109 protein-coding genes and 1 rRNA gene (1 of these 110 only partly in view) are annotated in these 112,053 nt (G+C 63.5%); 45 read left to right on the top strand and 65 right to left on the bottom strand.

What is annotated here, in order from left to right; genetic code table 11:
- The 3 genes in view from sdhA to sdhC are tightly spaced (at most 3 nt apart) and all read right to left on the bottom strand, a layout consistent with a single transcriptional unit that may run on beyond the window.
- Positions 1-221, bottom strand: partial view of a succinate dehydrogenase flavoprotein subunit gene (gene sdhA / locus BVH06_RS00575; protein WP_075930110.1) — the 5' portion only. The gene continues 1,552 nt to the left of window position 1, outside the view; 221 of the gene's 1,773 nt are visible here — the first part of the coding sequence; it begins with the start codon at positions 219-221; its stop codon lies beyond the left edge, outside the window.
- 3 nt (positions 222-224) lie between these two features.
- Positions 225-593: a succinate dehydrogenase, hydrophobic membrane anchor protein gene (sdhD, locus tag BVH06_RS00570; protein WP_075930109.1), complete on the bottom strand. Its 369-nt coding sequence runs from the start codon at positions 591-593 to the stop codon at positions 225-227.
- Positions 587-961, bottom strand: coding sequence for a succinate dehydrogenase, cytochrome b556 subunit (gene sdhC, locus BVH06_RS00565; RefSeq protein WP_042553720.1), 375 nt, complete (start codon positions 959-961; stop codon positions 587-589). The genes sdhD and sdhC overlap by 7 nt, the downstream gene beginning before the upstream one ends.
- Before the next feature lie 363 nt (positions 962-1,324).
- On the opposite strand from sdhC, the gene gltA reads away from it, so the two are divergent.
- From gltA to BVH06_RS00530, 7 genes are all read left to right on the top strand, one after another.
- Positions 1,325-2,596 carry a citrate synthase gene (gene gltA / locus BVH06_RS00560; RefSeq protein WP_075932835.1) on the top strand — a complete coding sequence of 424 codons (1,272 nt, stop codon included), beginning with the start codon at positions 1,325-1,327 and terminating at the stop codon, positions 2,594-2,596.
- A 120-nt stretch (positions 2,597-2,716) separates the two neighbouring features.
- Positions 2,717-3,109, top strand: coding sequence for a sulfurtransferase complex subunit TusD (tusD, locus tag BVH06_RS00555; RefSeq protein WP_075930107.1), 393 nt, complete (start codon positions 2,717-2,719; stop codon positions 3,107-3,109).
- A gap of 1 nt (position 3,110) precedes the next feature.
- Complete coding sequence (gene tusC, locus BVH06_RS00550) at positions 3,111-3,464, top strand: sulfurtransferase complex subunit TusC (RefSeq protein WP_075930106.1); 354 nt, start codon at positions 3,111-3,113, stop codon at positions 3,462-3,464.
- Complete coding sequence (tusB, locus tag BVH06_RS00545) at positions 3,461-3,760, top strand: sulfurtransferase complex subunit TusB (RefSeq protein WP_075930105.1); 300 nt, start codon at positions 3,461-3,463, stop codon at positions 3,758-3,760. The genes tusC and tusB overlap by 4 nt, the downstream gene beginning before the upstream one ends.
- Positions 3,757-4,092 (top strand): TusE/DsrC/DsvC family sulfur relay protein, encoded by a 336-nt coding sequence (locus tag BVH06_RS00540; protein ID WP_075930104.1) that lies wholly within the window; start codon positions 3,757-3,759, stop codon positions 4,090-4,092. Before tusB ends, BVH06_RS00540 begins: the two co-directional genes overlap by 4 nt.
- Positions 4,089-5,084, top strand: coding sequence for a glycosyl transferase family protein (locus BVH06_RS00535; RefSeq protein ID WP_075932834.1), 996 nt, complete (start codon positions 4,089-4,091; stop codon positions 5,082-5,084). The genes BVH06_RS00540 and BVH06_RS00535 overlap by 4 nt, the downstream gene beginning before the upstream one ends.
- Positions 5,085-5,158: 74 nt before the next feature.
- Positions 5,159-6,160, top strand: coding sequence for a glutathione S-transferase family protein (locus BVH06_RS00530; protein WP_075932833.1), 1,002 nt, complete (start codon positions 5,159-5,161; stop codon positions 6,158-6,160).
- 99 nt (positions 6,161-6,259) lie between these two features.
- Here the strand turns inward: BVH06_RS00530 and BVH06_RS00525 are convergent, their stop codons facing one another.
- The 11 genes from BVH06_RS00525 to chvE all read right to left on the bottom strand — a co-directional run bounded on the left by BVH06_RS00525 (position 6,260) and on the right by chvE (position 23,910).
- Entirely contained in the window at positions 6,260-7,729 is a 1,470-nt protein-coding gene (locus tag BVH06_RS00525) for an efflux transporter outer membrane subunit (RefSeq protein WP_075932832.1), read from the bottom strand.
- Positions 7,726-10,827 carry an efflux RND transporter permease subunit gene (locus BVH06_RS00520; RefSeq protein ID WP_075932831.1) on the bottom strand — a complete coding sequence of 1,034 codons (3,102 nt, stop codon included), beginning with the start codon at positions 10,825-10,827 and terminating at the stop codon, positions 7,726-7,728. Before BVH06_RS00520 ends, BVH06_RS00525 begins: the two co-directional genes overlap by 4 nt.
- A complete protein-coding gene (locus BVH06_RS00515; protein WP_075932830.1) occupies positions 10,824-13,919 on the bottom strand; it encodes an MdtB/MuxB family multidrug efflux RND transporter permease subunit in 3,096 nt (1,031 codons plus the stop codon). Before BVH06_RS00515 ends, BVH06_RS00520 begins: the two co-directional genes overlap by 4 nt.
- Positions 13,916-15,130 carry an MdtA/MuxA family multidrug efflux RND transporter periplasmic adaptor subunit gene (locus BVH06_RS00510; RefSeq protein ID WP_075932829.1) on the bottom strand — a complete coding sequence of 405 codons (1,215 nt, stop codon included), beginning with the start codon at positions 15,128-15,130 and terminating at the stop codon, positions 13,916-13,918. The genes BVH06_RS00515 and BVH06_RS00510 overlap by 4 nt, the downstream gene beginning before the upstream one ends.
- Positions 15,131-15,558: 428 nt before the next feature.
- Positions 15,559-16,446, bottom strand: a complete 888-nt coding sequence (locus BVH06_RS00505; protein ID WP_075932828.1) for an SMP-30/gluconolactonase/LRE family protein — start codon at positions 16,444-16,446, stop codon at positions 15,559-15,561.
- Positions 16,447-16,448: 2 nt separating this feature from the next.
- On the bottom strand, positions 16,449-17,354 hold the full coding sequence (locus tag BVH06_RS00500; RefSeq protein ID WP_075932827.1) for a 2-dehydro-3-deoxygalactonokinase: 906 nt from the start codon (positions 17,352-17,354) through the stop codon (positions 16,449-16,451).
- A 19-nt stretch (positions 17,355-17,373) separates the two neighbouring features.
- Complete coding sequence (gene araD / locus BVH06_RS00495) at positions 17,374-19,119, bottom strand: L-arabinonate dehydratase (protein WP_075930095.1); 1,746 nt, start codon at positions 19,117-19,119, stop codon at positions 17,374-17,376.
- The gene (locus tag BVH06_RS00490; RefSeq protein ID WP_075932826.1) at positions 19,116-19,898 is read right to left on the bottom strand and encodes an SDR family NAD(P)-dependent oxidoreductase; all 783 of its coding nucleotides are present in this window, start codon (positions 19,896-19,898) and stop codon (positions 19,116-19,118) included. The genes araD and BVH06_RS00490 overlap by 4 nt, the downstream gene beginning before the upstream one ends.
- 92 nt (positions 19,899-19,990) lie before the next feature.
- Positions 19,991-21,196, bottom strand: a complete 1,206-nt coding sequence (gene mmsB / locus BVH06_RS00485) for a multiple monosaccharide ABC transporter permease (RefSeq protein ID WP_075932825.1) — start codon at positions 21,194-21,196, stop codon at positions 19,991-19,993.
- Positions 21,197-21,210: 14 nt separating this feature from the next.
- A complete protein-coding gene (mmsA, locus tag BVH06_RS00480; RefSeq protein ID WP_075930092.1) occupies positions 21,211-22,737 on the bottom strand; it encodes a multiple monosaccharide ABC transporter ATP-binding protein in 1,527 nt (508 codons plus the stop codon).
- 108 nt (positions 22,738-22,845) lie between these two features.
- Positions 22,846-23,910 (bottom strand): multiple monosaccharide ABC transporter substrate-binding protein, encoded by a 1,065-nt coding sequence (gene chvE / locus BVH06_RS00475; RefSeq protein ID WP_070887753.1) that lies wholly within the window; start codon positions 23,908-23,910, stop codon positions 22,846-22,848.
- 231 nt (positions 23,911-24,141) lie between these two features.
- On the opposite strand from chvE, the gene BVH06_RS00470 reads away from it, so the two are divergent.
- The gene (locus BVH06_RS00470) at positions 24,142-25,071 is read left to right on the top strand and encodes a LysR family transcriptional regulator (protein ID WP_075930090.1); all 930 of its coding nucleotides are present in this window, start codon (positions 24,142-24,144) and stop codon (positions 25,069-25,071) included.
- Between the two features lie 57 nt (positions 25,072-25,128).
- On the opposite strand, the gene tpx is transcribed toward BVH06_RS00470, so the two are convergent.
- The 3 genes from tpx to BVH06_RS00455 all read right to left on the bottom strand — a co-directional run bounded on the left by tpx (position 25,129) and on the right by BVH06_RS00455 (position 31,140).
- Positions 25,129-25,629 carry a thiol peroxidase gene (gene tpx / locus BVH06_RS00465; protein WP_075930089.1) on the bottom strand — a complete coding sequence of 167 codons (501 nt, stop codon included), beginning with the start codon at positions 25,627-25,629 and terminating at the stop codon, positions 25,129-25,131.
- Positions 25,630-25,738: 109 nt separating this feature from the next.
- Positions 25,739-29,410 (bottom strand): translocation/assembly module TamB domain-containing protein, encoded by a 3,672-nt coding sequence (locus BVH06_RS00460; protein ID WP_075932824.1) that lies wholly within the window; start codon positions 29,408-29,410, stop codon positions 25,739-25,741.
- Entirely contained in the window at positions 29,407-31,140 is a 1,734-nt protein-coding gene (locus BVH06_RS00455) for an autotransporter assembly complex family protein (protein WP_075930087.1), read from the bottom strand. The genes BVH06_RS00460 and BVH06_RS00455 overlap by 4 nt, the downstream gene beginning before the upstream one ends.
- Positions 31,141-31,276: 136 nt before the next feature.
- Here BVH06_RS00455 and xthA point away from each other — a divergent pair, with 136 nt between their 5' ends.
- The 4 genes from xthA to BVH06_RS00435 all read left to right on the top strand — a co-directional run bounded on the left by xthA (position 31,277) and on the right by BVH06_RS00435 (position 34,882).
- A complete protein-coding gene (xthA, locus tag BVH06_RS00450) occupies positions 31,277-32,089 on the top strand; it encodes an exodeoxyribonuclease III (protein WP_075930086.1) in 813 nt (270 codons plus the stop codon).
- Positions 32,090-32,165: 76 nt separating this feature from the next.
- Complete coding sequence (locus BVH06_RS00445; protein WP_075932823.1) at positions 32,166-33,545, top strand: substrate-binding domain-containing protein; 1,380 nt, start codon at positions 32,166-32,168, stop codon at positions 33,543-33,545.
- Between the two features lie 153 nt (positions 33,546-33,698).
- Complete coding sequence (locus BVH06_RS00440; protein WP_075932822.1) at positions 33,699-34,691, top strand: TerC family protein; 993 nt, start codon at positions 33,699-33,701, stop codon at positions 34,689-34,691.
- On the top strand, positions 34,688-34,882 hold the full coding sequence (locus BVH06_RS00435) for a hypothetical protein (protein WP_075930083.1): 195 nt from the start codon (positions 34,688-34,690) through the stop codon (positions 34,880-34,882). The genes BVH06_RS00440 and BVH06_RS00435 overlap by 4 nt, the downstream gene beginning before the upstream one ends.
- Positions 34,883-34,886: 4 nt before the next feature.
- On the opposite strand, the gene BVH06_RS00430 is transcribed toward BVH06_RS00435, so the two are convergent.
- Positions 34,887-36,098, bottom strand: coding sequence for an acyl-CoA dehydrogenase (locus tag BVH06_RS00430; RefSeq protein WP_075932821.1), 1,212 nt, complete (start codon positions 36,096-36,098; stop codon positions 34,887-34,889).
- A 140-nt stretch (positions 36,099-36,238) separates the two neighbouring features.
- Here BVH06_RS00430 and BVH06_RS00425 point away from each other — a divergent pair, with 140 nt between their 5' ends.
- Complete coding sequence (locus BVH06_RS00425) at positions 36,239-37,174, top strand: LysR family transcriptional regulator (RefSeq protein ID WP_075930081.1); 936 nt, start codon at positions 36,239-36,241, stop codon at positions 37,172-37,174.
- Here BVH06_RS00425 and BVH06_RS00420 read toward each other — a convergent pair whose 3' ends face one another.
- A complete protein-coding gene (locus BVH06_RS00420) occupies positions 37,175-37,567 on the bottom strand; it encodes a hypothetical protein (protein ID WP_075932820.1) in 393 nt (130 codons plus the stop codon).
- A gap of 195 nt (positions 37,568-37,762) precedes the next feature.
- Between BVH06_RS00420 and BVH06_RS00415 the strand changes: the two genes are divergently transcribed.
- On the top strand, positions 37,763-38,077 hold the full coding sequence (locus BVH06_RS00415) for a transcriptional regulator (protein ID WP_075932819.1): 315 nt from the start codon (positions 37,763-37,765) through the stop codon (positions 38,075-38,077).
- A 285-nt stretch (positions 38,078-38,362) separates the two neighbouring features.
- Here the strand turns inward: BVH06_RS00415 and BVH06_RS00410 are convergent, their stop codons facing one another.
- From BVH06_RS00410 to ppsA, 8 genes are all read right to left on the bottom strand, one after another.
- Positions 38,363-39,343 (bottom strand): OmpA family protein, encoded by a 981-nt coding sequence (locus BVH06_RS00410; protein WP_074888455.1) that lies wholly within the window; start codon positions 39,341-39,343, stop codon positions 38,363-38,365.
- A gap of 105 nt (positions 39,344-39,448) precedes the next feature.
- Entirely contained in the window at positions 39,449-40,039 is a 591-nt protein-coding gene (sigX, locus tag BVH06_RS00405; RefSeq protein ID WP_075930079.1) for an RNA polymerase sigma factor SigX, read from the bottom strand.
- 89 nt (positions 40,040-40,128) lie between these two features.
- Complete coding sequence (locus tag BVH06_RS00400; RefSeq protein ID WP_075930078.1) at positions 40,129-40,953, bottom strand: mechanosensitive ion channel domain-containing protein; 825 nt, start codon at positions 40,951-40,953, stop codon at positions 40,129-40,131.
- A 1-nt stretch (position 40,954) separates the two neighbouring features.
- Positions 40,955-41,203, bottom strand: coding sequence for a CrfX protein (locus BVH06_RS00395; protein WP_075932818.1), 249 nt, complete (start codon positions 41,201-41,203; stop codon positions 40,955-40,957).
- A gap of 54 nt (positions 41,204-41,257) precedes the next feature.
- Entirely contained in the window at positions 41,258-42,253 is a 996-nt protein-coding gene (locus BVH06_RS00390) for a CorA family divalent cation transporter (protein ID WP_075930076.1), read from the bottom strand.
- A gap of 35 nt (positions 42,254-42,288) precedes the next feature.
- A complete protein-coding gene (gene rraA, locus BVH06_RS00385; protein WP_075932817.1) occupies positions 42,289-42,774 on the bottom strand; it encodes a ribonuclease E activity regulator RraA in 486 nt (161 codons plus the stop codon).
- Positions 42,775-42,864: 90 nt separating this feature from the next.
- Complete coding sequence (locus tag BVH06_RS00380) at positions 42,865-43,860, bottom strand: alpha/beta fold hydrolase (protein WP_075932816.1); 996 nt, start codon at positions 43,858-43,860, stop codon at positions 42,865-42,867.
- Between the two features lie 249 nt (positions 43,861-44,109).
- Positions 44,110-46,482, bottom strand: a complete 2,373-nt coding sequence (ppsA, locus tag BVH06_RS00375; protein WP_075932815.1) for a phosphoenolpyruvate synthase — start codon at positions 46,480-46,482, stop codon at positions 44,110-44,112.
- 177 nt (positions 46,483-46,659) lie between these two features.
- On the opposite strand from ppsA, the gene BVH06_RS00370 reads away from it, so the two are divergent.
- Together BVH06_RS00370 and BVH06_RS00365 are read left to right on the top strand one after the other, a co-directional pair.
- Positions 46,660-47,478, top strand: a complete 819-nt coding sequence (locus BVH06_RS00370; RefSeq protein WP_075930072.1) for a pyruvate, water dikinase regulatory protein — start codon at positions 46,660-46,662, stop codon at positions 47,476-47,478.
- Positions 47,479-47,499: 21 nt separating this feature from the next.
- The gene (locus BVH06_RS00365) at positions 47,500-48,138 is read left to right on the top strand and encodes a LysE family translocator (protein WP_075930071.1); all 639 of its coding nucleotides are present in this window, start codon (positions 47,500-47,502) and stop codon (positions 48,136-48,138) included.
- Positions 48,139-48,294: 156 nt separating this feature from the next.
- Here the strand turns inward: BVH06_RS00365 and prpF are convergent, their stop codons facing one another.
- The 5 genes from prpF to BVH06_RS00340 form a co-directional block, all read right to left on the bottom strand.
- The gene (gene prpF / locus BVH06_RS00360; protein WP_075932814.1) at positions 48,295-49,473 is read right to left on the bottom strand and encodes a 2-methylaconitate cis-trans isomerase PrpF; all 1,179 of its coding nucleotides are present in this window, start codon (positions 49,471-49,473) and stop codon (positions 48,295-48,297) included.
- 159 nt (positions 49,474-49,632) lie between these two features.
- Positions 49,633-52,242, bottom strand: a complete 2,610-nt coding sequence (acnD, locus tag BVH06_RS00355) for a Fe/S-dependent 2-methylisocitrate dehydratase AcnD (protein WP_168172874.1) — start codon at positions 52,240-52,242, stop codon at positions 49,633-49,635.
- Positions 52,243-52,271: 29 nt separating this feature from the next.
- A complete protein-coding gene (gene prpC / locus BVH06_RS00350) occupies positions 52,272-53,432 on the bottom strand; it encodes a 2-methylcitrate synthase (RefSeq protein ID WP_075932812.1) in 1,161 nt (386 codons plus the stop codon).
- A 50-nt stretch (positions 53,433-53,482) separates the two neighbouring features.
- Positions 53,483-54,367 (bottom strand): methylisocitrate lyase, encoded by an 885-nt coding sequence (gene prpB, locus BVH06_RS00345; protein WP_075930068.1) that lies wholly within the window; start codon positions 54,365-54,367, stop codon positions 53,483-53,485.
- Positions 54,364-55,095, bottom strand: coding sequence for a GntR family transcriptional regulator (locus BVH06_RS00340; RefSeq protein WP_075930067.1), 732 nt, complete (start codon positions 55,093-55,095; stop codon positions 54,364-54,366). Before BVH06_RS00340 ends, prpB begins: the two co-directional genes overlap by 4 nt.
- Before the next feature lie 319 nt (positions 55,096-55,414).
- Here BVH06_RS00340 and BVH06_RS00335 point away from each other — a divergent pair, with 319 nt between their 5' ends.
- The 4 genes from BVH06_RS00335 (at position 55,415) to BVH06_RS00320 (ending at position 59,210) form a co-directional block, all read left to right on the top strand.
- On the top strand, positions 55,415-55,945 hold the full coding sequence (locus BVH06_RS00335) for an ATP-dependent zinc protease (protein ID WP_075930066.1): 531 nt from the start codon (positions 55,415-55,417) through the stop codon (positions 55,943-55,945).
- Between the two features lie 5 nt (positions 55,946-55,950).
- Complete coding sequence (locus BVH06_RS00330) at positions 55,951-57,477, top strand: inactive transglutaminase family protein (protein ID WP_075930065.1); 1,527 nt, start codon at positions 55,951-55,953, stop codon at positions 57,475-57,477.
- A 4-nt stretch (positions 57,478-57,481) separates the two neighbouring features.
- The gene (locus BVH06_RS00325; RefSeq protein ID WP_075930064.1) at positions 57,482-58,468 is read left to right on the top strand and encodes an alpha-L-glutamate ligase-like protein; all 987 of its coding nucleotides are present in this window, start codon (positions 57,482-57,484) and stop codon (positions 58,466-58,468) included.
- Positions 58,469-58,589: 121 nt separating this feature from the next.
- Complete coding sequence (locus BVH06_RS00320) at positions 58,590-59,210, top strand: phosphoadenosine phosphosulfate reductase family protein (RefSeq protein WP_075930063.1); 621 nt, start codon at positions 58,590-58,592, stop codon at positions 59,208-59,210.
- 58 nt (positions 59,211-59,268) lie between these two features.
- Here the strand turns inward: BVH06_RS00320 and cysB are convergent, their stop codons facing one another.
- The 3 genes from cysB to BVH06_RS00305 all read right to left on the bottom strand — a co-directional run bounded on the left by cysB (position 59,269) and on the right by BVH06_RS00305 (position 61,333).
- Entirely contained in the window at positions 59,269-60,243 is a 975-nt protein-coding gene (cysB, locus tag BVH06_RS00315) for an HTH-type transcriptional regulator CysB (protein WP_075930062.1), read from the bottom strand.
- A gap of 106 nt (positions 60,244-60,349) precedes the next feature.
- On the bottom strand, positions 60,350-60,847 hold the full coding sequence (locus BVH06_RS00310) for a universal stress protein (protein ID WP_075930061.1): 498 nt from the start codon (positions 60,845-60,847) through the stop codon (positions 60,350-60,352).
- 99 nt (positions 60,848-60,946) lie between these two features.
- Positions 60,947-61,333: a co-chaperone YbbN gene (locus BVH06_RS00305; RefSeq protein ID WP_075932811.1), complete on the bottom strand. Its 387-nt coding sequence runs from the start codon at positions 61,331-61,333 to the stop codon at positions 60,947-60,949.
- Between BVH06_RS00305 and BVH06_RS00300 the strand changes: the two genes are divergently transcribed.
- Both BVH06_RS00300 and BVH06_RS00295 read left to right on the top strand, forming a co-directional pair.
- Positions 61,332-61,748, top strand: coding sequence for a PilZ domain-containing protein (locus BVH06_RS00300; protein ID WP_075930059.1), 417 nt, complete (start codon positions 61,332-61,334; stop codon positions 61,746-61,748). The two genes, BVH06_RS00305 and BVH06_RS00300, sit on opposite strands and share 2 nt — an antisense overlap.
- Positions 61,749-61,881: 133 nt before the next feature.
- Positions 61,882-62,958: a 3-deoxy-7-phosphoheptulonate synthase gene (locus tag BVH06_RS00295; RefSeq protein ID WP_075930993.1), complete on the top strand. Its 1,077-nt coding sequence runs from the start codon at positions 61,882-61,884 to the stop codon at positions 62,956-62,958.
- Between the two features lie 59 nt (positions 62,959-63,017).
- Here the strand turns inward: BVH06_RS00295 and BVH06_RS00290 are convergent, their stop codons facing one another.
- Positions 63,018-63,299, bottom strand: a complete 282-nt coding sequence (locus BVH06_RS00290; protein WP_075930058.1) for a GNAT family N-acetyltransferase — start codon at positions 63,297-63,299, stop codon at positions 63,018-63,020.
- Between the two features lie 353 nt (positions 63,300-63,652).
- On the opposite strand from BVH06_RS00290, the gene oprI reads away from it, so the two are divergent.
- Positions 63,653-63,904 carry an outer membrane lipoprotei OprI gene (oprI, locus tag BVH06_RS00285; RefSeq protein ID WP_070883071.1) on the top strand — a complete coding sequence of 84 codons (252 nt, stop codon included), beginning with the start codon at positions 63,653-63,655 and terminating at the stop codon, positions 63,902-63,904.
- Between the two features lie 88 nt (positions 63,905-63,992).
- Here oprI and BVH06_RS00280 read toward each other — a convergent pair whose 3' ends face one another.
- Genes BVH06_RS00280 through BVH06_RS00270 form a run of 3 tightly spaced genes read right to left on the bottom strand, consistent with a single transcriptional unit; the run spans position 63,993 to position 65,943 of the window.
- Complete coding sequence (locus BVH06_RS00280) at positions 63,993-64,940, bottom strand: L,D-transpeptidase family protein (RefSeq protein ID WP_075930057.1); 948 nt, start codon at positions 64,938-64,940, stop codon at positions 63,993-63,995.
- 57 nt (positions 64,941-64,997) lie between these two features.
- The gene (locus BVH06_RS00275; RefSeq protein ID WP_075932810.1) at positions 64,998-65,279 is read right to left on the bottom strand and encodes a hypothetical protein; all 282 of its coding nucleotides are present in this window, start codon (positions 65,277-65,279) and stop codon (positions 64,998-65,000) included.
- A 58-nt stretch (positions 65,280-65,337) separates the two neighbouring features.
- Positions 65,338-65,943 (bottom strand): arylesterase, encoded by a 606-nt coding sequence (locus BVH06_RS00270; RefSeq protein WP_075930056.1) that lies wholly within the window; start codon positions 65,941-65,943, stop codon positions 65,338-65,340.
- 10 nt (positions 65,944-65,953) lie between these two features.
- Here BVH06_RS00270 and BVH06_RS00265 point away from each other — a divergent pair, with 10 nt between their 5' ends.
- From BVH06_RS00265 to greB, 3 genes are read left to right on the top strand one after another with little or no spacing between them, the layout of a single operon-like run.
- Complete coding sequence (locus BVH06_RS00265; protein WP_075930055.1) at positions 65,954-66,637, top strand: ABC transporter ATP-binding protein; 684 nt, start codon at positions 65,954-65,956, stop codon at positions 66,635-66,637.
- Positions 66,637-69,141 (top strand): ABC transporter permease, encoded by a 2,505-nt coding sequence (locus BVH06_RS00260; protein WP_075930054.1) that lies wholly within the window; start codon positions 66,637-66,639, stop codon positions 69,139-69,141. The genes BVH06_RS00265 and BVH06_RS00260 overlap by 1 nt, the downstream gene beginning before the upstream one ends.
- Positions 69,142-69,174: 33 nt before the next feature.
- Positions 69,175-69,672, top strand: coding sequence for a transcription elongation factor GreB (gene greB / locus BVH06_RS00255; protein WP_075930053.1), 498 nt, complete (start codon positions 69,175-69,177; stop codon positions 69,670-69,672).
- 7 nt (positions 69,673-69,679) lie between these two features.
- On the opposite strand, the gene BVH06_RS00250 is transcribed toward greB, so the two are convergent.
- From BVH06_RS00250 to BVH06_RS00240, 3 genes are all read right to left on the bottom strand, one after another.
- Positions 69,680-69,979 (bottom strand): hypothetical protein, encoded by a 300-nt coding sequence (locus BVH06_RS00250; protein ID WP_075930052.1) that lies wholly within the window; start codon positions 69,977-69,979, stop codon positions 69,680-69,682.
- A 217-nt stretch (positions 69,980-70,196) separates the two neighbouring features.
- Positions 70,197-70,631: a DoxX family protein gene (locus BVH06_RS00245; protein ID WP_075932809.1), complete on the bottom strand. Its 435-nt coding sequence runs from the start codon at positions 70,629-70,631 to the stop codon at positions 70,197-70,199.
- Between the two features lie 100 nt (positions 70,632-70,731).
- The gene (locus BVH06_RS00240; RefSeq protein WP_075932882.1) at positions 70,732-72,141 is read right to left on the bottom strand and encodes a transglycosylase SLT domain-containing protein; all 1,410 of its coding nucleotides are present in this window, start codon (positions 72,139-72,141) and stop codon (positions 70,732-70,734) included.
- Between the two features lie 203 nt (positions 72,142-72,344).
- On the opposite strand from BVH06_RS00240, the gene BVH06_RS00235 reads away from it, so the two are divergent.
- From BVH06_RS00235 to BVH06_RS00225, 3 genes are all read left to right on the top strand, one after another.
- Positions 72,345-73,211: a TatD family hydrolase gene (locus BVH06_RS00235; protein WP_075930991.1), complete on the top strand. Its 867-nt coding sequence runs from the start codon at positions 72,345-72,347 to the stop codon at positions 73,209-73,211.
- A gap of 141 nt (positions 73,212-73,352) precedes the next feature.
- Entirely contained in the window at positions 73,353-74,837 is a 1,485-nt protein-coding gene (locus BVH06_RS00230; protein ID WP_075932808.1) for a methyl-accepting chemotaxis protein, read from the top strand.
- Between the two features lie 113 nt (positions 74,838-74,950).
- Positions 74,951-75,169, top strand: coding sequence for a hypothetical protein (locus tag BVH06_RS00225; protein ID WP_075930049.1), 219 nt, complete (start codon positions 74,951-74,953; stop codon positions 75,167-75,169).
- Here the strand turns inward: BVH06_RS00225 and BVH06_RS00220 are convergent.
- The 8 genes from BVH06_RS00220 to BVH06_RS00185 all read right to left on the bottom strand — a co-directional run bounded on the left by BVH06_RS00220 (position 75,145) and on the right by BVH06_RS00185 (position 83,969).
- On the bottom strand, positions 75,145-75,942 hold the full coding sequence (locus BVH06_RS00220) for an acyl-CoA thioesterase II (protein WP_075930048.1): 798 nt from the start codon (positions 75,940-75,942) through the stop codon (positions 75,145-75,147). The genes BVH06_RS00225 and BVH06_RS00220 overlap by 25 nt on opposite strands.
- A 77-nt stretch (positions 75,943-76,019) precedes the next feature.
- Positions 76,020-76,790: a CHAD domain-containing protein gene (locus BVH06_RS00215; RefSeq protein WP_075930047.1), complete on the bottom strand. Its 771-nt coding sequence runs from the start codon at positions 76,788-76,790 to the stop codon at positions 76,020-76,022.
- A gap of 22 nt (positions 76,791-76,812) precedes the next feature.
- Positions 76,813-78,807, bottom strand: a complete 1,995-nt coding sequence (locus BVH06_RS00210; RefSeq protein ID WP_075930046.1) for a DUF3488 and transglutaminase-like domain-containing protein — start codon at positions 78,805-78,807, stop codon at positions 76,813-76,815.
- The gene (locus BVH06_RS00205) at positions 78,804-79,760 is read right to left on the bottom strand and encodes a DUF58 domain-containing protein (RefSeq protein ID WP_075930045.1); all 957 of its coding nucleotides are present in this window, start codon (positions 79,758-79,760) and stop codon (positions 78,804-78,806) included. The genes BVH06_RS00210 and BVH06_RS00205 overlap by 4 nt, the downstream gene beginning before the upstream one ends.
- On the bottom strand, positions 79,757-80,674 hold the full coding sequence (locus BVH06_RS00200; protein WP_075930044.1) for a MoxR family ATPase: 918 nt from the start codon (positions 80,672-80,674) through the stop codon (positions 79,757-79,759). The genes BVH06_RS00205 and BVH06_RS00200 overlap by 4 nt, the downstream gene beginning before the upstream one ends.
- Positions 80,675-80,812: 138 nt before the next feature.
- A complete protein-coding gene (locus tag BVH06_RS00195) occupies positions 80,813-82,771 on the bottom strand; it encodes a methyl-accepting chemotaxis protein (RefSeq protein ID WP_075932807.1) in 1,959 nt (652 codons plus the stop codon).
- Between the two features lie 268 nt (positions 82,772-83,039).
- Positions 83,040-83,648, bottom strand: a complete 609-nt coding sequence (locus tag BVH06_RS00190) for a flavin reductase family protein (protein WP_075932806.1) — start codon at positions 83,646-83,648, stop codon at positions 83,040-83,042.
- 48 nt (positions 83,649-83,696) lie between these two features.
- On the bottom strand, positions 83,697-83,969 hold the full coding sequence (locus BVH06_RS00185; RefSeq protein WP_013791667.1) for a hypothetical protein: 273 nt from the start codon (positions 83,967-83,969) through the stop codon (positions 83,697-83,699).
- Between the two features lie 139 nt (positions 83,970-84,108).
- Here BVH06_RS00185 and BVH06_RS00180 point away from each other — a divergent pair, with 139 nt between their 5' ends.
- Entirely contained in the window at positions 84,109-85,158 is a 1,050-nt protein-coding gene (locus BVH06_RS00180; RefSeq protein ID WP_075932805.1) for a patatin-like phospholipase family protein, read from the top strand.
- 13 nt (positions 85,159-85,171) lie between these two features.
- On the opposite strand, the gene BVH06_RS00175 is transcribed toward BVH06_RS00180, so the two are convergent.
- The 8 genes from BVH06_RS00175 to BVH06_RS00140 form a co-directional block, all read right to left on the bottom strand.
- The gene (locus BVH06_RS00175; RefSeq protein WP_075930040.1) at positions 85,172-86,245 is read right to left on the bottom strand and encodes an AI-2E family transporter; all 1,074 of its coding nucleotides are present in this window, start codon (positions 86,243-86,245) and stop codon (positions 85,172-85,174) included.
- A gap of 49 nt (positions 86,246-86,294) precedes the next feature.
- Positions 86,295-87,095 carry a DUF4892 domain-containing protein gene (locus BVH06_RS00170; protein ID WP_075932804.1) on the bottom strand — a complete coding sequence of 267 codons (801 nt, stop codon included), beginning with the start codon at positions 87,093-87,095 and terminating at the stop codon, positions 86,295-86,297.
- A 139-nt stretch (positions 87,096-87,234) separates the two neighbouring features.
- Complete coding sequence (locus BVH06_RS00165) at positions 87,235-88,098, bottom strand: alpha/beta hydrolase (protein ID WP_075932803.1); 864 nt, start codon at positions 88,096-88,098, stop codon at positions 87,235-87,237.
- Positions 88,095-88,898, bottom strand: coding sequence for an alpha/beta fold hydrolase (locus BVH06_RS00160; protein WP_075932802.1), 804 nt, complete (start codon positions 88,896-88,898; stop codon positions 88,095-88,097). The genes BVH06_RS00165 and BVH06_RS00160 overlap by 4 nt, the downstream gene beginning before the upstream one ends.
- 122 nt (positions 88,899-89,020) lie before the next feature.
- Positions 89,021-89,464, bottom strand: a complete 444-nt coding sequence (locus tag BVH06_RS00155; RefSeq protein WP_075930036.1) for a hotdog fold thioesterase — start codon at positions 89,462-89,464, stop codon at positions 89,021-89,023.
- A 33-nt stretch (positions 89,465-89,497) separates the two neighbouring features.
- Positions 89,498-89,959, bottom strand: coding sequence for a phosphohistidine phosphatase SixA (sixA, locus tag BVH06_RS00150; protein WP_075930035.1), 462 nt, complete (start codon positions 89,957-89,959; stop codon positions 89,498-89,500).
- A 10-nt stretch (positions 89,960-89,969) separates the two neighbouring features.
- Entirely contained in the window at positions 89,970-90,308 is a 339-nt protein-coding gene (locus tag BVH06_RS00145) for a DUF4389 domain-containing protein (RefSeq protein ID WP_075930034.1), read from the bottom strand.
- Positions 90,309-90,319: 11 nt separating this feature from the next.
- The gene (locus tag BVH06_RS00140) at positions 90,320-91,342 is read right to left on the bottom strand and encodes an NAD(P)H-dependent glycerol-3-phosphate dehydrogenase (protein WP_075932801.1); all 1,023 of its coding nucleotides are present in this window, start codon (positions 91,340-91,342) and stop codon (positions 90,320-90,322) included.
- Between the two features lie 282 nt (positions 91,343-91,624).
- Between BVH06_RS00140 and BVH06_RS00135 the strand changes: the two genes are divergently transcribed.
- The 4 genes from BVH06_RS00135 to fabB all read left to right on the top strand — a co-directional run bounded on the left by BVH06_RS00135 (position 91,625) and on the right by fabB (position 96,501).
- A complete protein-coding gene (locus tag BVH06_RS00135; protein WP_075932800.1) occupies positions 91,625-92,548 on the top strand; it encodes an ABC transporter substrate-binding protein in 924 nt (307 codons plus the stop codon).
- On the top strand, positions 92,545-94,464 hold the full coding sequence (locus BVH06_RS00130; protein ID WP_075932799.1) for an ATP-binding protein: 1,920 nt from the start codon (positions 92,545-92,547) through the stop codon (positions 94,462-94,464). The genes BVH06_RS00135 and BVH06_RS00130 overlap by 4 nt, the downstream gene beginning before the upstream one ends.
- Before the next feature lie 288 nt (positions 94,465-94,752).
- Positions 94,753-95,268: a 3-hydroxyacyl-[acyl-carrier-protein] dehydratase FabA gene (gene fabA / locus BVH06_RS00125; RefSeq protein ID WP_013791679.1), complete on the top strand. Its 516-nt coding sequence runs from the start codon at positions 94,753-94,755 to the stop codon at positions 95,266-95,268.
- A gap of 12 nt (positions 95,269-95,280) precedes the next feature.
- Entirely contained in the window at positions 95,281-96,501 is a 1,221-nt protein-coding gene (gene fabB, locus BVH06_RS00120) for a beta-ketoacyl-ACP synthase I (RefSeq protein WP_075930030.1), read from the top strand.
- 82 nt (positions 96,502-96,583) lie between these two features.
- Here the strand turns inward: fabB and BVH06_RS00115 are convergent, their stop codons facing one another.
- Both BVH06_RS00115 and BVH06_RS00110 read right to left on the bottom strand, forming a co-directional pair.
- Positions 96,584-97,048, bottom strand: coding sequence for a DUF3859 domain-containing protein (locus BVH06_RS00115; protein ID WP_075930029.1), 465 nt, complete (start codon positions 97,046-97,048; stop codon positions 96,584-96,586).
- Between the two features lie 61 nt (positions 97,049-97,109).
- The gene (locus BVH06_RS00110) at positions 97,110-98,138 is read right to left on the bottom strand and encodes an amidohydrolase family protein (protein ID WP_139315519.1); all 1,029 of its coding nucleotides are present in this window, start codon (positions 98,136-98,138) and stop codon (positions 97,110-97,112) included.
- A gap of 182 nt (positions 98,139-98,320) precedes the next feature.
- Between BVH06_RS00110 and BVH06_RS00105 the strand changes: the two genes are divergently transcribed.
- The 3 genes from BVH06_RS00105 (at position 98,321) to BVH06_RS00095 (ending at position 100,491) form a co-directional block, all read left to right on the top strand.
- Complete coding sequence (locus tag BVH06_RS00105; RefSeq protein ID WP_075930028.1) at positions 98,321-98,869, top strand: sigma-70 family RNA polymerase sigma factor; 549 nt, start codon at positions 98,321-98,323, stop codon at positions 98,867-98,869.
- Positions 98,866-99,570 carry an anti-sigma factor domain-containing protein gene (locus BVH06_RS00100; RefSeq protein WP_075932798.1) on the top strand — a complete coding sequence of 235 codons (705 nt, stop codon included), beginning with the start codon at positions 98,866-98,868 and terminating at the stop codon, positions 99,568-99,570. Before BVH06_RS00105 ends, BVH06_RS00100 begins: the two co-directional genes overlap by 4 nt.
- A gap of 135 nt (positions 99,571-99,705) precedes the next feature.
- On the top strand, positions 99,706-100,491 hold the full coding sequence (locus BVH06_RS00095) for a DUF4394 domain-containing protein (protein WP_075930026.1): 786 nt from the start codon (positions 99,706-99,708) through the stop codon (positions 100,489-100,491).
- A 56-nt stretch (positions 100,492-100,547) separates the two neighbouring features.
- Here the strand turns inward: BVH06_RS00095 and BVH06_RS00090 are convergent, their stop codons facing one another.
- Complete coding sequence (locus BVH06_RS00090) at positions 100,548-101,327, bottom strand: dienelactone hydrolase family protein (protein WP_074888632.1); 780 nt, start codon at positions 101,325-101,327, stop codon at positions 100,548-100,550.
- A 111-nt stretch (positions 101,328-101,438) separates the two neighbouring features.
- Positions 101,439-102,047 (bottom strand): FMN-dependent NADH-azoreductase, encoded by a 609-nt coding sequence (locus BVH06_RS00085; protein WP_075930025.1) that lies wholly within the window; start codon positions 102,045-102,047, stop codon positions 101,439-101,441.
- Between the two features lie 140 nt (positions 102,048-102,187).
- Here BVH06_RS00085 and BVH06_RS00080 point away from each other — a divergent pair, with 140 nt between their 5' ends.
- The 3 genes from BVH06_RS00080 to BVH06_RS00070 are packed head-to-tail and all read left to right on the top strand — an operon-like array spanning position 102,188 to position 104,714.
- Complete coding sequence (locus BVH06_RS00080; protein WP_075932797.1) at positions 102,188-103,168, top strand: LysR substrate-binding domain-containing protein; 981 nt, start codon at positions 102,188-102,190, stop codon at positions 103,166-103,168.
- A complete protein-coding gene (locus BVH06_RS00075; RefSeq protein WP_075929965.1) occupies positions 103,165-104,364 on the top strand; it encodes an MFS transporter in 1,200 nt (399 codons plus the stop codon). Before BVH06_RS00080 ends, BVH06_RS00075 begins: the two co-directional genes overlap by 4 nt.
- A complete protein-coding gene (locus BVH06_RS00070; protein WP_075932796.1) occupies positions 104,361-104,714 on the top strand; it encodes an MmcQ/YjbR family DNA-binding protein in 354 nt (117 codons plus the stop codon). The genes BVH06_RS00075 and BVH06_RS00070 overlap by 4 nt, the downstream gene beginning before the upstream one ends.
- Here the strand turns inward: BVH06_RS00070 and BVH06_RS00065 are convergent.
- A complete protein-coding gene (locus BVH06_RS00065; protein ID WP_075932795.1) occupies positions 104,709-105,434 on the bottom strand; it encodes a DUF1294 domain-containing protein in 726 nt (241 codons plus the stop codon). The two genes, BVH06_RS00070 and BVH06_RS00065, sit on opposite strands and share 6 nt — an antisense overlap.
- 23 nt (positions 105,435-105,457) lie before the next feature.
- On the bottom strand, positions 105,458-106,288 hold the full coding sequence (locus BVH06_RS00060; protein WP_075932794.1) for an undecaprenyl-diphosphate phosphatase: 831 nt from the start codon (positions 106,286-106,288) through the stop codon (positions 105,458-105,460).
- A 234-nt stretch (positions 106,289-106,522) separates the two neighbouring features.
- Here BVH06_RS00060 and pnuC point away from each other — a divergent pair, with 234 nt between their 5' ends.
- The 5 genes from pnuC (at position 106,523) to queD (ending at position 111,189) form a co-directional block, all read left to right on the top strand.
- Positions 106,523-107,089 carry a nicotinamide riboside transporter PnuC gene (gene pnuC / locus BVH06_RS00055; RefSeq protein ID WP_075929961.1) on the top strand — a complete coding sequence of 189 codons (567 nt, stop codon included), beginning with the start codon at positions 106,523-106,525 and terminating at the stop codon, positions 107,087-107,089.
- On the top strand, positions 107,086-107,616 hold the full coding sequence (locus tag BVH06_RS00050; RefSeq protein ID WP_075929960.1) for an AAA family ATPase: 531 nt from the start codon (positions 107,086-107,088) through the stop codon (positions 107,614-107,616). The genes pnuC and BVH06_RS00050 overlap by 4 nt, the downstream gene beginning before the upstream one ends.
- A 103-nt stretch (positions 107,617-107,719) precedes the next feature.
- Entirely contained in the window at positions 107,720-109,630 is a 1,911-nt protein-coding gene (locus BVH06_RS00045) for a di-heme-cytochrome C peroxidase (protein ID WP_075932793.1), read from the top strand.
- On the top strand, positions 109,623-110,765 hold the full coding sequence (locus BVH06_RS00040; protein WP_075932792.1) for a catalase family protein: 1,143 nt from the start codon (positions 109,623-109,625) through the stop codon (positions 110,763-110,765). The genes BVH06_RS00045 and BVH06_RS00040 overlap by 8 nt, the downstream gene beginning before the upstream one ends.
- Positions 110,766-110,832: 67 nt before the next feature.
- Complete coding sequence (gene queD, locus BVH06_RS00035; RefSeq protein WP_075932791.1) at positions 110,833-111,189, top strand: 6-carboxytetrahydropterin synthase QueD; 357 nt, start codon at positions 110,833-110,835, stop codon at positions 111,187-111,189.
- 556 nt (positions 111,190-111,745) lie between these two features.
- Here queD and rrf read toward each other — a convergent pair.
- Positions 111,746-111,861: ribosomal RNA gene (gene rrf / locus BVH06_RS00030) — 5S ribosomal RNA — on the bottom strand.
- Positions 111,862-112,053 lie beyond the last annotated feature (192 nt).

Below are 112,053 nucleotides of genomic sequence, written 5' to 3'. Positions count from 1 at the left end.
GTGTCGTACATGTGCCAGCGCCAGTCATCGTTCGGATCGTTCGAGGCGATGGCGCAGGTGATGCCGCCCTGGGCCGAAACGGTGTGAGAACGGGTCGGGAAGACCTTGGTGACCACTGCTGTCTTGTGACCGCCTTGCGCCAGCTGCAGAGCAGCGCGCATACCGGCACCGCCACCACCGACGATGATGGCGTCATAGGAAAGAGTACGAATGCTAGTCATGAATCAGAAACCCCAAAGAATCTGCACGCCCCAGACGAAGAACACGAACATGGCGATGCCACACGCGGCCTGGAACAGAAAACGCACAACGGTTGCCCACTTGCCCAGCGCGGTCGGCGTCAGGTAGTCGGTGGAGATGGTCCACATGCCGACCCAGGCGTGAACGCCGAGCGCCACGAGAGTCAGCAGGCTGAAGATGCGCATTGCATTATTGGAGAACAGGCCATGCCATTCGGCGTAGCCCATGCCTGGATTCAGGACGATGTAGCCCAGCAGAAACAGGACATAAGCCGCGAGCACGACCGCAGAAACGCGTTGAGCCATCCAGTCGTAGAGACCCGAACGCGAGAAATTCGTGACGTTAGTTACCATATCCATACCCCCAGCAGCACGATCAGGATCGCCGATACGACGAGAACGATTTTGGAACCCAGCTTGCCGCCTTCCAGCGTCTCACCGACTCCAGCATCCATGATCAGGTGGCGCACACCGGCCACCAGGTGGTACAGCAGAGCGGACAACAGTCCCCAGATCACGAACTTGGCCAGCGGGCTGGTCAAGCATTCTTTCACCTGCGCGAAGCCCTCTTCCGAAGACAGCGATTTGTCGAGCCCGAACAGCAGCACGGCAATGCCGAGGAAAAGGATCACGCCAGATATACGGTGAAGAATGGACGTGTAAGCAGTGACTGGGAGTTTTATCGTCCGAAGGTCTAAGTTTACAGGTCGTTGGCTATTCACGGCTTTATTATCACACTGAGAGCCCCAGCTATCAGGGCTGAGTTGTCGGGAAGCGCACTGGTCAGGTACCCATCACCCAAGAAGTGACAACCACCAGAAACCGGGCTCAAGGCCCTTGGCAGTCGGGCGCAGAGTATAGACAGTTAGGTCGCTAATGACAACGCGGATACCTCGACCTAATAGCGATTGCGTCAAGCCTGAAAATGGCGTAATAGGGCGCGCCTTTTTGTCGCAGGCAGGGCACTCAAACCCTTCTATTGCCTGGGTTTTCGCAAATTGACTTTCAGATTCATAACACTATAGTGATGCGGGCCCTGCGTGGGGGGCCGACTGATGATTCCAAGCATAACTAGGAGGCCACACATGGCTGACAAAAAAGCGCAGTTGATCATCGAGGGCGCAGCCCCCGTCGAGCTGCCCGTTTTATCCGGCACCGTTGGCCCAGATGTGATCGACGTGCGGAGCCTGACTGCCACGGGCAACTTCACCTTCGACCCCGGCTTCATGTCGACCGCATCGTGCGAGTCGAAGATCACCTACATTGATGGTGACAAGGGCGTACTGCTGCACCGCGGCTACCCCATCGAGCAACTGGCCGAGAAAGCCGACTACCTGGAAACCTGCTACCTGCTGCTCAACGGCGAACTGCCGAACGAAGAGCAGAAGGCCCAGTTCGTCAGCACCATCAAGAACCACACCATGGTTCACGAACAACTGAAGACCTTCTTCAACGGCTTCCGTCGTGACGCCCACCCGATGGCCGTCATGTGTGGTGTGGTCGGCGCCCTCTCCGCCTTCTACCACGACTCCCTCGACATCAAGAACCCGCAGCACCGCGACATTTCCGCGATGCGCCTGGTCGCCAAGATGCCGACCATCGCTGCCATGGTGTACAAGTACTCCAAGGGCGAGCCGATGATGTACCCGCGTAACGACCTGAACTACGCGGAAAACTTCCTGCACATGATGTTCAACACCCCGTGCGAGACCAAGCCGATCAGCCCAGTGCTGGCCAAGGCCATGGACCGCATCTTCATCCTGCACGCCGACCACGAACAGAACGCTTCCACCTCCACCGTGCGCCTGGCGGGCTCCTCGGGTGCCAACCCGTTCGCCTGTATCGCTGCCGGTATCGCCGCGCTCTGGGGCCCGGCCCACGGCGGTGCGAACGAAGCCGTACTGGCCATGCTGGACGAGATCGGCGACGTATCGAACATCGACAAGTTCATCGCCAAGGCCAAGGACAAGGACGATCCGTTCAAGCTCATGGGCTTCGGCCACCGCGTCTACAAGAACTTCGACCCACGCGCCCAGGTCATGAAGCAGACCTGCGACGAAGTGCTGGCCGAACTGGGCATCAACGACCCGCAGCTGGAACTGGCCATGAAGCTCGACGAGATCGCCCGTAACGATCCGTACTTCAAGGAGCGCAACCTGTACCCGAACGTCGACTTCTACTCGGGGATCATCCTCAAGGCGATCGGCATTCCAACCAGCATGTTCACCGTGATCTTCGCCCTGGCGCGCACCGTCGGCTGGATCTCGCACTGGAAAGAAATGCTCTCCGGCCCGTACAAGATCGGCCGCCCGCGCCAGCTGTACAGCGGCCCGACCCAGCGCGACATCAAGAAGTAAGCTTCTTGCGCTGAGCCCGCTGTGACAAGAAAGCCCATATCCACGGATATGGGCTTTTTCGTTTCTGTCCCTGTCGCTCAGGCTTTATCATGGCGCCCTGTTTCCACAACCGGGCCGTTCATGAAATTCGCCATCGCCCTGTTTTCACCGCCTTCGGCGCCCTCCTCCCGCCGCGCCCTGCGTTTTGCAGAAGCAGCGCTGAACGGTGGCCATGAGATCGTGCGCCTGTTCTTCTACGCCGATGGCGTGCACAGCGCCTCGGGCACTATCGTCAGCCCTCAGGATGAGACCGACGTCGCGCGCCAGTGGCGTGAATTCGTCGCCAGCAACGGGCTCGACGGCGTGGTGTGCATCGCCGCCGCCTTGCGTCGTGGCGTGCTCGACGAACAGGAAGCGCGCCGTTACGAGCGCGAAGCGGCCAACCTGCCCGCACCCTGGGTGCTGTCCGGCTTGGGTCAGTTGCACGAAGCAGCTCAAGAAGCTGACCGGCTGATCTGCTTCGGAGGTGACTGAGATGAGCCAATCCCTGCTGATCATCAGCCGCCAGGCGCCCTGGAACGGCACCGGCGCCCGCGAAGCCCTGGATATCGCCCTGGCCGGTGGCGCCTTCGACCTGCCCATCGGCCTGCTGTTTCTCGATGACGGCGTACTACAGCTGGCTGTCGGGCAAGCGCCCCAGGCCGTGCAGCAGAAAGACCTCACCGCCAACCTGCAGGCCCTGCCGATGTTCGGCGTCGAAGCGCTCTATGCCTGCGCCCATAGTCTGGCGCAGCGCGGCCTGAGCGAAACCTCGCTGGCCGTCGAACGCCTGGACACCGACGGTCTGCGCGCCCTCATCGACCGCTATGACCAGGTGATCACGCTGTGACGAAGACCCTGCACGTACTCTCCAGCTCCCCGTTCAGTAACGACCGCCTGAGCAGCTGCCTGCGCCTGCTGGGCAATGGTGACGGCCTGCTGCTGTGCGGCGACGCCACTTACGCCGCACAGCCCGGCACCCAACACGGCGAAGCGCTGGTAGCGCTGCAAGGCGTCGCGCTGTATGCCCTGGCCGAAGACATCAAGGCCCGCGCCCTGCAGCCTGGTGCCGGCATCGAACAGATCGACTATCCGGGCTTCGTCGCCCTCGCCTGCCGATTCAGCAAGGTGAACACCTGGTTATGAGCGCCCTGACCGTCAACGACCGCCCCATCGATCTGGACAAGGACGGCTACCTGCTCGACCTGCAGGACTGGTCCGCCGAGGTCGCCACCGCGCTGGCCGCGCGCGAAGGCCTGGAGCTGAGCGCCGAGCACTGGGAAATCCTCGAATTGCTGCGCGCCTTCCATGACGAATTCCAACTGTCGCCGGCCAACCGCCCGCTGATCAAGTACGTCGCCCTCAAGCTCGGGCCGGACAAGGGCAACAGCCTGCACCTCAACCGCCTGTTCAACGGCGCTCCCGCCAAACTCGCCGCCAAGCTGGCGGGCCTGCCCAAGCCGACCAATTGCCTATGAACCTGATCACCCCCGAAGAACACCCGTTCGCCACCTTCGTGCGCATTCTCGGCAAGGGCAAGCGCGGCGCGCGCAACCTGACCCGCGAAGAAGCTCGGGATGCCATGGGCATGATTCTCGACGGCAAGGTCGAGGACGCCCAGCTCGGCGCCTTTCTGATGCTGCTGCGCCACAAGGAAGAAAGCGCCGAGGAAATGGCCGGGTTTACCGAAGCGGTGCGTGCCCGCCTGGCTGAACCCGCCATTCAGGTCGACTTCGACTGGCCTACCTACGCCGGCAAGAAGCGCCACCTGCCCTGGTTCCTGCTCGCCGCGAAAGCGCTTGCAGACAGCGGTCTGCGCATTTTCATGCACGGCGGCGGCGCGCATACCGCCGGGCGCCTGTACAGCGAGCAATTGCTCGGCGAACTGGATATTCCGCTGTGCCGCAATTGGGACGAGGTTTCGCGCAATCTGGAGCACCGTAACCTGGCCTTCATGCCGCTGGGCGACTGGATGCCCGCCCTGCAACGCATGATCGACCTGCGCAACGTACTGGGCCTGCGCTCACCGATCCACTCGCTGGCGCGCATTCTCAACCCGCTGGCGGCACGTTGCGGCTTGCAGAGCATCTTCCACCCCGGTTATCAGGCCGTGCACCGCGAGGCCAGCCAGTTGCTCGGTGATCACACCATCGTGGTCAAGGGTGACGGCGGCGAGATCGAGCTGAACCCGGATGCCGTCTGCCATCTGTATGGCACCGAGCACGGCAACAACTGGGACGAAGACTGGCCGATGCTCTCCGAGCGCCGTCACGTCAAACCCGAGCGTCTCGACCCGGCTCACCTGCAAGCCGTGTGGCGCGGCGAGGCCGAGGATGCTTACGGCCAGTTGGCCATTATCGCCACCATGGCGCTGGCTCTGCGCGGGCTGGGTCTGAACCGAGAAGCCGCGTTTGCCGAGGCGGATAAACGCTGGCAGGCACGGAATATATCGAAACAGCCGATTCGTTGAACCCGGTTTTTACGGCCTGGGTCGATAGCTGACTGGGTAGACTCCAGGCATCGACTGAAACGGGGGTAAACGACATGGGCTTGCTGATCGAAGGCCAATGGCACGACCAGTGGTACGACACCGGCGCGGGCGGGCGCTTCAAGCGCGAGAACGCCCAGCGCCGCAACTGGATAACCGCAGACGGCGCGGCCGGACCATCCGGCGAAGGTGGCTTTGCCGCCGACGCCGGCCGCTATCATCTCTATGTATCGCTGGCCTGCCCCTGGGCGCACCGCACCCTGATTCTGCGCACCCTCAAGGGCCTCGAGCCGCTGATCGAGGTTTCGGTGGTCAGTTGGCTGATGCGCGAGAATGGCTGGACCTTCGACCCGGAACACGGCTCCAGCGGCGACGCCCTGGACGGTTTCGCCTTCCTGCACCAGCGCTACACCGAGGACGACCCGGAATACACCGGTCGGGTCACCGTGCCCCTGCTGTGGGACAAGCAGCAGCAACGCATCGTCAGCAACGAATCGGCGGAGATCATCCGCATGTTCAACTCGGCGTTCGATGGCATCACCGGCAACCGTCTGGACTTCTACCCCGAGCCCCTGCGCGGCGAAATCGATGCGCTCAATGCACGCATCTACCCGGCAGTGAACAACGGCGTTTATCGCGCCGGCTTCGCCACCACCCAGGCGGCCTACGAAGAAGCGTTCGATGAGCTGTTCGCGGAGCTGTCGGTGCTGGAAACCCGCCTGGGGCAATCGCGCTACCTGACTGGCGAGTACCTGACCGAAGCGGACTGGCGACTGTTCACCACCCTGGTGCGCTTCGACGCCGTGTACCACGGCCACTTCAAGTGCAACCTGCGGCGCATCGCCGATTACCCGAACCTCAGTAACTGGCTGCGCGAGCTCTACCAATGGCCCGGCGTGGCGGCGACCGTGGATATGTGGCACATCCAGCACCACTACTACGCCAGCCACCAGACCATCAACCCGACCGGCATCGTGCCCAAGGGCCCGGCGCTGGACTTCGACGCGCCCCATGATCGCGAGCGCCTGCCAGGCAAAGGCGTTCATAGCCACACTTGAGCAAAGATGTAGCCCGGGTCGAGCGAAGCGACACCCGGGCTCTTCCCCACGATTGAACGATAATCCCGGGTTACGCCTGCGGCTAACCCGGGCTACAGGTCATCGAGGCTGCTCGCCTTCCTCGAGCTGCTGCACATCCCAGCCACCGCCGAGCGCGGCAATCAGTTGCACGCTGGCGGTCAGGCGACTGCCGAGCAGCGTCAGGGCGCTGCGCTCGTTGCTCAAGGCGGTGGCCTGCACGTTGACCACACTGTTGTAGTCCACGGTGCCGGCACGGTACTGGTTCTCGATCAAACGCAGCGACTCACGCGCCGCCTCCAGCGCCTGATCCTGCACCTCGGCTTCGCGACCCAGCACGCGTTGCTGAAGCAGGTAATCCTCGACTTCGCGGAAGCTGTCCAGCACGGCCTGCCGATACTGGGCGACGGTCTGGTCATAAGCCGCCTCGACTCGCTCGCTTTCGGCGCTGCGCCGGCCGCCATCGAACAGGGTCAGCGCCAACTGCGGGCCCACCGACCAGAAGCGGTTCGGCAGGTTGATCCAGTCGGCGAAGCTGCTGCCGCGGTAGCCACCTGTGGCAGACAGGGTCAGGTCAGGAAACCAGGCAGCCTTGGCCACACCGATTTCGGCGTTGGCGGCGATCACCCGGCGCTCGGCAGCCGCCACGTCGGGGCGACGTTCCAGCAGCTGCGAGGGCACGCTGGCCGGCACATCGGGCAAACCTGGCAGGGTTTCGCGGCGAGCGATGCTGACCTCGCTCGGCGGCACGCCGATCAGTACGGCGATGGCGTGTTCGAGTTGCGCGCGCTGCCACTGCAGGTCGATGGCCTGGGCTTCGGTGCTGCGCAGTTGGGTCAGCGCCTGGGCGACGTCGGAACGCGGCACGATGCCGGCGCGGTACTGGTTTTCGGTCAGGCGCAGCGAGCGTTGATAGGCCGCCACGGTGGCGTCGAGCAGGCGCTGCTGTTCATCCAGCACGCGCAATTGCAGATAGCTCTGCACCAGTTCGGACTGCAGGCTCAGGCGTACGGCTGCCAGGTCGGCGGCGCTGGCTTCGAACGCCGCACGGTTGGATTCCAGGCCGCGGCGCAGCTTGCCCCACACATCCAGCTCCCAGCTGGCGTTGAGGCTCAGGTCATAACTCTTGCTGATGCTCGACGAGTTGCCTCCGCCAATGGCAATGCCATCGGCCGTACGCAACGTGCTGTCGCCACCGCCCTGGCCGGCCCGGGTCATGCCGGCGCTGCTCGACAGGGTCGGGAAGAACGCCGCACGGCCGCTGCGCAGCAAGGCGCGGGCCTGGCGGTACTGGGCTTCCGAGGCCGCCAGGTTCTGGTTGGAAACATTGAGGCGACCGACCAGCGCATTGAGTTCGCCGTCGCCGTACAGCTCCCACCAGGCGCCACGTGCCAGGGCATCGGCCGGTACGGCGGCCTTCCAGCCGTCGGCCTGTTTGAAAGCCACTGGCGTATTGATCTCCGGGCGCTGGTAATCGGGGCCGATGGCACAACCGGCCAGGGCGATGCTGAGCGCCAGCAGACAGAGGGTTCGACGGGGAGCGACAGTCATAGGGGCGTTTCCAGAGCGGCATCGGTACGCACGCCACGCCAGCGGTTGACCCGGTGGCGCAGGCGGTCGAGATAGAGGTAGACCACCGGAGTGGTGTAAAGCGTGAGGATCTGGCTGAGAATCAGCCCGCCGACGATGGTGATACCCAGCGGCTGACGCATCTCCGAGCCCTCGGCGCTGCCGAGCATCAGCGGCAAGGCGCCGAGCAGCGCCGCCAGGGTGGTCATCATGATCGGCCGGAAGCGCAGCAGACAGGCGCGACGGATCGACTCGGCCGGGCTCAGGTGCTCGTGGCGCTCGAGCTGCAGGGCCAGGTCGATCATCAGAATGGCGTTCTTCTTCACCACCCCGATCAACAGGAACAATCCCAGCAGCGAGATCAGACTGAACTCGGTGTTGAGCAGCTGCAATGCCAGTAGCGCGCCGACCCCCGCCGACGGCAGCGTGGAGAGAATGGTCAGCGGGTGCACGTAGCTCTCGTAGAGCACGCCGAGCACGATATACACCACCACCAGCGACATCAGGATCATCCACGGCTGGTTGTCCTGGGTCTTCTGGAACGCGGCGCCGGTGCCGCCCAGGGTGCCCTGCACCTCGGTGGGCAGCGCGATGCGCGCCACGGCGCGGTCGATCGCACGGGTTGCCTGGTCGAGGCTGACGCCTTCGGCCAGGGAAAACCCGATGTTCTCCACGGCGAACTGGCCCTGGTGGCTGACGCGATCATCTTCCAGGCTGTTCTCCCAATGGGCGATGGCCGACAGCGGCACCCGTGCGCCATCGGCGGTGATCAGCTGGATTTGCCTGAGCGCTTCAGGGCTCTGGGCATAGCGCGGGTTGATCTCCATCACCACGCTGTACTGGTTGAGGCTGTCGTAGATGGTGGAGATCTGCCGCTGGCTGAAGGCGTTGTTGAGCACGCCGGTCACCAGGCTCATGTCCACGCCGAGGCGCTTGGCCTCGTCGCGGTCGACCACCAGGCGAATCTGCGGTGCGCCGCCGTCTTCGGTGGCATCGATGTCGGTCAGCTCAGGCAGCGCGCGCAGCGCTTCACGCACCTTGGGCAGCCATTCGCGCAGGGCATCCAGGTCACCGGACATCAGCATGTACTCGTTTTCCGAGCTGCGCCCCTGGCGGCCGCCGACCTGCAGATCCTGATCAGGCATCAGGAACATCCGCCCACCGGGAATCTTCGGCACTTCCTTGCGCAGGCGGTCGATCACCTGCTGGGCCGACATGTCACGTTCGGCGATCGGCTTGAGGCGCACGATGATGATGGCGTTGTTGATTCCGCTGCTGCCGCCGATGAAGCCCGCCACGCTTTCCACCGCCGGGTCGGCGAGGATCGCCCGGCGGTAGGCTTCCATCTTCGGCTGCATGACCTGGAACGACAGGCCGTTGTCACCGCGAATGAAGCCCATCAATTGGCCGGTATCCTGCTGCGGCATGAAGGTCTTGGGAACGATGACGAACAGGAACACGTTCAGGGCGATGGTGGCGAACAGACTGATCAGCATCAGCAGCGAGTGGCGCAGTGCCCAGTCCAGGCTACGTTCATAGCCGCGCACGATGCGTGCGCCAATACGCTCCAGGCGCCCTGGCTCACGGTCCTGCTCCTTGGGCTCGGGTTTGAGCCAGCGGGCGCAGAGCATCGGCGTGAGCGTCAGCGATACCAGCAGGGAAATGACGATGGCCACCGCCAGGGTGATGGAGAACTCGCGGAACAACCGCTCCACTAGCCCGCCCATGAACAGGATGGATAGAAACACCGCCACCAGCGAGACGTTCATCGACAGCAGCGTGAAGCCCACCTCGCGGGCGCCCTTGAAGGCGGCGGCCATCGGCGCTTCACCGGCCTCGATATGCCGCGAAATGTTCTCCAGCACGACGATGGCGTCGTCCACCACCAGGCCGGTGGCGATGATCAGCGCCATCAGTGACAGGTTGTTCAGCGAAAAGCCCAGGAGGTACATGGCGGCGAACGAGCCGACCAGCGATACCGGCACCGCCAGGGCGGGAATCAGCGCCGCACGCCAGCGGCGCAGAAAGGCGAACACCACCAGAATCACCAGGCCCACGGCGATCAGCAGTGTGTGCTCGGCCTCCTTGAGGGTCGCGCGGATCACCGGCGAGCGGTCCATGGCCACTTCCAGGTTGGCACTGGCGGGGATCACGCCACGCAGCTCGGGCAGCAACGCGCGGATGCCGGCGACGGTCTCGATGATATTCGCCCCGCTCTGCCGGTTCACCACCACCAGCACCGCCTGCTTGTCGTTGTAGAAGCCGCTGTTGTAGCGGTCCTGCACGCCATCGGTGACCTGGGCGACATCGCCCAGGCGAATCGCCGCGCCGTTCTGGTAGCGGATGATCATCGGCACGTAGTCGGCGGCGCGTTCCAGCTGGTCGCTGGCCTGTACCTGCCAATGACGCCCGGCATCCTCGACCGCGCCCTTGGGGCGCTTGGCGTTGGCGGCGGCGATGGTCGCGCGTACGTCGTCCAGCGCCAGGCCGTACTGATCAAGCAGACGCGGCTCCAGGGCCACGCGTACGGCCGGCAGCGAACTGCCGCCGATCTGCACTTCACCGACGCCGGTGACCTGGGACAGTTTCTGGCCGACGATGGTCGAGGCGACATCGTACAGCTGGCCTTTGTCGAGCACGCTGGAGGTCAGCGACAGCACCATGATCGGCGCCTGGGACGGGTTGATCTTGCGGTACGTCGGCATGCTGCGCATGCCACTGGGCAGCAGCTCGCGCGATGCGTTGATGGCCGCCTGCACCTCCCGCGCCGCGGCGTTGATGTCCCGGTCCAGATCGAACTCGATCATGATCCGCGTGCTGCCCTGGCTGCTGTTGCTGTTCATCTGGCTGACGCCGGCGATGGCACCCAGCGAGCGCTCCAGCGGCGTGGCCACGGTAGCGGCCATCACCTGGGGGCTGGCCCCGGGCAGGCTGGCCTGCACGGTGATCACCGGGAAATCCATGTTCGGCAATGGCGCCACTGGCAGCAGGCCGAAGCTGACGCCACCGAGCAGCATGATCGCCAGGCTCAGCAGCAGCGTGGCGACCGGGCGGCGGATGAAGGGTGCCGAAAGATTCATGCGCTCGGTACACCCGCCGCGCTGCGGCCACTGAAGCGCCGCGCCAGGCGGTCGAAGTACAGGTAGATCACCGGGGTGGTGAACAGCGTGAGGATCTGGCTGAGCAGCAGGCCACCGACCATCACCAGGCCCAGCGGTTGACGCAGCTCGGCGCCGGAGCCCGAGGCGAGCATCAGCGGAATGGCGCCGAACAAGGCTGCCAGGGTGGTCATCAGGATCGGTCGGAAGCGCAGCAGCGCAGCCTGGTAGATCGCGTCATGGGGCGTCATGCCCTGGTGGCGCTCGGCGTCGAGGGCGAAGTCGATCATCATGATGGCGTTCTTCTTGACGATGCCGATCAACAGGATGATGCCGATGATCGCGATCAGGCCCAGATCGTTGCCGGTCAGCAGCAGCGCCAGCAAGGCGCCGACGCCGGCCGACGGCAGGGTCGAGAGAATGGTGATCGGGTGGATGTAACTCTCGTAGAGCACGCCGAGCACGATGTACATGGTCACGATGGCGGCCAGGATCAGCAGCAGCGTCGACGACAGCGAGGCGCGGAACGCCTCGGCGGCACCCTGGAAATTGACCTGCACGCTGACCGGCATGTCGATTTCCTGCTGCACCCGCTCGATCACCGCCACCGCATCGCCCAGGGCTACGCCGGGGCTGAGGTTGAACGACAGCGTGGCCGCCGGGAACTGGCCGATGTGGTTGATCAACAGACTCGCCGCGCGCTCCTCGACCTGGGCCAGGGACGACAACGGGACCTGATCACCATCGGCGGTGGCGACGTGGATCTGGCGCAGCGCGGCCGGGCCGATGCTGCCGCCGTTGGCGCTCTCAAGCACCACGCGGTACTGGCTGGCCTGGGTGTAGATGGTGGATATCTGCCGCTGGCCGAAGGCGTCGTACAGCGCATCGTCGATGTTGGCCACGCTCACGCCCAGGCGCCCGGCCATGTCGCGGTCGATGTTCAGGTACACCTGCAGGCCGCGGCTTTGCAGATCGCTGGTCACGTCGCTGAGCTCGGGCTGCTGGCGCAGTGCCTCGACCAGCTTGTTCGACCAGGTTTCCAGCATCTCGGGGTCGGGGGACTCTACGCTGAACTGGAACTGGGTACGGCTGACCCGATCCTCGATGGAAAGATCCTGCACCGGCTGCAGGAACAGCTCGATACCCGGCAGTTTGGCGAGTTCCGGCCGCAGCCGCTCGATCACTTCGCTGGCGCTGACGTCGCGCTCGGCATGGGGTTTGAGGTTGATCAGCATGCGCCCGCTGTTCAGGGTCGGGTTGTCGCCGTCCACACCGATGTAGGACGACAGGCTGGCCACCGCCGGGTCCTTGAGAATCACGTCGGCCAGGCGTTGCTGGCGTTCGCTCATGGCGCTGAAGGAAATCGACTGCGGCGCCTCGGAAATGCCCTGGATCACCCCGGTGTCCTGCACCGGGAAAAAGCCCTTGGGCACCGCCAGGTACAGCACCACGGTCAGGGCCATGGTGCCGATGGCCACCAGCAGGGTCAGCGGCTGGTGCCGCAGCACCCAGCGCAGGCCAACCGAATAACGCTCGATCATGCCGTCGATGACGGCGCCGGCGCCCCGGTAAAAACGCCCCTGCTCGGATTCCGGCTCATGCCTGAGCAGGCGCGCGCACATCATCGGCGTGAGGGTCAGGGAAATCACCAGGGAAATCAGGATGGCCACCGCCAGAGTGATGGCGAACTCGCGGAACAGCCTTCCGACCACATCGGCCATGAACAGCAGCGGGATCAATACGGCGATCAGCGACAGGGTCAGTGACACCAGGGTGAAGCCGATCTGCCTGGCGCCCTTGAGCGCGGCGTTGAGCGGCGTCTCGCCGTCCTCCAGATGGCGGGCGATGTTCTCCAGCATGACGATGGCATCGTCGACCACGAAACCGGTGGCGATGGTCAGCGCCATCAGCGTCAGGTTGTTGACCGTGAAACCGGCCAGGTACATGACCCCAAAGGTACCAATCAGCGACAGCGGCACCACTACCGACGGAATCAGCGTGGCCGAGACCTTGCGCAGGAACAGGAAAGTCACCATCACCACCAGGGCGATGGCCAGCATCAGTTCGTGCTGTACGTCACGCACGGCGGCGCGAATGGTCTGGGTGCGGTCGGTGAGCACCGTCACCTCTACGCTGGCCGGCAGGCCCTGGGTGAGGTTGGGCAGCAGGGTCTGGATGCGGTCGACCACGTCGATGACGTTGGCGCCTGGTTGGCGCTGCACGTTGACCAGCACCGCGGTGTTCTGGTTGGCCCAGGCGGCCAGGCGCTGGTTCTCGGCGCCGTCGACGATATCCGCCACGTCCCGCAGGCGCAGCGCCGCGCCATTGGCGTAGGTGAGGATCAGGTCACGGTATTCGTCAGCCGAACGCAACTGGTCGTTGGCGTCGAGTTGAGCCACCCGCGTCGGGCCGTCGAAGTTACCCTTGGGCTGGTTGACGTTGCTGGCATTGATCAGCGTGCGCACGTCGGAGAGATTCAGCCCGTAGGCCGCCAGCGCCTCGGGATTGACGCGGATGCGCACGGCCGGGCGCTGACCGCCGGCCAGCGACACCAGGCCCACACCGGTGGTTTGCGCCAGCTTCTGGGCCAGGCGGGTGTCGACCAGGTCGTTGACCTGGGGCAGCGGCAGTTCCTTGGAGGTCACGGCCAAGGTCAGTACCGGCGTGTCCGCCGGGTTGACCTTGCTGTACACCGGCGGCGCCGGCAGGTCGTTGGGCAACAGGTTGGTGGCGCCATTGATCGCCGCCTGCACTTCCTGCTCGGCGACGTCCAGCTGCACTTCGAGGTTGAAGCGCAGGGTGATGACCGATGCACCACCGGAACTGGTCGACGACATCTGCTGCAGGCCGGCCATCTGCCCGAACTGGCGCTCCAGCGGCGCGGTCACGGCGCTGGTCATCACGTCGGGGCTGGCACCCGGATACAGGGTCATCACCCGGATGGTCGGATAATCCACTTCGGGCAGCGCCGACACCGGCAACAGCCGGTAGGCGATCACGCCACTGAGGAAGATCGCCAGCATGATCAGCGTGGTGGCGACCGGTCGCAGGATGAACAGGCGTGAGACGTTCATGAAGCGCTACGCACCCGCGGGGCGGTTTCCCCGGTGGCGGGCGGCTCGCTGGTGCCCTCGCCGATCACTTCGACTTTGTTGCCTTCGCGCAGGCGGTCAGTGCCCTCGACCACGACGCGTTCGTCAGCCGCGACGCCCTCCTCGATCACCGTGAACTCACCATCGCTGGGGCCAACCTTGACCGGTCGAACCCGCACTTTATCCTCGCCATCGATGACGTAAACGAAGGTGCCGCTGGCGCCGAACTGCAGGGCAGCCACGGGCACCAGCAAGGCATCGTCGCGCACCGAGACCTGCAGGCGGGTATTAACGAACTGGTTGGGGAACAGCATCTCGTCGGCGTTCTCGAAGCGCGCCTTGAGCTTGACCGTACCGGTGGCGGTGTCGATCTGGTTGTCCAGGCTCTCCAGCACGCCTTCGGCCAGCTGCTGCTTCTCGCTGCGATCCCAGGCCTGCACCACCAGCTTGCGGTCGCCACGGACCTGTTTCAGCACGCCGGGCAACTCGCCCTCGGGCAGGGTGAATACCACCGAGATCGGCAGCGTCTGGGTGATCACCACGATGGGGTCGGTATCGCCGGAAGCGACCAGGTTACCCAGATCGACCTGACGAATGCCCAAGCGGCCATCGATGGGCGCGCGCACCCTGGTGAAGTCCAGGTTCAGCTTGGCTTCGGCCACTGCAGCCTGGTTGTTCTGCAGCGTGCCGCGATACTGATTGACCAGCGCTTCCTGGGTATCCAGGGTCTGGCGGGCGATGGAGTCTTCCTTGAACAGGCCGCGATACAGCGCCAGATCCTTTTCGGCAGCGCGTAGCTGGGCCTGGTTCTCGGCCAGGGTGCCCTGGGCCTGCTGCAGGGCGATCTCGTAAGGGCGCGGGTCGATCTGCACCAGCACGTCACCGGCCTTGACCGGCTGGCCGTCCTTGAACAGTACCTTGGTCAACTGCCCGTCGACGCGAGCACGCACGTTGGCGGTGTTGTAGGCGGTGACCGTACCCAGCGCCTTGAGCACAATGGGGAAGTCGCGGGATTCGACCTGGGCGATGCGCACCGGCACGTTGTTGAAACCCCAGCCAGAATCGCCCTCGGGCTCGGCCTTGGTAGGCCAGAACCACCAGATCAGCACGATGATCAACGCCAGCAAGAGCAGACCGATGAACCATTGACGTTTGGAAGATGGGGTGCTGGACGTTGTGTTTACTTCGGACATGAGCCAATCGCTTCCTGTGAGGAGCGTGAACGATAAGCACTCCTAGGCATGAAGCAAAGCCTCTTTACCGGCTATTTACCTCCATGAGCGGTTTAAAGAGGAAAAACATTACGCCGTACGCCACGCACATCTCTATTTCGGGCATGCCAGGCGGCTGCGCATGTAGTGCCTGGTAATGATTGGGGCTTAGGGTCTGTTCACGATCTTTAAGCGCCTGAAGCGGCAACTACAAGGCAGAAGCGGCCACTCAAACCAACCTGTGGGAGCCCCGACCTCGGGGCGAAACGATTGCAGCCTGACTGCTTATCGGCGGTGCCTGACTAATTCGCCGCGAGGTCGCGACTCCCACAGTAGATCGGATAACGCCCCCTCCCCCCACTTAGCTGCCAAAATCGACGAACCTGGGCTCAAAGATCATGAACAGCTTCTCAGAGAGTCACCTGATGCTCGGCCTGCCCCTGGGCTGGCACGTCCACGGCGAACAGCTTGCCGGCATGGGGTTCGGCGGCGAGCTGGTCGTCTTCCAGGCCCTCGCGGGCGGAGGTGGCGAACAGCGTCGACAGGTCCGGCCCCGCGAATGCCGGGCAGGATATCTGCGAGGCGGGAAAGGCCACGGCCTGCACGAACTGACCGTGGGCGTCGTAGCAGGCGACTCGCGAAGCCCCCCACTGCGCGTTCCACAGCCGCCCCTGGCTGTCGACCACGGCGCCGTCGGGATTCAGGCCGGCCACGCGGCCATCGATGAACGGCTGCGCTTCGCCGCTCGGCCAGCCATGTTGCTCGTCCAGCGCCTGACGCCAGATACGCTGGCGTTCGGTATCGGCGAAGTAAGCGAAGCGTCGATCCGGCGAGAAACAGATGGCGTTGCTGATGGTGATGTCGGCGAACAGGCGGCGCAGCTCGCCCCGGTAATAGCGGTAGATGGCGCCCGCCTGGGGTTGGGCTTGCAGGCCCATGGTGCCGATCCAGAAACCGCCCCAGGGGTCGGCGCGGCCATCGTTGGAGCGAGTCAGCGGATTTTCCGCCTCCAGGGCGCAGATTCGCTCCCGAGCACCGCTGCGCAGATCGAAGATCGACAGCGCGGTTTCACTGGCCATCAGCAGGCGATCTTCGTCGATCCAGCCGGCAGCGGACGCGCGCTCTTCCAGCGACCATTCCAGCGGCTGGCCGTCGCGCTGGCTGAGCAGGCGGCGGCCAAGAATGTCGAACCAGAACAGCTGCTCACGCCGCGGGTGCCAGAATACGCCCTCGCCCAAGGTGCAGGCCCGGGAATCGGCGATGCGGGCGGTGGTGCTGCCGAGGGGATGTGCAGCCATGTCTAGGAATCTCCGCTGATGTGCTGATGGGCAGCCGCCAGACCGGCCAGGGTAACCTGCTCGGCACCCAGGGTTTGCGCGGCGATGCTCAGAGTCGCCAGGGCATGACGATAACGCTCCGCCGCCTCGCCATCACCGATTACACAGACCGGCAGGGCCTGCCAATGTTCAGGCAAACCGGCCAGCTCCTGGCCGATCAGCAGCCCGGACAGGCGCGAGCGCGCCGCAGCGGGCGCCAGGCCTTCGAGCAGGCTTTCGGCACGCAGGCCGAACAGTGCGCCGAGCAGCGGGCGCTCGGCAGCGGCGCGCAGACCGGCGTCGAACGCCGGCAGGTCCAGGTGATGATCGCCCTGCATGCCATGGCGCAGCACCGATTGGCCGCTGAGCAGCGCGAACAGCTCGCCGGTCATGAAGGTCTGGAAGCCGAGCACCTGGCCGCCGCGCACTTCGGCCCACTTGCTGTGGGTGCCGGGCAGGCACACCAAGCCGTGATAGTCCGGCCATTCGGCCAGCAGGCCAGCGATCTGGGTCTCTTCACCGCGCATTACGTCCGCCGGCGAACGCTGGCACAACCCGGGGATGATCGACACGCGCAGGCGTGCATCGCTCACCTCGGGCCTGATCACTCGCGCCATCGCCTGAGGCGCGCAGGGCACCTCGGCATAGGGTGCTTCGCGCCAGCCCTGGCGCGCGCCGACCATGCCGCAGGCGACCACCTCGGTGACGCGATCAGCAGTCAGCCAGCCGTCGATCAGCTCGAGCAACGCCGCCTCGAACTGATCCACCGCCAGGCTGCCCATGCCGCGCGTCGAGGCGGCGCGATGCAGCACCTCACCATTGACGGCCAGCGCCCAGGCGCGCAACTGCGTGGTGCCCCAGTCGACGGCGATCCAGCTGACCTCGCTCATGTGCGCCGCCCTCTCCCGCTCAATGACTGTCTTTGGGAATGCCGGCACCGCGGCAGCCCTTGAGGAAGTCGAAGTCCGCGCCACTGTCGGCGCCCTGCACATGATCGTGGAACAGCTTGATGTAGCCGCTGGTCGGTGCCTCGACGGTGGGCTGCCACTCGGCCAGGCGCTGGCGCAGCTCTTCATCGGGGATGTCGAGATGGATGCGCCGTGCTTCCACGTCGAGTTCGATCATGTCGCCATCGCGCACCACCGCCAGCGGGCCACCTGCCGCCGCTTCCGGCGTGGTGTGCAGCACCACGGTGCCGTAGGCGGTGCCGGACATGCGCGCATCGGAAATGCGCACCATGTCGGTGATGCCCTTGCGCAGCACCTTGGGCGGCAGGCCCATGTTGCCCACCTCGGCCATGCCCGGATAACCCCGCGGGCCGCAGTTCTTCAGGACCATGACGCAGTGTTCGTCGATATCCAGATTTTCATCGTTGATCTTCGCCTTGTAGTCGTCGATATCCTCGAAAACCACGGCGCGGCCACGGTGCTGCATCAGGTGCGGTGAAGCGGCGGACGGCTTGAGCACCGCGCCACGCGGCGCCAGGTTGCCACGCAGCACAGCGATGCCGCCCTTGGCGGTGAGGGCCTTGTCCACCGGGCGGATGACGTCTTCGTTCCAGTTGCGAACGCCCTTGACCTCCTCCCAAATGGTTTCCCCGGAAACCGTCAGCGCGCCCTTGTGCAGCTTGCCGCCCTCGCCGAGCATGCGGATCACCACCGGCAGGCCGCCGGCGTAGAAGAACTCTTCCATCAGGTACTTGCCCGACGGCATCAGGTTGACGATGGTCGGGATGTCCTGGCCCAGGCGATCCCAGTCGTCCAGGGTCAGGTCGACGCCGACGCGCCCGGCGATGGCCAGCAGATGGATCACCGCATTGGTCGAACCGCCGATGCTGCCGTTGACACGAATGGCGTTCTCGAAGGCCTGGCGGGTCATGATGTCGGAGGGTTTCAGGTCGTCCTTGACCATCTGCACGATACGCCGTCCGGTCAGGTGAGCGACCACCCGGCGACGGCTGTCCACGGCCGGAATCGCCGCATTGCCGGACAGCGCCATACCCAGCGCCTCGGCCATGCTGGCCATGGTGCTGGCGGTGCCCATGGTGTTGCAGGAGCCCGGCGAGCGCGACATCGACTGCTCGGCCTCGAGAAAATCCTCGCGGCTCATCTTGCCGGCCTTGATGTCTTCGGACATCTGCCACAGCGCGGTGCCCGAGCCCACCCGCTCACCGCGGAACCAGCCGTTGAGCATCGGCCCGCCGGACACCACGATGGCCGGAATGTCGACGCTGGCCGCGCCCATCAGCAGTGCCGGCGTGGTCTTGTCGCAACCGGCGAGCAACACCACGCCGTCCAGCGGGTTGGCACGCAATGCCTCTTCGACGTCCATCGCCGCCATGTTGCGGTACATCATCGCCGTCGGGCGCAGGGAGCTTTCCCCGGCGGAGAACACAGGAAACTCCAGCGGCAGGCCGCCGGCCTCGTAGATACCATGTTTGACCCGCTCGGCCAGGTCGCGCAGGTGCGCGTTGCAAGGCGTGAGCTGCGACCAGGTGTTGCAAATGCCGATCACCGGGCGACCATCGAACAAGTCTGCTGGCAGGCCCTGGTTCTTCATCCAGCTGCGGTGGTAGATGTGATCCCGCGAGTTGCCGCCGAACCATTCGGTGGAACGCAGCTTGCGCGGCCAGACCGCCGGTTTGAAGGTGCTCATACCCAACCTCCGTCAACGATGAAATTCTGTGCGGTGCACATCGCCGCCGCATCGGATGCCAGAAACAGCGCCATGTCGGCGATGTGCTCGGGCAACAACTGGCCGGGCATGCACTGGTTCTGGCGAATCTGTTCCTTGGCCGTTTCGTCGACCCACATGGCCAACTGCTTCTCGGTCATCACCCAACCGGGCACCAGGGTGTTGACGCGAATCCGCTCCTTGCCCAGATCCCGCGCCAGGCCACGGGTCAGGCCATGGGTGGCGGCTTTGCTGGCGGCATATACCGGGTAGCCGGCCGAGGCCATCATCCAGCCCACGGAGCCGAAATTGATGATCGAGCCGCCGCCGGCCTGGCGCATCATTGGCACCACCGCCTGGGTGGCGAAGGTGGCGTGGCGCAGGTTGACGGCGATCAGGTCGTCGAAGCGCTCGGTGCTGATCGAATCAAGCGCATGGCGCACGTCGTTGGCGGCGTTGTTGAGCAACGTGGTGATCGGCCCGAACTGCTCGGCAACCTTGTGTATGGCGGCCTGGTAGGCCTTCACATCGGTGATGTCGCAACGCAGGAAAAGCACCTGGTGCCCTGCTTCCGTCAGCTCACTGGCCAACGCCTTGCCGTGTTTGTCGTCGATATCGACGAAGGCGGTGCGCGCCCCCTGCTTGGCAAACGCCGTGACCAGCGCGCGACCGATACCGGTGGCGCCACCGGAAATCAGCACGGTGCGCCCGGCCAGGTCGGCGTACACCGCCTTGCCTGATGGTTGATTTTGGCTACTCATGGCCTGTTACCTCGTGTTCATCCCGCGGCGCACAGCTTCGTGCCTGGCGCCCGCGGTACTGCGAAAATAGGTGGGTGACGCCTCAGCGTCGCTCAACGGGACTTGCTCTTATTGACGACATCGAAGATCACCGCGGCCAGCAGCACCAGGCCCTTGATCACCTGCTGCCATTCGATGCCGATGCCGAGGATCGACATGCCGTTGTTCATCACCCCCATGATCAGGGCGCCGATCACCGCGCCGATGATCTTGCCGACGCCGCCGGACATCGACGCACCGCCGATGAATACCGCGGCGATCACGTCCAGCTCGAACGACACGCCAGCCTTGGGTGTGGCGGTGTTGAGCCGCGCAGCGAAAATCAAACCGGCCAGAGCGGCGAGCATGCCCATGTTGACGAAGGCGAAGAAGGTCAGCCGCTCGGTGTTGATGCCCGACAGCTTGGCCGCCTTGACGTTGCCGCCAATGGCGTAGATGCGCCGGCCCAGCGTGGTGCGGTTGGTCAGGAAGGTGTAGGCGCTGATCAGCATGGCCATGATGATCAGTACGTTGGGCAGGCCGCGGTAGGTGGCCAACAGATAGGCGATGTAGACGATGGCGCCGGCGATCAGCAGGTTCTTGACCGTGAAGAACAAGCCCGGCTCGTCGACGATGCCGTAGCGCTTGGCGCGGCGACGGGCGCGCAGCGCCAGGTAGATGATCATCGCCGCGGCGAACACGCCGAGCACGATGGCGGTCACGTTGGGTCGCTTGACCCCGAAGATGTCCGGGATGAAACCGTTGCTCATCAGTTGGAAGCTGCTGGAGAACGGGCCGATCGACTGGCCGTCGAGCACTGCCAGGGTCAAGCCGCGGAATACCAACATCCCGGCCAGGGTGACGATGAACGAGGGGATCTGCCAGTAGGCGATCCAGTAGCCCTGGGCCGCACCGATCAGGCAACCCATCAGCAGGCATACCGGCACCACCAGTGAGGTCGACCAGCCCCACTGCACCATCATCACCGCCGCCGCAGCGCCGACGAAGCCGACCACCGAGCCTACCGACAGGTCGATGTGCCCGGAGACGATCACCAGCAGCATGCCTAGGGCCATGATGATGATGTAGCTGTTCTGCAGCAGCAGGTTGGTGAGGTTGACCGGGCGCATCAGCGTGCCGTCGGTGAGCACCTCGAACAGCGCCATGATGACCACCAGGGTCAGCAGCATGCCGTAGTCGCGGATGTGGCTCTTCATGTGACCCAGCAGCGAAGGTCGCGCCACCTGCTGGGTTTGGGCGGATTGGTTGTTGGTATCCATTGCGTTGTCCTCGCTCACGCCTTGACGATCATCGACATGATCTTTTCCTGGCTCGCCTCTTCACGCGCCAGTTCGCCCAGGAAGGCGCCTTCGTTCATTACGTAGATGCGGTCGCACATGCCCAGCAGCTCGGGCATTTCCGACGAGATGATGATCACGCCCTTGCCGTCGGCAGCGAGCCCGTTGATCAGGCTGTAGATCTCGAACTTGGCACCGACGTCGATGCCGCGGGTGGGCTCGTCGAGAATCAGCACCTCGGGTTTGGCGAACAGCCATTTGCTGAGCACCACTTTCTGCTGGTTGCCGCCGGACAGGTTGAGCACCTTCTGGAACACACCCGGCGTACGGATGTGCAGCGCCTCGCGATACTGCTCGGCGATGCGCCGCTCCTCGTGCTCGTCGATCACCCCGTGACTGGACACGCCCGGCAGGTTGGCCAGGGTGGTGTTGCACAGGATGCTTTCATCGAGCACCAGGCCCAGGGCCTTGCGATCTTCGGTGACGTAGGCGATGCCGTTGTCCACGGCGCGGCGCACGGTGGATACGTCGATCGGCTGGCCGCGCAGGTGTACGGAGCCGGAAATGTTGCGCCCGTAGCTCTTGCCGAAAACGCTCATGGCCAATTCGGTGCGCCCTGCCCCCATCAGGCCGGCGATGCCGACCACTTCGCCGGCTGCCACGCTGAGGTTGACGTTGCGGATCATCTGCCGCGAGGTCGACTCCGGGTGCCAGACGTTCCAGTCGCGGATCTCCAGCAGCGTCTCGCCGATCTGCGGCGTGCGATCCGGGTAGCGGTTCTCCATGTCGCGACCGACCATGCCGCGGATGATGGTTTCCTCGCTGACCGCCTCGGCATGGCAATCCATGCTGCTCACCGAAGCGCCATCGCGCAGCACCGTGATGCTGTCGGCGACGCGGCTGACTTCGTTGAGCTTGTGGGAAATCAAAATCGAGGAAATGCCCTGGGCGCGGAACTCCAGCAGCAGGTCGAGCAGCTTCTGGCTGTCGTTTTCCTGCAGCGCCGCGGTAGGCTCGTCGAGGATCAATAGCTTGACGTCCTTGGCCAGCGCTTTGGCGATTTCCACCAGCTGCTGCTTGCCGACGCCGAGCTTTTCGACTGGTGTGGTGGCCACCTCGTCGAGGCCGACCTTGCGCAGCAACGTCTCGGTGCGCCGGTACACTTCCGGCCAGTCGATCACCCCGTTGCTGGCGATCTCGTTGCCGAGAAACAGGTTCTCGGCGATGGACAGCAGCGGCACCAGCGCCAGCTCCTGGTGAATGATGATGATGCCTTCGCGCTCGCTGTCGCGAATGCCGCCGAAGGCCAGCGGCTTGCCTTCGTAGACGATCTCGCCGTCGTAGCTGCCGTGCGGGTAGACGCCGCTGAGCACCTTCATCAGGGTCGATTTGCCGGCGCCATTCTCGCCGCACAGGGCGTGGATCTCGCCACGGCGCACCTTCAGGTTGACGTCGTTGAGCGCCTTCACGCCCGGGAACGTCTTGGTGATGCCGCGCATTTCCAAAATGATGTCTTGCTGCATGGCTTTATCCGTCGGCAAGGCACGCGCCAACCGCAGCGGGCGCGCCATGCTCAGGTAAACGAAAAGGTAGAGGGCCGGCAGCAGGCCGTGCTGCCGGCGGGGTCGTGCTTACTGGACCTGGTTCTTGGTGTAGTAACCGCTGTCGATCAGCACCTTTTCCCAGTTGCTCTTGTCGACCGTGACCGGCTGCAGCAGGTAGGCCGGCACGACCTTCTTGCCGTTGTCGTAGGTCTTGGTGTCGTTGATCTGCGGCTCGCTGCCCTCGAGCAGCGCCTTGACCATACCGACGGTCACTTCGGCGAGCTGGCGGGTGTCCTTGAAGATCGACGAATACTGCTCGCCAGCGAGGATGGACTTCACCGAGGGCACTTCCGAATCCTGGCCGGTGACGATCGGCATCGGCATGTCGCCGGAGCCGTAACCGACGCCCTTCAGGGACGACAGCACCCCGATGGAGATGCCGTCATAGGGCGACAGCACGCCGTCGAGGCGCTCCTTGGTGTAGTTGGCGGACAGCAGGTTATCCATGCGCGCCTGGGCGGTGGCGCCGTCCCAGCGCAGGGTGCCGACCTTGCCCATGCCGGTCTGCCCGGAGAGGATCTTGATCTCGCCCTTGTCGATCAGCGGCTGCAGCACCGACATCGCGCCGTTGTAGAAGAAATAGGCGTTGTTGTCGTCCGGCGAGCCACCGAACAGCTCGACGTTGTAGGGGCCCTTGCCGCGCGCCTGCATGCCCTTGACCAGGGACTCGGCCTGCAGCACGCCGACCTTGGTGTTGTCGAAGGTGGCGTAGTAGTCGACGTATTCGCTGTCGCGGATCAGGCGGTCGTAGGCGATCACCTTGATGTCCGCCGCATTGGCGTTTTCCAGGGCGTTGGTCAGGGTGGTGCCATCGATGGCGGCGATGACCAGGACGTTGACGCCCTTGACCATCATGTTCTCGATCTGCGAGACCTGGGTGGGAATGTCGTCTTCGGCGTACTGCAGGTCAGCCTTGTAGCCGGCTTTCTCCAGCTGCTTGACCATGTTGTTACCGTCGTCGATCCAGCGCGCGGACGACTTGGTCGGCATGGCAATACCGACGAAGCCCTTTTCGGCCGCGCCGACGGATGCGGCACTGACCAGGGTGGCGCCCATGGCCATGGCGGCCACGAGTTTACGGACTGTGTTCATTCAGCTTCTCCTGGCGACGCCTGGCGCGCTCAGGAACGCGCGACATCGCGATTATTGTTGTTCGGTCAACGAAGAGCTCAAAGCAGCCCTGACGATAGAAGCGCACCCCATATCAAGCAAATTCATATTTTGCGTAAACACATACCAATAATGATATGCAGATGATCGACAGCCCCGTATCTGAGGCGCACACTCCGTCACGCCCTCATAACCACAATAACGAGCGCCACCATGGACATCGGCATCGCCCGCCACCTGAAGATCCCGCAATTACGCCTGATCGCCGCCATCGCCGAGCACGGCCAGCTCGGCCTCGCTGCTGACGAGCTGACCGTCACCCAGCCAGCCGCCTCACGCATGCTGGCAGACATCGAACACACCCTCGGCGCGCGCCTGTTCGAGCGCCACGCCAAGGGCATGCTGCCGACGCTGATCGGCCGCGCCCTGGCCCGCCGCGCGCACAACATGCTGGTGGAGCTGCGCGATCTGGCGCAGGACGTCGAGGAGCTCAAACGGGGCGAAGGCGGCATGACCACGGTCGGTGCCGTTACTGGCGCGGCAGTGGGTTTCGTGATTCCCGCCATTCGCCAGCTCAAGGCCATCTCGCCGCGTGCCGACGTGCACGTCAACGTGGCCGCCAGCGACGAACTGGTGCATGACCTGGCCGCCGGCAAGAACGACTTCGTGCTGGCCCGCCTGCCCCGCGGCGTCAACCCAGCGGGCTTCGAGATCTACCCCGCACGTACCGAAACCCTGAAGCTGATCGTGCGCCAGGATCACCCGCTGGCCAACGTCGACCAGGTGACGCTGCGCGACCTGTCGCCCTACGAATGGGTGATGCAGAGCCACCGGGCGCCGATCCGCGAGGCGGTGGAAACCGCCTTTCTCAGCGCCGGCGCCCCGCTGCCGACCAACATCACCAACACCACCTCGCTCCTGGCGATGATCGCCATCCTGGTGTCGTCTTCGGCCATCGCACCGCTGGCCAGCGAAGTGCCGGACCTGCTGCTCGGCGATCAGGTCGGCGCCAAGCTCAAGGTGCTGCCGCTGAACGTGACCATCGAGATGTCGCCTTACTACCTGTTGCTGGTCAAGGGCCGCGAACTGTCGCCAGTAGCCAACCGCTTGCGCCGGCTGGTCAGCGCGGCGCTGAACAAATGAGCCGCAGAAACGAAAACGGCCTGCGCGAGGCAGGCCGTTTCGGGTAGCGAGAGTTGCTTACTTGAGCACGGCCAGAGCCGCGTCATAGTTCGGCTCGTCAGCGATTTCGCCGACCAGCTCGCTGTGCAGCACCTTGTCGTTCTCGTCCAGCACCACCACGGCGCGGGCTGCAACGCCGGCCAGCGGGCCGGAGCTCAGGGCAACGCCGTAGTCCTTGAGGAACTCGGCACCGCGCATGGTCGACAGGTTTTGAACGTTTTCCAGACCTTCGGCGCCGCAGAAGCGCGCCTGGGCGAATGGCAGGTCAGCGGAAATGCACAGCACCGCGGTGTTGGCCAGCTTGCTGGCTTCGGCGTTGAACTTGCGTACCGAGGTGGCGCAGGTCGGCGTGTCGACGCTCGGGAAAATGTTCAGCACTTTGCGCTTGCCCGCCAGGCTGCTCAGGCTGACATCTGCCAGGCCAGCGCCAACCAGGGTGAACGCCGGCGCTTGCTGACCGGTTTGCGGCAGTTGGCCAGCGACTTCAACCGGGTTGCCGCGCAGGGTTACTTGTGCCATGAAACGATCCTTCTCTTGATGGGTGGAAACACGCAGGGACGATCATCCTACGCCAGTAACGGCGGCCCGCAAACGCTTATCTTGGCACCGCGGGCCGCCGGCTGCCGGCCTAGAAATCCCGCTTGTAGAACAGGTCCAGGGAGCTGGCCAGGCCGCTGGCCGCCTCCAGATACAGGCGGCGCGTCAGGGCGTAACGCAGGGCCACGGTGTTGACCGGCTCGAACACGCCGACGCCGTAACGCAGGCTCAGGCGCTCGGACAAGTTGCCACTGGCCACCACACTGGTGCTGCGGCCGCTGCCATCGGTGTCCAGCTGGAAATCCTGGATACCCAGGCTCTCGGCGACCGAGCCGGTGACCCCGGAACTGCCAGCCACGCCGAGGGCCAGCGCTGCCTGGGCGAGCATGTTGTTGTCCTCGCTGCCGGTCGACAGCGGGCGTCCCAGTACCAGATAGGACAGCGCCTGCTCCTGACTCATCGCCGGTTCGGAAAACACCTCGGTGCGCGGCTGGTCGGCGCTGCCGGTCACGCGCAGACCAGCCACCACGTCGTCGACCTTGCGGATCGCTTCGATATCCAGGAACGGCTGGTCGATCGGCCCGGCGAACATCAGCCGGGCCCGGCGGATGGTCAGGCGCTGGCCGTAACCACGGAAGTTGCCCTTGTTGAGGTTCAACTCGCCGCGGGTATCCAGGTCGTCACCGATGTGCACCCTTCCGGCCAGTTCGGCATTGAGCCCAAAACCGCTGAAAGTCAGCTTATCGCTGCCGACATCTACGTCGATGTCCATGCTGATGGCCACCGGTTGTTTTTCGCGAGCCTCTGCACCGACGATCACCGCGTCGTCGGATACCTTGACGGTGGACGGCGGCAACTCGCGCACCACGATCTTGCCGCGGGGAATCGACACCTTGCCACTGACCGATAGCTGATCGTCGGCCAAACGCACTTGCATGTCCGGCTCGACCTCCAGATTCGCATACGGCTCGACGGTCACCGGCAGGCGACTGCCCTGCACGTTGAGGTTGCCGCTGAGCGGACCACCCCAGGCCAGTGCGCCGCCGAGCGAGCCCTGCCCTCGCTCGCCGCTGCGCCAGCCGCCGCTAAGCTGCAGGCTTTCGCCGGCGATCAGCACGCGAACCTGCAGGTCTTCGAAGCTGGTCGGCAGTTCGCCACCGGAAACTTCGCCGTCGCTCAACGCCAACTGACCGTTGACAAGCGGTTTGAGCAGGTTACCGGATAGCGTGCCGCTGCCGTTCAACTGCCCGGCCAGGCGCTCCACCATTGGCACGAAAGGCCGCGCGATGGCCAGGTCGAAGCCGTTCAGGCGGAACTGACCGGACAAGGGCTTGTTCGCCGGGCGCGGATCGAGTTGCGCCTGTACCGACAACTCACCGATACGCGGGCCGCGCAGGCTCAGCTCGCTGTCGATGCGCTGAGGCCGCAGTTCGCTGCTCAGGCGCAGGCTGTCGTAGGTGAAATCGACCCACTGTTCGTTGTCACGCACACGCCAGGTACCGCTGCCGGCATCCACCACCACGCGGCCACTGGGCCCCGCTGCCGGCAGATCCAGACGCACGTCGGCATCGAGGCTACCCTGCCAGGCGAAATCCTTCGGAAACCAAGGCGAGAGGCTGTCGAGCGGAAAATTGGCCAGGCGATAACGGATCTTCGGCTCCGGCAGCAGGCGCTGGTTCTCGCCGCACAGGCTGGCCCCACCGGAACGCAGGCAATGGGCACCAAGGTCGATCTCGCCACTGGCCAGCCGCACCAGGGAGGCCGGTGCCTGCAAGCGCCAGTCCTGTCCGCCGGCCTGTATCTCGACGCGGCTCAGGCGTCCTCGCCAGTTGCCTTGGTCCAGGGTGCCGTCCAGTGCCAGGCTGGTTTGCAACTGCGGCCCATCCAGACTCAGGTCCATCCGTTGCTGACGCTGATCACCTGTGCCATTGACCGTCAGGTTGCCGAACTGGCTGTCACCGCTGGCGATTCCCTGCCCACGCAGTTGCAGCCCGGCCTGCCCGTTGCCTTCCAACGTGGCGTCCAGCCCCAGCTGGCGAAGGCGGGTTTCCTCGAATGCCAGGCCCTGCCCATTCAGCGTGAAGGCGCCTTGTGGCGCCTGCAGGCTGCCGGCCAGGTCCAATCGCCCGGTGGCCTGGCCCTGCAAGCCCGGCCACAGCTGGCCGAGGCGGTTGAGGGCGATCCGCACCTGGCCCTGCAGGCGCTGCTCCAGCTGGCCACTGCCGTCGATACGGTTGTCGCCCAGACGCACGCTGAGCGCGCTTACGTCCCAGCGTTCGCCGGCACCGGCGACGCGAGCCTGCAATTGCGCCGGCTGGCCACGAAGGCGGCCTTGCAGGTCGAGATCACCAGTCAGTTCCAGGCGGCCGTCGCGCAACTCGCCCTTGCTGCGAATCGGCCCGGCGATGCGCCCCGGCAGCTCGGCGACCCAATAGGCGGGGTCGAATTCGCTGACCTGCAATTGGGCATCCCAGCGGATCGCTTCGGCAAAACCCACGGTGAGCTGGCCATCGATCTTGCCCTGGCCAGCGCGCACCAGCAGTTGCGGTAAATGAATCTGCTGCAGATCACCGCTCAGCGGCGTCTGCACGCTGAATGCACCGGCGGGGCCATCCAGTTCTGCGGACAGATTGCCCAGGTAGTTGCCATTCTCATAAGCGAGGTCGCCGGTGAGTTTGTTCAGGGTCACTGGCGGCGCTTCATCCATGGGATACAGGCGCTGCCAGGGGAACTCCTGCCAATCGACGTGGGTGTCGGCGCTGAAGCCTTCCTGCCAATCCAGGCGACCATTGACGGCCAGATACTGATTCTCGGCGGCTGTCAGACGCAGCGTTTCGATATCGGCGCCGGCTGCGTCGACGCGTCCGCGCAGCGCCAGGGCAACCGGCCCATCCTCGGCGGGCAACATGGCAATGCCGTCGATGCCATAACCGTCTTGGAGATTACCCGCAGCCTTGAGCGTGACGCCATTCAAACGCAAGGTCTCAGGCAGCGAATCGTCCGCCTTGAAGCCATCGGCGCTAAGCGTGAGCGTCGCCGGAACATGCTCGACCAGTGGCTGCACCTCCCCGCTCAGACGGCCCGCCAGGTAACCGGAACTGTCGACCACCAGCGCCAGGCTCTGGCGCAGGTTACCGTCCACCTGCAGCGACAGGTTCCAAGGCGTCTCACCGGGGGACGGCAGCGTTGCGCTGCCCTGCAGCGTCAGCGGCCACTCATCGCTGGGCTGCAGGCGGCCCTGCAGGTCGATGACCAGTTCGTCTCGCTGCACATGCAGGCGGCTGATGCTCAGCCCCTCGCTGGCCCAATCCGCGGCGAGTTCGAGCCCCTGCAACTGATCGTCGCCATTGAACTGCAGGCTGCCGATCCACACCTCGCCAACCTCCAGGGCCACCGGCAGATCCAATTGCGGCAGGCTGAAGGGCTCGTCACTTGGCGGCTCGTCGCTCGGCGCGAAATTCAGCTCGATGCGCTCGCTGCGTACTGTGTCGATGCACAGCGTCAAACGCAGCAGGCATGCCGGCGACCAGTCGAACTGCGGTTCAAGCACCAGCACCTGATCGTCGCCCTGTTGCCAGCGCAACTGCTCGGCTGTCCAGTGCCCGCCCAGGCGCCCCTCGAACCCATCGAACTCCAGCCCTGGCACCAAGCCGAGCGTCCAGCGGCTGCCAGAAGAGCTTGCCAGCATCCAAATCAAGAGCACCGTCAGCAGCGCCACCAGGCCCGCCAGGCTCAGGCCGGCATATTTGAGTACTCGCCTCACAGTTCCGGCCCCATGGAAAAGTGCAGGCGCACCCCGCCGTCGTCGTCCAGAGGATGCGCCAGATCCAGACGCAGTGGTCCTACCGGTGACACCCAGCGAACGCCCACACCTACCGCACTTTTCAGTGACGGCATCTGCAGGGAATTGAACGCATTGCCGGTATCGTAGAACGTGGCCACTCGCCACTTGTCGGCAATGCTGTACTGATACTCGGCGCTGGCCGCGACCATGTAGCGCCCACCGATCTTGTCGCCCTTGTTGTTCAGTGGCGACAGGCTCTGGTAGTCATAGCCGCGAACGCTCTGGTCGCCACCGGCGAAGAAGCGCAGCGACGGCGGTACGGAGGAGTTGAAGCCCTTGGACTCGGTGCCGCCGAACTGGGCGCGTCCGAGAAAGCGGTGGTTCTGCCAGAGTGTGGTCAGGCCTTTGACGAGCACGTTGCCGTGCACCACATCGGAGTCGGAGAGCAGCCCGTCCTTGGCCACCGAGGCATCGAACTGCAGGCGATAGCCGTTGTTGGGATCGATACGGCTGTCGCTGTGCAGATAGGAATAGCTGATGCCCGGCATCAACAGGGTGCTGAGCCCCGAGTCATCGCCGAGTCGATACTCCTCGCGCTGCCACTTCAGGGAGATCACCCGCTGCCAACCACTGTCGAGCTTGCTGTGCCATTCCGGGCCGACGGTCAGCAGGCGGCTCAGGCTGTCGGTGTCGGCCAGCTCCTCATACTGATAGCCGCCAGCGATACGCAGCTTGTCGGTCATCGGCGGGTCGCCGGGAATGTCGTACCACAGGCCGACGTTCTGCCGCGGCGCCGACAGCTCCATTTCCGCGCCATAGCTGTGGCCCTGCGGGTTGGCCCAGTGGCGCTCCCACTGGATGCGGCCACGTGGGCCGACATCGGTGGAAAACCCCAGGCCCAGGCCCATGGTGCGTGGCAGACGGGTCTGCAGGTGCACATTGACGGGAATCACCTGCTGGTCGGCCACCGCCGGGCTGGCATCGACCCGTACCGATTCGAAGTAGCCGCTGGAACGCAGCGCCTGGTAGAGCTCGGCGATGCGCTCGGAGTCGTAGGGCGTATCCGCCGGGAACGGCACCATGCGTTGCAGCAGTTCGTCATCGAAAGGCATGTCGCCTTCGAAACTGACGTGGCCGAGGCTGTAGCGCGGGCCGCTGTCGTAGACCAGTTCGATATCGGCCAGGCCGGCCTGGGGATCGATACGCAGGCTTTGCTGGGTGAAGCGCCCACGGAAGAATCCGTAACGCGACGCCTGATTCTGGATATGCCGTTTGGCCGCCTCGTAGCGGCCATGATTGAGCCGCGCGCCCTGGATCAGCTGGGCGTCCTTGGGGAGCTGGAAGGCACGCATTTGCGAGGCAGGGCCCTCGACCCTGACGGTGACGTTACCAAGACGCACCGGCTCGCCGGGAATGATCCGCACATCGAGCCGCGGCGGCGTCTGTTCGACCACTTCGGTGCTGATCTGCGCGTGGTAATAGCCCAACGCCTGGGCGGCCTTCTCGGCCTGGCCCTCGACCACGCGCCGCAGGCGCTGCAACGCCTCGACGTCGCGCTCGCCAAGATTGCCGATATAGCCTTCGACATTGCTCTTCAAAGCATTGTTGGCCGGCTGCACGCTGACCACCAGACGAGCGTCCTCGGCAAGCAGCGTGGCACTGAACAGCATGAGCGCGCATCCCGCGCCGAGTGTCGAAAGTACTCTCATGACGGCGATGCTATCACGGCAAACGCTCTATTCCAGTGCATGTACGTATCGAACGATTTCCCGCCGTGCTGGCAGCCCGTCGACCGGATCGGCTAGCATCGTGGTTTTACCGCCCGCTACGCTCAGGATTGCCGACATGAAACTCGTTTCCTTCAACATCAATGGCTTGCGCGCCCGTCCGCACCAACTTGCCGCACTGATCGAGAAGCACCAACCGGACGTGATCGGCCTGCAGGAAACCAAGGTCAGCGACGACCAGTTCCCCGAAACGGAAATCCGTGACCTGGGCTACCACGTGCATTACCACGGACAGAAGGGCCATTATGGCGTGGCGCTGCTGTCGCGCCAGGCGCCGCTGGAAATCACCAAAGGCTTTCCGGACGACGATGAACAGTCCCAGCGCCGCTTCATCTACGGCACCTATGCCGACGCCAACGGCAACCCGGTGACGGTGATGAATGGCTACTTTCCCCAGGGCGAGAGCCGCGATCATCCCACCAAGTTTCCTGCCAAGCAGCGCTTCTATGCGGATCTGCAGACACTGCTGTGCAGCCGCTTCGCCCACGACCAGCCGCTGATCGTCATGGGCGATATCAATATCTCCCCCGAGGACTGCGACATCGGCATCGGCGAGGTCAACCGCAAGCGCTGGCTGAAGACCGGCAAATGCAGCTTTCTGCCGGAGGAACGCGAGTGGCTGGCCACGCTGAAGAACTGGGGCCTGGTCGACAGCTTCCGCCAGTTGCACCCCGAGGTCGATGACCGTTTCAGCTGGTTCGACTACCGCAGTCGAGGCTTCGAGGACGAACCCAAGCGTGGCCTGCGCATCGACGTGATCCTGGCGTCGCGCGCCTTGCAGGATCGCCTGGAGGACGCGGGTATCGACTACGACCTGCGTGGCATGGAGAAACCATCGGATCACGCGCCGATCTGGCTGCAGCTCGGCTGAGCGAGCGTCATCTTGTAGTCATTTTTCTGTCTTATCGTCGCAGCACTTCCGCCATCCCTTGCAAGGTGATTGCCGCATGCTGCGCGCCTCAACCCGTTGTGACCACGAGACCTGGAGCCGAACGGCGACCTTTCTGCTGCTCGGTTTCGTCCTGTACCTGAGCCCCTGGACAGCGTTCGCCGCCCTGCCCCTGCCCGCCGACGACCGACCGGTGCTGCGTATCCAGGGCTCGAACACCATCGGCGCCAAGCTAGGCCCGGCACTGGTCAAGGGCCTGATGCAGGAGCAAGGGCTCAACGACATACGCACCAGCGTGACCCAGGAAAACGAGCAGGCTGTAAGCGCCGTGAATGGCGCAGGTCGCAAGATCACCGTGACCATTGCCGCCCACGGATCAGGAACCGGCTTCACCGCCATCGGCCAGGGCAGCGCCGAACTGGCCGCCTCCTCAAGGCCTATCAAGGATGCCGAAATCGCCAGCCTGTCCTCTTTCGGCAATATGAAGAGCCGGGACGCCGAGCAGGTCATCGCCATCGACGGCCTGGCGATCGTACTGCACCCCAGCAACCCCATCGATGCCTTGAGCACCCTGCAACTGGCGCAGATATTTTCCGGGGAAATCAGCGACTGGGCACAGCTGGGCGGCCGCTCCGGCGCCATCGACCTGTACGCTCGGGACGACAACTCCGGCACCTTCGATACGTTCAAGGAACTGGTACTCGGCGCCAACGGCAAGCAACTGTCCAGCAAGGCCAAGCGCTTCGAATCCAGCGAACAGCTATCCGACTCGGTAGCCCGCGATCCCAACGGCATCGGCTTCATCGGCCTGCCCTACGTGCGCAAGGCCAAGGCGGTGGCCATCGCCGCGGGCGATTCGCAGCCCATGGCGCCGAGCGTGACGCTGATCGCCACCGAGGACTACCCACTGTCACGCCGCCTGTTCCTGTACGGGCCACCGAAAAGTGCCAACCCCTGGGCCGAAGCGCTGCTGCATTTCGCCCAGAGCCCCCGCGGCCAGGCCATCGTGGCGGGTAACGGATTCATCGCGCAAACCGTCGAAGCGGTGAAAGTCGAGGCGACCGCGGACATGCCGCCGGCCTATCAGGCACTGGCCCGCGATGCCCAGCGCCTGTCGGTGAACTTCCGTTTCCAGGAAGGCAGCGCCAATCTGGACAACAAGGCGCAGCAGGACCTGCGCCGCGTGCTCGATTACCTGCGCCAACACAACAAGCTGCAGAATAAAGTGGTGCTGGTCGGCTTTGGCGACCCCAAGGCGGTGTCCGCACGTGCCGAGCTGCTTTCCAAATTGCGCGCCATGGCGGTACGCCGTGAACTGGCTCGCGAAGGCGTGGTGATGCGCGAGGTCACCGGCCTGGGTGACGACCTGCCGGTCGCCGACAACGAAGGCGACAGCGGCAGGATCAAGAATCGCCGCGTGGAAGTCTGGATTTACTGATTTCTCCAGGCGCGCCAGGCACTTGCCGAACCGTACGTTTCATCCTAGCCTTATGGACATGTGACGCCGGGCCCCTCTGGCGATGAGTCCACCTCATCGTGATGTCGGAGTCACTAAGTTGAATCTCAACTTAGGCATCGACAGGGAGGGCCCATGACAGCTCTACATGCCTTTATGCTCACGCCGTTTCTCGGCACCCCGTACTACTTCTGGCTGGCATTCATCATCATCGTCATCGCGCTGCTGGTCTTCGACCTCGGCGTGCTGCACCGCGACCAACACGAAATCGAAATGCGCGAGAGCCTGCTGCTCTACTCGGGCTACTTCAGCGTGGGCGTCGCCTTTGGCGGCTGGGTCTGGTGGGAGCTCGGCGCCACCAAGGCGCTGGAGTTCTACACGGGTTTCCTGGTCGAACAGTCGCTATCGATGGACAACGTGTTCGTCATGGCGATGATCCTCGGCTTTTTTGGCATTCCACGCAAATACCAGCACCGCGTGCTGTTCTGGGGGATCATCGGCGTGGTCGTGCTGCGCGCGATCATGATCGGCCTGGGAACCGCTCTGGTGCAGGAGTTCGACTGGATTCTCTACGTGTTCGGCGCATTCCTGTTGTTCACCGGCATCAAGATGCTGTTCAGCAAGGACCATGACGAGCATCCGGACCTGTCGCAGAACAAGCTACTGATCTTCCTGCGCAAGCACATCCGCGTCACGGACGACCTGCACGGCGGCAAATTCCTGGTGCGCCAGAAAGATCCGGCCAGTGGCAAGATGCTGCTCTTCGCCACCCCGCTGCTGCTGGCACTGGTGCTGATCGAGCTGGCGGATCTGGTGTTCGCGGTGGACAGCGTACCGGCGGTGTTCGCCATCACCCAGGATCCGTTCATCGTCTACACCTCGAACATCTTCGCGATCCTTGGCTTGCGCGCGTTGTACTTCGCCCTGGCTGCGCTGATGCATCGCTTCGTGTACCTCAAGTACGCGCTGGCCATCGTGCTGATGTTCATCGGCTGCAAGATTTTCCTGCACGGTTTCATCAAGGTTCCCGCCTTGCTCTCGCTCGGCGTTACCATGGGCGTACTGGCCGGCGGCGTGATCCTCTCGCTGCTGAAAACCCGTGACAAGAAACCTGCCGAGACGACGTGACCGAACAAGCTGTGCAGCTCGAGCGAATCGACAAGCCCGACGGCGTACGCTGGTGCGTGCGCCTGGGCAAACGCACGCTGATGTTCGACGACGAAGGTGCCGCTCGCGCCTTCGCAGCCCAGCTTCATATGCGCTTGCACGGCGAGAAGCTGAGCCTGGTGCCCGGCCCCGACAAAGAGCCAGGCTGCTAAGCCGCTACGCTTTCGCCATGTACTTGCCCAGCTCGTACTTGCCGATAGCGGAGCGGTGCACTTCGTCCGGGCCGTCGGCCAGGCGCAAGGTGCGCTGCATGGCGTACCAGTAAGCCAGCGGGAAGTCGCCGCTCACCCCTGCCCCGCCATGCATCTGAATGGCGCGATCGATCACCTTCAACGCCACGTTGGGTGCCACCACCTTGATCTGAGCGATCTCGCTGGCGGCCACTTTGTTGCCGACCGTATCCATCATGTACGCCGCATTGAGGGTCAACAGGCGCGCCATGTTGATCTCCATGCGCGACTCGGCGATCAGGTCGATATTGCCGCCCAGGCGAGCCAGCGGCTTGCCGAATGCCGTGCGCTGCAGCGCGCGCTCGCACATCAGTTTCAGCGCCCGCTCCGCCATGCCGATGGAGCGCATGCAATGGTGGATGCGCCCCGGGCCAAGACGCCCCTGGGCGATCTCGAATCCGCGGCCTTCGCCCAGCAGTACGTTGCCATACTGCACGCGGACGTCCTCGAACAGCACCTCGGCATGGCCGTGGGGCGCATCGTCATAGCCGAATACCGGCAACGGGCGAAGCACCTTCACACCGGGCGTATCCATGGGCACCAGAATCATCGAGTGCTGCTGGTGGCGCGGGCCATCCGGGTTGCTCAAGCCCATGAAGATCATGATCTTGCAGCGGGGGTCGCAGGCGCCCGAGGTCCACCACTTACGGCCATTGATCACCCAATGCTCGCCATCACGCACGGCCGTCGCCTGCATGTTGGTGGCATCCGACGAGGCGACGCCCGGCTCGGTCATGGCGAAGGCCGACCGGATATCACCATTGAGTAGCGGCTCGAGCCACTGGCGTTTCTGCTCCTCGCTGCCGTAACGCACCAGCACCTCCATGTTGCCGGTGTCAGGGGCCGCACAGTTGAACGGCTCGGGACCGATCAGCGAGCTGCCCATGATCTCGGCCAGCGGCGCGTATTCGGTATTGGTGAGCCCCGCGCCCAGCTCGGAATCTGGCAGGAACAGATTCCACAATCCTTCCCCCCTGGCGCGATCCTTGAGTTGCTCGATGATCGTAGTCGGCTGCCAGCGATCACCTTCGGCGACCTGACGCTCGAACTCGGCCTCGGCCGGATATACATGGGCCTGCATGAACGCAGTGACGCGCTCGCGCAACTGCTGAACCTTGGGGGAATAGGCAAAATCCACGGCGCACCTCGGCTGCGTTTCTGTATGCGAAGAATGCTAGTGGACGGTGGGTCATTTATCGACGCTATTTTCAGCGTGTATAAACATTCATCACAGATATAAGATCAGCGCACAAGAACAATGTACGGAGTCGCTCAGGCATGAACCTGAACAAGGTGGATCTCAATCTCTTCGTGGTCTTCGATGCCATCTACACCGAAGCCAACCTCACCCGCGCCGGGCAGATCGTCGGCATCACCCAGCCCGCAGTGTCCAACGCCCTGGCCCGCCTGCGCGAGACCTTCAACGATCCGTTGTTCGTACGCACCGCCCAGGGCATGGTGCCCACTCCCATGGCGCAGAACATCATCACGCCGGTGCGCAACGCCTTGCAGCAACTGCGTATCTCGGTGCAGGAAAGCCGCACCTTCAATCCAGCGCAAGCGACCAAGAGCTTTCGCATCAGCATGACCGACCTGACCGAGGCCGTCGTACTGCCGCCCCTGTTCCAACGCCTGCGCCGCCAGGCGCCGAGCGTCACCATCGAAAGCATGCTGGTGCGCCGTCGCGAAACCACCAAGGAACTGGCCGCCGGGCGACTGGACTTCGCCGTGGATGCGCCGCTGAACATCGACCCGCAGGTGCGGCACGTCAAGTTGATGGAGGACCGCTATGTCTGCGCCATGCGCCATGGGCATCCGCTGGCCAAGGAAAAGCTCAGCCTGGAAGCCTACCTGTCACTGACCCATATCCAGATATCCAGCCGCCGCAGCGGCCTCGGCTATGTCGACCTGGCGCTGGGCAAGATGGGCATTCAGCGGCGTATCGCCTTGCGTTCGCAACACTACCTGATGGCCTGCCGGGTGATGCGCGATACCGACATGGCGATTACCGTGCCGGAGCGCTTCGCCCGGGATAACGATCTGTATTTCAGCGAACTGCCGGTGGCTGGCATCCCCTCCCTGGAAACCCACCTGTACTGGCACGAAAGCACCGATCAGGATCCCGCCAATCGCTGGATGCGAGAACAGATTATCGAGATATGCCAGCGCATCACCGCCGAGGAACGTAAAGCCACCTCCAGCGCCGGAGCTTGATCAACTGGAATAGTCCAGTACCGTCCAGATTCGCGTCAGGCCTTCGCCGATCACACAATTCGATGCGCCCAGCTGCTTGTTGTCGTGCAGAGTCATGCGGGTGGTAACGCCATCGGCAGCGTCCTGCCGCTCGACCAGCCACTGCAATTTGCCGCAGTTGGGCGTATCGATCACGTAGCTGGCAGCCACGGGGGCATCGTTGCTGACCAGCTTGATGGCGTCGACCACCACGCCATGCTCCTCGACGCGTTTGCCGTCGGAAACCAGCACCGCCCAGGCCTGGTTGTCTTCGATGACCAGGTAATTGGCATTGACCTTGGGTTGCTCGACCTGCGGTTGCACGCAACCGGTCAGTGTTACCAACAGCACAATTGTCATGAGTATCTGGTGCATTACGGGGAGTCCTCGGCATCGATCAGCGGCGCTGTGTGCAGCGCCGCCAGACATGGAGTCAGCAAGCGTCGAGGCTCACTATCACCGAATACTGTTTATTTGTACAGTACTTTTGATTTACCCTAGCCGCCGTCACCACACGATCGCAGGCCCGGAACATTCCAGGTGAGATCAGGCCATAGCGGGAGCGCAACGATGCTGGACGTATTGCAACTCAAACACACGATCAACCGGATGCCACTGGACAAGGTGCGCCTCATCGTCGAGGAACTGCACCTGGAAGGCATCGTTACCGAAGGTAAAACGCCGTTCAATCGTCTGCACTTCAACACCTGCTTCGCCGAGATCGAAGCGCTACTGCAACGGGCGGGCTATCACCGTCAGCTGGACGTGGTGGGTTACCAGGGAGTGGCCTATGCGATGTTCGATCCCAATCGCTGGGAAGCCGTGGAAGTACTGCGCTGGCTCAGGGACTATGTGGAAGAGGCGCGGGCGTGCCCTGCCTCATGATGAGCCATATATCGGGCTCGTTGCCTGCTTATGGTTCAGGCCTTGTGCATCAGGGCTCGATAACGCCACCAGATAGCTCTCTGGGTATATGGCGCGATGCTTGCTTCAGAAAGATCAACAACGCCTTGCAGCCTTCTTATGGGAAGCCAGGTAACGGACACGGCATCTGCCAGATCACCTTCCCCCATCGGGTGTTCTGGTAGATGCCGTTTTTATTGGACGAAGCTTTTCTGCAGGCAAAGAAAAACCCGGCCTGAGCCGGGTTTTTCATGACGCCTGAGCCTATTACTGGGCTTGGGCTTCTACTTCAGCTTCAACGCGACGGTTGATAGCGCGACCTTCTTCGGTAGCGTTGTCAGCAACCGGGCGGGACTCGCCGTAACCTACGGAGTTAACGCGGTCAGCGCCTACGCCGTACTGGTTGACCAGCACGTCACGAACAGCGTTTGCACGACGCTCGGACAGCTTCTGGTTGTAAGCGTCAGTACCGACGGAGTCAGTGTGACCTTCTACTGTGGTGCTGGTTTGCGGGTACTGGTTCATGAAGTCAGCCAGGTTCTTGATGTCACCGTAGCTTTCTTGCTTGACAGCAGCCTTGTCGAAGTCGAATTTCACGTCCAGTTCGACGCGAACGACTTGCGGAGCTTCTTCAACGACCGGAGCCGGTGCTGGAACTGGCTCTGGAGCCGGCTCGGTTACCTGAGCAACCTGACGGGTGCTGCCGCCGAAGTTCAGACCGACACCCACGCCGGCTTGCCACTCGGTGTCACCCTTGTCGATGTTGTACAGAGCTTCAACGCCGGCACGAGCGTACAGCATCTCGGTGAAGTAGTACTTCGCGCCGCCACCAACGATGGCCAGGGTGGAAGTGTCACGGCCGCCTTTGTTGGCGTCGCCGATGCTCTGGTGGCCAACGCCGCCGGAAACGTACGGACGCAGACCTACACCCGGCTGGCCGAAGTGGTAGAGGGCTTTCAGATCAGTCAGGTTGCCCTTGATGTTCTTGCTGCCAGCAGCGCCTTCGCCACGCAGGTCATGGTACTCGCCGTACGACAGAGCCAGTTCGACGTCGTCGGTCAGATAGTAACCAACGCTTGCGCCGAACAGGTTGCCTTCGTCGTGAGCGAAGTCACGCTGAACGTCGGTGAAGTAGCGGTTGGCAAAGCCTTCCACCTCGACAGCGCCTTGGCCTTGAGCCAGCACGCCCATGGAGGTAGCGGCTACCAAGGAGCCAATGACTACGCCTAAGGTGTTTTTCAGTTTCATCCGTTAAATCCCCATCTATGAGTGATTGATCCGCATGCAGGTAGACATGCGAGTCTGCGGTAAGTTTAACAAAACTTACCTTTGCCAGCCAAAGCTTGCCCCGAACTAACTTTCGGTAATACCTGCAAACTTTTCCCGCAATCGGTCCAACGCGCGCTTGTAGCGCATCTTGGTAGCGCTGAGTCCCATGTGCATGATGTCGGCGATCTCCTGAAACTCCAGCTCCGCGACAAAACGCAACACCAGAATTTCCCGGTCGATCGGGTTCACATGCACGAGCCAGCGATCCAATCCGCCTCGATCCTCTATCTTTGGCGCCTTCTCTTCCGACGCCTCCTCCAGAGGATCCAAACTCAGCGCATCCATCAAACGACGTTTGCGACGCTCCTTGCGGTACTGAGTGATGCATTCATTGTAAGTAATGCTATAGAGCCAGGTCTTGAACTTCGATTTACCCTCGAAGTTCTTCAGCCCATAAAGAACCTTGAGCATCACTTCCTGACAGACATCATCGGCATCTCGATCGTTCCCTAAATATCGCGCGCACACATTGAACAATGTGCGCTGGTAACGCCGCATCAATTCTTCGTAAGCACGCGTGACATGGAACAGCTCATCATGGGCACGCGCCACCAGCTCCTCGTCGGAGAGCTCGCGTGGGTCATAGCGCAGTGACGGTGATTGGGGTGCGTTCAAAGCAGGTCGGGCCAACGGTCAGGACGAAAACAGCCAGCGCCTGTTGGAGCAGGCCGCTGGCTGGGCGCATAGGGTAGCAGAAATGCCCCTTAGCGGCTGCTTACCCGCTGCTCGAGCAGCACGCGGTTGGAGAGCGAGACGAGCTCGCCGGAGTCCGTCAGCACCGTGGTCTTGACCGTGCCGATCTCCTCGATCTGCCCCTCGACGCCACCCACTTCGATTTCCTGGCCGACCTGATACAACTCGCGCACGTAGATACCGGCAAGAATCTGGCTGGCCAGCTCGCGGCTGCCCAGGCCCAACGCCAGTGCCACCGCCAGGCCGACGGAAATCAGCACGATGGCGATGACGTTGTTGAGCAGGTCGGTCTTGACCTCCAACTGGCCGATGGCCACGGAGATGCTGATGATGATCACCAGGCCCTGGGCCAATCGGGCCAGGCCGTGGGCGTAATCCAGCCCAACGCCTTCGGCGGCGCCACGCACCAGGCCGCTGAGCAGATGCCCCAGCAGTACACCGGCCAACAGGATCAGCGCTGCGCCAAACACCTTGGGCAGATACAGCGCCAGCACGTCCAGGGTGGCGGACACGCGCTCCAGGCCCAGCGACTCGGCAGCAGAGACCAGGAATATCAGCAGCACGAACCAATAGACGATCTTGCCGATCAGCGCGGAAACCGGCACCTGGAAGCCCGCGCGGCCGAGGATCTTGGTCAGGCCGGTCCCGGCCATCAAGCGATCCAGGCCCAGCTTGCCGAGCAGCTTGGACAGCAGGGTGTCGAGCAGCTTGGCGACGATGAAGCCCAGCAGCACCAGCACCAGCGCGACGAAAAGGTTGGGAATGAAGCTGGCGACTTTCGTCCACAGCGCCGTCATTGCGGCGACCAGGCTATGAGTCCAGGGGTCGAGTTCCATTTCATTGCGCCTTATCGGGAGAACGAGCAGACGCACGGCGGCGTGACACCGGTGCGACATGGGAAGAGCCATTGTTGAGGGCGATCATCAGGGCGCTGGCCCAATGCCCCATCAGGCCGAACAGGTCGCCCGCGCCTACCTGGCGGTTGGCGGTTTTCAGCACTCGGTTCAGGCAGGCATCGTCGTCGCGCGCAGGCGAAGACGGTGCTTTCAACAGATCACGCAGAGATTCTTCGAATGGATCGTGCATGGCAGACCTCACAGAACGTCTCCGCTAGACGCAGCGCTTGCCGGGCGAGTCACATCACACCCAGCGCAGACGGCGGAACAACAGCCACTGGCCCAAGCCGATCAGCACCATCAGCAGGCACGCGACCAGAAACCCATAGGGGCTCTGGGCGCCGGGAATGCCGCCTACGTTGATGCCCAGCAGGCCGGTAACGAAGCTCATGGGCAGGAAAATGCAGGTAATGATGCCGAAGCGGAACATGATGTGGTTCATGCGCACGTCGAGCCGGCGATTCTCCGTCTCCAGCAACAGGCCGATGCGCTCGCGCGTCAGTTCCAGTTCCTCGAGGTAGCGCAGCAGCCGGTTATTCAGCTCGTTCCAGTACAGGCTGTCTTCGTGGCTCAGCCAGGGCAGTTGACTGCGGGTGAGCTGCGCGTAGATATCCCGTTGCGGCGACAGAAAGCGGCGAAGACCCGCGGCGCGGCGCCGGATATGCAGCAGCAGGCCGTGATCGGGCAAGGTGCGCTCGTTGCCATCGACCTTTTCTTCCTGTTCATCGACCAGGTCGGAGAGACCGGTCACCAGATCCTCGACCTTGTCGGTGAGGTAATCGCTGAGCTGCAGGATCAGCTCGGAGGGATTTCGCGGCCCTTTACCGGCCTGCAGCCGTTCGATCAGATCCTCGGTGGCACGCAGCGGGCGCAGGCGCAGCGAGATCACCCGCTGCGCGCCGGCGGAAATGCGCACCGAAACCATGTCCTCGGGTTCGGCGCCGGGGTTGAGGTTGACGCCACGCAGGAACAGCAACAACTCGTCGTCGGGCAGCGGCAAGGCACGCGGACGGGTATTCTCCTCGAGCAGCAGGTCGCAGGCGAACTCGCTCAGACCACTGTCGCGGCGCAGCCAGCTCTGGGTCTGCGGATGACTGCGATCCCAGTGCAGCCACAGGCTCTGCCCCTCCTCGAGCTGTAGTCCATCGAGTTGCTCGCGTGCCACTGCCTGTGCGCCGCCCTTGCCATCCAGCACGAAGCCGTGTACCAGCCCCCACTGCGCGTTGTCTTCCTCGTACATCCATACCCCTCGATGACTGCCAGGCCGACGCCTGCTTACTCGGTTTGCAGCGCCTGCGGTGAAACGATGATGCCGTTGTTGTCGGCGTACAGGTACTCCCCAGGGCGGAAGGTCACGCCACCAAAGCTGACCACCACATTCAGGTCGCCCAGGCCGCGCTTCTCGGTTTTCATCGGATGACTGCCCAGCGCCTGTACGCCGAGGTTGGTCTGCGCCAGCACGTCGACGTCGCGCACGCAGCCGTAGATCACCATGCCTTCCCAGCCATTGTTCGCCGCTTTCTCGGCGATCATGTCGCCAAGCAGCGCACAACGCAGCGAGGCACCGCCATCGACCACCAGCACCTTGCCGGCCCCAGGCTGATCCGCCTGGGATTTGACCAGGGAATTGTCCTCGAAGCATTTGACCGTGACGATCTGCCCGGCGAACGAATCGCGACCGCCAAAGTTGCTGAACATCGGCTCCACGACGCTGACCAGTTCCGGGTTGGCGTCACACAGATCGGGCGTGCTGTAGTGCATGGCGAAACTCCTGGTGGGTGTTCGAAGCCTGCAGCATAGCGTTATCGGGCGCGCCTCGAACACTCTCGGCAGCGCCCGTTCACTATCGCATCACGACACGGCAACGATGGCCGGCTCCTGCGCCTCGCGCGGCGGCGACTGGCGCTCGCCTTCGAGCCAACGGCGAACCAGCGGCCAGACTTCGCTCTGGGCAGGCTTGCTGACCAGCATCTGCACATGATCGTACTCGTGCTCGAAACCCTGCCCTCGCCCCAGATTGACGAACTCGCGATCGACCGAGGCGAATCGTTCGAACAGGGCGCGACAGGCCTCGGGCGGGCACTCCCGGTCAGCGTCGCTGGCCACCGCGAGCAGCGGCACCGTGACCGCTTGCAGCCCGGCCCACCAGTCGTGCTCGGCGTCGCCGAAACGCCCGAAAAGGCGATGCCAGCGCAGGGTTTCCAGGGCGATGCCAATCGGCTCGTCCTCGGGCCCACGCTTGAGACGCGCCCCAGAGAGCACCGCGAAGCGCTTGATCACCAGGCGCGCGATCCACTCGACGGGCGGCACCTTGAGTATCCAGTGACGGCGGCTGACCTCGGCCCCGAACAGGCCCAGGCTGGCAATGCCGGCCTGTGGTAAATGACCGCCCCCCAGTGCTGCCGCCAGCGTCAGGCCGCCCAGCGAATGACCCAGCCAATGAGCCGGCGCCGGATTCTGCTCGGCGACGAACGCGGCGATCGCCGGCAGATCGTAGCGGGCGTAGTGCGCCACACAGTTATCCCGATAAGCCAGGTTGCGCGGCGACAGGCCATGGCCGCGCATCTCGGCAATCCACACATCGAAGCCGGCACGCACCAGATAAGGCGCCAGGCCGATGCCGCCGGGCGAATACCAGAACCGTCGGTTGGAAAAACTGCCATGCAGCAGGATCACCGGTTCGCCGCGCGCCTCTTCCTGCCCAGCGAGCCCGAGGCGGGTCAGGGCCAGCTCAACACTGAAATCCGGGCTGTTGCCCGGTTTGAGGCGGTAGACATCTTCACTCAGGTCACCCCGTAGCTCGGCACTCATCAGCGCTACGGGAAACAACTCACTGCTGCTTTGCATCTTCTTCGCTCTGACACAACAGATTGTCCGCCGCTGGGGTTGCCGGTGGCAGACACCAAAATTCAAAACCTGGCGACACGATCGCCATAGCTGCCTGCGGGCTTGCCGCCCGCACAGCGGCACAAAAAACTTCCGGGAGAAGTTTTTGACGTCGCTTTCGACGGCCCGAAGGGGTGGCCGCCAGCGATGGCAGGTCACAAAAAAGGGCAGGTAGAACCTGCCCTCGGGTCACTCTGCAAACCAGACCGATCAGCTGGGCTGGGCTTCGGCCAGGAAGAACCAGGTTTCCAGTACCGAATCGGGGTTCAGGGAAACGCTTTCGATGCCCTGCTCCATCAGCCAGCGCGCCAGGTCCGGGTGGTCCGACGGCCCCTGGCCGCAGATGCCGATGTACTTGCCGGCCTTGTTGCAGGCCTGGATGGCGTTGGAAAGCAGCTTCTTGACTGCCGGGTTACGCTCGTCGAACAGGTGCGCGACGATCCCGGAATCGCGATCCAGCCCCAGAGTCAGCTGGGTCAGGTCGTTGGAGCCGATGGAGAAGCCGTCGAAGTATTCGAGGAACTCTTCTGCGAGGATGGCGTTGGACGGCAGCTCGCACATCATGATGACCTTGAGGCCATCCTGACCGCGCGCCAGGCCGTTCTCGGCGAGCAGATCGACCACCTGTTTCGCTTCGCCCAGGGTACGCACGAACGGCACCATGATCTCGACGTTGGTCAGGCCCATCTCGTTGCGGACCTTCTTCAGCGCCCGGCACTCGAGCTCGAAGCAATCACGGAACGATTCGCTGATGTAGCGCGAGGCGCCGCGGAAGCCCAGCATCGGGTTTTCTTCTTCCGGCTCGTACAGCTTGCCGCCGATCAGGTTCGCGTATTCGTTGGACTTGAAGTCGGACAGGCGCACGATGACCTTCTTGGGCCAGAACGCCGCCGCCAGGGTGCTGATGCCTTCCACCAGTTTCTCGACGTAGAAATTCACCGGATCGTCATAACCGGCGATGCGCTTCTCGACGCTTTCCTGGATTTCCGGTGGCAGGCCGTCCATGTTCAGCAGCGCCTTGGGGTGCACGCCGATCATGCGGTTGATGATGAACTCCAGGCGCGCCAGGCCGATACCGGCGTTGGGCAGTTGGGCGAAATCGAAGGCGCGGTCGGGGTTGCCGACGTTCATCATGATTTTGAACGGCAGCTCGGGCATGGCATCGATAGAGTTCTGGCGCACGTCGAAGCCCAGCTCGCCCTCGAAGATGAACCCGGTGTCGCCTTCGGCGCAGGAAACCGTCACACCCTGGCCGTCACGCAGCGCATGGGTGGCGTTGCCGCAACCGACCACGGCCGGAATGCCCAGCTCGCGGGCGATGATCGCCGCGTGGCAGGTCCGCCCGCCGCGGTTGGTGACGATGGCGCTGGCGCGCTTCATGACCGGTTCCCAGTCCGGGTCGGTCATGTCGGATACCAGTACGTCGCCGGGCTGGACCTTGTCCATCTCGGACACGTCGTTGATCACGCGAACCTTGCCGGCGCCGATTTTCTGGCCGATGGCGCGGCCTTCGACCAGCACGGTACCTTTTTCCTTGAGCAGGTAGCGCTCCATCACGGTGGCGCTGGCGCGGCTCTTCACGGTCTCCGGGCGGGCCTGAACGATGTACAGCTTGCCGTCGTCACCGTCCTTGGCCCACTCGATGTCCATCGGGCGGCCGTAGTGTTTCTCGATGATCATGGCCTGCTTGGCCAGCTCGCTGACTTCGGCATCGCTCAGGCAGAAACGCGCGCGGTCGGCGCGGTCGACATCGACCACCTTGACCGACTTGCCGGCCTTGGCTTCGTCGCCGTAGATCATCTTGATCGCCTTGCTGCCCAGGTTGCGACGCAGGATCGCCGGGCGGCCGGCTTCCAGGGTCTGCTTGTGGACATAGAACTCGTCGGGGTTGACCGCGCCCTGCACCACGGTTTCACCCAGGCCGTAGGCGCCGGTGATGAACACCACGTCGCGGAAGCCCGATTCGGTATCGAGGGTGAACATCACGCCGGCGGTGCCGGTTTCCGAACGCACCATGCGCTGCACGCCTGCGGACAGGGCGACCAGCTTGTGGTCGAAGCCCTGGTGCACGCGGTAGGCGATGGCGCGGTCGTTGAACAGCGAAGCGAAGACTTCCTTGGCCGCACGGATAACGTTCTCCACGCCGCGGATGTTCAGGAAGGTTTCCTGCTGGCCTGCGAAGGAGGCATCGGGCAGGTCTTCGGCGGTGGCCGAGGAACGCACGGCCACGGCCATGTTGTTGTTACCGCCCGCCATGGCGGCGAACGCCGTGCGAATCTGCTCGTTGAGCTCGGCCGGGAACTCGGCGTCCATCACCCACTGGCGAATCTGCGCGCCGGTCTTGGCCAGGGCGTTGACGTCGTCGACGTCCAGGGCGTCCAGCGCTTCGTGGATCTGCGCGTTCAGACCGCTCTGCTCGAGGAAGTCGCGATAGGCCTGGGCGGTCGTGGCGAAACCACCGGGTACCGAAACGCCAGCACCCGCCAGGTTGCTGATCATCTCGCCGAGGGAGGCGTTCTTGCCCCCTACATGCTCGACGTCATGATTGCCGAGCTTATCGAGGGAAACTACGTACTCTGCCAAGGTGATCTCTCCACTTCAGTGTTGGAAAAGCTCATGGGCTGGAAACGCCGTCGGCATGCGCCGGGTGGACAATGGCCTGGCCCTGGAAAATAAGTAACAATGCAAACCCATCAGGGCCGGCAAAAAACCGACCTATCATAGCCAAGATTCGTTCCCAGCTTATAGGCCATTTGCGCAATGACTCGAACCGCGTACTTCATCTCCGACGGCACCGGTATCACCGCGGAGGCTCTGGGGCAAAGCCTGCTGGCCCAGTTCGACACCATCGGCTTCACCAAGCTCACGCGGCCCTATGTCGACAGCGTCGAAAAAGCGCGCGCCATGGTACAACAAATCAATAATGCCGCCGACAGAGACGGCGCCAACCCGATCGTCTTCGCCACCATCGTCAACCAGGAAATCCACGACATCCTGGTCGAGTCCCGCGGTTTCATGATCGACATCTTCTCGACCTTCCTGGCGCCACTGGAGCAGGAACTCGCTTCCCACTCCTCGTACTCGGTGGGCAAATCCCACTCGATCAGTGGCAATACCAACTACATGGAGCGCATCGAGGCGGTCAACTTTGCCCTCGACAACGACGATGGCGCGCGCACCCATTATTACGACAAGGCCGACCTGATCCTGGTGGGCGTGTCGCGTTGCGGCAAGACCCCGACCTGCCTGTACATGGCCATGCAATACGGTATTCGCGCCGCCAACTACCCACTCACCGAAGACGACATGGAGCGCCTGCAACTGCCAGCCTCGCTGAAAAAATACCGCGAGAAGCTGTTCGGCCTGACCATCGACCCCGACCGCCTGGCGGCGATTCGCAACGAGCGCAAGCCAAACAGCCGCTACGCCAGCTATGCTCAGTGCGAATTCGAGGTGCGCGAGGTGGAAAGCCTGTTCCGCCGCGAATCGATCAACTTCATCGACTCCACCCATTTCTCGGTGGAAGAGATTTCCGCCAAGATCCTGGTGGAAAAAGGCGTCGAGCGACGCTTCAAATAACCGCCCCCTGAGGGACCTGCCATGACGCTGTCCGATGCCGTGCTGTTCGCCCCGCTCGCCTTTCTGATCGCGTTGACGCCAGGCCCCAACAACTTCTGCGCGATGAACAACGGCATCCGCCATGGCATCGGCGCGGCCCTGGTAGCCACCACCGGGCGCGTAGCGGCATTCATCATCTTCCTGAGCATTTCCGCGGTGGGCCTGGGCGCCATGCTACTGGCCTCGGAAACCGCCTTCACGGTGATCAAGTGGGTCGGCGCGCTGTACCTGCTGTACCTGGGCATCAGCGCCTGGCGCAGCCGGGAATTCAGCGGCCTGGAGCTGGAGGGCGCAGTGCCGGCCGTGCAGCCGCAGCGGCGGGTGTCGCGCCTGATGCTGCAGGAGTTTCTGATCGGCATCAGCAACCCCAAGGCCATTCTGCTGTTCGCGGCAGTGTTCCCGCAGTTCATCAAACCGGGCGAGCCGGCGACCGAGCAGTTCATCTACCTGGGCGCCACCTACCTGCTGGCCGAATACGCAGCCTCGCTGGTCTATGCCCTGTTCGGTCGACAGATCCGCCGCTTTATTCGTACCCGGCGAGGCGCGCAACGCCTGAACCGCACCACGGGCGCCTTCTTCATGGGTGCGGGTGGCCTGCTGATCAGCACCACCCAGCATTGAATGGCCGCCGGCGCTAGGGTCTGTCTGAAAAGTCTCCGAGCGAAGGTCAGGCGAGGCAAAAATCGGTGAGGAAGCGGAGTTTACGAGCTGTAAATGAGCATTCCGAACCGATTTTTAACGAAGCATCACCGAGCGCAGGTACTTTTCAGACAGAGCCTAGGCCGGCACCCGGACCCAGCCCTCCATGAGAATCCGCGCACTGCGGCTCATGATCGCCTTGGTGACCACCCAGCCGCCGTCGACCAAGCCCGCTTCGGCGCCAACACGCAAGGTGCCGGAGGGATGCCCGAAGCGCACCGCCTGGCGCTCACCGCCGCCCGCCGCCAGGTTGACCAGCGTGCCCGGCACCGCCGCCGCTGCGCCGATGGCTACCGCACAGGTACCCATCATGGCATGATGCAGCTTGCCCATGGACAGCGCACGCACCAGCAGGTCGACCTCGCCTGCTTCGACCGTCTTGCCACTCGATGCCCGGTAGCTTTTCGGCGGGCTGACGAAGGCTACTTTGGGCGTGTGCTGGCGGGTCAGCGCCTCCTCGGCGCTCTTGATCAGCCCCATGCGCAGGGCACCTGCCACACGAATCTGCTCGAAACGCGCCAGTTGTGCCGGGTCCGCATTGATGTCCTCGCGCAGCTCGGTGCCTTGGTAGCCGATATCCTCGGCATTGACGAAAATGGTCGGAATGCCCGCCGCGATCAGCGTCGCCTTGAAGGCCCCGACACCGGGCACGTCGAGGTCATCGACCAGATTGCCGGTAGGAAACATCGAGCCGCCCTCCTCGCCGTCGTCCGAGGGATCGAGAAACTCCAACACGATCTCCGCCGCCGGGAAGGTCACACCGTCCAGTTCGAAGTCGCCGGTTTCCTGCACCTGGCCATTGCTGATCGGCACGTGGGCGATGATGGTTTTGTGAATATTGGCCTGCCAGATGCGCACCACGCAGGTGCCGCTCTCGGGAATCCGTGAAGGGTCGATCAAGCCGGCATGAATAGCGAAAGCACCGGCGGCGGTAGACAGGTTGCCGCAGTTACCGCTCCAGTCGACGAACGCCTTGTCGATGGACACCTGGCCGTAGAGGTAATCCACATCGTGCTCGGGCCGGGCGCTCTTCGACAGGATCACGCACTTGGAGGTGCTCGACGTAGCCCCGCCCATGCCGTCTATATGCGCCGAATACGGATCGGGGCTGCCGATCACCCGCATGAACAGCTGATCGCGGGCCTCGCCGGGCAGCTGGCAAGGCTCGGGCAGGTCCTGCAGACGAAAGAACACGCCCTTGCTGGTGCCGCCACGCATATAGGTGGCGGGGATTTTCACTTGCGGCAGATAAGCCATGGATGCGGTCCTTGAAAATGGCCTGGATGCAATCCGGGCATGTGGTAATCGTTTTCCCGGATTGGCTGTAGGGTGGATCGGGGCGCGTAGCTGGCACTTTTTCCATTCATCGTGGAGATGCCGGTGGTGGATCGGTAAAGCGCGATCCACCCTACGCAGTCACGCCACCGCGCCGTCGAGGAAGTCCTTGGCGAAGCGCTGCAGCACACCGCCGGCCTTGTACACGCTGACGTCCGCCGCAGTATCCAGGCGGCAGGTCACTGGCACCCGGACCATCTCGCCGTTGCGGCGGTTGACCACCAGGGTCAGCTCGCCGCGCGGTGCGATATCGCCCTCGATGTCATAGGTTTCAGTGCCATCGAGCCCAAGGGTCAACCTCGTCGTCCCAGGCGTGAACTCCACCGGTAGCACGCCCATGCCCACCAAGTTGGTGCGGTGAATGCGCTCGAAGCCTTCGGCGACGATCACCTCCACGCCCGCCAGGCGCACGCCCTTGGCCGCCCAGTCGCGGGAGGAGCCCTGGCCGTAGTCGGCGCCGGCCACGATGATCAGGTTCTGCTTGCGGTTCATGTAGGTCTCGATGGCCTCCCACATGCGCATCACCTTGCCCTCAGGCTCGACACGAGCCAGCGAGCCCTTTTTCACCTGCCCGTCGACTACGACCATTTCGTTGACCAGTTGCGGGTTGGCGAAGGTGGCGCGCTGGGCGGTCAGGTGGTCGCCCCTGTGAGTCGCGTAGGAGTTGAAGTCCTCCTCCGGCAAGCCCATTTTCGCCAGATACTCGCCGGCGGCCGAGTCCGCCAGGATGGCGTTGGACGGAGACAGGTGGTCGGTGGTGATGTTGTCCGGGAGGATCGCCAGGGGCAGCATGCCCTTGAGCGTGCGCTCGCTGGCCAATGCACCCTCCCAGTAAGGCGGGCGGCGGATGTAGGTGGACGCCGGCCGCCAGTCGTACAGCGGGCTTTCGGCCTCCTGCACGCTGCCCAGGTCGAACATCGGGATGTAGATCTGCTTGAACTGCTCGGGCTTTACCGACGCGGCAACGATGGCATCGATTTCCTCGTCGCTCGGCCATAGGTCCTTGAGGGTAATCGGATTGCCCTGCGCATCGTTGCCCAGCGCATCCTGCTCGATGTCGAAACGCACGGTGCCGGCGATGGCGTAAGCCACCACCAGCGGCGGCGACGCTAAAAACGCCTGCTTGGCGTAGGGATGGATGCGCCCGTCGAAGTTGCGGTTCCCCGAGAGCACGGCGGTGGCGTACAGATCGCGGTCGATGATTTCCTTCTGGATCACCGGGTCCAACGCGCCGGACATGCCGTTACAGGTTGTGCAGGCGTAGGCGACGATGCCGAAACCGAGCATTTCCAGCTCCGGCAGCAGGCCGGCCTCTTCCAGGTACAGCTTGGCGACCTTGGAGCCCGGCGCGAAGGAGGTTTTCACCCAGGGTTTGCGCACCAGGCCCAGCGCGTTGGCCTTCTTGGCCACAAGGCCGGCTGCGACCACGTTGCGCGGATTGGACGTGTTGGTACAACTGGTGATGGCGGCGATGATCACCGCGCCATCGGGCATAAGCCCCTGGGCTTCCTCGCCCTTGCCGGCCTGCAATTTGGCTTCATCAGCGATGCCACGCTCGGCCAGCGCCGAGGTGGGTAGGCGCCGATGCGGGTTGCTCGGGCCGGCCATGTTGCGGCCCACGCTGCCCAGGTCGAAGCGCAGCACACGCTCGTACTCGGCGCCTTCCAATGCGCTGCTCCACAGCCCTAGGGTCTTGGCGTAATGCTCTACCAGCGCCACCTGCTCCGGCTCGCGACCGGTGAGTTTGAGGTAGTCGATGGTCTGCTCGTCGATGTAGAACATCGAGGCGGTGGCGCCGTATTCCGGACACATGTTGGAGATGGTCGCGCGGTCGCCGATGGACAGGCCGTCCGCGCCCTCACCAAAAAATTCGACCCAGGCGCCCACCACCCGCTCCTGGCGCAGGAACTCGGTCAGCGCCAGGACGATATCGGTGGCCGTGATGCCGGGCTGGCGTTTGCCAGTGAGTTCGACGCCGACGATATCCGGCAGGCGCATCATCGACGGGTGGCCAAGCATCACCGTCTCGGCTTCCAGGCCGCCGACGCCAATGGCGATCACGCCCAGCGCATCGACATGCGGGGTGTGCGAGTCGGTACCGACGCAGGTATCGGGAAAGGCGATGCCGCCGCGCGCCTGGATCACCGGGCTCATTTTTTCGAGGTTGATCTGGTGCATGATGCCGTTGCCGGCCGGAATCACGTCGACGTTCTTGAACGCGGTCTTGGTCCAGTCGATGAAGTGGAAGCGATCCTCGTTACGGCGATCCTCGATGGCGCGATTCTTCTCGAAGGCGTCCGGGTCGAATCCTGGCGCCTCGACGGCTAGCGAATGGTCGACGATCAACTGGGTCGGTACCACCGGGTTGACCTTGGCCGGGTCACCGCCCTTGTCGGCGATGGCGTCGCGCAGGCCGGCCAGGTCGACCAACGCGGTCTGCCCGAGAATGTCGTGACAGACTACGCGCGCCGGATACCAGGGAAAATCCAGATCGCGCTTGCAATGCACCAGTTGCTCCAGGGAAGCGGTCAAATCCTGCGGGTCACAACGGCGCACCAGTTGCTCGGCGAGCACGCGCGAGGTGTAGGGCAGCTTCGCCCAGGCGCCGGCCTGGATCGCCTCGACGGCCTCACGAGCATCGAAGTAATCCAGTGCGGTGCCGGGCAGGCGCTTGCGGTATTGGCTGTTCACGGTTTCGGTCATGTGGCTTTTCATAATTATCAGGGGCGATCCTTGAGCGGCACGAACTTCAGGTCCTCAGGGCCTGTGTAGTTGGCGCTCGGGCGGATGATCTTGCCGTCGATGCGTTGCTCGATGACGTGGGCGGACCAGCCGGCGGTACGAGCGATGACGAACAGCGGGGTGAACATGGCGGTGGGCACGCCCATCATGTGGTAGCTCACGGCGCTGAACCAGTCGAGGTTGGGGAACATCTTCTTGATGTCCCACATGATGGTTTCCAGGCGCTCGGCGATATCGAACATCTTGTTGTTGCCCTGCTCGGCCGACAGCTCGCGAGCCACTTCCTTGATCACCTTGTTGCGCGGGTCGGCAACCGTATAGACCGGATGGCCGAAGCCGATCACCACTTCCTTGCGCCCTACCCGCTCGCGGATATCGGCCTCGGCGTCGTCCGGGCTGTCGTAGCGTTTCTGCACCTCGAAGGCCACTTCGTTGGCGCCGCCGTGCTTGGGCCCGCGCAGCGCACCGATACCGCCGGCGATGGCCGAGAACAGGTCCGAGCCGGTGCCGGCGATCACCCGGCTGGTGAAGGTCGAGGCGTTGAACTCGTGCTCGGCGTAGAGAATCAGCGAGGTGTGCATGGCGCGCACCCAGGACTCGCGTGGCGCAGCGCCGTGCAGCAGGTGCAGGAAATGTCCGCCGATGGAGTCGTCGTCGGTCTCCACCTCGATGCGCTTGCCGTTGTGACTGAAGTGATACCAATAAAGCAGCATGGAGCCCAGCGACGCCATCAGCTTGTCAGCGATATCCCGCGCGCCTGGGTGGTTGTGGTCGTCCTTCTCGGGCGCCAGGCAGCCGAGCACCGACACACCGGTGCGCATCACGTCCATCGGGTGGGCCGAAGGCGGCAATTGCTCGAGCGCCACCTTCAACGCCGCCGGCAGGCCTCGCAGTGCCTTGAGTTTGGCCTTGTAGGCCGCCAGTTCGGCAACCGTCGGCAGCTTGCCATGCACAAGCAGATGGGCGACCTCCTCGAATTCGCAGGTGGTGGCGACATCGAGAATGTCGTAACCGCGGTAATGCAGGTCATTGCCGGTGCGGCCCACGGTGCAAAGGGCAGTATTGCCAGCAGCGGTGCCACTGAGGGCGACGGATTTCTTCGGTTTGAAGCCGGGTGCGGAGGTGTCGGTGGCGCTCATCAGTTTCTCCTTGTTGTTATGGGCGAGCCGCAACGCAGCCCGTCAGGCAATCACTTCTTGGCGGCGAACAGCGCGTCGAGCTTCTGCTCGAAGGCGTGATAACCGATGCGCTCATACAACTCGGCGCGGGTCTGCATCTGCTCGACCACGTCCTGCTGGTGGCCGTTCTGGCGAATCGAGGTGTAAACGTTTTCCGCCGCCTTGTTGGCCGCGCGAAAAGCCGACAGCGGGTAAAGCTGGATGGCCACGCCGACCGAGGCCAGCTCGTCGCGGGTGAACAACGGCGTGGCGCCGAACTCGGTGATGTTGGCCAGTACCGGCACCTTTAGCGCCTCGACGAAACGTTGGTAGGTCGGCAGGTCATAAGCCGCTTCGGCGAAGATGCCGTCGGCGCCCGCCTCCACATAACGCAGGCAACGCTCGATGGCGGCGTCCACGCCCTCGGCCTGGATGGCGTCGGTACGGGCGATCAGGAAGAAATTCGGGTCGGTCTTGGCATCGGCGGCAGCCTTGACGCGGTCCACCATCTCTTCGCAGGAGACGATCTCTTTGCCCGGCCGGTGACCACAGCGCTTGGCACCCACCTGATCCTCGATATGGGCCGCCGCAGCACCCGCCTTGATCAGGCTCTTGATGGTGCGCTCGATATTGAAGGCGCTCGGCCCGAAGCCGGTGTCGATGTCGACCATCAGCGGCAGGTCGCACACATCGGTGATGCGCCGCACGTCGATCAGCACGTCTTCCAGGGTGTTGATGCCCAGGTCCGGCAGCCCCAGGGAGCCAGCCGCCACACCACCGCCAGACAGGTAGATCGCCTTGAAGCCGGCACGTTGGGCCAGCAACGCATGGTTGGCGTTGATCGCGCCGATCACCTGCAGCGGTTTTTCTTCGATGAGGGCCTGGCGGAAACGCTGGCCTGCAGAAAGCTGGGTCATGAATCACCTCGGGTCTTGGAAGGTTTGGCAAGCGCCGCCTGCCCGGCCTGGGCCAGATAATGACGCTCGATATTGCGTTTGGACGCGCCGATGTGACGGCGCATCAGCAGTTCGGCCAACTCACCGTCGCGATCGGCGATGGCGTCGAGAATGCGGTGGTGTTCGGCAAAGGCCTGGTGCGGGCGATTGGGTGTGGCGGAGAACTGCAGGCGATACATGCGCACCAGTTGATAGAGCTCGTCGCACAGCAGCTTGGCCAAGGTGCGGTTGCCGCTGCCCTGGATGATCCGGTAATGAAAGTCGAAATCGCCTTCCTGCTGGTAGTAGCCGACACCGGCCTGAAACGCCGCGTCCTGCTCGTGCAGGTCGAGCACCCGGCGCAGGTCGTCGATCTCGGCTTGGCTCATGCGCTCGGCCGCCTGTCGACAGGCCATGCCTTCCAGGGATTCGCGGATTTCGTACAGCTCGATCAGTTCGGCATGGCTGAGCGATACCACCCGGGCGCCGACATGGGGAACGCGCACCAGCAGCTTCTGCCCCTCCAGCCGGTGAATCGCCTCGCGCAGCGGCCCACGGCTGATGCCATAGGTGCGCGCCAGCTCCGGCTCGGAGATCTTGCTGCCCGGCGCCATCTCGCCACGCACGATGGCCAGCTGGATCTGCCGAAAGACGTTTTCGGCCAGGGTTCCGACGTCTTCCTCAGCGACACCCTCAACGGCATCCAACATATTGTCGACACTCTTATCGTTTGATCTTCAGATAAATCCATATCTGAAGAAAATTCAAGCCTTCCTGTCGACAATGTATTTTCAAGATGGGCCTTTTCGTCAACCTCGTCAGCCACGGAACATTCGATGCGAACGGCACCATTCACACCTGCAGATAGTCTGTCGAGCGCCTGTGGCACGCCACACAAGCGACTGTCGGCTCGTTCGCAGCCCATGCTAGACTTCGCCTCATTTCGCCCACGGGCCGCTGCTGTAGCGGCTAGTAGGCCGTCTTCAATGGCGCATGGATCGTCCCATCGCTTCATCTACTCAAGGACCCATGAGACTTCATTTCCTGACTACCTTGCCCTGCTTGCTGGCGCTGTCTTGCCACAGTATCGCGGCGGACAAAACCATCTACGGCCTGAACGAACACGTCAGCCTCGACATCGACGTGGAAGTGGCCGCCAAACTCGACACCGGCGCCCAGACCGCCTCGCTCAGCGCCCGCGACATCGAGCGCTTCAAGCGTGACGGCGAACGCTGGGTGCGTTTCTACCTGGCCATCGACGATGCCCACGCGCATCCCATCGAGCGCCCGCTGGCACGCATCAGCAAGATCAAGCGCCGTGCCGGCGACGTCGACGAAGACGATGAGAAGACCTACACCGCCCGCCCGGTCATCGAACTGGACGTGTGCATGGGTAACGTCAAACGCCAGATCGAAGTGAACCTTACCGATCGAAGCGCCTTCCAATACCCGCTTTTGATCGGCTCCGACGCGCTCAAGCGCTTCGATGCGCTGGTCGACCCCAGCTTAAAATACGCAGCAGGCAAGCCTGACTGTTCCAACGCAAAATCCGGCGAGTAATCACCATGCGCTCTCTTACCCTGCATCTGAAAATCCTGATCACCATTCTGGTGAGCCTGGGCGTTCTGATTACGGCCTATCAGATTTTCATCCTCGGCATTCCGGTCAGCAGTGACGAAACCGACGACCTCTGGAACATCGACACCCGGGTCGAATTCCAGGCCAATGGCCGCGACCCGATCAAGCTGCAGATGTTCGTACCGCCGTTGAATCAGGACTACGTCAGCCTCAACGAAAGCTTCATCTCCAACAACTACGGGGTGAGCGTCAACCGTGCCGATGGCAACCGCAAGGTGACCTGGTCGGCGCGCCGCGCCAACGGCAAGCAGACCCTCTACTACCGTCTGGTACTGACCAAGCGCTACAGCGGCGAGCAGGCCAAGCCGAAGGGCCCGATCTTCCGCGACAGCATCCCGGTCGAAGGCCCCGAGAAGATCGCCGCCGAGGCACTGCTGGCGCCGATCCGCCAGCACTCGGCGGACGTCGAGACCTTCATCAGCGAGACCATCAAGCGCGTCAACAACAGCAACGACGACAACGCCAAGCTGCTGCTCGGCGGCGATGCCTCGACCACCAAGAAAGCCCAGGCCGTGGAGCTTTTGCTGTCCATCGCCCACGTACCGATGGAGCGCGTACACACCATCCGCCTGGCCGCCGACATCCAGCAGAGCCCGGAGCTGTGGCTACGCAGCTTCAACGGCGACCGCTGGCTGTACTTCAACCCGGAGACCGGCGAGCAGGGCCTGCCGGCCGACCGCCTGGTCTGGTGGACCGGTGACGAGCCGCTGGTTAGCCTCGATGGCGGCCGTCAGGCCACCACTACCTTCACGCTCAACAACAGCGAGATGAACGCCATTCGCCTCGCCCAACTGACCGACGAGAACACCGACGCCGACTTCCTCGAGTACTCGCTGTACGGCCTGCCGCTGCAGACCCAGCAGACCTTCATGATCATGGTGATGATCCCCATTGGCGTGCTGGTGATCCTGATCCTGCGTAACCTCGGCGGCCTGCAGACCCTGGGTACCTTCACCCCGGTGCTGATCGCCCTGGCCTTCCGGGAAACCCAGCTGGGCTTCGGTATCTTCCTGTTCACGGTGATCACTGCGCTCGGCCTGTCCCTGCGCTCCTATCTGGAACACCTGAAACTGCAGATGCTGCCACGGCTCTCGGTGGTGCTGACCTTCGTGGTGGTGCTGATCGCCACCATCAGCCTGTTCAGCCACAAGCTGGGGCTGGAGCGTGGCCTGTCGGTCGCCCTGTTCCCGATGGTGATTCTGACCATGACCATCGAGCGCCTGTCGATCACCTGGGAAGAACGCGGCGGCAGCCATGCCTTCAAGGTCGCCATCGGCACGCTGTTCGCCGCGACCATCGCCCATCTGCTGATGACCGTACCGGAACTGGTGTACTTCGTGTTCACCTTCCCGGCGATCCTGCTGATCCTGGTGGGCTTCATGCTGGCGATGGGGCGCTACCGCGGCTACCGCCTGACCGAACTGTTCCGCTTCAAAGCCTTCCTGAAGGACTAAGACCATGTTCGGCCTGATCAAGACGTGGAAAGCCCTTGAGGCCAAGGGCATCATGGGCATCAACCGCCGCAACGCGGACTACGTGCTCAAGTACAACAAGCGCCACCTGTATCCGATCGTCGATGACAAGATCATCACCAAGGAACGGGCCATCGAAGCCGGCATTCACGTGCCGGAAATGTACGGGGTGATCTCCACCGAAAAGGAGATCGACAACCTCGACAAGATCATCGGTGAGCGCAGCGATTTCGTCGTCAAGCCGGCCCAGGGCGCCGGTGGCGACGGCATCCTGGTGATTGCCGACCGCTTCGAGGATCGCTTCAAGACGGTGTCGGGCAAGATTGTCAGCCACTCGGAAATCGAGCAGCAGATTTCCAGCATCCTCTCGGGCCTCTACTCCCTGGGCGGCCACCGCGACCGCGCACTGATCGAGTACCGGGTAACGCCGGACAGCATCTTCAAGAGCATCAGCTACGAAGGCGTGCCGGACATCCGCATCATCGTGCTGATGGGCTACCCGGTGATGGCCATGCTTCGCCTGCCGACCCGCCAGTCCGGCGGCAAGGCCAACCTGCACCAGGGCGCCATCGGTGTTGGTGTGGACCTGGCCACCGGCGTGACGCTGCGCGGCACCTGGCTGAACAACAAAATCACCAAGCACCCGGACACCACCAACGCGGTAGATGGCGTGCAACTGCCCAACTGGGACGGTTTCATGAAGCTCGCCGCTGGCTGCTACGAGCTGTGCGGCCTGGGCTATATCGGTGTCGACATGGTGCTGGACCAGGACAAGGGCCCGCTGATTCTCGAGCTCAACGCCCGCCCCGGCCTGAACATCCAGATCGCCAACGACTGTGGCCTGACCCATCGCGCCCACGCGGTGGAAGCTCGTCTGGAAGAGCTGAAAGCCAAGGGCATTCAGGAAAACGCCGAAGAACGTACGCGTTTCTCGCAGGAACTGTTCGGGCACATTCCGCCGGCGCAAATCTGACCCAGCGACCTGCTGCCGGCCACCCGGTAGCAGGCTCTCGCTCCGCTGTGCAGCCGCACCCCGGTCGCCGCGCAGATTTGTTACCATCGCCCTCTATCATCCACACGTCTCGGAGCCCGCAATGGATCTCGATCTGGACAGACTCAACGCCGAATTCGCCAATCAGCCGCAAAAGCTGATCGAGTGGGCGATCGGCCTGGGCAAACCCGCGATCTGCACCACCAACTTCCGCCCGTTCGAAGCGGTGATCCTGCACATGGTCAGCCAGGCCAAGGCCGATATCCCGATCGTGTGGATGGACAGCGGTTACAACACCGAGGCGACCTACAAGTTCGCCGACGAGGTCACCCAGCAGCTGGGCCTGAACCTGATCACCTACCTGCCCAAGCGCAGCCGCGCCCACCGCGAAGCCATCGACGGCCCGACGCCAGGTCTGGACGATCCGCGCCATGCCGCATTCACTGAAGAAGTGAAGCTCGAGCCCTTCGCCCGAGCCCTGCGCGAGACCGCCCCAGGCGTCTGGTTCACCGCACTGCGCGCCACCGACACCGCGGTTCGCGCGCAGATGCAGCCGGTGAGCATCAACCCGGACGGCCTGATCAAGGTCGCGCCGCTGCTGCACTGGTCCTCCAAGGATCTGTACCAGTACCTCACCGCCCACGGCCTGCCGAACAACTTCGACTACTTCGACCCGACCAAGGGCGAAGACAACCGCGAGTGTGGCCTGCACCTGAGCCACTGAATATCCCGGCTCGAAAAAATGGCGCCTTGTGGCGCCATTTTCGTTTCTGCCGTGTCGATCAGTGAAACGGCAGCTTGACGTCCTTGAACAGCTCTTCGAGCTCGACCTTGTTGTGGCACTGTACGGCCTTGGCCAGCACGTCACGAGTCAGGTGCGGAGCGAACGTCTCGATGAAATCGCACATGAAGCCGCGCAGGAAAGTGCCGCGGCGGAAACCGATGCGCGTCACGCTGGACTCGAACAACTCGCTGGCGTCGAGCACCACCAGGTCCGGATCCAGCTTCGGATCGACCGCCATGCCGGCCACGATGCCAACGCCCAGGCCCAGACGCACGTAGGTCTTGATCACGTCGGCATCGACGGCGGTGAACACCACCTTGGGCGTCAGCCCGCGGTGACTGAACGCCTCATCGAGCTTGGAGCGACCGGTGAAACCGAAGGTGTAGGTGACGATCTCGTGCTCGGCCAGGGCTTCGAGGGTCAGCTTCGGCAGTTTGCTCAGCGGATGGCCCTGGGGCACGATCACACAGCGATTCCAGCGGTAGCACGGCATCATCACCAGGTCGTTGTAGAGCTCCAGACCCTCGGTAGCGATGGCGAAGTCGACGGTGCCGTCAGCGGCCATTTCGGCGATCTGCATCGGCGTGCCCTGATGCATGTGCAGAGCGACTTCCGGGTACTGCTTGATGAAGCTGCTGATCACCGGCGGCAACGCATAACGTGCCTGAGTGTGGGTGGTGGCGATGGACAGCGTGCCCTTCTTCTCGTTTGAGAACTCCTGGGCTATCTGCTTGATGCTTTCGACCTTGCGCAGTATCTCGCCAGCGGTATTGATGATCCGCTCACCTGCTGGCGTGACACGGGTCAGGTGCTTGCCGCTACGGGCGAAGACTTCGACGCCGAGCTCGTCTTCGAGCAGGCGGATCTGCTTGCTGATCCCCGGCTGCGAGGTATACAAGCTCTGCGCCGTGGCGGAAACGTTGAGGTCATGGTGCGCGACTTCCCAGATGTAGCGCAGTTGCTGAAGCTTCATATAAATCCCTCAAAGCGGATAGGCCGCCGCCTGATCGTCGATCAGCTATATAACCATATTAATGGTAAAGGCGGTATATATAGATTTTTTATCTGGGTCGAGTCGTTCACTCGTGGCGGGATCGATGTTGCAGCATGGGCACCAGGTAAACCGGCACATCGCACAACTGCAGCAGCCTGGCAGCGGTGCGACCCATTGGCACCTCGAGTGCAGCGCCATGGCTATGACTGCCTACGACCAGCAAATCCACACCGAGTTTCTGGGCGTGCTCGAGAATGGAAATCGGCGGATCGCCACGCAGAACGCTGACCGAGCCGATCAGTTCCAGATCATCCTGGCTGTCACCCAGTTCGTCACGAAAGCCTTCGAGCACGCGTAATTCGATATTGCTCATCACGGTTTCCAGGCCCGTGCTGCGCAGCTCTTTCAAGCGGGTTTCATCGACGTAGGTCTGCAGCACGGACTCGGCGAACAAGCCCATGGGCTCCACCACGTGCACGACGTGCAGGCGCGCCTTGAAACTGCGCGCCAATGCCAGCGCATGTTGCAGCACATAGGGCGCATACAGACCAAGGTCGGTGGCATAAAGAATCGAACGAATCATGCGGCCTCCTCGACTGCCGGCACGGCGGGGCCTGGCTTGAGCTTAGCAGCGCCGCGCAAAAGCTACCGCAAAAGGCCAGCAGCCGCGCACCGCCATCGTTCAGGGCAGGTCTTCAGGCGCTCTGGCAAGCGCTTCGAGCAACGCCTCCCGTAGCTCGGCAACCGACAACCTGGCCTGCAACGCGCCATAGAACTCGCCATCGCACACCACGAAAAGCGCTGGCAACTGGAAGACTTCATAACGCTGGACCAGGCCAGAGTTTTCCTGGGCATCGATCCAGACCAGACGCTGGACCGGCAACCCCATCTCCGGAAGCTGCTGGCGCGCGTAGCGGCAGCTCGCGCACCCCTGGCTGGTGAAGATCACCAGCGATGCACCGGGGAGGTCGAGCAATCGCCGATCGGCATCAAAATCGGTCAGTTCCAATTGCGTGGCTATACTCGGCAGGGCAATATCATTCTGATGGCAACTGAGGTGGTCGGTCATGCGTCGCTTTCTTCGTCATAGCAGTAATCTGCCCGTGGAGTTGAGACTGCGCCGCCACTCGCCGAGCGCCAGCCAGCGCCTCGACAACATCAGCCTGGGCGGCGCCGGTTGCCGGTCGAGCCAACCACTGCCCCAAGGCACGCCGGTCACGCTGCACATCCCGCTGTTGGGCGAACAGGTAGCCTACCCCGGCCAGGTCGCCTGGTGCACGAAGCAATCGGAGCATTATCTGCTTGGCGTGGCCTTCAGTGAGCACGCGCCAGAACTGCGCGCGCGCATGGTCGAAGACATCTGCAACCTGGAACGCTTCCGCCAGCATCGCGAACAGCAGGCGGGCCAGATACTGCCCCTGGAACTGATCGCCGAGGAATGGCGCGAGCAGCGCCTGGCCATCTTTCCCCCATCCACGCCCTAATTACCATTGTCTCGGCGGGCGCTAACGCGCTAAGGTTCGGCTTCCCCGCTGTGCCCATACTGCTGTGCCCGCTGCACGGGGATCGCTGGCGGCCGGCTCCCGTGACCCGATGACCCACCCGATGAAAAGCACGATAGCTGAATTACCGATCAACGACCTGAACGTCGCCTCCAACGAAACCCTGATCACCCCGGAACAGATCAAGCTCGAGATCCCGCTGACCGAGCGCGCGCAGCGCACCGTATCGGCTGGCCGGCAGGTGGTGCGCGACATTCTCGATGGCAAGGATCACCGCCTGTTCGTGGTGGTCGGCCCCTGTTCCATCCATGACATCAAAGCCGCTCACGAATACGCCGAGCGCCTGAAAGTGCTCGCCGAGGAAGTGTCCGACACGCTGTATCTGGTCATGCGCGTGTACTTCGAGAAGCCGCGCACCACCGTCGGCTGGAAAGGCCTGATCAACGATCCGTACCTCGACGACTCCTTCAAGATTCAGGACGGCCTGCACATCGGCCGCAAGCTGCTGCTCGACCTCGCGGAAATGGGCCTGCCCACCGCCACCGAGGCGCTGGACCCGATTTCCCCGCAGTACCTGCAGGACCTGATCAGCTGGTCGGCGATCGGCGCGCGTACCACCGAGTCGCAAACCCACCGCGAAATGGCCTCGGGCCTTTCCTCGGCCGTCGGCTTCAAGAACGGCACCGATGGCGGCCTTACCGTGGCCATCAACGCCCTGCAGTCGGTTTCCAGTCCACACCGCTTCCTGGGTATCAACCAGCAGGGCGGCGTTTCCATCGTCACCACCAAGGGCAACGCCTATGGGCACGTAGTGCTGCGTGGTGGCAACGGCAAGCCGAACTACGATTCGGTCAGCGTGGCCATCTGCGAACAGGAACTGAAGAAGGCCTCGATCAAGCCGAACATCATGGTCGACTGCAGCCACGCCAACTCCAACAAGGATCCGGCGCTGCAACCGCTGGTGATGGATAACGTCGCCAACCAGATCCTCGAAGGCAACCAGTCGATCGTCGGCCTGATGGTCGAGAGCCATCTGGGCTGGGGCAGCCAGTCGATTCCCAAGGATCTATCGCAGCTCAAGTACGGCGTCTCGATCACCGACGCCTGCATCGATTGGGAAAGCACCGAGAAAACCCTGCGCGGCATGCATGCCAAGCTCATGGACGTGCTGCCCAAGCGCCAGCGTGGCTAAGACCGCCACCATGAAAAACGCCGAGCATCTGCTCGGCGTTTTTTTGCGCGGCGCTTGCCTCAATCCTGGTCGGCAGCGCCTTCGGTCCGCGCCATGTAGCGCTCCACGTAGGAACAGGACGCGATCACCGTGTAGCCCATTTGATCGGCGTAATCCAGCGCCGTCTGGGTCAGCGCTGCCGCGATGCCACGACCGCGCAGGGAGTTGGGCACGAAGGTGCGATAGATATCCAGCGTCTGCTTGCCCAGATCCATATAGGAAAGATAAGCGCGATCACCATCCACTGTGGTCTCGAACTGGTGACCGGCAAGGTCATGATGAATGGACAGTGGCTCGCTCATTACTACTCCTCTCGATTGGGCCAGGCACGACATCCCGGCAGGGCCTGCGTACATCCGGTAACAATAGGATATAAAGCCACTGTAGAACGTAAAGGGCAAGGCAAAATCCTTTAGCCGAGCAATTGACATCGTCTTGCAATTCTCAAGTGCGAAAATGACAGCACTTAACTACGTACATGCTCACTACCTGTACAACTATTGGGCCGTAGCACGTTAATTTAAGAGAAAAAATTCGGAACCCTTGCCTGCTGTCCGTTTACTTACTAAAAGTTACAGGTAGTATGTACGCCGGCCATTTTCCGGGTTCGGGAAAGGGCTTCAATAAGCAAAAAACTGACCCTAAGGGGAACACGATGAACAACGCTCTGAAATTCTCTGCTCTGGCTCTGGCCGCAGTTCTGGCTACCGGTTGCAGCAGCGTTACCAAAGAAACCGAAGCTCGCCTGACTGCAACCGAAGACGCAGCAGCTCGCGCTCAAGCTCGTGCCGACGAAGCCTATCGCAAGGCTGACGAAGCACTGGCTGCCGCTCAGAAGGCTCAGCAGACCGCTGACGAAGCCAACGAGCGCGCTCTGCGTATGCTGGAAAAAGCCAGCCGCAAGTAATCGCCCCCGGGCAATAAAAAGCCGGCTCTCGAGCCGGCTTTTTTATGTCTGCTGCCAGGGCACTCGCGCGCGAGCGCCCGAGTCTTTATCAGAGAGACGACGACTGGATTACCCTGTCGCGCGGCGAGTCGATCTCCACCGGCAGGCCGTCATGGGCCGCCACCACCTCGCGCACTACGTCCCAGTCCAGGGTATCGGCACTGAGGTCGTGACGGCGGATCAGCGCATTGACCACTTCAGCGTGATGATCGACAGCAGGGGCATCTTCCTCGCCCAGCGGCGTATGCGCTTCCAGATACACGTTGCCGCCACTCACGCCGAACTTGTACGGCTCGTTGATGATGCGCACGGGCGTGCCGACCGGCACCATGTCGGCCAGTTCGAGCACGTTGTTGTTGAGCATGCGGAAGCAACCGTGGCTCACCCGCATGCCGATGCCGAACTTCTTGTTCGAGCCATGAATCAGGTAGCCCGGTACCGACAGCGTCATCTTGTAGGGCCCCAGCGGATTGTCCGGGCCTGGCGGCACGTAGCTCGGCAGCGGGTCGCCGTCGGCCGCATGCTCGTCACGGATGGACTGCGGTGGGTACCAGCCCGGGTTCGGCGTCTTGGCGGTGATACGCGCCTGGGTTACCGGGGAACTCCAGCCTTCACGACCGATTCCCAGCGGGTAGGTATGGACGACGTTCTGGCCTTTCGGGAAGTAATACAAGCGGTATTCGGCAAGGTTGATCACGATGCCTTCACGCGGCCCGGATGGCAGGATGAAACGCGTTGGCAACACGATATCGGTGCCCTCGCCCGGCAACCAGGCATCCACCCCCGGGTTGGCCGCGACCATTTCCAGATAGCCCAGATCGTTCGCCGTGCCGATATCGGCAAAGGTGTCCTCGTAGCGCGCCTTGATGACCTGAACCTCGCCGACGATATCCTCGCCGGGCGGCGGCAACGGCAATTCCAGTGCGGCAGCGGAGCCTGCCAGACAGACAGCACCCAACGACAGACAGCGGGCAAGAGCTGAAACGCGCGGCGACATGCAGAAAACCTTCGAGGTGGAGATGATGATGGGGTTGATTGTATACCGTGGCGCCCCTCAGCGCCCCGGCCACGCGGGCCGATCACCACGGCGCTGCGCCTCGAGCGCGGCCAGGCAGGCGCGACACAGGCGACGGTCCTGCAGCATGGGGCGCTCCAGGTCGCGCCAGAGCGGCTGTGCGGGCAGCAGACCACCACACAGGGTGCGATCGGCATAGCCGCCGAGCTCCAGCTGACGGGCGACCAGATGCACCTTCACCTCACGGCAGGCGAACAGATCCAGCTGCTCGTCCGGCTCGATCAGTTGGTAGGCATACAGGGACCAGACGGGTCGCAACATTGGGGGCTCCAGAGCGGGGGCGCCACATTAGCCGAAACACCGTCAGCGGAAAAGCCCGTTACAGCAATGGTTTCAAGGTCGGCCAGACATTCTCCAGCAGCCGCGGCTGGGCCGCCACGGCGGGATGCACGCCGTCATCCTGCATCAGATTGGTAACGCCACCCACGCCCTCGAGAAGAAAGGGCACCAGCGGCACACTTTTCTCGGCGGCCACGTCATCGAACACCTTGGCGAATGCCGTGGTGTAGCGCTCGCCGTAGTTGGGCGGAATGCGCATGCCCAGCAACAGCACCTTGGCACCGGCGCCTCGTGAGAGATCGATCATCGACGCAAGATTCTGTTGCAATTGGCTCGGCGGCAAACCGCGCAGGCCATCATTACCACCGAGCTCGACGATCACCAGTTGCGGCTGGTGTTCAGCAAGCAGCGCCGGCAGCCGCGCCGCCCCGCCGGCACTGGTGTCGCCACTTATCGAAGCGTTCACCACCCGGTGCTCGAAACCCTCGTCGCGCATGCGCTCGTCGAGCAGGTGAACCCAGCCCTGCTGGGTATCCATGCCAAAAGCGGCGCTGATACTATCGCCAACGACCAGCACGGTCCCCGCCTGCGCCATCTGCCCTATCAGCAGCAGGCCCAGAATGGCCCCCTTCACTATCGCACGCATCGGATTCCTCATGAGCTCAAGCATTCTGTCTGCGCAGAACCTTAACAAAGTGGTCTCCAGCGCGGAAGGCGAGTTGACCATCCTGCATGACCTGTCCCTTGAGCTGGAAAAAGGCGGCAGCCTGGCCATCGTCGGCAGCTCGGGCTCCGGCAAATCCACCCTGCTCGGCCTGCTGGCCGGCCTCGACCTGCCGAGCACGGGGCGCATCGTGCTGGCGGGCAACGACTTGGGCAGCCTGGATGAAGATGCCCGCGCCAGGGTGCGCGCCGAGCACGTCGGGTTCGTGTTCCAGTCGTTCCAACTGCTCGACAGCCTCAATGCCCTGGAGAACGTCATGCTGCCCCTGGAACTCGAAGGCCGCAGCGATGCCCGCCAGCGCGCCACCGAACTGCTCGAGCGCGTCGGCCTGGGCGCACGCCTGACTCACACCCCACGCCAACTCTCCGGCGGTGAACAGCAGCGCGTCGCCATCGCGCGGGCCTTTGCGGCCGATCCCGACGTGCTGTTCGCCGATGAGCCGACCGGCAATCTGGACACCCATACCGGCGAGCGCATCAGCGACCTGTTGTTCGAGCTCAATCAGGAGCGCGGCGCCACCCTGGTGCTGGTCACCCATGACGAGCGCCTTGCCGCGCGCTGCCAACGCATCATCCGCCTGGAGGCCGGCCACCTGGTGGCAGCGGTGACCGCCTGATGCGCGCCCTGTCCTTCTCGGCCCTGCTGTCACTGGCAGGCCGCCAGCTGCTGCGCGATGCGCGCTCGGGTGAACTGCGCGTGCTGTTCTTCGCCCTGCTGATCGCCGTAGCCTCCAGCACCGCCATAGGCTATTTCGGTGCCCGGCTGAACGAAGGGATGAGCTTGCGCGCCACCGAGTTTCTCGGCGCCGATCTGATTCTCCGCGGCAGCGCCCCGGCCGAGCCCGAGCAGATCGAGGCGGGCACGCAGCGCGGGCTGGAGCATGCCCAGGTCGTCGAGTTCTCCAGCGTGATCGCCAGCGATGCCGGCATTCAGTTGGCCAGCGTCAAGGCGGCCGGCCCGGGCTACCCGTTGCGCGGCCAGCTCAAGAGCGCTGCCGCACCCTACGCCGAGGAAATCATCAGCGCCGGGCCGGGGCCCGGCGAAGTGTGGGCAGAGTCGCGCCTGCTGGTAGCACTGGATCTGAAAACCGGCGACGAAATCGAAGTCGGCGCCAAGAAACTGCGCCTCACCCGGGTGCTGACCTACCTGCCGGATGAGGCCGGCGACTTCTATAGCCTGACGCCCCACGTACTGATGCACCTCGACGATCTGCCGGCCACCCGCGTGGTGCAGCCAGGCAGCCGGGTGCGCTACATCGAACAATGGAACGGCCCGAGCGATGCCCTGGTCAGTTATCGGCAGGCTGTGGAACCCGGTCTGGCGGCCCACCAGCGCTTCGATGACGCCCGAGACGGCAGTCGCCGCGTCGGCGGCGCGCTGGATCGCGCCGAGCGCTACCTCAATCTCGCCAGCCTCGCCGCCGTGCTGCTGGCCGGCGTAGCCGTGGCGCTCTCGGCTGCGCGCTTCGCCAGCCGCCGCTTCGACGCCAGCGCGCTGCTGCGCTGCCTGGGCCTGTCACGCCGTCAGGCGCTGGGCCTGTTCGGCCTGCAACTGGCGATGCTCGGTTTGCTCGCCAGCCTCGCCGGCGCACTGCTCGGCTGGCTTGCCCAGCAAACCCTGTTCCACCTGCTGCAGGGCCTGCTGCCCACGCAGATTCCCCCGGGCGGCATCTGGCCCGCGCTGGCCGGCATCGCCACCGGGCTGGTAGCCCTGGCCGGCTTCGCCTTGCCGCCACTGGCTGCATTGGGCCGCGTGCCACCGCTGCGTGTGCTGCGCCGTGACATGCTGCCGGTGCCGGCCAGCTCCTGGTTGGTCTATGGTACGGCCTTGCTCGCCCTAGGGCTGATCATGTGGCGCCTGAGCCTGGATCTGCCGCTGACCCTGGCGCTGCTCGGTGGCGGGCTGGTCACCGCCCTGCTGCTGGGCGGCCTGTTGCTGCTCGGCCTGCAGAGCCTGCGTCGCCTGTTGGCTCGGGCTGCTCTGCCATGGCGCCTTGGCCTTGGCCAACTATTGCGCCGACCGCTCGCCGCCGCCGGGCAATCCCTGGCGTTCGGCCTGATTCTCCTGGCCATGGCACTGATCGCCCTGCTACGCGGTGAATTGCTGGACAACTGGCAAGAGCAGCTGCCGGCCGACGCGCCCAATCATTTCGCCCTCAACATTCTGCCCGCCGAACACGACGCTTTCGCCGAGCGGCTGGCACGGCTTTCCCCGCACCCTGCGCCCCTGTACCCCGTGGTGCCGGGCCGCCTGACCCAGGTCAATGGCGAGCCGGTTCGCCAGTACGTAACCGAGGATTCACGGGGCGAGCGCGCGGTGCGCCGCGATCTGAGCCTGACCTGGAGCGCCGACCTGCCCGACGGCAACACCCTCACCGCCGGCCAGTGGTGGACTGCAGGCGAACAACGGGAACTGCCCGGCGTGTCCATCGAGGACGAACTGGCGCAGAGCCTGCACATCAAACTCGGCGACCGCCTGACCTTCAGTGTCGGCGGCGTCGATCGCGATGCCGTGGTGACCAACCTGCGAGAGGTGGACTGGAACAACTTCCAGCCCAACTTCTTCATGATCTTCGAGCCGGGCACCCTCAAGGATTTGCCGGTAACCTACCTGACCAGCTTCTACCTGCCGCCGCAGCACGAGCAGCAGTTGGTGGAGCTGTCCCGCGCTTTCCCTTCGGTATCGCTACTGCAGGTCGAGGCGCTGCTCAACCAGCTGCGCAGCATCCTGGCCCAGGTCACCATCGCCATCGAATTCGTGCTGTTGTTCGTCCTGGCTGCGGGCCTCGCGGTATTGTTCGCCGGGTTGCAGTCGACGCTGGACGAACGCATCCACCAGGGCGCGCTGCTGCGCGCCCTGGGCGCCGAACGCAAGTTGCTGGTGCAGGCCCGACGTGCCGAGTTCGGCCTGCTCGGCGCCGCCAGCGGCTTGCTGGCGGCGCTGGGCTGCGAGCTGGTCAGCTTTCTGATTTACCGCTACGCCTTCCAGATGACCTGGCAACCCCATCCGTGGCTGCTGGTGCTGCCGCTGATCGGCGCGCTACTGGTCGGCATCGCCGGTGTGCTCGGCACGCGCCGCGCGCTCAACGCCAGCCCGCTCACCGTTCTGCGCGAGGGTTGATAGACTGCGCATCCGCCACAGACCGAGCCCAGCATGAGCCGATACCGCCCTCCCCGCGCTGCGGGAACGCCCCTGATCACCCCGCAAGGCGAAGCGCGCCTGCGCGCCGAACTGCATGAGCTCTGGCATGTGCGCAGGCCCGAGGTCACCCGCTCGGTCAGCGAGGCGGCAGCTCAGGGTGACCGCTCGGAGAACGCGGAGTACACGTACGGCAAGAAAATGCTGCGCGAGATCGACAGTCGCGTGCGCTTCCTGACCAAACGTCTGGAGAAGCTGAAAGTCGTCGATACCCGCCCGAGCGATCCGGACAAGGTCTATTTCGGCGCCTGGGTCACCGTCGAGGACGAAGATGGCGTCGAGGCGCGCTACCGCATCGTCGGCCCCGACGAACTCGACCTCAAGCTGAACCTGATCAGCATCGACTCGCCCCTGGCCCGCGCCCTCGTCGGCAAGGGCCTGGACGCCGAAGTGCGGGTGCAGACGCCGACCGGCGACAAGTACTGGTACATCGTCGCCATCGACTACCCTTAAGCCAGGCTCAGCGCAGGGTGATCAACCCCTGCCGGGCGATACGCGTCAACTGGCCCAGCGCTTCGGCGCTCGGTCGTTGCAACACGGCGAAGTCGAAACTGTCAGCGGCGAAACGCTGCAGCGACTCGCCCGGCTCGGCGAACTGCACGAGAAAGGCACGCTGGCCTTCGCGGCGCGCCGGCCAACCGTCCAGGTAGCGCAGCAGCGTCGGTTGATGAACGCCACCCAGCAGAATGCGTGGATTGCGGCGAACCAGTCGGGTGGTGATGGGGACGATACGAATTTGCGCAGCCTGGGAGCAGGTCATGGGTGTTTGTCTCCGCCTCGAAAATCCCGCTGGGCAGCGGTGAGAGGCAACACCGAACCAGCGCTTTAGCGGAATTTCAGGACTCGATGAAGAATCCCTGAGGCGCCCCGCAAGTAGCTGTCTAAATCGGCGCAAGTGGCAATCCTAGAGAGTTGCCGATCAGCCTGTCAACAAGCAGAAAAGCCCGCATCGGCGGGCTTTTCTGGCAATGCGGCGCTTAGCCGGCGATGCGCTTGTCCAGCGACAGCCGCCCAGCACCTTCGATCAGCAGGGCCAGCGTGGCGGCCAGCAGGGCCAGAGCGAACTCGTAGCCGTTGTCGGCCATGAAGAAACCATTGCCGATGTGCACCGAGAAGATCGCCACCAGCATGGTGATCGCCAGGACCGCCGATGCCGGTCGAACCAGCAGGCCGATGACCAGCGCCAAGCCGCCGAAGAACTCTGCGCTGCCGGCCATCAGCGCCATCAGGTAGCCTGGCGCCAGGCCGATGCTTTCCATCCACTGGGCGACGCCCGCCAGGCCATAGCCACCGAACCAACCGAACAGCTTCTGCGAACCATGGGCCATGAAGGTGATGCCGACCAACACGCGCAGAATGGTCAGGCCGAAGCCGGCTCGGGTGGTTACCAGGGATTTGATGAATGCGTTCATGAGGCGAATCCTTTGCGATGTGAGTGAGATGGCGCCATATTAATTCAAATATCGAATATTAATACCGAATAAAACCGCTAAAAATTACCGACTAATTCGATTATTTACGCATGCTCACTTTTTGCGCGGGCTCCAGAGAATAACGCTCACGCGCGTACGCCAGATAGTATTTGTTCACTGCATTGACGTAGCTGACCACGCCCATGCCCAGCTCTTCCATGGCCACCCGCTCGACCTGGAAGAACCACTGGTCAGGGTTGAGACCGCGCCGTCGTGCCTCCGCCCGCAGGCTTTGCACCCGCTGCGGCCCGAGGTTGTAACCGGCGAGCACGAATGCCATGCGCTCACGCTCGTTGAGGCGCGGGCTGTTGAAGAAGCCGCGACGAATCTTGGCGAGATACTTGGCACTGGCCTGCACATTGTTGTCGATCCGCGAGATGTCGCTGACGCCGACGCTGCGCGCCGCCGCTGGGGTGATCTGCATCAAGCCGGTAGCTCCGCTGCTGCCCCGCGCCGCCGGGTTGAGCGTCGACTCCTTGAATGCCAGCGCGGCCAGCGCCAGCCAGTCGAAATCGTGTTGCTCGGCGTAACGCTGCAGCACCGGGCGCACGCGCTCCAGGCGCTGGCGCTCGGTACGGCCCATGGGCGAGTGCACTTTATAGAGCCGACGGTAGACGCGCTGGAAGGCGGCATCCTGATCGTCGGGCACCCGATAGCTCTCCAGAAAGCGGTCAACGCTGGCGCTGAGCATCGGTGCGTCGCGGCGCATGTACCAGCGCATGTCGCCGCTGTCGTCGAGCACCAGATTGCGGTCGACGCGCAACTTGGGCATCACCTTGGCCCAGCGCTCGGCGATGTGCAGCTCCACGGCGGTGAAATCGAAGATGCCGGCCTGGACCATTTCCAGCACGTCCTCGACGGCCAGGGTCGGGTCCACCCACTCGACGACGATGGGCGGCAGTTTGCGACCCTCAAGCCGGCGGTTGATGTCGTGCAGCGCTTCCTTGGCCACGCTGCCGGCCGGCAGCGAAAGGCTGCGCCCGGCCAATTGCTCGAGCCGCTGATAACGCCGGTTACCCTGCCGCGCAACGATCACCACCGGCACGTCACGGCGTATCGCTTCGCTGGCCAACACGTTGCCGCCTTTGCTGTCGAGTAACTCGCCGGGCGCTACCAGATCACCCTCGCCGCGCTGCAATGCCGCGAGCAACTGATCCTTGGCCCTGGGGATCAGTTTCAGGCGCAGATTGCGGCCATCACGGGCGTTGCGATTGAGGTACTGCTCCAGGGCGCGCAGACGCTGATACTCGACGCCGATGCTCTGCCCCTTCACCTCACCCGAGCTGTTACGGCTCTGGTTGACCAGTACGCGCAGCTCGCCGCTCTTGCGAATGCCCGGCAGGTCGCGCGGCGCGGCCGTGCCGGTGACCTCAACCGGACCGGCGATACGTGCCATTGCCGGCAGGGGCAGCCACAGCAGCAGACAGATGATGACGAGGACGCGCAATATCGATGCTCCGATAGCGGAAACCGGCCGATGGCCAGGGGTGGTGATCCAAGGGCGGATCGCGGGGCGCGGCAAGCTCGCCACGCTGACGGCATCAGCTCCTCATTTACGTCACGAATCGACCACAAGTTTTTGTAATCGTTAGCTTTTTATCGGCAATAAAAAGCTCTGTTATGCTGCGCCCTCTCGTTTCACAGGGTCACACCATGCAACTCATCGACATCGGCGTCAATCTGACCCACGCAAGCTTCGACGATCAGCACGCGGCAGTGCTCGAACGCGCCTTCGCCGCCGGCGTCTGCCAATTGATACTGACCGGCACCAGCCTGGCCGAAAGCGACCATGCACTGAGCCTGTGTCGGAAGCTGGACGAGCGCAGTGAGCGGCTGTTCAGCACCGCCGGCGTGCATCCCCATGACGCCAAACACTGGAGCAGCGACGACAGCAAGCGCCTGCGCGCCCTGCTCGCCGAGCCGCAGGTCAGGGCGGTGGGCGAATGCGGCCTGGACTTCAACCGCGACTTCTCGCCGCGTCCGCAACAGGAAAAGGCCCTGGAGGAGCAACTGAGCCTGGCCGCCGACTTGCAGATGCCGGTGTTTCTCCACGAGCGCGACGCGCACCCGCGTTTCGTGCAGATCCTGCGCGATTACCGTGATCGCCTGCCGGCCGCCGTGGTGCACTGCTTCACCGGCGAACAGCGGGCCCTGTTCGATTACCTGGACCTGGATCTGCATATCGGCATCACCGGCTGGATTTGCGATGAGCGCCGCGGCGCGCACCTGCATTCCCTGGTGAAGGAGATTCCCGCCGGCCGTCTCATGCTGGAAAGCGACGCGCCCTACTTGCTGCCGCGCAGCCTGCGCCCGAAACCCAAGGGTGGCCGCAACGAACCGGCATTTCTGCCCGAGGTGCTGCGTGAAGTGGCCCTGCACCGTCAGGAGTCACCTGAATCCGTAGCCCGGCACACGACGGCCTGCGCCCGGGCCTTCTTCGCCCTGCCAACCATCGCCGAACAGGTCGATGATCGTGAAAATGATCGCGAGCCCTCAAGCCAGACGGATCGCCGCCGTTAACCTCGAAGCAACCGCGCTGCTTCTGAGCCGTGGCAGCCGATTCGTCGGCTGCCTTTGACTCACATCAAGGGATGATCATTTTGCCCGTGAAAGAATAATGGCGCCTTGCCAGCACTTCATTCATGTCGAGAGCAAAAAAACATGCCCGTCTGGATTTGCGATATTTCCCTGAAACACAAGTTCTGGGCGGTGAACGCCGTCGCCTTCGTCACCACCCTGCTGCTCGTGCTGTTCGCCATGCTTCAGGAGCAGGACACCTTTGCCCAGGCAGCCCGCGCCGATGCCCAGAAGCACGCGCAACTGGTCGCTGCCTGGCCAGCCGCCCAGGCGCTGCCCGCCAGCACCAGCCTGATCACCTTCAAGCCCGGGGAAACGCCCAGGCTGCCCGGCGATGCCGATGCTGCTGCGCTGAGCAACGGGCGCGGTTGGGTCGCGCTCGAACACGACGGTCTGTTCGGCAGCGATCCGCTGCTTGGCGCGCAGATCGTCGAGCGCGCTGCCGACCAGCGCATCGCCGTACTCGCCGTCGGCCGCAGCCTGGCCCAGGTGTTCGCCGAGCGTGCCGGCAGCTACGCCCTGGCGGTCGCCGTGCTGATGCTGGCGTTGCTCGCCGCCTCGCAGCTGCTGATCCGCTTTTTGCTCACCCATCTCAATACCCTCAAGGACGTCATGCTGCACGTCGAGAAGAGCGGCGACCTGTCCGCCCGCGTGCCCCTGCAGAGCCGCGATGAGGTCGGTCAGATGGCCGGCGCCTTCAATGCCATGCAGGATGGCTACCAGCGGGTGGTTGGCGCGGTCATCCAGGCCGCCTCGCGGCTCGACGAGGGCACCGGGCGCCTGGCGCAAAGCATGAAGGACGTGCGCCAGGGCATGCTCGGCCAGCAGAGCGAAACCGACCAGGCCGCCACTGCCATCAACGAAATGTCGACCACCGTCCACCATATCGCCGAGCACGCGGCCACCACCCGCGACCAGTCGCAGAGCGCCGATCAACTCGCCGGGGCCGGGCAGACCGTGGTCACCCGCGTGGTCGATTCCATCACCGGCCTTTCCAGCGGCGTGCAGCAGACGGCCACCATGATCGAGCAGGTGGCCGCCGACAGCCAGAAGATCAGCGGCGTGGTCAATGTGATCCACGGCATCGCCGAACAGACCAACTTGCTGGCCCTCAACGCTGCCATCGAGGCAGCGCGGGCAGGCGAAATGGGTCGAGGCTTCGCGGTGGTGGCCGACGAGGTGCGCAACCTGGCCAAGCGCGTGCAGGACTCGACCGACGAAATCACCAGCATGATCGGCACGCTGCAGGCCGGCACCCGCGATGCCGTGGAATTCATGCAGGAAAGTTCGCTCAAGGCCGACGACTGCGTGCGCGCCGCCCATGAGGCCGGGGACGCACTCGCTGCGATCACTGGCGCGGTGGCACAGATGCGCGAAAGCAACACGCAGATCGCCGTCGCCGCGGAGCAGCAGAGCCTGGTGGCTGAAGAGATGACTCGTTCGGTGATCGGCATCCGCGACGTTACCGAGCAGACCGTTCAGCAGACCCTGGAGTCCGCCACCACCAGCAGCCAATTGGCCGATCTGGCCGGTGAACTGTCACGCGCCATACGTCAGCTCAAACCCTGACGGCTGGCCATTGCGGCAGATAGTAGAAAGCCTATCTGCCGTATAGGACGGATCAATTCGCGGCCCTATCCCGCGCGCCATAGACTGGTTCCATCTGATGCAGGAGACCGTCCATGAGCACGCATACCGCTACCCTCGCCCGTCAAACCGAATCGCTGGACACGCCGATGCTGGCCATCGCTCTGCCGCTGTTGCTGGTGTCACTGGTGCTGGCGGGCAGCGGCACAGGTGCGCTTTCGCTGGCGCTTTCTGGCCTGGGCGCCATGGCCGCCTACGGCCTGGCACGCCAGGCGCTGCTGGGTGGCGCTCAGTCGAAAACGGTTACCGTCTGACGGCTGATGGCCAGCAGCTCGCCCTCTGCACTCCACAGCCCCGCCGCCACATGCCCGTAGCCATCACGGGCATGCTCGATTTCGGCGCGATACAGGCACCACCCATCAGAGGTGAGGTGGCGCAGTGGCTGAATGAATTCGATGGTCCAGGTCAGTGAGCTGCCGGGCGCCGGCTTGTCGAGCAGCGACAGCACAGCCGGTGGCCACGCATCGACCAGCCCGAGCAGGTGCGCCTCATCGAGTGGTTCGATGCGCTGCTGCTCGCGAAAACGCACCCAGCCGCCCATTTCCCGAGAGTGACTGCCACTGAACGGCAGGCCGCCCAGACCCCAGCGCATCGCCAGGTGTCGGGTGAACTCCGGCGTGACCTGCGCAACGTAGGGCAACTCCTGGCTTTGCTCAGGCGCCTTGATCACTGGCGCCGGCAGCGCCTGTACATTGATCGCAGAGCTGCGCGGCGTGCCGAAGCTGCCCTGTATCAACGCCACCACCTGGCCGTTCTGCACGGCACGCCCCAGCACCTGACTGACCGATGAGCCGGCGCGTAGTACTTCAGCCTCGAAACAGGTGGCCACGCCAGGAGCGACCGGGGCGACGAAGGTGATCGCCAGGGATCGCGGTGGGCGATCGGCGGGGACCTTGCTGCGCATCACGGCATAGACCAGCGCAGCCACGAGGCCGCCAAAAGTGGCTCGGCCCTGGCCCCAGTCGGCGGGAATCGACAGCGCTTCGGGTGTGCGCTGCACCTGCTCAAGTAGCTCGAAGAAATTCATGGTCACCTCTCTTGTCATCGTATGGATGGTAAGAGACGCGCCACGCTACCGCGAGCCCGGCGCAGACGGCAGATCGGTCATTGTTGGGGCTCGAGCGCTGCCAGCAAACGCGCCTGGATCGCCTGCGCCGAGCGTTCGGCGGCTTCCATCGATGCGCGCCAGGCCGGAATGAAGCCCCTCAGATCGGGCTCGTGCTCGGCGGTTGCCAGCCACTGTAAATGGTCGTGCCAGTCGCCGAGCACCGCCTGGCCTTTCTTGAGCAGCTTCAGTTGCGCGGCCGACAATGGTGAAAGCTGCGGGTAAGCCTCGGCGGTGTAACGCACTCGTTTGATCAGCAGGCGTACCCGGTGGCGATCGTGCTCTGCATCGCCCAACGCGTCGATCAGCTTGCCGCGCTGCTTGCGCAGGTAGCGTTTGACGCTTTTCTGCAGGTCGTCGAGTTCGCCGCTGGCCTGCTGGGCGGTCAACTCCTGCGGCCATTCATCCAGCGCGTGGAACAGCGCTGGCAAAGCGCGACTGGCGAGCACCATTGCATCGCCTTTGCGACGCTGCACCATGCGCCGGTCTGCCGCGGCGTGCTCGCCATGCGCGTGCAAGGTTTCGATCAGCACTTCCAGATCGCGCAGCGGGCCCGTTAGTCGCCCGAGCTCGGCCGCACGGTTCTGCAGGGCATCGCTGCCGGCAGCCCCCTTGAGCGGCTTGAGCAGGCTGCGTAGCCTGCGCAGGCAGACGCGCAGATCATGCAGCGCCTCATCATCTGTTTGCGCCTGAAGGCGCTCGCGGCAGGCATAAAGCGCGACTTGCAACCGTAGTACTTCGCTGCGCAACTTACCGACAAAACCGCTCATTGCAGAACTCCTGGGAAACCGTTCAAGGGAATCGACTCCAGCGCCACGGTAGCTGCCGGCGCAGCGCGTTCAGCTGTTGGAGCAGCGCCTTGGGTGAAATGTTCTGCCTCCCATAGCGCTGCGCTTCGAAAGTCTGCAGGAAGGCACCGATGGCGTCCGCCTGCCCAGGCAACGCCTCGGCTGCGCGTTTAGCGAAAGCACGCGGGCCTTCGCCTGCAAGGCGCCGTACGCCGTGCCTGGCCAGCAACTGCTCGAAGCGTTGGAAGATACGTAACGAGTGATCACGCTCGATTCGCCAGGGCTTGAATAGCCACAGCGACAACAAGCCCAGCAGCACGCCACCGCCGCCGACCAATGCCAGAATCAGCTTGCCGGCGTCGACCTGGCCGAACCAGCGCTGCAAGAGCTCGAACTGCTGCGCCCCCTGATAACCGAGCACCCAGCGCTGCCATCCATAGTTGAGGTCGTCCCAGGCCAGGCGCAGCTCGTTCAGCCAGGTCAGGTTGCGATAACGCAACGGCGAAAACGGCGAGTCGGCGAGAAAGCTCTGTTCGCCGGCGAGGGCTTGTTCCAGGCCTTGCTCGATCCGCTCGGGCGCGACCTGGAAGGTTGGGTCCACGCTCGTCCAGCCCTGTTCCGGCGTCCAGTATTCGACCCAGGCGTGTGCGTCGAACTGACGAACCTGCACGTAGCTGCCATTGCTGCTCGGTTCGCCGCCCTGGTAACCGGCCACCACGCGGCTGGGGATGCCTGCCGCACGCAGCACGAAGGTCATCGCGCCCGCATAGTGCGCGCAAAAGCCACTGCGGGTATCGAATAGGAATTCATCGATGGAATCAGCACCAAGCGGGGTCGGCGTCAGGGTGTAGACGTAGGGTTGGCGATTGAAGTGAGCGAGCAGCGCCGCGACCAGCTCTCCATCCTGCGGGTATTGGCGACGCAACTCTTGGGCCCAGTCGCGACTGCGGGCATCACCTTCACGGGGTAGGCGCAACAGGGCCTGCCGCCTGCTCGACGACAGTTGCGGTTCCCGTAGTGCCTGCGGCCAGGAGGCGACGTCGTAGAGCAACGCACGATCCACCGGGCGGTTGCGCTGCAGTCGGAAATCCCCCATCTGCCGGGTGCCTTGCAGCTCGGTCCGGGCCACGTCGAGGGCGAACAGCCAGGGCCTGGTGGTCGGCTGCATCACCACGCTGTAACGCAGCGCCTCACCACGGGGTTGCCATTGTGGCGCTGGCGAGAACTGCTCACCCGACGATTGCGACCAGCGCCGGCCATCGAACTGGTCGAGCGTCAGCGCGCGCCAGTACAGCTCGCTGCGCGCCGGCACCCGGCCCTCGAAACTGGCGCGAAAGGCCAGTTCGCCGGAGCGCGTCAGCTCGGCGATATCACCGGGCGCCATGCTGTCGGCCAACCCGGTGACCGAACCGCGCTCGTTGGGCACCGGTAACGACCACAGCGGCCCCAGCCGCGGAAAGAACAGGAACAGCAACAGCATCAGCGGCAATGCCTGCAGCAGCAGGCTGGCCGACAGGCGCAGCGTGCGCCAGGGCCGGGTTGCCGTGCCGCTTTGCTGCAAACCGATCAGCGCGGCCAGCAGGGCGCAGACCGGCAGCAGGCTGAACAGCGCAACGAGGATGCTGTCATCGAACAGGTACGCGGTCACCACCACGAAGAAGCCGAGAAAGATCACCACCAATGCGTCGCGGCGGGTACGCATCTCCAGCAATTTGAGGGTGAACGCCGCCACCAGCAGCACCACCCCGCCATCCAGCCCGACCAGCGTGCCGCGAGACAGAAACACTCCAGCCGCCGCCAGGACGATCAAGCCGATACGCACGACCAAGCTAGGATAGCCGGCGCGCATGCGAAAAATCTGGATGCGCCATGCCGCGCAGCCCAGCCACAGGCCGATCACCCACATCGGTAGGTGAAATGCATGGGGCAGAATGACCAGTGCCTGGGCCACCAACAGCCAGGTCAGGCTGATACGCGGGATGCCGGCGACGCTGCTCATGGGCGGCCTCCATACAACGCCAGCGCTCGCAGGCACTGCTCGCGGTGCCGTTCACCGATGGCGACCGGCAGTGACTCGCTCGGCAGCTGCAAGGCGAACGGCTGTTGGCGTTCGCAGAGCACCAGCACCCAATGGCAGAGCAGCGATAACCGGCTTTCCAGGTCGCCGCTGAGCGCGTCGAAATCCAGTAGCAGGTCACGGCCCGTCTGGGCGGCAAAATCCTTGACCAGCAACCCCTGGCCACGCGAATAGGCCTTCCAGTGCAAGCGCCGGCGCGAATCCCCCGGCTGATAGGTGCGCAGCCCCTGAAAGTCATCGCTGCCCTGCCCCTGGCTGACCAAGCCTTCCTGCTCGTCGTCCACGCTGCCGCCGGGCGCCAGCGGCAGCTCGCCTTCCAGTGGCCGCGGATACACCAGCACCGACTGGTCCAGATCCACATGGCTCCAGGCGACCAGCAGGCCCAAGGGGAAACGGCTCTCCACCCGCAAGCGCCCAGGCTGCAACCAGCCACGGCGCAAGGTTTGCAGGCTCAGTTCGCACTCGACCGAACCTTGCGGCGGCACGTCCTGCTGCTGCAGGTCGGCGGGCGGCCAACCTAGGGCGACGGCCTCGTGGGCGCGGCTGCGGCTTTCCAGGCGCACCCGCAGGCGCGCCGCTTCGCCGGCGAATACCGCGCCCGCACCACCGGCGTGCAGCACCAACCCGGCCAAGTTGCGGTAGGTATGCAAAATGGCCACCACGAACACCGAGCCAAGCAGGAAGGTCAGCCCATAGGCCAGGCTGCTCTGGTAATTGATGGCGGCCAGCAACATGACCAATAAGGCGAACAGAAACGCCACACCCACCCGGGTCGGCAGGATGAAGATCCGCCGCTGGTTGAGTTGCACGCTGGCGGCCGCCGGTATGCGCCGGGCCAGCCAGCGATCCCAGCGCTGCCTGAGGGTGCTCGTCAAAGCGCAGGCACTTCGCGCAGCAGCCACTGCACCAGGGCACCACCGCCATGCCCGGCCGGATCCGCCTGATCACGCAGGCGGTGCCCCGCCACGGCCGGCAGTACCGCCTGGACGTCCTCGGGAATCACGTAATCGCGCTCGGCCAACAGCGCCCAGGCGCGCGCCGCGGCGAGCAGTGCCAGGCTGCCACGGGGCGACAGGCCCCAGGCGAACTGCGGCTGGGTACGCGTGGCCTCGACCAGGCGCAGTACATAGTCGACCAGTGCATCGCTGACGCGCACCTTGGGCACCTCGGCCTGCAGCTTCGCCAACTCGGCGTGATCGAGTACCGCATCCAGGGTTGGCAACACCGAGCGACGGGGCTCGCCCAGCAACAGCGCCTTCTCGGCGGCGCGAGCCGGGTAGCCCAGCGACAGGCGCATGAGAAAGCGATCGAGCTGAGACTCCGGCAGCGCGAAGGTACCACTCTGGCTGATCGGGTTCTGGGTGGCGATGACGAAGAACGGATCAGGCAGCGGACGGGTAGCGCCTTCGATGGTCACCTGCCCCTCCTCCATGGCTTCGAGCAGCGCGCTCTGGCTTTTCGGCGTGGCGCGGTTGATTTCGTCCGCCAGTACCAGCTCGGCGAACACCGGGCCGGGGTGGAACAGGAACTGCCCGCTGTCCTTGTCGAATACCGAGGTGCCGAGAATGTCACCCGGCAGCAGGTCGGAGGTGAACTGGATACGCTGGAAGCTCAGCCCTAGCACCTTCGCCAGGGCGTGACTGAGGGTGGTCTTGCCCATGCCGGGCAGATCCTCGATCAGCAGGTGACCGCGGGCCAGCAGGCAGGTCAGCGCCAGGCGCACCTGCGCCTCCTTGCCGAGCAGCACCTGGTTGATGGAATCCAGGCAGGCGTCCAGTTTCGTGTGCATCGTCCACTCCTCATGCAAGTGGCTCGATGCTACTGACCTGACGGCAGCGGGCAAAGCGTTACGTAATGTTTGCTGACGAAACTGTGCGCCAGGCCCATGCTTCGCCGCGCAAGCATGGAAGCCTTGGCGCAGAGCGGCCTAGAGACGAAAGTGCGCCGCCATGCCCTGCAATTCACGACCCAGGGCTGCCAGTTGCTGGCTGGAGCCGGCGTTTTCGTCCATCGCCGCGGCGGACTGCTCACCGAGGTCGCGAATCGACGTGACGCTGCGGTTGATGTCCTCGGCCACCGCGGTCTGCTGCTCGGCGGCGGCGGCGATCTGCTGGTTCATGCCGTGGATCACTGCAACGGCTTCGGCGATACCCGCCAAGGCCTGCTGAGTGTGCCGGGCGTCGTGCACCACCTGCTCGACCAGTTCATCGCTCTGGCGCATATCGGCCACGGACCGGGTAGCGCCAGCGCGCAGCGTACCGAGCAGCCCCTCGATTTCCTCGGTGGACTGCTGGGTGCGCCGGGCCAGCGCACGCACCTCATCGGCCACCACCGCGAACCCACGCCCCTGTTCCCCCGCCCGCGCCGCTTCGATGGCCGCGTTGAGCGCCAGCAGGTTGGTCTGTTGCGCCACGCTCTTGATCACTTCCAGCACCGCATCGATATTGCGGGTGTCCTGGCTGAGCTGTTCGATGCCTTGCCGAGTGACCGCCATGGCCGCGACCAGTTGCTCGATACGCTGCAGGGTTTCACGCACCACGTCGCTGCCCGCACCCACCCGCGAATCGGCCTGGGCGGTAGAAGCAGCAGCCTGTTCGGCGTTCTGTGCCACCTCATGGACTGTCGCCGCCATCTGGGTGATCGCCGTGGCCACCAGGTCGGTTTCCTCCTTCTGGCCACTGACGCCCTGACGCGCCTGCTCGGTGACCGAAGACAGCGTCTGCGCTGAAGTTGAAAGCTGCGCGACGCCGTCCTGCAGGCGCCCGACCATGGTGCGCAGGTCCCGCGACATGCCTTGCATGGCACCCAGCAGCTGGCCGATTTCATCACTACGCTGCACCTCGATCTCGCCGCTCAGGTCTCCGGCGGCAATGCGCTGCGCCACCGCAGTCACCTGCTTGAGCGGCCGCACGATCGCCCGGGTGATGATCAGTGTCGCCAGCAGCCCGACCAGCAAGGCTGCAGCGGCGGCGACCAGAATCAGCAGCGCGCTGGTGCGCACCAGGGTATGTACGGCGCCCTTCTGCTGGGCGTAGGTCTGGCTGACCAGTTCGACCACCTTGTCTGCCCGCTCGGCCAGCTTGGCATGCTCCTGCTGTTGCTGTTGCAGCAGGCCGGTGTACTCCTGCAGCCGCTGGTTGAAGGAGTCGATGTTACCCACCACCTCGGCGAGCACCGAGCGGTACCCCGGGTCACCCAGGGCATCGCGTAGCTGCGCGGCCTGGGCCTGGGCATCGAGTGCTTCCTGGATGTTGGTGCTTGGCACTTCACCGCTGGCACGGCTGTTTTCCAGGAGCACCCGCGCCTGTTCCAGCGCCTGCAAGAGCAGAATATGCACCTTGCCGATCTGGCCTGCCTGGGTGACGGACTCGCCGCCTTCATTGCCCTGGCTTTCCTTGAGGGCATAGATGCCATCCTCGGCCAGCCCGTCCTTGAGCAGGTCGAGGCTGTTGGCGGCGCCGACCACCAGCCATTTCGCGGCGTCCAGCGACAGACGCATGTTGTCGCTCTGCTCCACGTAGCGATCGAAGACCTGCACGTACTCAGCGATATCCCCATCGACCTGCTGCAAGGCGTCGCGCTCATCGCCGGCGACCTGATCGCGTAATTGCTGCACCTGTTCGCGCAGGGCCTGGGCCTGCTCGTGCAGGCGCTGCGTCTGCGCGGCATCGCCACTGATGATGAAGGCCTGCTCGGTTCGGCGCATCTGCGCGACCTTGTCGTTGATGTCGCTGAAGCGCTCGAGCAGGGAAAACCTGGCGCCCACGTCACGCAGGGCGAAAAAGCCGGTCGCCGCCACCACCAGGGTAAGCACCAGCACCACCCCGAATCCCAGGGACAACTTGACCGCCGTTGCCAGGCTGGCCAGTGCGCGAAGAGAAACCATTGCCGACCCTCTCGTGCTGGGCTAAAGCCCTCCAGACGGCAACAGTGAGGCACCAGACTGATGGCGACAAGCCAGCAATGAGGCGCCCGGTGCTTTTAGCTAACGCGGAGTCGTTTTCAGGATATGCCGGTCGTCGTTGAACGGCCGGGACGGTGCCGGATCCGCTACTAGAATGCCGACCTGCTGGTCGATCGCGAAGCCCTGGCGCGGGCCAGTATCCGGGGCGACCAGTGCTTTGCGCGTTCGCGTATCGAGCTCTACTGGTAGATTACAGCGGGCGCTGCAGGTCGAAGGTGTCCTGGGTGCGGCTGTAGGCGGTACCGCCAAGACGCCCCACCAGATCGAGGCGCTGCGGGTCGATGCGCCCCTTTTCATTAAGCACCTCGTCACTGATATGCGCCAACAGCACTTCGGCGAAGATCAGATGATGATTGGGCTGTTTATCCGGATAGCCCACGATCTGCGCGACCCGGCACTCGAACGCCACGGCGGCGCCCTTGACCCGCGGCGGCGCCACGCGGGTACTGGCGATCGAGTCGATACCGCAATGGACGAATTCGCTGGTGCTGCGCGGCAGGATCGCCGCGCTGGCATTCATGGCCTCGGTTTGTGCGAACGACACCAGATGGATGACCAACTCGCCGATTTCCTGGGCATTGCGCAGGGTGTCTTTCAATGCGCCGTCGTCCCGGGTGCCGACGTTGACCATCAGCGTCGCCGGGTCATCGCTGATCACCTGAAAGAAGCTGAAGGGCGCCAGGTTGGTGACGCCCTCCTTCGAAATGCTCGACACCCAGGCGATGGGCCTGGGCGTTACGCTCGATGCGAGCCAGCGGTAACGGTCCAGCGGGGTCAGGTCAGCGAAATCGAGCAGCATTGCGATCTCCGGCAATCAGGTTGCCGCAAGCTTACTCCAGTGCGCGACTCAACGGCCCGCTCGGGACTCACGAATGTAGAAACGCGCCTTCTCGGACTTGTTGGTGCAGCCGCGGTAGGCCTCGAACTGCTGCTGGGTTTTCGCCGCCGTCATCAGCGAGGCGGCCTTGGAATAGCTGACCGTACCGGCGAAACCTTCGGCCTTGGCCAGGTCGAGTTCCTGCCAGGCCGCATCGAGTTGGGTCGCGCAACTGTCACGGTAGGAAGTGGTCGCTGAGCAGCCCGCCAACAGCGCAATCGGTAAGAGAATCCAGGCTTTCATGTCGCATACTCCAGAGGTTGGCCGGCAATCAGGTTGCCGGTGTTGTGTATGACGATCGGCTAGTGAAAAAGTGCCACTATCAACCTGCGGCTCGGCGCAAAATGCGCTGCAACCTTAGCCGCAGATCAGGGAGAGCTGAATGAGCAAGAAAGTGGCTTTGGTGCTGGGCTCGGGCGGGGCGCGTGGCTATGCGCACATTGGCGTGATCGAAGAACTGGAAGCGCGTGGCTACGAGATCGGCTGCATCGCCGGGTGCTCCATGGGCGCGGTGGTCGGCGGCATCTATGCGGCCGGCAAACTCAAGGAGTACAGCGACTGGACCCAGAGCCTGGATTACCTCGACGTGCTGCGCCTGCTGGATGTCAGCTTTCGCCTGGGTGCCATACGCGGGGAGAAGGTCTTCGGGCGGATTCGCGAGATCGTTGGCGAAATCAACATCGAGTCGCTGAACATCCCCTTCACGGCGGTGGCCACCGATCTCACCAACCAGCAGGAAATCTGGTTCCAGGAAGGTTGCCTGCATCAGGCCATGCGCGCCTCGGCAGCGATCCCCAGCCTGTTCACGCCGGTGATTCAGGGCAAACGCATGCTGGTGGACGGCGGCCTGCTCAATCCACTGCCCATCGTGCCGGTGGTATCGAGCCACTGCGACCTGATCATCGCCGTCAACCTCAACTCCGCCCATCAGCAGCATTATCAATTGCCCGTTGTCGAGCGCCCGGCAGCGATCAAGGGGCGTTTCGATCAGTTGATGACCTCCCTGGGCTCGCGCCTGCCCTCGCTGCGGCGCAAGGGTGGCGAGGACGATCCCTTGCTGCTTCTCGAAGGCGGCTCGTCGCCAAAGGCACTCGAGCAGGCCGACCTGTGGCTGCAGGAACCGTTGAGCCCCCATGGCCAGCAACCGGCCGCCGCGCCACAGGACGACAGTGCGCCCAAGTCGGCCAGCGGCTCGCGAGTCGCCCATATGGCCGGGCCGGCATCGCTGCTGGAGTTGATCAACCAGAGTTTCGAGGTCATGCAGACGTCGCTGTCGCAATACAAGATCGCCGGCTACCCGCCGGACATCCTGATCAACGTGCCCAAGCGCGTATGCCGCTTCTTCGAGTTCTACAAGGCGCCGGAGTTGATCATGCTAGGCCGGCAGATCGCCCGCGACACGCTGGACAGATACGAGCGCGGCGACCGCTGAGTCGCCGCTCCGGTCACAACGGTGGCCGACGCTCCTCACGTGGCGGCAGGCCAGCCGGCGCCTTGTGCGCGACCCAATCGCTGAGCAGGCTGTAGGCCACGGCCAGCAGGGTCGGCCCCAGGAACAGGCCCATGAAACCGAAGGCCAGGATGCCGCCGAACACCCCGAGCAGCACCACGACCAACGGCAGGTTACCGCCGCGGCTGATGAGGTACGGCTTGAGGATGTTGTCCACGCCGCTGATGATGAAAAAGCCCCACACGCCGAGGAAGATCGCCATGCCGATCTCGCCCTGCCAGATCAGCCAGCCTACGGCCGGGCCCCATACCAGCGGCGGCACCATGATCAGGCTGCAGGCGAAGGTCAGCAGGCCCAGCAGCAAGGCGCCCGGAATGCCGGCGATCATGAAGCCGATGTAGGCCAGCAAGGCCTGCGCCACGGCCGTGCCGATTACCCCGTTGACCACCCGCTGCACGGTGCCGGCGACCAGTTCGAGATAGTGCTGGGCGCGGTCGCCGATCAGTCGCTCGAGCAGGCTTTCGACGAAAGCGGCCAGGCGCGGGCCATCGCGATAGAAGAAGAACACCAGGATCAGGCTCAGGGCGAGTTCGAGAATGCCGCCGCCGACCTTGGCGCTGCGCACCAGCAGGAAATTACCGACCTGACCGAGATAAGGCTGCACCGTGGCGAACAGCGCCGAGCCTTGCTGATCGAGGGTTTCCCAGATGCTCACCAGACGTTCACCCACCAGAGGCACCGAGGCCAGCCAGGCTGGCGGTGGCGGCAGACCATCGACCTGAACGTCCTTGAGCATCGCCGTGGCATCGCGAATGTGGTCGGCGAGGTTGAAGCCCAGCATCACCAGCGGCACCGCCACCAATACGATCCACACGCCGGTCAGCAAACCGGCGGCCACCGACTGGCGGCCCTTCAGCACGCGGGTCAGCCAGCGCATGACCGGCCAGCTGGCAAAAGACAGCACGGCAGCCCAGAACAGCGCGGACCAGAATGGCGCGAGCACCCACAGGCTCGCACCCAGCAACCCCAGTAGCAGAATCTGCACCAGCAAGCGGTCGTTATTCGGCATTTTTCAAAACATCCAGAAAACCAGACTCAAGCCCGTGGCACGGGCGCGCTCAACGTAGCACGTCGATGCGCAAACCGTCGCCACTGCTCTCGCCAATTTCCAGACGCGCGGCCCTGACGCGCTCTTCGATCAGCGCCTCACGCCAGGCCTCGGCATTGGCGCCGGACAGGCTGACGCGCAGGGTGCTGTCCAGGTTCAGGCTGCGTGCCAGCAGCTCCGTCCACTCCGGCTTGGGCTCGTCCTGCCGCGGCAAGCGCAGCTCGCCGGTGCTCTTGAGCTGTCGTGACAGCGTGGCCGGGGTTGGCAGCACTTTCGCCAGCGGCTGATCGGCCGCCAACAGCTCGGCGTGCAGGTAGGCGCGGCGGTTACCGCGGGTGATGCTGTACAGCGCCACGAGGCTGTTCTCGTTGGGCTCCGCCAGGCGCAGCAAGGCGTAGGCCTGCTGGTCGTCGGAGCCGTACAACGTCGAATTGCCAAACACCGAGTTGGCCCACAGGCTGCTGGAGCCGCATTCCCGGCCCTGGCACCAGTAGAGCAACTGGGCGTCCTTGTCCTGCAGGGCCTCGCGCGCCTGGGTGAACACTTCGGTGGCGCTATGGGTACGCGGCAACTCGTAGGTGACCGCGGTCAGGGCGCCCTGAACAAGTACTTCGCGCTCGTAACGCAGGCGCCCGCTGATACGGCGCACGGTTCCCTGGGGATACACGCGCTCCTGGTCGGCCTCTTCCTTGAAGGTGACGATTTCACTGCCTGCGAAGCGCGGCAACACATCGAGATCACGGCTACCGGCCACGTCGGCGCTGGCAAAGGGGCTGACCACCAGCAGTGCAAGCAGGTAACTCAGACGCATGCCGCCCCGCTTATCGCGCAAGCGAGAAGAATCGAGGGGCAGACTGGGGTGTGTAGCGCATCCGGCGCTAGGGTGTACAGGTCGGTCATGCAGTTCTCCATGGCAGTACCCGACACCTTTCCCCAGTTGTAACGGGGCGTCAAGGCGCACTCAGGAATGCTTTGAAACAGTCTGCTACGAGTTGCGCGCCCTGCTCGTCGTCCAGATGCAGATGGTGCCCGCCAGGCAGGCGATGGACAGTGATCGCCGTCTGCGCCAGCAACTCGGTCAAGTGCTCGCGAGGCGCCAGCAAGCCCTGTTCGGCCAGGACCAACTGCGTCGGGCAACGCAGCGCCATGACGAAGGCTTGCACATGGGCCATGGTCAGGCGCATGGGCGTTGTCAGGGTCAGGCGGCTGTCGGTGCGCCAGGTCAGGCCTTCCGCCACTGGCATCAGCCCACGCTGCGCCAGTAGGCAAGCCGCCTCGAAGCTGACGTGGCCGACACCGCGCTGACGTACCTGGGCGGCGCGCTCGAGGCTCGGGTACACCGGCTTGCGTTTGCCCGAAAGTGCCAGGCGCCCACGCAGCGCCTCGGCCAACGTGGCGACCGCCCCATCGGCCTCGATGGTCGGCGGCACCAGCCCATCGATCAACGCCAGGCGCTGCACGCGCTCGGGAAAGGTCGCCGCCAACAGCACCGAAACGATCGCGCCCATGGAATGGCCGAGCAGGCTGAATCGCGGCCAGTCGAGCTGCTCGGCGACCAGCAACACATCGTGCACGTAGTCCCACAGGGCATAGCCAGCGCCAGCCGGGCGGTGCGCCGAATGGCCATGGCCGGCGAAATCCACCGCGACGATGCGCAGGCCCTGAAGCTTCGGCGCCAGGCGGGCGAAGGTTGCCGCGTTGTCCAGCCAGCCATGCAGGGCGATCACCGGCGCACCGTTGGCCGGGCCGTACACTTGAGCGGCCAGTTCGATATGCGGCAGGCGCAGGCTGATTTCTTCGGGTTCGCGACTCACTGCACGCCCTCGACGGGTTTCTGCCAGCGCGTGAACAGCCGGCGGATCAACTGCGCGGTGGCGTCCGGGTGTTCAAGCGGAAACATATGCCCGCCCGGCAGCGTCAGGAACTCACCCCGCGGTGCGCGCCGTGCCATGCGCCCATGATGAGCCAGCACCACGCGGCTTTCGGCGCCCTTCACCAACGCCAGCGGCACTTGCAGCTGTTGCGGCAGCCCTGGGCTGGTGTGCGGCACGCTGCGGTAGATGTTGATTTCAGTCGCCGCTTCGAAGCTAAGGCGCAGGCCGTCTTCGTGAGGGAGCAGACCGTGCTCGACATAGGCATCCAGGCACTCCGGATCGAAGCGGCTGAACAGCGTGCGCTCGGCAAAATAACGCCGCGCCTGCTGGCCATCGATAAAAGCCTCGCGCCGCCCCAGAGTGCGCCCCGCTGGCGTAAGGCGGTCGATCAGGCCCAGGCGCTTGGCCGCCTGAATCACCAGTTGATCGAGGCGACTGAGCACCGGCGAGTCGAGCATCACCAGACCACGATAGAGATCGGGCCGACGCAACGCCGCGTGGTAATGCAGCACCCCGCCCAGCGAGTGACCTACGCCCCACACCGGTTCGGCGCACTGCTCGAGATGATGGAGCAACTCGTCGACCAGATTGCTCCAGTTGTCGTTCACCGGAAAGCGCGGGTCATGTGCGTGCTGGGCCAGGTGCTGCACCTGGTACTCCGGCGCCAGCGCCGCGAACAGCTTGCGGTAGGTGGCCGAGGGAAACCCGTTGGCGTGAGCGAAGAAGATCAGCTGGTGCATGGCAGTCGCGCTGGTGGCAGGCAGTGCATGGATTGTCAGGCAGCCCCCGGCAGGCGGCAACGCCCGTAACGGTCAGGAGAGACGACGCTCCGGCCATCTACGCGGCACGATGGTCATCTTTTCTAACGCTGCGGCGCCTGGCTGCCGTGCGGCACGATGGCCATGGTCAGCCGGGAAATGCAGCTGGGCTTGCCATCATCGCCACTCAGACGGATATCCCAGACATGAGTGGTACGGCCCAGGTGCACCGCTCTGGCCACCGCAGTGACACGCCCGCTGCGCAGCCCGCGCAGGTGATTGGCATTGACCTCCAGGCCCACGCAGAAGAACTTCTGCGTGTCGATGCACTGGTAGCTGGCCGTGGAGCCCAGGCTTTCCGCCAGCACCACCGAGGCACCTCCATGCAGCAAGCCGTAGGGTTGGTGGGTGCGGGAATCGACGACCATGCTGGCCGTCAGGGACTCGTCATCGAAGGCTTCGAAGCGGATGTCCAGCAGCTCGCCAATGGTGTTGCGCTGGCCAGCGTTCAGTTCATCGAGGTTGGGTGTCTGGCGCCAGATGCTCATGGTCGATCCTTGTTGTTTTTCGACTCGGCTCGCTCAGCGCACATCGGGGTGCGCCAGCAGTTGCAGGGACATCAGACCGGCGATCAGGTCGTCGCCTTCGAGCAGTGCCAGACTGGCCGTGTGCATGGCCAGCGGCTGCTGACGATGACCATGTACCAGGAGCCCGCCCAGGGCGCCGATGAAGGGCTGGTGAGAAACCAGCAGGATTTCTTCGCCAGCCAGGTGCTGCAGCCTGCTCAGGCTGTCGCGCGGATCGCTGTCGGGGGTCAGCCAGGCAACGGTCTGCAGCGCGCGCTCCACTGCCAGAGTGCCGCAAACCAATGCAGCCGTCTGCTGCGCACGTACGTATGGGCTGGCATAAATGCTGAGCGAGCGACCACGCAGGTGCTCGATCGACTGGCGAACCTCGTCGCGCCCATGGGCCGTGAGTTCACGCGCCGCATCGGTACGCGCCTCGGCCTCGGCCTGCCCGTGGCGCAGCAACCACAGCCTCATGCTGGCTGGCTCATAGTTTTGGCTCCTCATCCCTCACTGGGTGAGGTGCGGGCGGCACGCTATGCGCCGCCTCGCCTTGTGGCGGCCGCGGCGCCGGCCAGTCAGCGAACGGCCAGGGTTTGCTCTCGCTATTGAACGTGCCGAAGCGACCGATCTGCGCCAGGTACTGGCTGAGGCTGTCGCCAAAACTCAGCAGGCCGCCATTCGGTGCGCCATAGAAAACGCGATAGATGAGTTGCAGCAGCACGACGCCGGCCAGCAACAATTCCGCCAGTTGCCAGACGAACAGGAACAGCAGCATCCAGACGATGCGCAAGCCGATGGGCTCGCCCTTGGTGTGGTCATTCATGGTCATTGTCCTCAGAAGCCGGTAGCTGGAATGAAGTCGACATCGGTCTTGGGTTCGGCGCGCATCAGCGCCTCGATCACCTGATCCAGGGTGCGCCCTTCGAAAAGGATCGCATGCAGCCCCGCCACCAGCGGCATGTAAACCTGCAGCTCTTCGGCCTTGGCCTTGAGCACCTTGATGGTGTTTACGCCCTCGGCCACTTCGCCCAGGCGCTCGACGGCCTCCTGCAGGCTCAAACCCTCACCCAGGGCGAAACCGACCTGATAATTGCGGCTTTTCGGCGAGGAGCAGGTGACGATCAGATCGCCGACCCCCGCCAGGCCCAGAAACGTCATGGGGTTGGCGCCCAGATGCACGGCGAAGCGGGTCATTTCCGCCAGCGCCCGGGTGATCAGCATGCTCTTGGTGTTCTCGCCCATGCCCAGCGCCGCCGCCATGCCGGCGATGATGGCGTAGACGTTCTTCAGCGCGCCACCCAGCTCGACGCCGAAGCGATCGGCGCTGGCGTAGACCCTGAACGTGCGCCCGTGCAGCACTTCCTGCACGGCGCGGCAGAGTGCTTCGTCTTCGCTGGCCACCACGGTGGCGGTCAGCGTGTGCGCGGCGATTTCCTTGGCAAGGTTCGGCCCCGACAGTACGCCGATACGCGCCTGAGGGGCGACCTCCTCGATGATCTCGCTCATCAGCTTGAACGTCTGCGCTTCGATGCCTTTGGTGGTGCTGACCAATTGCTTGCCGGTCAACAACGCCGACACCGGCTGCAGGACCTGGCGCAACGCACTGGATGGCAGCGCTACGAACGCCAGCTCGCACGCCTCGAGCACTGCCGGCAGATCGGTGGTCGGCTCAACGCCGTCGAGTACTTTCACGCCTTTGAGGTAGCGAGGGTTTTCCCGCTGAGTGCGGATGGCTTCGGCCTGCACGGGGTCGCGCATCCAGTGCAGAACGCGATGCCCATTCTGTGCCAGCAGGTTCGCGATGGCGGTGCCGAAGCTGCCGCCACCCAGTACCGCGATAGGTTGCTGTTGAGTCATGACCAGTCCGTTTTGAATGCTGTGCAAGTGGCGGGCATTATACGGTTAGCAGGTTATACGACCAGTCTTGTGGCGTCGCGGCGCATTGCCGGGCATCCGAAGAGGGTCGCAATTTGGCGAAGCATGGCTGGCATTGCGACGCGGCTCGGTTAACATGCCCGCTCTGCGCGAACAGGGCCGTTGCGTGACTTTCATTATTATTCTTTATCGATATGTGCTGCTGGCGGCATCGCTCACCTGTGCCGGCCGGGCCCCATGCTGCCTAGTGGATCCGCTGCCCCGATGACCGACCACCGCCCGCACGCCAGTGCGCGCTGCCGCGCCTGGCTTAGGCGCGCCTTGGTCGTGCTCTGCTTACTCACCCCCGCGGCTCAGGCGGCGGACCTGCTGCTGAGCACGGCAGGCGATACCACCACCCTGCAGCAGTTCGGCAGCGCGCTGGCAGCGGCACGCCCCGCTGACCGCGTTCGCATCGTGCCGCTGAACGAAATGCCACCGCTCGAGCAGATGCCCGGTAATACGCGCCTGATCCTGTTCGGCCAGTCGGCACTGGCCTGGCGCCTCGAATCGTCGTATGGCCCACCGACACTGGTGCTGCAAGTCAACAAGACCCAGGCCCACGAAACCCTCGGGGGGCGTCAGCCTGCGAACCTCAGCGTGCTCTGGCAGGATCCGGCTCCCCACCGCCAGTTGCGCCTGCTCAAGCATCTGCTGCCAAGTGCCAAGCGCGTAGGCGTGCTGCATGACCCGCACAGCGAATTCCTGATCCCGGAGCTGCGACAGGCTGCCAGCGAGCTGGGCCTGCAAATCGTGGCCCAGGCCTGGCCGGACACCCGTGACAACAACCCGGTGATCCGCTTGCTCGGTGCCAGCGACGTGCTGCTCGCCGTCGCCGACGACGACCTCTACAACCCGTTGACCGCCAAGACCCTGCTGCTGACCAGCTACGGCCAGCAGCACGCGCTGATCGGTCCCAGCGCAGGCTTCGTGCGCGCCGGCAGCCTGGCCAGCACCTACGGCGACCAGAACGACTGGCTCGTCACCCTCGACCGCGTGCTCGACCAGGCGCCAGCACAGTGGCCGGCAGGGATCTACTCGAACACGTTCAAGGTGCTCGGCAACCCGCAAGTGGCACGCACGCTGGGCATCACGCTACCCAGCGATGCAGAACTCGCCCGGCATCTATCGCAAGGAGACACGCCATGAAATCGTGGCGAGGCTGGAACATCCACGTCCGTACCCAGCTCATCAGCGTCGGCCCAGCCCTGCTGCTGACCTTGCTGTTGACCGGTTTCCTGACCTTCAATCGCCTGCAGGATCTGCGTGCGGAGATCAACCATACCGGCCAGCTGATAGCCGGCCAGTTGGCCCCGGCCACCGAGTACGGCGTCATTTCCGGCAATCGGCGCGTACTGGAGTCCCTGCTCCTGGCCACATTGAAAACGCCCCACGTGCGCTTCATCGAAGTGCGCGACCGTGACGAGAACATCCTGGCCTACCTGGAACAGCCCGACCAACCGCACGTCGGTAACGGCCATCTGGACATTTTCCAGGCCCCCATCCAGCAACAGCAGATCGATCTCGATACGGATTTCGGCGAAACGCGGCCACGGGCGGCCGAGCCCCCTGACGGCGGTTATCTGGGTCGGGTGGTCGTCGGCATGTCCAGCGATGCCTTCAACTCCAGGCAGCAGGAAATTCTTCTCAAGGTCGCGGCGCTGGTGATGTTCGCCCTGCTGCTGACCTTCCTGCTGGCGCGGCGTCTGGCCAGCCGGCTATCCAGACCACTGAGCCAGATGAGCGATGCCGTCACCGCCATTCAGGCCGGTAACTATCAAGCCACGCTTCCCGAGGTCGGCGGCGGCGAACTGGCGACGCTGGCCCGGCACATCAACAACCTGGCCAACGGGCTGAACAATGCCGCTCAGGAACAGCAACAGGCCATGACCCTGCTGATCAAGGCACGCGAGGAGTCCGACCTGGCCAACCGCGCCAAGTCAGACTTCCTGGCCATGATGAGTCATGAACTGCGCACCCCCATGAATGGCGTGCTCGGCATGCTACAACTGCTCGACACCACCGAAATGAGCGAGGAGCAGCACGAATACGCCGCCTTGGCCATGGAGTCCACCGAGCACCTGCTGAAAGTGATCAACGACATCCTGGACTTCTCGCGCATCGAACGTGGCGCCCTGGAGCTGGAGCTGATCAGCTTCAACCTGCCGGCGCTGCTCAAAGCCGCCCTGCAGGCCTTCCAGCACAGCGCCCAGCAACGCGGCCTGCAACTGCGCCTGCAGCTGGACGACGGCCTGCAGGCGCCACAGGTTCAGGGCGACCCGACCCGCCTGCGGCAGATTCTGGTCAACCTGATCGGCAACGCCCTGAAGTTCACCGAACGCGGCGAAGTACGCATCGAAGCCCACTGGCAAGCTCTGGACAATCAGGTACTGTGGTTTACCTGCAAGGTGCACGACACGGGGATCGGTATCAGCGCCGAGCGCCTGGAAACCATGTTCGATGCCTTCCAGCAGGCCGACAATTCCATTTCCCGCCGCTACGGCGGCACCGGACTGGGTCTGCCCATTGCCCGCACCCTGGCCGAATGCATGGGCGGCACGCTCAAGGCGCAGAGCGAACCGGGCCGCGGTTCCTGTTTCACCCTGGAGATTCCCCTGCCCTTTTCTGCCCAACAACCGCAACTGCCCGACCATAACGCCACCAGCGCGCCCGCTGCGCAGGCCAGCCGCTCGGTGTTGCTGGTGGAAGACAACCCGGTGAATCAAACCGTGATCGAAGCCATGCTGCGCAGCCTTGGCTACCAGGTCGAACTGGTGGGCGATGGTGCCCAGGCCCTCACGGCCGTAAGGGAACGGCAATTCGCCGCCGTCCTGATGGATTGCCGCCTGCCGGTCATGGACGGTTATGAAGCCACCCGGCGTATCCGCGATCTCGGCCCGTCAGGCGGCCTACCGATCATCGCGCTGACCGCCAACGCACTGCAGGGCGACCGCGAGGCCTGCCTGCAAGCCGGAATGAACGATTACCTCGCCAAGCCGTTCAAACGCATGGAATTGCAGGACGTGCTCAATCGCTGGCTGCCGGCTGACGGTACCGCGCACTGACGCCGGTCGCGTCGCAGCCGTGCGAAATCGCGCCTCACACCGGCGTGCAACACTCGCAACCTCTAGTCAGATGGGCGAAAATACTGCACGCTTGTTGGTTGAAGTGGGCATCAAAGGGGCATCTGTGACACCATTGCCGCCTGCAGAGTACAACTGTACTCACCACACTGTGACTTTCACCACAACGCAACAGTCTATGACTAGGCTGCTGGCAGTCGCATCACTCATGCGCAGCCGGCCAGGACGATTTACCCAGCCGAGGCGCGTGGGGATTATTGAGGAGCTCGCATGACCAAACAAAACGCCTTCACCCAGGAAGATCTGTTGCGCTGCAGCCGCGGCGAACTGTTCGGCCCGGGTAATGCGCAACTGCCCGCCCCCAACATGTTGATGATCGACCGGATCGTCCACATCAGCGAAACGGGCGGCAAGTACGGCAAAGGCGAAATTGTCGCAGAGCTCGATATCAATCCTGATCTGTGGTTCTTCGGCTGCCACTTCGAAGGCGACCCGGTGATGCCAGGCTGCCTGGGCCTCGACGCCATGTGGCAGCTGGTCGGCTTCTTCCTCGGCTGGCAGGGCAACCCTGGCCGTGGTCGCGCCCTGGGTTCGGGCGAAGTGAAATTCTTCGGCCAGGTTCTGCCTACCGCCAAGAAGGTCACCTACAACATCCATATCAAACGTACCATCACCCGTTCGCTGATCCTGGCGATCGCCGATGGCACCGTGAGTGTCGACGGCCGCGAGATCTACAGTGCCGAAAGCCTGCGCGTCGGCCTGTTCACTTCCACCGACAGTTTCTAAAGGATCCTTTCCATGCGTCGCGTCGTTATTACCGGTCTAGGCATCGTTTCCTGCCTGGGCAATGACAAAGAAACCGTCTCCGCCAACCTTCGCGCTGGCCGCCCCGGTATCCGCTTCAATCCGGAATACGCCGAGAAGGGTCTGCGCAGCCACGTATCGGGCTCTGTCGACCTGAACCTGGAAGAGTTGATCGACCGCAAGCTGTTCCGCTTCATGGGTGATGCCGCTGCCTATGCCTACCTGGCGATGGAGCAGGCAATCAAGGACTCGGGCCTTAGCGAAGAGCAGGTATCGAACCCGCGTACCGGCCTGATCGCCGGCTCCGGCGGGGCCTCCACGCTGAATCAGATGGAAGCCATCGACACCCTGCGCGAGAAAGGCGTCAAGCGTGTTGGCCCGTACCGCGTTACCCGCACCATGGGCAGCACCGTTTCGGCTTGCCTGGCTACCCCGTTCAAGATCAAGGGCGTCAACTTCTCGATCTCCTCGGCGTGCGCCACCAGTGCCCACTGCATCGGCCAGGCCATGGAGCAGATCCAGCTCGGCAAGCAGGACGTGGTCTTCGCCGGTGGTGGTGAAGAAGAGCACTGGAGCCAGAGCTGCCTGTTCGATGCCATGGGCGCCCTCTCCACCCAGTACAACGACACGCCGGAAAAAGCGTCTCGTGCCTACGATGCCAACCGTGACGGTTTCGTCATCGCCGGCGGCGGTGGCATGGTCGTGGTCGAGGAGCTGGAGCACGCACTGGCTCGCGGAGCCAAGATCTACGCTGAAATCGTCGGCTACGGCGCGACTTCCGATGGCTACGACATGGTCGCTCCGAGCGGCGAAGGCGCGGTGCGCTGCATGCAGCAGGCGCTGGCCACCGTTGATGCCCCGATCGACTACCTCAACACCCACGGCACCTCGACTCCGGTCGGCGACGTCGCGGAAATCAAAGGTATTCGTGAAGTGTTCGCCGGCAACGCCCCGGCCATCAGCTCCACCAAGAGCCTGTCGGGCCACAGCCTGGGCGCCGCTGGCGTGCATGAGGCGATCTACTGCCTGCTGATGATGGAAGGCAACTTCATCACCGCTTCGGCCAACATCGAAGAGCTGGACCCGGCGGTTGCTGACCTGCCGATCCTGCGCGAGACCCGCGAAAACGCCAAGCTGGACACCATCATGTCCAACAGCTTCGGCTTCGGTGGCACCAACGCCACCCTGGTACTCAAGCGCTGGGCTGGCAACTGATCGGTTGCCTGACACGAAAAACGGCGCCCTCGGGCGCCGTTTTTTATGCCTGACTTTCTGCAAATCATCCCATCGCTGCAGCTCAGCGGACTTCGAAACGCTGCTCCGCCAGCTTGCGGTCGCCCTGGAACAGCAGGAAGTGCCACTCCCCCGGCACCACCTCATGGTTCTCGGAAAACTCGAAGGCCATGACGTCCCGAGACGCATCGGGCACCAGCTTCTGCGTCACCACGAACTTGTCATGGCGCCGGCCGTCAGCGCCAACCACGCCGGGCGTGAGGTACAGCAAAGTCAGGGGCTCGCCATCGACCGTCTTGCCGGTCAGGGTATAACGCATCCCGAACTTGGTTCCCAGTTTGGCAGGCACCACGGTCGTCTGCTCGATTTGCTGATTGGCCTGGGTCAGCACACGCTCACCCGGCTGAAAGTCCCTGTGCTGGCTGATGAAAACGCCGGCCTCGACAGGCCCTTGCACCCGCACCTCGGCTTGAGTTAAGCCGGCGGCGAGCAGCAGCACCGTCATCGTCGCGAATCGAAAATGTTGCATCTCACGCTCCTCCATTGGAATGGCGCGAGGCTATGACGCAGCGATGACAACCTGATGACATTCAGCGTGATGCGGGCAGTGCCTCCTGCACCTTGCGCGGCAGGATGGACAGGAAGTTGTCTCGGGCGACCTTGTGGGCGACATCCTCGGGCAGCGCATCGAGGAAGCGGTCGAAGCCGTGCATGTACTCGCCCATGCTGTCGAAGCGGCCCACCACGTCGGAGCCGATCATGAAGCGATCGGGGTAGCGCTCGACCAGCTCTACCCATTTGGGGTCGGGGTTGCCGCTTTCATCGGTCAGGTAAGGCCTGAGCATGGTCCAGGACAGGTCGATATACAGGTTGGGATAGCTTTCCAGCATGCGCGCCAGGGTGTCGAAGAGAAACTCCAGCTTCTCCTGGTGGCGGTGAATCTCCATGCTGGTACCGGCATGGGCCCAGATGAAGCGAACATGCGGGTGGTTGCGCAGCGGCTCCTCGATCTCCTGCAGGTACAGCGGGTTGCGCTCGCGCTTGGAGGTGATGTTGGAGTGCATCATTACTGGCAGGTCGTATTCGGCAGCCAGGTGATAGACGCGCGTCATGGCCTCGTTGTTGGCCCGCGGCGTGCTGCCCTCGATCAGCGAAGTGAGATCGTCATGGCGAGTGAACACCTCGCCGATGCCCTGCCACAGCCCGGGATCGAGCTCCAGCATGCGACGGATGTGGGAATCGGAGTTCTTGTCGTTGGGGTTGAAGCCGGACAGAAACGGATGAAAGCGGTGGCGCTGCGCTTCGGGCACCTGTTTGTAGGCGTGAGCGATCAGCACGTCGGTGGCGCTGTACCAATAGGCGGCTGCGTCGTCACCGGCGTAATAGCGTGGGCGCTTGGGTTCATCTTCGTGCCATTTCTTGGCAACCGGGATGCCCGAGAACATCACGTGATCGACCTTGGACTCGTCCATGCGCTTGAGCAGCATGTCCATGCCGGCGCTTTCCTGGAAGAAATCCACGTAATGCAAATGGGCGTCGGTGTATCGATACTCACGCGCGTCTACAACACTCGCCAGCAGGCCTGCCGACAATAAAAAACCCAGACGAATCAGGCGCATGCAGACGTTCCTCGGTCATTGAGCAGCATAGACTGCACGCGCTTCGCGCAAGTTCAGGCTATCGACCTCCGCTATCGTGCCATTGGCGAGACCAATTGTTTCATTACCGACACATCTAAACCGCCTGGTCTCGGGTATAACCCTTGTCACCTTCAGGACGCAGCCCAGCACAGGATGACGGCATGTCTGACCCGATGTTCGATTACGACAGTATTCTGGAAGCCTGCGCGCACCATGACGAGCGCGCATTCCAGGCGCTGTATCGCCAGGAGTCGGCACAGATGCTCGGGCTGGCCATCAGCCTGCTGGGCCAGCGCGACGCGGCGCAAGATTGCCTGCACGATGCCTTCGTGCAGATCTGGCGCAATGCCGGGCGCTTTCAGCGCTCCCTGGGCAGCGGGCGGGCGTGGATCTACAGCATTCTGCGTTACCGCGCCCTGAATCAGTTGCGCCAGCGCGGCCGCACCGTAACGCTTGGCGACGACATCGCCGATCACCTGATCGACGAAAGCCCGTCGGCCGCTCAGCAGCACGAACAGCAGTCGGACAGGCGTCACCTGCGCGCCTGCCTGCAGAAGCTCGAGCGCCCGCGGCGCCATCCGGTTCTGCTGGCGTTCTACCGCGGGCTGACTCACGAGCAGATCGCCGAGCGGCTGACCACGCCACTGGGCACCATCAAAGGGCGCATTCGTAGCGGGTTGCGCGCACTGCAGGAGTGTTTGCAACGATGATCAGCACTGACCCCGCAGAACGCCGAGCGCTTATCGGTGAATACGTTCTTGGTCTGCTCGAGCAAGAGCAGGCCCACGAAGTTGCCGAGTTGATCGAACGCGACCCGCAGGCAGCCGCCATGGCCCTGGAATGGGAGCAGCATTTTCTCGAACTCAGTGACCGGCTGCCCCCAAGTGCGCCCTCGCCCGGCCTCTGGTCGCGCATCCAGCAGACTCTGGAGCTGGGGCCGCGGCCCAGCGTCTGGCGCCACTGGTGGTCGAACCTCTCCACCTGGCGCCTGACCAGCGCAGCCTTGGCGCTCGCCCTGATCATCGCCCTGCTGCCAGTGCCGTGGCCGGCCGATACGCCCTCGACGAGCTATACCGCTGTGTTGCAGCCGCCCGGTGAGGCGGCGGCGCCAGGCTGGGTGGTGCACATCGATGCCAGCGGTACGCTGCTGCTGGAGCCGTTGCATGAAGATCAGATCGCGGCGAATCGCTCGGTGCAATTCTGGACGCTGGTCGATCCGAAGGACGGCCCGCGCTCACTGGGTCTCGTCGAGCCGGGCGAACCGCTGACCCTGTCCGCCGAGCAGATCGGTGCGGTACAGGCTGGCCAGTTGTTCGAGCTGACCCTCGAACCGTCCGGTGGCTCGCCCTCGAACAGGCCCACCGGGGAGGTGCTGTATATCGGCCGCGCAGTCACCACGGCAATGAACTGAGCCGGCAGATGCAACCAGATGTTTCAATCGACATCTGCCGAGCGACCTCCTGGGTATGACTATCAGGTGCTCTACCACGGTGCCTGGATGCCAGCGCGAAGAAACCTTCGCGCCTTACCCATAGAGAGGACGCTCATGAACATTTCCAAGAAAGTGCTCGGTATCGCCATCACTGCTGCCGCCCTGGGCTGCGCCACCGCCAACGCCGACGACCTGCTGGCCCTGAGTGCGGACGGCAAACTGCTGCACCTCGATACCAAGACCCTCGCCGTCGCTTCCGATGTGAAGCTCAGCGGTGTCTCCAGCTTGCGCGGCATCGATGTACGCCCGGCCAATGGCTCGATCTACGGCCTGGATGACGCCGGCCAGCTCTACACCATCGATGCCAAGAGTGGCGCGGCCACCAAGGCCGCCAAGCTCAGCCAGGCGCTGCCGGGCAACGGCCAGGCCGTGGTCGACTTCAACCCGGTCGCTGACCGCCTGCGCTTGCTGGCAGCCGATGGCACCAGCCTGCGCGTCAATGTCGAGAGCGGTGAAGTAGTGGTGGACGGCAAGGTCGCCTACGCGAAGGACGGCCCGTACGCCGGCAAGACGCCCAAGGTATTAGCCGGTGCGTACACCAACGCCTACAAGGGTACCGAGAAGACGGCGCTGTACACCGTCGACCTGGCGACCGGCAACCTGATGCTGCAGAACCCGCCAAATGACGGCATCCAGCAGGTGGTTGGCAAGATCGCCGACGACCTGAAGAGCGCCGCGCTGGACATCAAGAGCGATGGCAAGGGCGGCAATACCGCCTATCTGCTGACCGGCACCACGTTGCATCAGATCAACCTGGAAACGGGCAAGGCCACAGCCCTGGGCGAGATCAAGAACCTGCCCCACGACATCATCGACATCGCCGTTCTACCAGCCAAGTAAGACGATAAAGGGGGAAGGCCACACGGCCTTCCCCCTTTATTTTCGCGTTTTTCGCGTTACTCGAACACTTCGTCGAGCAGATTATCCATGGCCTTGAATGCCCGAGCCGCCACCAGTGGATGGTACTGATTGCTGCCTGGGGTGTTGGCCAGGGGATCGGTGAACGAATGCACGGCCCCGCCGTAGCTGACCAATTGCCAATCCACCTTGGCGGCCTTCATTTCCTTCATGAACCCGTCGACCTGCGCCGGCGGCACTGCCGGGTCATCCGCCCCATGCAGCACCAGCACCGGTGCCTTGATGTTGTTGGCATCAGCGGGATTGGGCGTATCCAGGTTACCGTGGAAAGACACGAAGGCTTTGAGTGGCGCACCCGAGCGGGCCAGTTCGAGGACGGTGCCGCCGCCGAAGCAGAAGCCGATCGCGCCGAGCCTGGCGGTATCCAGAGCGACCTGGCTGGTTTGCGCCTTGAGTACATCGACTGCCGCCTGGGCACGCTTGCGCATCAACGCACGGTCGCTGCGCACGGTCGTCGCCGCCTGCTTTGCCTCGTCGGCGTTGCTGGGGCGAATGCTCTTGCCGTACATGTCGGCCACGAACACCACGTACTTGTCGCCGGCGGCCCGGGCGGCCTTTTCGGCGGACGCGTCAGTGACGCCCAACCAGTTCGGCACCATCAGAAGGCCCGGACGCGGGTCGCTGACCGCATCGTCGTAAACGAGCTTACCTTCGAATGGCTGGCCATCGATCTCGTAGGGGACGTTCTTGACCACCACCCCCGCCTCGGCCAATCCGGCCAAGCCCAGCAACGCTGCCGACAACAGTGATTTCCTCATCGCGTGATTCCTTCTGTCTGTACCCAGTGATGGCAGCCAATGCTGCGCCCGAGCACAAGGAAGCACATTTGCGGCGCCGGGGAAACCCGAACGCCGCGAGCGAACACTGGATCAGGCGGCAGCGAACAAGCCGTCGATCTGCGCATGGGCACTGCGCAGTGCATTGGCTTTCGGCTCCTCGCCGTATGCCAGGCCTTCTGCCCGCACCACTTCGATATCGGTGATGCCCAGGAAGCGCAGCACCAGAATCAGGTAGTCCTCATGGGCCTGGCCACTGGCCTGGCCGGCATGAATGCCACCGGCAGTCGAGGCGATGACCACTTTCTTGCCACCGGCCAGACCTTGCGGGCCATTCTCAGTGTAAGAGAAGGTCTTGCCAGCGACCGCAATACGGTCGATCCAGGCCTTGAGTTGAGTCGGCACGGTGAAGTTGTACATCGGCGCGCCAATCACGATGGCGTCGGCTGCCAGAAATTCTTCCAGGGTCGCTTCGGCCAGGGCCACTTCGTGAGCCTGGGCGGCGTCGCGCAGCTCGGCCGGGGTGCCACCAGCCACAAAGCTGGCCGCAGAGAGGTGGCTCAGCGCATCGCTGGCCAGGTCACGGTAGGTAACCTGAACATCGGCCTGGCTGTTCTTCCAGGCTTCGGTGACCGCTGCGCTGAGCTGGCGGGAGGCGGAGGCATCGCCAAGAATGCTGGAATCGAGGTGCAGAAGTTTCATGAAGCGCTCCTTGAAAGAGGTCGGTGACTGTTCGATGGGTTAATCCTATCAATGGAGCCAATCACTGATTAGCCCGTAAAAATGCGATGATGCGTTCCACCAGTAGAACAACCCGTGTTTTTTACAGGCCTGGAGCTTTCATGCAGGATCTCAACGATCTGATGTACTTCGCCAAGGTGGTCGAGCACGGCGGTTTCAGCGCCGCCGGCCAACAGCTGGGTATCCCCAAGTCGCGCCTGTCACGGCGTGTGGCCGAACTCGAGGCCCGCCTTGGCGTGCGCCTGCTGCAGCGCACCACCCGCAAACTGGCGCTGACCGAAACTGGCGAGCGCTATCTGCGACATTGCCAGGCGATGCTGCTCGAAGCCGAACAGGCGCAGGAGGCCGTGGCCTCGCTGAGCAGCGAACCACGCGGGCGAGTGCGCATGTCCTGCCCTGTCGAGCTGGCGCGCGCCGGGCTGCACCCGGTGATCACCAGTTTTCTGGCCAAGTACCCGCTGGTGCAACTCGACGTGGTGCTGACCAACCGCCGTGTGGACCTGCTGCAGGAGGGCCTCGACGTCGCGTTGCGTGTGCGCGATCAGAACGACGAGGATCCCTCGCTGATCGCCCGCCAGCTGGCGCCCGCCTCCGCTTACCTGGTAGCAGCTCCGGCATTGCTGCAGGGGCTGGACATCCGCACGCCCGACGATCTGCAACGGTTGCCGGCACTTGGCGCGGCGGCGAGCGACAGACGCATTCATCACCTGCTCAGAAATTCAGCCGGCGCACGCCGCGAAGTGACCCTGGAGGCACGCCTGAGCATCGAAGACTTCGATATCCGCCGCGAGGCCGCACTACAGGGGCTGGGCTTCACCATGCTGCCGCACACCAAGTGCATGACCGATCTGCAGGCAGGCCGTCTGGTGCGCCTGCTGCCAGACTGGAACCTGCCCGGCGGGCACCTGCAGGTCGTATACCCTCACCGGCGCGGCATGCTGCCAGCCGTTCGAGCCTGGCTCGAGCATATGATCCAGGCCAGCAGCGAGGGCTGGCTGATGCCTGGAACGGACCTGGCTCGCACAGAGTCAGACCAACCTGATAACGTTATCCCCCACTCCACCGTACAGGACACCCGATGACCGCCCGCAAGCCCCAGGCACCCGGCCAGACCGCGCGAATTCTAGCCGTGGTGTTCTTCACCTTCATCGGCTTTCTCTGCGTTGGCCTGCCCCTGGCGGTGCTACCCGGTTTCGTGCTCAATGACCTGGGCTACGGCTCGGTGATGGCAGGCCTGGTGATCAGCCTGCAGTACCTCGTCACCCTGGTTTCACGGCCAATCACCGGCATACTGATCGACCGGATCGGCCCCAAGCGTGCGGTGGTCTACGGCTTGGCTGGCACCCTGGGCAGCGGTGTGCTGACCCTGGCGGCGACCAGCCTGCATGAGGCGTCCGGCGCGATAGGTCTGGGTCTGCTGCTGGCCGGGCGCGTCGCCCTGGGTATTTCCCAGGCGCTGATCGGCACCGGCTCGATCACCTGGGGCATCGGCCGGGTCGGCGCCGAGAATACCGCCCGGGTGATTTCCTGGAACGGCATCGCCTCCTACGGCGCCATCGCCATCGGCGCACCACTGGGCGTGCTGATGGCTTCGACGTTGGGACTGTGGAGCATTGGCGCGGCCATCACCCTGCTCAGCCTTGGTGCGCTGTGGGTGGCACGCGACAAACCGGCCATCCCGGTCATCCAGGGCAAGCGCCTGCCGTTTCACAACGTCTTTCTGGCCATCGCCCCCAATGGCTTGGCGCTGGCCCTGGGCTCCATCGGTTTCGGCACCCTGGCGACCTTCGTCACCCTGTATTATGCGAGCCTCGGTTGGGAACACGCCGCCTATTGCCTGAGCGCATTCGGCCTGGCCTTCATCGCCGCGCGGCTGCTGTTCGCAGGTGCCATCGAGCGGCGCGGCGGCTACCGCGTTGCCACCATTTGCCTGGCAATCGAAACCCTCGGCCTGTTGCTGCTGTGGATCGCACCGATCCCAGCCCTGGCCCTGTGTGGCGCAGCGCTGACCGGCTTCGGCCTGTCGCTGGTGTATCCTGCGCTTGGCGTCGAGGCGATCGGCAACATTCCAGCGGCCAGCCGCAGTTCGGCACTGGGCGCCTACGCACTGTTCTTCGATCTGGCGTTGGGTGTGGCCGGCCCCCTGATGGGCCTTGTCGCCACCGCCTATAACTACGGCGCGGTGTTTCTCGCCTCGGGCTTGCTGTCGCTGCTTGGCCTGGGGCTGAGCCTGTTACTGCTACGCCGTGCCGAGCGGCCAAAGGCGGTGCAGCCGTGACTCGTGACGAACTGATCGCCTTCTGCCTGCAACTGCCGGGGGCTCGGGTGGATTACAAATGGGGCAGCAACCAAGTGTTTTCCGTGGCGCACAACAAGATGTTCGCCGTCCTCGATTTTCTCGGTGACAACCTGGCCTTCAAGGTCGACGACGCGCTGTTTCTGGGCTTCACCGATCAGCCCGGTATCCGCCCGGCGCCCTACCTCGCCCGCGCCCACTGGATCAGCATGAACGGCAGCCAACCACCGCTGGGTGACGAGGAATTGCGGGACCTGTTGACCCGCTCCCACCAACTGGTGGTACGGCGCCTGCCACGCAAGCAGCAGGTCGGCCTGCTGCTCGATCTATAGCAGGCTGCGTAACCAGCCGCTGGTATAGGCGCCGCCGAGCAACAACTGATCGATCCAGACCAACTGGTGCAACGCCACGATGGCCCAGAAGACCAGCAGGTAGGACGCCTTGCGCGTCTTGTGCCGAAAGGTCTGCTGAGCCAACAACGCACCAGGCCAACCGCCGGCCAGTTCGACCAGGTGCAAAGTCTTTTCCGGCGTACGCTGGCGACCCTGCTGGGCGCTGTTCTTGTCGTGCCAGTAGAGGATGAAGCACAGCACGCTGGCCACGGGATAGACCAACGCCGGCCAGACCGCTCCATTGCCCAGCCAACGCAATGCGCCGAGCACAGGGAGCAGACATAGAGCGGCGAAAGCCAGCCATTTGGCGAGCGGATTGCGCACTGCAACTGCTGGCCGGCGAGCGCCGCGCGCGGTTGGCCTGGCAGCCTTGGTGCTTGGCCTGGCGGCGTTGGGCTTGGCGGTAGTCGGCTTGACGCGAATCTGCGGCTGATCGATCGCCAGCTCACCGGCCAGGCGCACATGCTCGGCGCGCAAGCGGCCCTTATCGTCGCGCCCGGCCACGAACAGCACCTGGTCCCCAGCAGTGGGTCGACGATCGCCACGCATCGCCGAAATGTGCGCGAACACGTCGGTTCCACCGGCAATGGGCTGAATGAACCCGAAGCCCTTGTCATCATCCCAGCGTTTGATACGGCCCGCCTGTTCCCTGCTCTGCATGTGCGTCCTTGACGGCTTGGCGATCAGCCCTGCGCCGTGCTCCAGTCGATCCAGCCGAACTGCCAGGTGGCCAGAATCAACAGGCCGAAGGCGATCCGGTACCAGGCGAATACCGCGTAACTGTGGTTGGCGATGAATACCAGCAGCGCACGCACCGTCAGCATAGCGACGATGAAGGTGGTGACGAAACCGATGGCGAATACCGGTAAATCGCTCAGTTGCAGGATATCCCGGTACTTGTAGAGCGAGTACACCGTGGCGGCGACCATGGTCGGCATCGCCAGAAAGAACGAGAACTCGGTGGCCGCCTTGCGCGACAGGCCGAACAGCAGGCCGCCGATGATGGTCGAGCCGGAGCGCGAGGTCCCCGGAATCAATGCCAGACACTGGGCGAAGCCGACCTTGAGAGCCAGCTTCCAGTCCATGTCGTCGACCGTCTCGGCGACGATGCGGTGCTGACGTTTCTCGGCCCAGAGCATCACCACACCCCCGATGACCAGCGCGGCGCTGACCGTGATCGGGTTGAACAGCCAGTGCTCGATGAGATCGGCGAACAGCAAGCCGAGCACCACCGCCGGAAAGAACGCGATCATCAGGTTGACGGTGAAACGCCGGGCCATGGGATCGCTGCCCAGGCCGGTGACCACCGACAGGATGCGCTGACGAAACTCCCACATCACAGCCAGGATGGCGCCAAGCTGGATGATGATCTTGAAGGCCGTGGCGCGCTCGCCGTTGAAATCCAGCAAGTCACCGACAACGATCAGGTGCCCGGTGCTGGAAATGGGCAGAAATTCGGTGAGACCTTCAACGATACCCAGAATCAACGCCTGAAAAGCGAGCCAACTGTCCATCGAAACTCCTCGGAAAGGTGCCAGATGAACTGGCTGTAAAGGGATTGTTTCTCGGACTGGAGGCGCTGGAGGAGGTTCCAGCGGGGCCGAAAAAAGCGGCAGTTATAAATCACTCCCATGCAATTTCAAAACGCTATCAAAGCGAAATTGTCACTTTCCTGCCAGCCGACCGATCTCCCAGGCGCCACAAGCGCTAGAATGCGCGCCCGTCCCACCGTCACACACCGAGGTTCCATGTCACCGCTCGAAGTTTGTGCCTCGTTGCTCGGCCTGATCGCCGTCTGGCTGACCGTGCGGCAGAACCCCTGGTGCTGGCCGATCGGGCTGGTCATGGTAGTGCTCTATGCGTGGGTGTTCTTCCAGGCCAAGCTGTACTCCAACACGCTGCTGCAATGCGTCTACGCTACCCTGCAGCTTTACGGGTGGTGGCATTGGACACGCGGCGACCGCCCCGACGAGCGCCTGCAGGTATCGAGCCTGAACCTGCGGCAGATCCTTTCAGGCCTTGCCCTGGGCGTGCTCGGTTCGGCCGTGCTGGGCCTGCTGATGATGACCTACACCGATGCCAGCGCGCCTTGGCAGGACGCGACCTTGTGCGCTTTCAGCCTCGTCGCGCAAGTGTGGATGGCCAAGAAGCGCCTGCAATGCTGGGCACTGTGGATCCTCCTCGATGTGCTGTTCGTCGTGCTGTTCATCGATCAGGCGCTGTACCTCACCGCTGCGCTGTACGCCCTATTTACGCTGCTTGCCTGCCATGGCTGGCTGACCTGGCGGCGCGAACTGGTCGGCGTGCGTCCATGAACGTCCTGGTTCTGACTGGCCCGGAATCCAGCGGCAAGAGCTGGCTGGCGAGCGAGCTGCAGCAGCGCTTCGGCGGTATCGTGGTCGGTGAATACGTCCGCCACTTCATCGACGCCCAGCAGCGCGACACCTGCTACGCCGATATTTCCGCCATCGCCCGCGGACAGCTGGCCTGGGAAGACGCCGCCCGCGAGCAGCGCCCTCACCTGCTGATCCTCGACACCCACCTGCTCAGCAACATTCTCTGGAGCCGCGCCCTGTTCGGTGATTGCCCGCAGTGGATGGAACCCGCCCTGCTGGCCCGCGAGTATCACCTGCACCTGTTGCTCGACCCGCGCGGCGTCGAATGGGTGGGCGATGGACAGCGTTGCCAGCCGGATCTGGCGGAGCGCCTGGCCTTTCACCAGGCCTGCGCACAATGGCTCAAGGCCAACGGCCAGAACGTGGTGGAAATCGACGGCACCTGGCATGAACGCCAGCGCGCAGCAATAAGCTGCGTGGGAAGCTGGCTCGGCGTCAGCGGGTAGACATCGACGAAAAATGCCCTTATGGAAGCGTGGCATCTTGCCATTAACCGACAGCATGGGCATAAAGGAGCACTACTAGAAAAACGCAACAAGGACGTCCCCGATGCGCCTGATTCGCCGCACCGTGCAGATCATCGCCCTGCTCCTGCTGACCGCTCTGCTGGTCATCGTCTACTACATCGCCAAGCCCAATCTGCCGGCCTATACGCCGGTGGAAAAGGTGCACTATCTCGGCCAGTGGAGTGACCAGCAGCGACAGTTCTATTACTACACGCCCCAGGGCACGACCGTGAAAGGCCTGCACTACGCCTGGTTCACGGCCTTGGAGATGCCGTTCGGCAAGGCCAAGTTCGCCGATCCGGATTACCTGGCGCGCTTCGGTTTTCTGACCCAGCCAGGACAGAAAGCCACGGCCCTGAACCCCGGCAACCTGCCGGTGGGTTTTGCCCGCCATGAGGACGATGAGAGCGGCGTCCAGTATCTGGACATCACCTGCGCCGCCTGCCACACCGGCGAGCTGCGTTACCAGGGCCAGGCGGTGCGCATCGATGGTGGCGCCGCGCTGCACTCGCTGGCGTCTACCGTGCCGACGCTAAAAGGGGGCAGCTTCGGCCAGGCCCTCGGCATGAGCATGGCGTCCACCTACTACAACCCATTGAAATTCCGCCGCTTCGCCCACGAGGTGCTGGGCGAGCATTACGAGCGCGACTACGACGCCCTGCGCGCGGAGTTCAAACAGGTTCTCGATCGCCTGCTGAGCACTGCCTATAACGACTGGCACCGCGGTCTCTACCCGACCGAAGAAGGCTTCGGCCGTACCGATGCGTTCGGCCGCATCGCCAATACGGTGTTCGGTGACAGCATCGATGCCGCCAACTACCGCGTGGCCGATGCGCCAGTCAGCTATCCCCACCTGTGGGACATCTGGAAATTCGACTGGGTGCAATGGAACGGTTCGGCCATGCAACCCATGGCCCGTAACGTCGGCGAGGCACTGGGGGTCGGCGCTACCCTGCAGCTGCTCGACGAAAACGGGCGCCCGGTGCCACACGATCAGCGCTACGCGTCCAGCGTGCGCATCAACGACCTCTATCAGCTGGAGGAAACGCTCAAACACCTGCAACCGCCAGCCTGGCCGGAAAAGGTCTTTGGCAAGATCGACCTGCCGCTCGCCAGTCGCGGTCGCGCCCTGTTCCAGGAAAACTGCGCCGTCTGCCACGCACCGAAGGTTGTGCCGCCTGGTCATCGCATGGCACCCGATCGGGATCCTGAGTGGTACATGCAAGTCGTCGATACGTCCATCGTGGGCACCGATTCCACCACCGCCGACAATATCGCCGACCACCGTTTCGATATCCGCAAGCTGGGCTGGAAGAAAGCCGAACTGGCGAAGCTGGACGTGAAGCTGTATAGCAACAGCCTCGACAAGATCGACTTCAGCGCCATCTCCACTGCCGAGGCGCTGGCCTATGTCACCGCCTACGTCGAGGACCGCGCCTATCGCGACAACGGCATCGCGCCAGAGCAGCGCAAACGCATGGACGGCTACGGCCTGCCAATTGGCGTCCAAGAGATCCGTGGCTACAAGGTGCGGCCGCTGGATGGCATCTGGGCCACCCCCCCCTTTCTGCATAACGGCTCGGTGCCAACGCTCTTTCATCTGCTGTCGCCGGTATCGGAGCGGCCCAGCAGCTTCTGGGTGGGCAATTTCGAATTCGATCCAAAGCATGTGGGCTTCGTCAGCGACAAGTTCCCAGGCGGTTTCCTGCTCGATACACGCATCAAGGGCAATGGCAACGGCGGCCATGAATTCCGCGATGGCTGCCGTAACGATGGCGTCATCGGCCGTGGCCTGCAGCCGGAGGAGCGCTGGGCGCTGGTCGAATACCTGAAGGTGCTGGGTAACCCGGCGCTGGAAAACCAGTTGAGCGACGTGCCGGCCAAAGCCTGGAATCCCGGGCAGAACTGCCAAGGCACCGTGAACGCAAATCACAAGGAGTCCAACGATGCTTAAACGATTTTGGCTGTGGCTCGGACGCCTGCTGGGCACAACGCTGATCATCCTGCTGGTCGTTGGCTTGGGTGGCTGGGCGGTGGGCAGCGCCTATTACAGCTGGAAATTTTCCGGCCCGGTTTCCAGCGAAGAGCAAATTCCAGCCGATGAGGCTGCCTACACGGCTGGCATCATCGAAGACGCCATTCGCGTTGTCGAGCAGCACCGCGACAATACCCGGGTCCTGCGCGACGCCCATGCCAAGGCACATGGCTGCGTAAGGGCTGAAGTCACGGTGAAAGCGGAACTCGATGAAAGCCTGCGCTACGGCGTGCTCGCCGAACCTGGCAAGACCTGGCAGGCATGGATGCGCCTGTCCAACGGCAACGCCTACCCGCAATTCGACCGCGCTCGGGATGCCCGAGGCATGGCCATCAAACTGCTCGACGTGCCTGGCGCCAAGCTGATGAACAATCCACGCAGTGCTGGCGATCAGGACTTCGTGATGTTCAATCACCCCGCGTTCTTCGTGCGTGACGTGGCGGAGTACCGTAGCAACTTCGCTGCGCAAGCGGACGGCAAGAAAGCCCTGGCCTTCTTTCCGAGCTGGGATCCGCGAACCTGGGAGATTCGCCACCTGATCATCGCGCTGAAAACCCTGTCCCCTGCCCCCGCCAGCCCGGTGGAAACCACCTACAATTCCATCGCCCCGTTCAAGTTGGGGCCGCACAACATCAAGTATCGGGTCATTCCAACACCGGAAAACTGCCCGGCTTACGCCATTCCCAAGCCTAATACCGATCTGCCCAACTTCCTGCGCAGTGCCCTCTATCAGCAGCTTTCCCTGGACCGCATGCCAGCCTGCTTCTTGCTTCAGGTACAACGGCAGAACCCGGATTACTACATGCCAATCGAAGACCCTAGCGTGGAGTGGGACGAGAAGATCGCGCCGTTCGAGACCGTCGCCGATATCCGCCTGCCAGCTCAGGACTTCGATAGCTCGGAGCAGAATCTGTTCTGCGACAACCTGTCGTTCAACCCATGGCACGCCCTGCCCGAACACCGCCCGATCGGTGGCATCAACCGTTTGCGCAAGGCGGTGTACGAGGCAGTGAGCGTGTATCGTCACGATCGCAACGCTGCGCTGGGCCAGTAAGCCCCCTACAGGTTGCAGCAGGCTGCTAGAATTGCAGCCTGTTTGCCCTGTAGAAAAGAGATTGGCCTTGGAACTGTTCAAAGAATTCATCTTCGAAGCCGCCCACCGGCTCCCCCACGTCCCCGACGGCCATAAGTGCGGTCGCCTGCATGGCCACTCGTTCCGCATCGCGGTCTATATCGAGGGTGATGTCGATCCGTATACCGGCTGGATTCGTGATTTCTCGGAGATCAAGGCCATCTTCAAGCCGATCTACGAGCAGCTCGATCACAACTACCTCAACGACATCCCCGGCCTGGAAAACCCGACCAGCGAAATACTCGCCAAATGGGTATGGCAACAGCTCAAGCCGTTACTGCCGGAGCTGTCGCGCATTCGTATCCATGAGACCTGCACCAGCGGTTGCGAATATCGCGGCGACTGAAACGACCTTGCTTCCGTGGTTTCACTGCGGAAGGGACAAGGCAGAAACGACAAAGCCCGCGCAATGCGGGCTTCGTCGTTTCTGAGCCATGATCATCCTGGGCATTGATGCTCGGCTGATGTTGTCCATGCCAGGTAGGTCATTCGAGCATCCCGACAAACTCGCACCAGCTCCCTGGGTTACGCCTTCGGCTAACCCAGGCTACGAGAGCGCTATACGCACCGTAGGGTGGAAGACGCTTCACCCTTCCACCGCTGATTCGCAGCCCACCAGAAGCCCGGAGGCGTAGCCTGCGGTTGGGCGAAGCGCTCCCCAGGTCAGCTTACCTTCTGGCCGCCTGCCTGATGCTGCTGGGTATTAGGCCTTTAGAATTTTCCTGGCCCCAAAAGACGAAACCCCAGACCTCTGTCGAGATCTGGGGTTTCTTATAGAAGCTTGACGATGATCTGGCCGGCATTCCGGTGGCCGGCACTCCGGGACTCTCACAGCCACACCATCATTCGAGCCAAAAAGAGAAAGCCCTGATCAGTTACCTGATCAGGGCTTTCGGGTAGAAGCTTGACGATGACCTACTCTCACATGGAGAAGCTCCACACTACCATCGGCGATGCGTCGTTTCACTACTGAGTTCGGGATGGGATCAGGTGGTTCCAACGCTCTATGGTCGTCAAGCAAACTGGTTGCTGCTTCGGGGTTTAGCCGCTGCAGCGAATTGGGTATGTGATGTCGGTTGGTATTACGTGTTCTCGCAAATTTTCGGCATTACTGTCGACTTCAACCGTCTAACAGCCAAATTGTTTGGGTGTTATATGGTCAAGCCTCACGGGCAATTAGTACTGGTTAGCTCAACGCCTCACAACGCTT

The sequence above is a fragment of the Pseudomonas sp. PA27(2017) genome, assembly GCF_001945445.1.
In the GTDB taxonomy this organism is placed as follows: Bacteria; Pseudomonadota; Gammaproteobacteria; order Pseudomonadales; family Pseudomonadaceae; genus Aquipseudomonas.
Note: the sequence above shows the minus strand (reverse complement) of the source record. Positions and strands in the feature narration are given on the sequence as shown.

Excerpts from the sequence above, each read along its gene's own strand:
- BVH06_RS00530 (WP_075932833.1), top strand. The coding sequence starts at position 5,159 with ATGGGCTTGCTGATCGAAGGCCAATGGCACGACCAGTGGTACGACACC.
- BVH06_RS00445 (WP_075932823.1), top strand. The coding sequence starts at position 32,166 with ATGCTGCGCGCCTCAACCCGTTGTGACCACGAGACCTGGAGCCGAACG.
- BVH06_RS00540 (WP_075930104.1), top strand. The coding sequence starts at position 3,757 with ATGAGCGCCCTGACCGTCAACGACCGCCCCATCGATCTGGACAAGGAC.
- araD (WP_075930095.1), bottom strand. The coding sequence starts at position 19,119 with ATGAGCACCTTCAAACCGGCGGTCTGGCCGCGCAAGCTGCGTTCCACC.
- BVH06_RS00105 (WP_075930028.1), top strand. The coding sequence starts at position 98,321 with ATGTCTGACCCGATGTTCGATTACGACAGTATTCTGGAAGCCTGCGCG.
- BVH06_RS00260 (WP_075930054.1), top strand. The coding sequence starts at position 66,637 with ATGCGCGCCCTGTCCTTCTCGGCCCTGCTGTCACTGGCAGGCCGCCAG.
- BVH06_RS00170 (WP_075932804.1), bottom strand. The coding sequence starts at position 87,095 with ATGCGTCTGAGTTACCTGCTTGCACTGCTGGTGGTCAGCCCCTTTGCC.
- pnuC (WP_075929961.1), top strand. The coding sequence starts at position 106,523 with ATGTCACCGCTCGAAGTTTGTGCCTCGTTGCTCGGCCTGATCGCCGTC.
- BVH06_RS00455 (WP_075930087.1), bottom strand. The coding sequence starts at position 31,140 with ATGAGAGTACTTTCGACACTCGGCGCGGGATGCGCGCTCATGCTGTTC.
- BVH06_RS00090 (WP_074888632.1), bottom strand. The coding sequence starts at position 101,327 with ATGAGGAAATCACTGTTGTCGGCAGCGTTGCTGGGCTTGGCCGGATTG.
- sdhD (WP_075930109.1), bottom strand. The coding sequence starts at position 593 with ATGGTAACTAACGTCACGAATTTCTCGCGTTCGGGTCTCTACGACTGG.
- BVH06_RS00225 (WP_075930049.1), top strand. The coding sequence starts at position 74,951 with ATGAGCACGCATACCGCTACCCTCGCCCGTCAAACCGAATCGCTGGAC.
- BVH06_RS00400 (WP_075930078.1), bottom strand. The coding sequence starts at position 40,953 with ATGGAACTCGACCCCTGGACTCATAGCCTGGTCGCCGCAATGACGGCG.
- BVH06_RS00215 (WP_075930047.1), bottom strand. The coding sequence starts at position 76,790 with ATGAGCGGTTTTGTCGGTAAGTTGCGCAGCGAAGTACTACGGTTGCAA.
- BVH06_RS00155 (WP_075930036.1), bottom strand. The coding sequence starts at position 89,464 with ATGAGCATCTGGCGCCAGACACCCAACCTCGATGAACTGAACGCTGGC.
- BVH06_RS00525 (WP_075932832.1), bottom strand. The coding sequence starts at position 7,729 with ATGACTGTCGCTCCCCGTCGAACCCTCTGTCTGCTGGCGCTCAGCATC.
- oprI (WP_070883071.1), top strand. The coding sequence starts at position 63,653 with ATGAACAACGCTCTGAAATTCTCTGCTCTGGCTCTGGCCGCAGTTCTG.
- BVH06_RS00140 (WP_075932801.1), bottom strand. The coding sequence starts at position 91,342 with ATGACTCAACAGCAACCTATCGCGGTACTGGGTGGCGGCAGCTTCGGC.
- BVH06_RS00245 (WP_075932809.1), bottom strand. The coding sequence starts at position 70,631 with ATGAACGCATTCATCAAATCCCTGGTAACCACCCGAGCCGGCTTCGGC.
- BVH06_RS00425 (WP_075930081.1), top strand. The coding sequence starts at position 36,239 with ATGAACCTGAACAAGGTGGATCTCAATCTCTTCGTGGTCTTCGATGCC.
- BVH06_RS00115 (WP_075930029.1), bottom strand. The coding sequence starts at position 97,048 with ATGCAACATTTTCGATTCGCGACGATGACGGTGCTGCTGCTCGCCGCC.
- prpF (WP_075932814.1), bottom strand. The coding sequence starts at position 49,473 with ATGGCTTATCTGCCGCAAGTGAAAATCCCCGCCACCTATATGCGTGGC.
- tusC (WP_075930106.1), top strand. The coding sequence starts at position 3,111 with ATGAGCCAATCCCTGCTGATCATCAGCCGCCAGGCGCCCTGGAACGGC.
- BVH06_RS00100 (WP_075932798.1), top strand. The coding sequence starts at position 98,866 with ATGATCAGCACTGACCCCGCAGAACGCCGAGCGCTTATCGGTGAATAC.
- BVH06_RS00340 (WP_075930067.1), bottom strand. The coding sequence starts at position 55,095 with ATGTTGGATGCCGTTGAGGGTGTCGCTGAGGAAGACGTCGGAACCCTG.
- BVH06_RS00275 (WP_075932810.1), bottom strand. The coding sequence starts at position 65,279 with ATGTTGCGACCCGTCTGGTCCCTGTATGCCTACCAACTGATCGAGCCG.
- BVH06_RS00210 (WP_075930046.1), bottom strand. The coding sequence starts at position 78,807 with ATGAGCAGCGTCGCCGGCATCCCGCGTATCAGCCTGACCTGGCTGTTG.
- BVH06_RS00330 (WP_075930065.1), top strand. The coding sequence starts at position 55,951 with ATGCGCTCTCTTACCCTGCATCTGAAAATCCTGATCACCATTCTGGTG.
- BVH06_RS00535 (WP_075932834.1), top strand. The coding sequence starts at position 4,089 with ATGAACCTGATCACCCCCGAAGAACACCCGTTCGCCACCTTCGTGCGC.
- BVH06_RS00490 (WP_075932826.1), bottom strand. The coding sequence starts at position 19,898 with ATGAGTAGCCAAAATCAACCATCAGGCAAGGCGGTGTACGCCGACCTG.
- BVH06_RS00230 (WP_075932808.1), top strand. The coding sequence starts at position 73,353 with ATGCCCGTCTGGATTTGCGATATTTCCCTGAAACACAAGTTCTGGGCG.
- prpB (WP_075930068.1), bottom strand. The coding sequence starts at position 54,367 with ATGACCCAGCTTTCTGCAGGCCAGCGTTTCCGCCAGGCCCTCATCGAA.
- BVH06_RS00050 (WP_075929960.1), top strand. The coding sequence starts at position 107,086 with ATGAACGTCCTGGTTCTGACTGGCCCGGAATCCAGCGGCAAGAGCTGG.
- BVH06_RS00250 (WP_075930052.1), bottom strand. The coding sequence starts at position 69,979 with ATGACCTGCTCCCAGGCTGCGCAAATTCGTATCGTCCCCATCACCACC.
- mmsB (WP_075932825.1), bottom strand. The coding sequence starts at position 21,196 with ATGGATACCAACAACCAATCCGCCCAAACCCAGCAGGTGGCGCGACCT.
- BVH06_RS00370 (WP_075930072.1), top strand. The coding sequence starts at position 46,660 with ATGACTCGAACCGCGTACTTCATCTCCGACGGCACCGGTATCACCGCG.
- xthA (WP_075930086.1), top strand. The coding sequence starts at position 31,277 with ATGAAACTCGTTTCCTTCAACATCAATGGCTTGCGCGCCCGTCCGCAC.
- BVH06_RS00395 (WP_075932818.1), bottom strand. The coding sequence starts at position 41,203 with ATGCACGATCCATTCGAAGAATCTCTGCGTGATCTGTTGAAAGCACCG.
- BVH06_RS00335 (WP_075930066.1), top strand. The coding sequence starts at position 55,415 with ATGAGACTTCATTTCCTGACTACCTTGCCCTGCTTGCTGGCGCTGTCT.
- BVH06_RS00200 (WP_075930044.1), bottom strand. The coding sequence starts at position 80,674 with ATGCACACGAAACTGGACGCCTGCCTGGATTCCATCAACCAGGTGCTG.
- greB (WP_075930053.1), top strand. The coding sequence starts at position 69,175 with ATGAGCCGATACCGCCCTCCCCGCGCTGCGGGAACGCCCCTGATCACC.
- BVH06_RS00080 (WP_075932797.1), top strand. The coding sequence starts at position 102,188 with ATGCAGGATCTCAACGATCTGATGTACTTCGCCAAGGTGGTCGAGCAC.
- BVH06_RS00500 (WP_075932827.1), bottom strand. The coding sequence starts at position 17,354 with ATGAGCGAGGTCAGCTGGATCGCCGTCGACTGGGGCACCACGCAGTTG.
- chvE (WP_070887753.1), bottom strand. The coding sequence starts at position 23,910 with ATGAACACAGTCCGTAAACTCGTGGCCGCCATGGCCATGGGCGCCACC.
- BVH06_RS00510 (WP_075932829.1), bottom strand. The coding sequence starts at position 15,130 with ATGTCCGAAGTAAACACAACGTCCAGCACCCCATCTTCCAAACGTCAA.
- BVH06_RS00380 (WP_075932816.1), bottom strand. The coding sequence starts at position 43,860 with ATGCAAAGCAGCAGTGAGTTGTTTCCCGTAGCGCTGATGAGTGCCGAG.
- BVH06_RS00410 (WP_074888455.1), bottom strand. The coding sequence starts at position 39,343 with ATGAAACTGAAAAACACCTTAGGCGTAGTCATTGGCTCCTTGGTAGCC.
- BVH06_RS00310 (WP_075930061.1), bottom strand. The coding sequence starts at position 60,847 with ATGATTCGTTCGATTCTTTATGCCACCGACCTTGGTCTGTATGCGCCC.
- BVH06_RS00305 (WP_075932811.1), bottom strand. The coding sequence starts at position 61,333 with ATGACCGACCACCTCAGTTGCCATCAGAATGATATTGCCCTGCCGAGT.
- gltA (WP_075932835.1), top strand. The coding sequence starts at position 1,325 with ATGGCTGACAAAAAAGCGCAGTTGATCATCGAGGGCGCAGCCCCCGTC.
- BVH06_RS00365 (WP_075930071.1), top strand. The coding sequence starts at position 47,500 with ATGACGCTGTCCGATGCCGTGCTGTTCGCCCCGCTCGCCTTTCTGATC.
- BVH06_RS00060 (WP_075932794.1), bottom strand. The coding sequence starts at position 106,288 with ATGGACAGTTGGCTCGCTTTTCAGGCGTTGATTCTGGGTATCGTTGAA.
- BVH06_RS00175 (WP_075930040.1), bottom strand. The coding sequence starts at position 86,245 with ATGCCGAATAACGACCGCTTGCTGGTGCAGATTCTGCTACTGGGGTTG.
- sixA (WP_075930035.1), bottom strand. The coding sequence starts at position 89,959 with ATGAGGCTGTGGTTGCTGCGCCACGGGCAGGCCGAGGCCGAGGCGCGT.
- BVH06_RS00520 (WP_075932831.1), bottom strand. The coding sequence starts at position 10,827 with ATGAATCTTTCGGCACCCTTCATCCGCCGCCCGGTCGCCACGCTGCTG.
- BVH06_RS00390 (WP_075930076.1), bottom strand. The coding sequence starts at position 42,253 with ATGTACGAGGAAGACAACGCGCAGTGGGGGCTGGTACACGGCTTCGTG.
- tpx (WP_075930089.1), bottom strand. The coding sequence starts at position 25,629 with ATGGCACAAGTAACCCTGCGCGGCAACCCGGTTGAAGTCGCTGGCCAA.
- BVH06_RS00190 (WP_075932806.1), bottom strand. The coding sequence starts at position 83,648 with ATGCTGCTCGATTTCGCTGACCTGACCCCGCTGGACCGTTACCGCTGG.
- BVH06_RS00045 (WP_075932793.1), top strand. The coding sequence starts at position 107,720 with ATGCGCCTGATTCGCCGCACCGTGCAGATCATCGCCCTGCTCCTGCTG.
- BVH06_RS00440 (WP_075932822.1), top strand. The coding sequence starts at position 33,699 with ATGACAGCTCTACATGCCTTTATGCTCACGCCGTTTCTCGGCACCCCG.
- BVH06_RS00095 (WP_075930026.1), top strand. The coding sequence starts at position 99,706 with ATGAACATTTCCAAGAAAGTGCTCGGTATCGCCATCACTGCTGCCGCC.
- BVH06_RS00110 (WP_139315519.1), bottom strand. The coding sequence starts at position 98,138 with ATGCGCCTGATTCGTCTGGGTTTTTTATTGTCGGCAGGCCTGCTGGCG.
- BVH06_RS00515 (WP_075932830.1), bottom strand. The coding sequence starts at position 13,919 with ATGAACGTCTCACGCCTGTTCATCCTGCGACCGGTCGCCACCACGCTG.
- BVH06_RS00040 (WP_075932792.1), top strand. The coding sequence starts at position 109,623 with ATGCTTAAACGATTTTGGCTGTGGCTCGGACGCCTGCTGGGCACAACG.
- BVH06_RS00195 (WP_075932807.1), bottom strand. The coding sequence starts at position 82,771 with ATGGTTTCTCTTCGCGCACTGGCCAGCCTGGCAACGGCGGTCAAGTTG.
- BVH06_RS00505 (WP_075932828.1), bottom strand. The coding sequence starts at position 16,446 with ATGGCTGCACATCCCCTCGGCAGCACCACCGCCCGCATCGCCGATTCC.
- BVH06_RS00135 (WP_075932800.1), top strand. The coding sequence starts at position 91,625 with ATGACCGACCACCGCCCGCACGCCAGTGCGCGCTGCCGCGCCTGGCTT.
- fabB (WP_075930030.1), top strand. The coding sequence starts at position 95,281 with ATGCGTCGCGTCGTTATTACCGGTCTAGGCATCGTTTCCTGCCTGGGC.
- rraA (WP_075932817.1), bottom strand. The coding sequence starts at position 42,774 with ATGCACTACAGCACGCCCGATCTGTGTGACGCCAACCCGGAACTGGTC.
- BVH06_RS00420 (WP_075932820.1), bottom strand. The coding sequence starts at position 37,567 with ATGCACCAGATACTCATGACAATTGTGCTGTTGGTAACACTGACCGGT.
- fabA (WP_013791679.1), top strand. The coding sequence starts at position 94,753 with ATGACCAAACAAAACGCCTTCACCCAGGAAGATCTGTTGCGCTGCAGC.
- BVH06_RS00185 (WP_013791667.1), bottom strand. The coding sequence starts at position 83,969 with ATGAAAGCCTGGATTCTCTTACCGATTGCGCTGTTGGCGGGCTGCTCA.
- BVH06_RS00265 (WP_075930055.1), top strand. The coding sequence starts at position 65,954 with ATGAGCTCAAGCATTCTGTCTGCGCAGAACCTTAACAAAGTGGTCTCC.
- BVH06_RS00130 (WP_075932799.1), top strand. The coding sequence starts at position 92,545 with ATGAAATCGTGGCGAGGCTGGAACATCCACGTCCGTACCCAGCTCATC.
- mmsA (WP_075930092.1), bottom strand. The coding sequence starts at position 22,737 with ATGCAGCAAGACATCATTTTGGAAATGCGCGGCATCACCAAGACGTTC.
- BVH06_RS00235 (WP_075930991.1), top strand. The coding sequence starts at position 72,345 with ATGCAACTCATCGACATCGGCGTCAATCTGACCCACGCAAGCTTCGAC.
- BVH06_RS00075 (WP_075929965.1), top strand. The coding sequence starts at position 103,165 with ATGACCGCCCGCAAGCCCCAGGCACCCGGCCAGACCGCGCGAATTCTA.
- BVH06_RS00280 (WP_075930057.1), bottom strand. The coding sequence starts at position 64,940 with ATGTCGCCGCGCGTTTCAGCTCTTGCCCGCTGTCTGTCGTTGGGTGCT.
- BVH06_RS00085 (WP_075930025.1), bottom strand. The coding sequence starts at position 102,047 with ATGAAACTTCTGCACCTCGATTCCAGCATTCTTGGCGATGCCTCCGCC.
- BVH06_RS00160 (WP_075932802.1), bottom strand. The coding sequence starts at position 88,898 with ATGCACCAGCTGATCTTCTTCGCTCACGCCAACGGGTTTCCCTCGGCC.
- BVH06_RS00065 (WP_075932795.1), bottom strand. The coding sequence starts at position 105,434 with ATGCAGAGCAGGGAACAGGCGGGCCGTATCAAACGCTGGGATGATGAC.
- BVH06_RS00470 (WP_075930090.1), top strand. The coding sequence starts at position 24,142 with ATGGACATCGGCATCGCCCGCCACCTGAAGATCCCGCAATTACGCCTG.
- BVH06_RS00300 (WP_075930059.1), top strand. The coding sequence starts at position 61,332 with ATGCGTCGCTTTCTTCGTCATAGCAGTAATCTGCCCGTGGAGTTGAGA.
- BVH06_RS00270 (WP_075930056.1), bottom strand. The coding sequence starts at position 65,943 with ATGCGTGCGATAGTGAAGGGGGCCATTCTGGGCCTGCTGCTGATAGGG.
- cysB (WP_075930062.1), bottom strand. The coding sequence starts at position 60,243 with ATGAAGCTTCAGCAACTGCGCTACATCTGGGAAGTCGCGCACCATGAC.
- BVH06_RS00415 (WP_075932819.1), top strand. The coding sequence starts at position 37,763 with ATGCTGGACGTATTGCAACTCAAACACACGATCAACCGGATGCCACTG.
- BVH06_RS00290 (WP_075930058.1), bottom strand. The coding sequence starts at position 63,299 with ATGAGCGAGCCACTGTCCATTCATCATGACCTTGCCGGTCACCAGTTC.
- BVH06_RS00325 (WP_075930064.1), top strand. The coding sequence starts at position 57,482 with ATGTTCGGCCTGATCAAGACGTGGAAAGCCCTTGAGGCCAAGGGCATC.
- BVH06_RS00320 (WP_075930063.1), top strand. The coding sequence starts at position 58,590 with ATGGATCTCGATCTGGACAGACTCAACGCCGAATTCGCCAATCAGCCG.
- tusD (WP_075930107.1), top strand. The coding sequence starts at position 2,717 with ATGAAATTCGCCATCGCCCTGTTTTCACCGCCTTCGGCGCCCTCCTCC.
- prpC (WP_075932812.1), bottom strand. The coding sequence starts at position 53,432 with ATGAGCGCCACCGACACCTCCGCACCCGGCTTCAAACCGAAGAAATCC.
- BVH06_RS00145 (WP_075930034.1), bottom strand. The coding sequence starts at position 90,308 with ATGAATGACCACACCAAGGGCGAGCCCATCGGCTTGCGCATCGTCTGG.
- BVH06_RS00220 (WP_075930048.1), bottom strand. The coding sequence starts at position 75,942 with ATGAATTTCTTCGAGCTACTTGAGCAGGTGCAGCGCACACCCGAAGCG.
- BVH06_RS00180 (WP_075932805.1), top strand. The coding sequence starts at position 84,109 with ATGAGCAAGAAAGTGGCTTTGGTGCTGGGCTCGGGCGGGGCGCGTGGC.